This is a genomic window from Hymenobacter sp. CRA2, from assembly GCF_002007105.1.
Classification (GTDB): domain Bacteria; phylum Bacteroidota; class Bacteroidia; order Cytophagales; family Hymenobacteraceae; genus Solirubrum.
The window spans coordinates 55,348-168,425 of record NZ_MVBC01000004.1; the positions used below are offsets into that span (position 1 = coordinate 55,348).

Consider the following 113,078-nt stretch of genomic DNA (forward strand, 5'->3'; position numbering starts at 1 on the left):
AGCTGCTTTACTTGCAGCGGCGTCAGTTCGGCCTTGTGCTCCAGCAGCTCGCGCAGACGCTTGATGTTCTCGGCACTGCCGTTGAAAGCCGCGAAGGCTTCATTGGCGCGGGCCGTAGCGGCCGAATTGGTGGTGTCGCCGGCCACGATGTGGGTATTGGAACGCCACTCCGCCTCCGACGACTGGGTGTAGAGGCGCTGGTACTGCTGGGAGTAGGCGGTGAGAAACTGCTCGGCGTCGCGTTGCCAGTTGATGGGCACGGCGGGTTGCGTAGCCGGTTCGGCCGAGGCCGGTGGGGGAGTGGTGGAGGCCGCCGGAGCGGAGGCTTTCTGCGCGCAGCCGGCCAGCAGGGCGGCGGTGAGCAAGGGGAGAAGGTGCTTGTGCATGGGATGAGACGCCGCACAGGGGAAGGGCGTAGCCAAATGTAGCAAAGCCGTGCGCTCTTATCTTGCGTTGGGCCGACTTCGGCCCCGCAACTAATAAGCCCGTGACCTACGACTTGGACCTCAGCACCTTCTGGGAAGACAGCGACTACGCTCGCAAAGCATACGTGGAAGCGCCGCCGACTCCGGAGCTGATTCGCTCCGTCGAGGCCGAGCTGGGCTACAAACTGCCCGCGTTCTACCTCTGGCTGATGCAGAGCCAGAACGGCGGCATTCCACGCAACACCTGTTTTCCCACCGCCCAGCCCACGTCCTGGGCCGACGACCACGTAGCCATTACTGGCATTGCGGGCATCGGGCGCAGCAAAAGCTACTCGCTCTGCGGCGAGCTGGGCAGCCAGTTCATGCTCGACGAGTGGGGCTACCCGCCCATCGGCGTGTGCGTGTGCGACTGTCCTTCGGCTGGCCACGACATGATCATGCTCGACTACTCCGCCTGTGGCCCCGAAGGGGAGCCTACCGTGGTGCACGTGGATCAGGAAAGCGACTACAAAATTACCTTCCTGGCGCCTGATTTCGAGACGTTCGTGCGGGGCTTAGTCAACGAGGAAGCGTACGACTAGCTCGGCTCCAGGAGCTGGCTCTTAGACACCAAGCGTCCGCGCTGTGAGGATCGGGTTGCGTAGGCTGCCGGGCAAGCCTTCCAAAGAAAACCTAAGGCCTAAGCTCGGCGCTGAACCGGCTTAGTAGATTGGGGCGAAGCGCGGCGCCAAGCCCGCAGCGCATGCGCCGTGGGAGCCAGAAAAAGCAGCATCAGCCCAGCGCCTAGTAAGTAGAGCAGTACTGGAGTGCCCGTCTGCGCCCGGCCGCCGCTGGGGTAGGCAAACGAGTGCACGCCGCGCCAGTCCAGCAGCAGCCCTAGCCCAATAAAGCTCAGCCCAACCAGCTGCCCCGTGAAAATACCCAGCAGCTGCCGCCACCGTGGTGCCCCGGCGCGGCCGCTGCCCTGCTCGCGGATTGCGGCCATCAGTCCCATGGAGCCAAAGGTACGCGCGGAGTTTCTGCGCGGCGCAGTTTCGGTAAGCTGGCCCGGCTGATATACTTGCATTTGCTTTGACCCCGAGCTTGCTATGGGTACCAGAACCAAAGTCGGCTGCTCGGTGCGCTAGCCATTGGCTATGGCTCCGTGCATATGTGCCTGCAGCACCGCTATTCCGACGCGGTGCCGGACCGGATTCGCGCGCTGGCGCCGCAGTCGGCAGCGGCGGTGCGGGCTCTGCCGGCCGGGGCGTCCGTGCTGGTCGAAGGCACCGTTGCCGAAACCAATGCCAAGCACAACTACTCACTGGTGGCTTACGTGCTTAGCAGCGGGTTGAAGCTGTCGAAAAACGAGCCCGGCCATTGGATTGAGGACGATGACTGGGTAGCGCCCCGGTTGCAGCTGACCATTCCAGGAGGGAGCGTAATGCTGGAGCCTACGCCCTGCGCGAAACGCCGGTGGGCAAGCAAACCAAGCTGCACCACTACAGCGGCTTCGACCGCCAGGCCAAGGTATTTGCCGTGGGCACGTGTACAGCCCAGGGCACCATCCAGGCGCAGGGCCTGTACGGTGGCACCCGAAACCGGTTCCTGCTCAAGAGTACCGGCGAAACCTGGGCCACCTATTTCACCGATTTGTTTGCCATCGGCTTGGGTACCCTCATGATTGGCCTGACGCTCTGGGCCACCGGCGGGCGAGTGGAGCCGCGCCGCAAACCCGTGTCTGCCGGCTAATTACGCGGCCGCGTCGGCTTCCTGCGTCTGCTGGCAGCAGTTCTTGAACTTCTCGCCCGAGCCGCAGGGGCACGGGTCGTTGCGCCCCAGGCGCTTGGGTGCCTTCTTCAGCAGCCGGCGCGGGTCGAAGCGGGCGAAGCGCAGACCGGGGTCTTGCCGGAAGGTGCGCGTCAGCAGTTCGTACAGCTGCGGGTGGTGTTGCTCCAGCTGCTCGGGCTTCTCGAAGAAGTATTCAAGTACCACCGCGAAAAACTCAGCGGTGCTCGTGCCGCCGTAGTCCCCGATGGTGGACTTGCCGGCCCGAATCTGCTCGATTTCCTCGTGCATTACGCGCTGCCACTCGGGCACCAGCTCCCGCGGCAGCATCAGCAGCGGGATGCCGTCGATTTGCCCGTCGGCCTCGTCCAGCAGGTGCGCAAACTCGTGGATGCCCACGTTCTGCTTGTCCTTCGCGTCGCGGAAGCCCTGCTCCAGCGCCGCCTTCGACAGGCGCATGTAGTGGTCATGCTGAAAGTTCTGCACTGAGCCGAGCAGGGTACCTTCCAGCGGGGCCACTTCTTTGCTTTCGTCGCGGGGCAGCTGCCAGGCGTCCGGAAACACCAGCACTTCGCCCAGGTTGTTGTACTCCCAGCCGCCACGGAAACCAAAAATGGGAATCACGGCCGAGCAGGCCACCAGCAACCGCGTGGTGTCGTCGATGCCGGTTTTGATGCCGGTAATGCGCGTCTGGCCCAGAAATAACTGCACCTGCTTTTCAAAGCGCAGTTTTTCGGTATCGGTGAGGGCGCTGTAAAAGGCGACTCGCTCCGTAAGAATGGTGCGCCAGTCCTCGGGGAAGGGCTGGGCCAGCAGCCGGGCCCGGTGGCGCCGGCCGCCCGTGGCGAAGCGGTAAATCAGAAAAACGATGCCGGCCAGCACGGCCAGGCCCAGTAAGTACTCCATAGTTGCCGGAGGAACGGGGGCGGAGTGGTTTGGTTGCCGACCGGCTCAGCAAGCTTCCGGCCCTAGGTGCGCGTGCAGCCGCTCGCGCAGCAACTCGATCAGGACCGGGTCCTGAAACTGGTACTTGTCGGGAATGCGCAGGCAGATAACGGGCTTACCCTCCAAGGCATCGGCAAACTTATCGCGCAGGCGGTCGGCGTGGCGCCGCTCCATCACAAACACCACATCGGCCCAGCCCAGGTGGCCGGCCGTGACGCGCACCCGCGCACCGGGCTCGGTGCCCGCCGAGCGCGCCTCATAATCCGCGTGCTGGTCGAACAAGTGCTCGGCCGTGAGGCTGCGCCAGCGGTTCTGGCTGCAAATAAACAGCAGGTTACGCATGGGCGGCTAAGCTAATGAGGCTACTGCTGCGGCCCTTGAGAAGGGGGCGGCCAGCATACGTTACCGCACTTCCGTCACGCGAACTTTCTTGCCCTTGATGCGGGCTCCGGCCATGCTGTCCTGCACGGCGCGCCCGGCCTCGCGGGGCACGGTGATGTAGCTGTAGTGGTCGAACACCTCGATGCGGCCGATGGCTTCGCGCTCCAGGCCGGCCACGTTTACCAGCGCCCCCACCAGGTCGTGGGCGCTGACTTTCTCCTTGCGCCCCGCCGATACGTGCAGGGTAACGGTAGTGGGCTTGGGCGTTTTGGCAGCCGGCGGCAAGGCCGGGGCGTGCAGCGGCGTCCAGTTGATTTCTTTGGCTACGGCCCAGCGCTGCACCAGCGCCTGCTCGGTGGGAGTGGCCAGAATGTAGGCAGTGCCCTGGGCCCCGGCACGGGCCGTGCGGCCGGCGCGGTGCTGGAAGGTGTCGGCCTTTTCGGGCACCTCAAACTGGATAACCGTGTCGAGGTCGGTTACGTCGATGCCGCGGGCGGCCACGTCGGTAGCTACCAGGGCCAGGGCCGAACCGTTGCGCAGCTTCAGCAGGGCTTTGTCGCGCTCGGGCTGGGGCAGCTTGCCGTGCAGCGCCTCGGCAGCAATGCCACGGCTGCTCAGGAAGCGGGCCAGTTCCTCGCAACGCTGGCGGGTGTTGCAAAACACCAGGGCGCGGCCGGTTTCGGGCTTTTGCAGGATGTGAAACAGTGCGGCGGGTTTCTTTTCTGTGGTGCCGACCTGACCCAGCAGCGTCAAGGACTCGGGCAGTGCCTCGGCCTGCGCATCGGCTTGCACGTGGCGCGGGCGGGTGAGGTTCTTGCGCACCAGCTCCAGCACTTTCTCGGGCATGGTAGCCGAAAACAGCAGCGTCTGGCGGCGGCGCGGCAGGCGCTGCACGATGTTGGCCAGCGCCTCCTGGAACTTCAGGTCCAGGAGCTTATCCGTTTCGTCGATGACGAGCAGCTGCAGCTTGTTTGGAATGATGGTGCGCCGGTCGAGGTGGTCGAACAGGCGGCCGGGCGTGGCCACTACCACGTGCGGGGCCTGCTTGAGGCTCTTGGTTTCTTCCTGAAAGCTGTGCCCGCCGTAGAACGCGGCTACGCGCAGGTTCGGCAGGTACTTGCCCAGGCGCTTGAGCTCGTCGCGCACTTGTAGCGCCAACTCGCGGGCCGGCACCAGCACGATAACCTGCACCGCGTCCTGCGTCACGTCGAGCTGCTGGAGCAGGGGCAGGCCGTAGGCGGCTGTTTTGCCCGAGCCGGTGGGGGCCTGGCCCGCAATGTCCTGCCCGGCCAGTACCAGCGGCACCACCTGCGCCTGAATAGCCGTGGGCTGCTGGTAGTTTAGCTCCGCCAGGGCACGCAGCAGCGGCTCGGCAAGGCCAAGGGAAGTAAAATCGGGGGCGGCAGAAGCGGCGGTAACGGGGGCGTCAGACATCGAAGCGAAATAGCAAGCAGGGCGTAAAGGTACGAAACCCACCGCCGGCCCGCGGTAGCCCCGTCGGGATGGTAGCCAAATGTGGCCTTAGGGTGCAGTTGTCCTACCGATGCCGCAAGTCCGGGACTCGGTTTATGGGTCATTGGTAGTGGCTGATTGCGCCGGAGTGGTGGGCTTTACTGCGGGGCATCGGGCAGCTCCCGACCCTGCCGCCTGGCGCGGCGGTGCCGGGCAGGTAGCCCCGGCGCGGGCTTTTCGGCGGGCTCGGGCAGGTTCACGAGCCGGTAACGCACGCCCGAAGGCTTGGGCCGCAGCGGGTGGCCGGCGTACTGCGCATACACCTTCGTGAAGCTGGCGCCGAAGTAGAACATCATGGCCGAGTAAAACACGAACAGCAGCAGTAGTACTACCGACGAGGCCGGCCCGTAGATCGGGCCGAGGTTACGGGGCTTCAGCAGCAGGTGCAGCACCCGCTCCCCCAACTCAAACAACAGCCCGGTGAGCAGCGCCCCGCGCCACAAGGCCGTCCAGGGCACGTGCGCGTGGCTGAGGTTGCGGAAGGCCAGCCCAAACCAGGCCGTCAGAATCAGCAGCGACACGACGTTGTTCAGCCCCTGCACCAGCAGCAGCACCAGCGTCATGCCGAAGCCAGCCACCAGGTCGCTGAACACGTGCAGGGCCGAGTCGGCCACGATGGCCGCGACGGCCAGCACGGCCGTGGAGGCCAGCGCCGAGGCCGAACGCATCCGTTCGCGCAGCACGCGGCCAAAGCGGCCCTGCTGCCGGCGCGGGCGCACCTGCCACAGGTCGTTGAGCGAGTTCTGGATGACAACGAACAGGGTGGTGGCCACAAACGTCAGAAACGCAAACCCCAGAACCGTGACCCAGCGGCTGCGCTCGATGTTGGTCACGTTCGACACGATTTGCTCCAGCAAGCCGGCCCCGGTGGTGCCAATCAGGTCGGCAATTTTCTGCAGCAGCAGGCTCCGCACCTGGGAGGCGGGGTAGAGCGAACCGAGCACGCTGACAAACAAAATCAGAATCGGCGGCAGGGCAAACGTGGTGAAAAAGGCCGTAGCTGCCCCCAGCCGCAGCGGGTCGTGGGCCGACAGCTCGCGGCCGGCGCGGCGCAGCAGCGTAAAGAAATCGGGCCAGCGGTGGTGCAGCCGGCCGGTGGGGCGTACTTTTGTCATGCCAAGCCGGAGGCGCGGCAACCCCACGGCGGGGAAGCGCGAATAGTGGTTTGAAACGCGGCGGGCCCCGGGCCTGTTATCCGCAGCCAATCGTTTGGCCCCGCGCTGTTCTTGTTGATTAGATGTCGTCTGCTGCTTCTCCTGCTCCTTCCGGGTTTTTCCGCCGCCGTGTGGTCGACCCGTTGCTGAATCAATTGCGCCAAGGCTTGTCGCCGGCCAAGCTAGCCCTGACGGTAGCCCTCGGGGCTTCTTTCGGGCTGGTGCCCCTGCTGGGCGTGACCACCGTGCTCGGCACGGCCGTGGCCGTGTGGCTGCGCCTGAACGTGGGCGCGCTGCTGCTCGTCAGCCACCTGCTCAGCCCCATTCAGATCATGCTGCTGCTGCCTTTGCTGCGCTACGGCGCCAGCTTGCTGGGCGGCCCGAGCGGCAACCAGATTACGCTGGCCCGGGTGCAGTACCTGCTCAGCCACGACTGGCAGGCGGCGCTGCAGCTGTTCTGGCGCGCCGAAGTAGGGGCGCTGCTGCTGTGGCTGCTCGGCGCCATTCCCATCACGCTGGCCCTGTACGCGCTGCTGTTGCCCTTGTTCCGGCGGGTAGAGCGTCGGCAGGCCGAGAAGGCTGCCCTGGAAGCCGAATAACGAGTGGCTCCCAAAAAGAACGTCATTCCGAGCTGAGGGCCTGGAATGACGTTCTGCATTAGCGAGGCACGAAAGCCTTTAGGCCTGCACGCGGCGGTAAATGGCCTCCTGCTGGCTGAAGAACTGCGTGAGCGGCTCGTTGGGGTCGGGGCTGAGACGGGCCACGTCGATGGCGTCCTGCTGCAGGTGCGCCTGAATCACCGGGCCGAGCTCCTGCAGGAAGTCCATGTCTTCGCCATCGACGTTGAAGGCGAGTAGTAGGCGTGAAGGAGCGTCTTCGCCTTCGATGACTACCCCGGCCAAGTAAGCAGCCTCGATGTGGGCGTGCTGGGCGCAGAAATCACGCAGGGCGGTCTGCAGTTCCTCCGGCACCTCCGCGAATGGCACCAGCTGGGCCTGCGGGCCTTGCTCAGCGCCTTCGGGTACGGAGAAGATGCGGCCCGACAGCAGATCAGCAATTTCCGGGGCTACCAGCAGCTTGCCGAACGGCGAGAAGGGGTTGAGCACGCACTCCGCGTCGTTGATCATGCGGAAGAAGCCTTCGCCCGGCACGCGCAGGAACGATACTTCGCCCTGAATGGCACCGCCATCGTAGACGCGCGCTTCGGAGGAGAAAACCGGGATGCGGCCGTCGTGGAGCACGTGCAGCTGCACCTCGGTGCCCTCGGTCACGGTCACTTCGCCGGGTTCGGCACCTTCCGGGGCATTGGTCAGCACGATGAGTTCGGCGTGCAGCAGCTCGTGGTAGAAGGCGAGGCGGTACTGCGGGTCCTGCGCGGCCATCAGCAGCGCATTTTCCAGGTTGTTGCTGGGCTCGAAGGGCAACGGCATCGGCTCCGGTTCCGACATGGGCGGAATCATGGGCGCCGGCGTGTGTTCGAAGCTGGGCTGCATCTCAGCCGCGCTCTTGGCCGCGAAGGCCGGGCGCTGGTAACGCGGGCCGCCGGCCGCCGGCTTGGGCGCTTCGGGTTGGGCGCTTTCGGTAGGAGCGGCGGGCGAAGCCGGTGTAGCAGGTTGCGAATTGGCAGGCGGCGTAGCGGCGGGCTCGTCGCCGGGTTTTTTCTTTAGAAAGTCGAACAGACCCATGATGCGGTAATCGAATGAAGATGCAAACTAATCAGGATTGGGCGAACAACCAGCCGATGAGCTGGCAAACCCAGCGGCAAGCTGCTCCAGGGCGTGAAAGAGCCCGGGTTTAGCGTCCGTCGGAGCCGTTGCACGGGCCCAGCAGCTCGCTGACTTCCCGGATGGTGTGCTTGGCGCCGCGGTTGCCCCAAGCCGTGTGCAAGTAATTGAGCAGGTTGGTAATCTGCGAGTCGGTGAGGTCTTCGTGGCCGGGCATCACCTGGTTGTAGCCCACGCCATTGACCACGATGGGCCCCTGCTGCCCGCGGCGGATCAGGCAGGGCAGCTGGTTGCGGTGCTTGGCGAGGTAATCCGAGCCGGCCACCGGCGGTATCAGGCGCTTCAGCCCCTGGCCCTGCTCGCCGTGGCAGCTGGCGCAGTGCGTAGCGTACAGGCGCTGCCCCTCGTTCTGGCGGTCGGTGAAGCAGGCCGGCAAGGCCAGCGTCACGGCGGCCAGCGCGGCAACCGGGCGCAGCAATGCGGTGGTAGGGCGGAGCGAAAGGCGGAAGGGCATAGGCACGTGGGAGGTCAGCCCCCAGACGGCGGCGTTGCAGTAGCCGGCCGGGGGCGAGCCGGCGGATTACTTGGCGGCGGTGGCTTTGGCCGGGGCTACTTCCTCGAGCAGGCGCGGCAGATCCTGCAGCAGGCGGTCCACTTCCTGCGCGTTTACGCCGTCGTACATCCCCCGGATGTGGCGCTGCGGGTCCACCAGCACGAAGGCACCGCTGTGCACCGCGCCGCCGGGCGCCGAGGCATCGCGCTGGGCCGCTACCATGTACTGGCCGGCCAGGCGGAAAATGGTGTCGCGCGGGGCGGTGGCGAAGTGCCACTGCTGGGCCGTGGGCACCCCGAGGCGCTGGGCGTAGTCGCGCAGCACGGGCAGCGTGTCGTGCTCCGGGTCGATGGTGTGCGAAAGGAAGGCTACGCGCGGGTCATTCTTGTATTTCTCGTACACGCGCAGCATCTGGCTCTGCATCTTGGGGCAGATGCTGGGGCAGGTGGCGAAAAAGAAGTCGGCGATGTACACCTTGCCGGCAAACGTAGCCGGCGTAACGGTGACGCTGTCCTGATCAAGCAGGGTGAAGGCCGGCACCTTGGGGTACACCGTGTCGCCGGGAGCCAGCACTTCCGGCTCGCCCAGGATGGGCAGGCGGGCCGCCTGAGCGGGTTTGTCGGCGTTGAGCTGGCAGGCGGGCAGCAACATGGCAGCCAGGGCCACGCCCAGCAGGGGGCGTAGAAGCGAGAATCGAAGCATCATCAGTGGGTGGGGCCGGTGGCACGAAGCACCACGCGGGCCGAGTCAATACTCTGTTGCATCAGAACACCCACCGAGTCGATTCGGTGCTGCTGCGCGGCCAGATAAGCCATGGCCCGCTCGTGGCGCGTCGTGTCGGCGGGGCGGTGGTACTGGTGCATCCACTGCATCATGCCTGCGTCGGCCGCCTGCAGCGCCTGTCGCCGGCGCCCGGCCAGCACGGTATCGGGTACCTTGGTTAGTTGCTGGCGCAGCTGGTAAAGCTCGTCCATGCGGGCCATCAGCTCGTCGTGGCGGGCCATAAGTTTCTGCTCGGCAAAGGCGCGCTTTTCTTCGTCGCTTTGCAGCTGCAGGCAGCCCGCTACAAGCAGGCCCAGCAGCGGCAAGGCCTGCCGCCAGCCCAAGGTACGTTGGTGGGTATTCACGGCCGCAAAGGTAGCCCACCGCGACGGATGTTAGCCCGCCCAGTAATGATTTACCCCGTGTGCCGCGCAGGGCGCAGGTTTAGTAAGTCCAGTGCTGCTGGCCGTATTCCCACAGCCACAGCAGCACTTTCCACGAGCCCCAGGCCACGAGGGCGAACATAGCCAGCAAGCCCACTAACAGGGCCGCGATGAGCCCGGTGCCACGGCCCTGGTACTTGCCCTCGCCGTAGTGGCGGCGCAGCAGGCGCACGTTCCGCTCGTTGCTTTTGTAGGCGAAGTCGAAGAAGTTGCCGATGACGGGAATGCTGCCTACCACTGTGTCGAGCAGGATGTTGAGCACCATCAGCACCACCACCTTGCGCGAGGCCCCGTGGCGCACCATGGTCACGATGAGGGCGGCGGAAATGGCAAAGGTGCCCAGCTCGCCCACCACCGGGATGAGGCCCAGGATGGGGTCGAGGCCGAAGCGGAAGTTGGTGCCGGGCAGCCGAAACTGGCTGTCCATCAGGCGGGCAACCTGGTTCACCCACTGCAGACGCGCATCGGTATCGGCGGGGCTGGTGGCTGAACGCAGGCGGGCGTATTTATTGGGCAGGGAAGTGTCCATGAGGATGGGGGAGAGGTTGTCCGTTTCTACGCAAACCAGCCCGGCAGGTACACCTTGGCTGGTGCAGCTTTGCCAGGGCTTTGGTGGAAAGTGGGCTTGGCCGAATGGGCGGACAACGCGGAAAAATTGCCGCCGCTTACCCCGGAGCCAATCATTTTACCGGCTTCGGCGGTTATCTACTGTTATTCCATTCTTTACTTCTTCCAAACACCGCCCCACATGAGCACTCTTCCAACGCGCACCCTGGGCCAGGGCCTGCAGGTATCGGCCCTCGGCCTCGGCTGCATGGGCATGTCCGATTTCTACGCCGGCCGCGACGACGCCGAAAGCATGCGCACCATCCACCGCGCCACCGAGCTGGGCGTTACCTTCTTCGATACGGCCGACATGTACGGGCCCTTCCTCAACGAAGAGCTGGTGGGCAAGGCCCTGAAAGACCGCCGCGACCAGGTCGTCATTGCCACGAAATTCGGGATTCAGCGCGACCCGAACGACCCAACCAAGCGCGGCATCAACGGCCGGCCCGAGTACGTGCGCCAGGCCGTGGAAGGCTCGCTCCGGCGCCTGGGCGTCGACCACATCGATTTGTACTACCAACACCGCGTCGACCCCAGCACGCCCATCGAGGAAACGGTGGGGGCCATGGCCGAGCTGGTGAAGGAAGGCAAGGTGCGCTTCCTGGGCTTGTCCGAAGCCGGCGCCGATACCATTCGCCGTGCTCACGCCGTGCACCCCATCACGGCGTTGCAAACCGAGTATTCGCTCTGGAGCCGCGACCCGGAAGACGGCATCCTGCAAACGGTGCGCGAGCTGGGCATCGGGTTCGTGCCGTACTCGCCGCTGGGCCGGGGCTTCCTCACCGGCCAGATTCAGAAGTTTGAGGACCTGGCCGCCGACGACTACCGCCGCTTTACGCCCCGCTTCCAGGGCGAAAACTTCCAGAAAAACCTCGATCTGGTAGCCCGCATCAACCAACTGGCCCAGCAAAAAGGCTGCACGCCCGGCCAGTTGGCACTGGCCTGGGTATTGGCCCAAGGCAACGACATCGTGCCCATCCCCGGCACCAAGCGAGTGGCGTACCTGGAGGAAAACGTAGGGGCGCTCAACGTGCAGCTCAGCCCGGAAGATCTGCGCCAAATCGACGAAATAGCCCCCAGAGGTGTGGCCGCCGGCACGCGCTACCCCGCCGAAATGATGCAGGCCGTGGGGCGGTAGCCCCGTGCACGATCAGCCAGCAGCGACGGCACGGGCTGTCATTGCGAGCAACGCTACATCTGGTAGAATCTAGAAAACGACCCCGCCCGAAACTGGTAATGCTAGTTTCGGGCGGGGTCGTTTTTGGTCAGTAGGTATTGCGTCGGCAGTGCTGCTAGAGGAAGGATTGCTTCGCTCTGCTCGCAATGACTGCCGGTGCTGCCGCTGATTGCGGCAGCACCAGATACTCTCAACAGGCATTTACGGGTCGTTACTACTTCTTCGAGGGAAGCAGGTCAATCCAGCCGTCTTCGCTCACTACCACGGCCAGCGTGGCGTAGCGGGCCGATTCCACGTAGCGCAAGGCCGAGTTGTAGCGCGAGCCGCGCGAGGAGTCGCCCTTTTCCGTGGCCAGGCCGTCCAGAATGGCCCCAATGGCGAAGCAGGTGCCGCGCGGGTCGATGAGTACAGCCCCGTCGATGTTGGTGACGAGGCGCAGCACGGAGGGCGTCATGAAGCGCGGCGCCACCCGGAAGCTTTGGCGCGTGAGGCGCTGGGCTTCCAGGCCGGCGTTGTCGGAAACCACCAGAATGGTGCCGTGCGACTGGGTGGTGGCCTGCAACGTCAGCTCCCACAGGTTCGTGACGGCGTTGTCGTCCAGGGCGGGCCAGAGGCGGCGGATGGTGTCGGCAAAGGTCTGCTCGTTGATGCGGCTTTTCGGCAGCCGCGGCGTGCCCGATACCACGCGCATCATCACGTGGTCGGCGTAGCTCAGTTCCCAGTTGTGGTGGGTGGTAAAGCGCACCTGAAACAGCGGCTCGTACAGGGCATCGGAGGGCTCCACCAGGTAGCCGAGGCCGAATACGTGGGCCGCGTCGGACACCAGTGCCGTGCGACCTTCGCTCATCTCCAGGAGCTTGCGGATGGAACGATGGTCGCGCAGGGGCACCGGCATTTCCAGCGTCAGCACCGGCACCACGGCTGGGTGGTTGCGCCGCGCGATGAGCATGGTGCCGTGCACTTCCTGGCCTTCGTGGCGCAGGGCGGCCACGCCGTTGCAGGCGTCGTAAAGGCCGTGGTTGCCGCCCGCGGGGCCCTGCATAAAGCGCCGGCCCGCCGCGCGCAGCAGCTCGTTGTAGTCGCGGTCGAGGATGGGGCGGTCTTCCTCCTGGTCGAGGTCGGAGCCGCGCAGGGCCTTGCTGCACTCCAGCAGGAACTCGCGCACCACCGCGTGCAGCAAGGATTGCGCCCGGGACTCGTGGCTGACCTCGCCCGGCAGGCGGTAATACGTTTTGAGCGCCTCCGTAGAGAGCTGCAGCACGGACATGATGAGGTAGCCGTTGATGAGCACCGGCAGCGAGCAGAACACGCGTTTGCCGTCTTCCTCGGCCAGCGGAGCCAACTCCAGTTCGATGGCGCGGCGCAGCATGCTGTACCAGCGCAGCTTCTCGAAACGGTCCTGGTCGTCGTGCTGCAGGTGATACACCAGCTCCCGGGCACCGTCGAGCTCCAGGGCGGCGGCGCGTTCCTTCACCCGGGCGAAGTGCTCGGGCTGGTAGCGGTGGGTGGGCGGCTCCACACGCACTGCCCCGGGCACATCGGTTTCGCGCGCCGCCGCCATCCCGACGAGCAGCACTTCCGGGCGCAGGTTGCGGTCTAGCAGATTAAAAACTCCCTCGGCGAACAGTTGAGCCGAGACCCGGAACAAACTTTGGTATTCCCACATGCGGCGCAAAACAAGCCTGCCGGCCGCGGTGGACCGCCGGCAATGGCCTAGCTTACGGGAAAGGTACTTCAGAAGGTGCGTGCCCGCGCCAAGGCGCCGACTGGGCCCCAACTTTTCTCCCCGGCATGAGTTGTCAGGAAAGCGACGCAGGGCAAGTACTGGTTGCGTAGTGGGTTCGTTTCCCGTAACTTAGAAGAGCAGGTCTGCCCGTTGTTGTCACGCCGCCGAGTATGTTGGTTGATTTACTGTTTGGAGCGTTGTGTGGAATACTGTGGCTGCCGCTGGTCACGGGCTACTGCGCTTATAGCCACGAACGGTCGTTCTGGCTTTGGTTTGGGCTGGGGTTCCTGCTGCCAGGCGTATCCTTTGTGGTACTGCTGGTGCTGCTGTGGCGCGAGCAGCGCAGCCCGGGCTACCGGTTGCTACGCGAAGCCAAACGCATTCTGGCCGAGGCCGAAGCGCACGAGGTGGAGCCGTACGAGTAATAACCACTGCGGGCTAGGCTCACAAGCTGGGCGCGCCTAGCCTTGCAGCCACTGCCGAATGCCCAGCGCGGCCCAGGCCCCCGTGCTAAAGCAGCCCTGCAGCAGGTAACCACCCGTGGGGGCCTCCCAGTCCAGCATTTCGCCCGCCACGAAGGTGCCGGGGCGGCTGCGCAGCATCAGGTGGCCATCCACCGCTGCGAAGGGCACCCCCCCGGCCGTACTGATGGCCTCGTCCAAGGGGCGCAAGCCGGTTAAGAGCAGGGGCACGGCCTGCAGCAAAGCAGCGAGTTGCGCCGGCTCGGTTGGCACGGCGGGTACGGCCTCGCGCAGCAGCGTGGGCACGGGCGGGCCCAGGCGCAGCGTTTGCCGCAGCACTTCTGCCCCCGACAAGCCCCGCCGGGCCTGTTGCAGACGTTTTGCCACGGCCTCCACCGGCAGCTCGGGTTTGAGGTTGAGCAGCAGTTGGGCCGGGGCGCCAGCCGCCAGTGCCTCGCGGATGGCCGGGGTCAGCGCGTACACCGGCGTGCCTTCCAGGCCGTATTCCGTCAGCATGACTTCGCCTCGGGCGGTGGCGCTGCCGCAACTCAGGGCCACGTTCTTAAGCGGGCTGCGGCCTACTTTTGCCCGAAAAAAATCCGACCACGGCACTTCCACCCCGCAGTTGCTCGGCGCGAAAGGCGTCAGGGCCATGCCCGTGTGCGCGGCTAACGATTGGCTCCACGCACCGTCGGAACCCGTCTTGGCCCAGCTCGCGCCGCCGAGGGCCAGCAGCGTGGCCCGCGGCTCGATGGTAAACTCAGTGGACTGCTGCTCGTCGCGCAGCCGCAGACCCGTGGCGCCGTCGAAGCCCAGCCAGCGGTGCCGGGTGTGGAGGCGCACGCCGAGGTCGGCGAGGCGCTGCAGCCACGCACGGAGCAGGTGCGCGGGCTTGTGCTCGGGCGCCGGAAACACGCGGCCGCTGCTGCCCACGTAGGTGCTGATGCCCAAATCGGTGGCCCAGCGGCGCAGCTCTTCGGGACCGAAGTGGGCGAGGAATTGCTCGAAGACCGGTTGCTGCGCGCCGTAGCGGGGGCCGAAGGCGGCGGTCGGTTCGCCGTTGGTCAGGTTGAAGCCGCCGTGCCCGGCCACCAAAAACTTGCGGCCGGGCGTGGCCTGAGCCTCAAACACGGCCACCCCGGGCACGCCGGCTTCGGCCAAATGCTGGGCCGCCAGCAGGCCCGCGGGCCCCCCGCCGATGATGGCTACGGTCGGATTCTGCATGCAGGAAAGGAAAAAAGCCGGGCTTGGCCGCTCGCAAAAGTAACGCCCGCCCGGCACCGCTCGACAGCGTTTTGCCGGGAAGTTCGTAGCATCGGGGCATGGGACCCTACTCCATCCTGATTTACCTCAGCATTGCCGTCATCCTGTCGTACCTGTTCGACATTGCCGCTCGGGCCACCAAAATCCCCTCGGTGCTCATGCTGTTGCTCACCGGCATTGCCCTCAAGCAAGCCGTCGATTACACGGGTGCCCAGGTCGCCCTGCCCGCCGTCACGCTCCAGTTGCTCGGCATCGTCGGGCTGATCATGATAGTGCTCGATGAGTCCCTGAACCTGAAAATCAGCCCCGATAAGGGGCCGTTGATCCGGCGGGCATTTGTCGCGGCGGCCGTTATGTTGCTGGGGCAGGCTTTTGCCATTGGCGGGCTGTTGCAGTGGTACCTGGGGCCGAACGTGCCGTTTCAGAGCTGCCTGCTCAACGCGGTGCCGCTGGCCGTCATCAGCTCGGCCGTGGCTATTCCGAGCGTGGCTGGCCTAGGGGGCGAGAAGCAGGAGTTCATCGTGTACGAAAGCACGTTTTCGGACATTCTGGGCATCATGCTCTTCAACTTCGTGGCCCAGGACAACTTCGCGCAGGGCATTTCGGCTCTCACCTTTACCCGCGACCTGCTGGCCATCCTGGTCGTATCGGCCCTGGCCACGGCCATCCTGGCCTTTCTGCTCCACCGCATCCGGCTGCACGTGAAGTTCTTCTTAGTGCTGGCCTTTCTGGTGCTGATTTATTCGCTGGCCAAAAAGCTGCACCTGTCCTCGCTGCTGGTGGTACTGGTGTTCGGGCTGGTGCTCAAAAACGCCGACCTGTTCCTGCGCGGGCCGCTACGGCGCTGGTTTCAGCTGGAGCGTCTGCAGGACGAACTGCGGCAGCTGCAGAGCATTACCGCTGAGTCGGCCTTTCTTATCCGCACGTTCTTCTTCCTACTCTTCGGCTTTTCCATTTCCCTTAGCAGCATTCTCGATGCGCGCCTGCTGCTGCAGGGCCTGCTCATCGTGGGCGTGCTCACCTTGCTGCGCTACTTGTACCTGCGCTACGTGGCCCGCACCAGCCTCATTCCGGAGGTATTCATCGCCCCCAAAGGTTTGATTACGGTGCTGCTATTCTACAGCATTCCGCAGAAGCAGCTTATCGGTGAAGTCAGCGAAAACATCCTGTTCGTGGTCATCCTGCTCACGGGCGTGCTCATGCTTATCGGGCTGCAGCTGCCCAGCCGGGAAGCCCCGCCGGAACTTAATGAGTACTGAGGCGCAACAAGCAGGGCAAAAACACATGCCCCGCCCAGCCGCTGTAAGCGGCCGCGCGGGGCATGTGTCTTGAGGTGAGCAGAAGCCAGATAGATACCTACTGCGGCTGGTACTTGCGTTTGATAAAATCAAGCATGTCGGGCACGTGCTCGTCGGTTTTGTTGGCTTCGATCTTCCACAGCGCTTCCACCAGCAGCAGCAGCAGGCTGGCTTCTTTGTCGGGTTCGTCGTAGCCCAACGCCTGAAAGGCTTTTTCCAGCAGGGCCGGCACCGGCTGCATAAACCGCTCGTGCTGTTGCCGCGCCGATTCCACGTTGGCCAGCCGGTACTGCAGCTTCCAGAAGTGGGGCTCGGCCTGTACCAGCTTCACTGGCAGGTCGATAACGGCGTGAATGAAGGTGAGCGGGTCCTGTTCGGAAAGCCACCCGCGGTTTTCCTCGATGATGCGCTTGTAGCCACTGCGGATAACAAAGTCCAGTAGTTGGTCTTTGGAGCCGAAGTGTTTGAAAATAAGAGCTTCCGAAACGCCGGCTGCCTTCGCAATTTGCTGCGTGGAGGCGTTTTCGAAGCCTTTTTCCCCAAAGAGCTGCAAGGCTACCTGAGCGATGTGCTGTTTGCGGTTGACTGTGGACATGGAGCTGGATGTTCGGCTGAAAACCGACGCGCTAGGTTATTAGCGGCCAAAGATGGCTAAAACGCTGCAAGTTCGCCGCAATTAGGATTAGTTGCGCGATTTTTTTAGCTCGCCAGCGGCTCCAGCACTTAGCGATACTTTGTAGATGCCGCGAGCGGACCACGCGCGCCGCAACGAGTAGGCATAAAAAGCGGCCGGCCGACTCGGGGTTTCCGAATCGGCCGGCCTTGGGGTTCGATAGGTCAGCTCTGCCTAGGTTGGCGACTGATTCTCGATGGGTTCCGGATGGGGTGGGACAACATCCGGTAGAACAGAACGTGGTAGTAAGCTAACTAGCAACTAGTGGGAGTCATTGCCCGTTAGCGAGAGCAATATTACGCAAAGGTTTGCATACGATAGTAAGTGTTAGCTTACTTTTTTTTGTGAGTAGTCACTCACCTTTGGTTTGTAGGCTGTGTAATGCATTGGGAGTAAGATTTATAAGCAGCTGAAAAATTTTTCATAGTTGCGCAATAAATTCAAGGTCGAGAATACTGTATGAAGCAACTCAATAGAGCTGGCGCCAAAAAAGCCCCAACGCATTGCGCCGGGGCTTAGGAAAAGCAAGGAAGCTTCGGGGTTACTTAATTAGGCCGCTTGGTCAAGGAGCTGCGTGCGACCAGTTGGTCGCGCTTGGCACGGATTTCAGCCAGCCCCAGATTGTGGACGCTGCCCAAGTGCGTCGTCTGAAATTCGCGGTGGGGCTGGTAGCTGCCGTCCTCCACGGCGTGGCCTACCTGCTTATAAGCCTCCCGAAATGGCGTGTCGCTTTGAATCAGCTGGTTGATGTTTTCGACGGTGAAAATAGCGTCGTACTTGGCCTGCTCCACCAGGTTCGGCTTGATCTTCAGCTCGGGCAGGGCAAAGAGTACAATATCGAGGATGTCCAGAAACTGCGTGAGCGGCTCGAAGAGCAGTTCCTTCAGAATCTGGAAGTCGCGATGGTAACCGCTGGGCAGGTTGTTGGTCGCCAGAATGATGGTATTGGGTACGCCCTGCAGCGCGTTGCAGCGGGCCCGGATCAGCTCAAACACGTCCGGATTTTTCTTGTGCGGCATGATGCTGCTGCCCGTGGTAAAGGCCGCCGGCAACTCCACGAAGGCCAAGTCCTGAGAGTTGTAAAGCACCAGGTCATAGGCCATTTTCGAGAGGGTAGCTGCGGCGCCCGCCAGGGCAAAAGCCACCGTTTTCTCGGTCTTGCCGCGCAGCATCTGGGCGCCCACGCTGCTCACCGCCAGGCTGCCGAAGCCAATTTCCTGGGTGGTCTGTTGCCGGTCGATGGGAAAGGAGGAGCCGAAGCCGGCACCCGAGCCCAGCGGGTTTTGGTCGGCCACGGTGTGAGCCGCCTCGAACAGAGCTAGATCCAGCAACAGGTGCTCGGCGTAAGCCGAAAACCACAGCCCGAAGGAGCTGGGCATGGCCGCCTGAAAGTGCGTGTAGCCCGGCATCAGGTCCGTCTGGTGCTGCTCGGCTTTCTGCAGCAGCACCTCCACGAGTTGCAGCATTTTGGCCGCGGCGCGCTCGGTGTAGTCCTTCAGAAACAGCTGAATGGCCGTCAGCACCTGGTCGTTGCGCGAGCGGGCGGTATGAATCTTCTTGCCCGCGTCGCCGAACCGCTCGGTGAGGTAGTACTCGATCTTGGAGTGCACGTCCTCGAAGCTCTCGTCGATGGTGAACGTGCCCTGCTCGATGTCGACGGCCAGTTCCGCCAGACCCTGCTGCAACTGCTCGTTTTCGGCGGCCGAAATCAGGCCCACCCGCGCCAGCATGCTGGCCTGCGCCTTCGAGGCCTGCACATCGAACTGCGCCAGGTACATATCCAGCTCCCGGTCGCGGCCGACGGTGAACTGCTCAATCTTCTTATCGACGGCAATGCCTTTGTCCCAGATTTTCATGTGTCAGTGGTGGAGTTCCGGGCGTGAACCGGAGTTCGGTGCGACGTAATTAATGGCTTCGCCGCGGAAGGCCAGCACCCTGCGCTACAGCTGCAGCCCTTCCAGCAGCTCGATGTAGCCACGAATACCGCCGCGAATTTCGCTGAGCAGGATGTATTCGTCGGGGGTGTGGGAGCGAGCGGAGTCGCCAGGACCGATTTTGACCGTGTCGAACGGCATCATCGACTGATCCGACAGCGTGGCCGATCCGAATGTTTGGCGGCCTAGCGCTACGCCGCGGCGCACCAGCGGGTGCTGCGGCGAGATGCGCGAGGAGTTCAGGTGGGTCGAGCGGGGCTTTACTTCGGCTTGCACGTGCTGCTGCACCAGCTCGACGACCTGCTGATTGGAGTAGCACTCGTTGGTGCGCACGTCGACCACGAAGCTGCAGCGGTCGGGCACCACGTTGTGCTGCGTGCCGGCCTGCACCTGCGTTACGGTCAGCTTCACCGGTCCGAGCAGGGGCGATACTTCCGAAAACTGATAGCTGCGCAGCCAGTTAATATCGTCTACGGCTTTGTAAAGCGCGTTGTCGCCTTCGTTGCGGGCCGCGTGGCCGGTACGGCCGTGGGCCGTGCAGTCGAGCACTACCAAGCCTTTTTCGGCAATGGCCAGGTCCATCTGCGTCGGCTCACCCACGATGCCCAACGCCAGCGGCGGCAGCAGGGGCAGCACGCTGCGGATGCCGCCGCCGCCCGAAATTTCTTCTTCGGCCGTGATGGCGCAGATGAGGTTGTAGGCCAGGTCGGTACGCTCGTAGAAGTGTAGGAACGTGGCCAGCAGACTCACGGCCGAGGCGCCCGCGTCGTTGCTGCCCAGGCCAGTAAGCTTGTCGTCCTCCACTACGGCCCCGAACGGATCGTAGGTCCACGACGCGCCGGCTTTTACCGTGTCGTGGTGGGAGTTGAGCAGGATAGTAGGGTTGGCGGGGTCGAAATGACGGTTTTGGGCCCACACGTTGTGGCCCACCCGCTGGGGCTCCACGCCGTGCCGGCGCAGGAAAGTCACCAGCAACTCCGCCGTTTGCGCCTCTTCCCGCGACAACGACGGCGTTTGGATCAGCGCGATGAGCAGCTCGATGGCCGCGTCCTCCAGCGCCTCGGTTAGCTGCGGCATAGCACAGTTTTGACGGGCGCGTTGATTTTCAGCGCGTGCTCAATGACAACTTTTTCTACGCCGGCTTCCAGCGCCGCAAAAGCGTTGTCCAGCTTCGGAATCATGCCCGCGGCAATGACGCCTTCGGTCTTGAGCTGCTGGTACTGCTCGGGCCCAATCTGGGGAATGACCGAGCTTTCGTCGTTCAAGTCGCCCAGTACGCCGTCCTTTTCGAAGCAGAAATGCAGCTCGACCTCGTAGGCCGCGGCCAGGGCCCGGGCCACGGTGCTGGCAATGGTGTCGGCATTGGTGTTCAGCAGCTGGCCGTGGCCGTCGTGGGTGATGGCGCAGAGCACGGGCGTCAGGCCGGTTTCCAGCAGCGTGCTGAGCAGCGTCGCATTGACGCTGTTTTCGGGCAGGTCGCCCACAAAGCCGTAATCAATGTCCTTGACCGGCCGCTTCACGGCGCGGATCACGTTGCCGTCGGCCCCGCTGAGGCCCAGGGCGTTGGTGCCAGCGGCCTGCAACGCGGCCACCAGTTGCTTGTTGGTTTTGCCGGCGTAAAACATCGTCACCACGTCCAGCGTGGCCGCGTCGGTGATGCGGCGGCCCTGCACCATCTGCGGCTCAATGCCCAGATCTTTGAGCATCTGGCTGGCGCCCTTGCCGCCGCCGTGCACCAGCACTTTACGGCCCTGAACCCGGCCAAACTCCTGCACAAAACGCTGCAGCTGCGCCTCGTCGTCGAGCACGCCGCCGCCTATCTTAAATACTTTGAGTACTTCCTTCATGTGCGTGAACAGACGCCTGCTGGCGTGTGATGTCGGTGCTGATATGGTAAGGGCAGAGCCGCGGGGCAGGGTAGAGGTGCCGGGATGCTCCCGAGGCCCGCATTACTCGCAAAACGGCCGCAATACTACGGGAGTTTTGAAACGATTTTTCAGCGTTTAAACGTTATGGCGGCAGAATGAACACTTGCCTGTCGGCTTTCGCCCAGCCCCGTCGCCTCCTGCTTTCTGCGCTGCTCTCCGGCTCGAACCGGATGAGGCAGCCCCAGGCGAATTCGTCGCGGTTCTCGACCCCGATTTGATACCCCAAGCGGGCGGTTGGTTGCGTTAATTTTTCGCTCTGCCCTGCTTTTTTCGACGTAGGTTTTCAGTCGCAAAACGCCGGTCTCCGTAGAAGTTAGCCAGATTTCTGGCTCAGGTTGCCCGGCCAATGGACGTCTCGTCGCTGCGTGCGGCGCAAAAGTACGTTTGCATTGTAAAGACTGACGAGTATGTTTGCGAAAAATTTCAGGAGTGGTACTCGTTGTCGCTGTCGACAACGCCCATGAACGGAGAGGACTCTAACGACACAAACTGGCTGCACGAGTGTAGGACGCGGTACATGTACTGATGGTGGGTTGACCTGGTCCCCGCCTGAGCGACGCCCCAAGGGCGCGTTGCCCGCCCCAGCCAATCCTCCCCAACTGGCACTTTTCCCGGATACCGGCCGCTCATCGGAGCCGACTGGTCGTTGCGACAACTCCCCGGGGAGCTGCTTCGCGCCGCGTACCGCTAGCGTACATCTGCTGTTTTCCTGAACTCCCGACTTTCTTGCCGCGCCCGTTTTGCGAGTGGCCGGTACCATTGTCTCCTTCCCGATGATCCTACGAGTTGCTGATGCTGCCGACGTGCAGTATGTGGACACGCTTTGTCAATGGTACGAGGAATCGGCCAAGCAGCGGGGTGTGGGTATTGCCAAGCGCGACCCCAACTACCTGAAAAAGAAGATGGAAACCGGTAACTCCATCATCGCCTTTATCGGCGAGCAGCTGGCCGGTTTCTGCTACATCGAGACCTTCGAGGACAACAAATTTGTTGTCAACTCGGGCCTGATTGTCAACACGCAACTGCGTAAGGAGGGCCTGGGCCGCGCCATTAAGCACGAGGTGTTCAAACTCTCGCGCTCCAAGTACCCGCAGGCCAAGCTGTTCGGCATTACCACCTCGGCGGCGGTGATGAAGATGAACACCGAACTGGGCTACAAGCCGGTAACCTTCCCCGATCTGACCCACAGCGACGATTTCTGGAAGGGCTGCGCGAGCTGCAAGTACTACCCCATCCTGCAGGAAAACGAGCGCCGCATGTGCCTCTGCACGGGCATGGTGTACGACAACCTGAACGACGAGTACGGGCAGGCGGCCAAGGCGCAGGAAACCATCGACTTCCTTGACAAGCCAGCGGAAACTGGCGCTGCAACGCCCGCGCTGGCGCCCAACACTGATTTTACGATCTGAGTTAGCTGCCGGAGCGGGTGCTTCCGCTCCGCCACGGCTTGGATACTGCATACCGAAGCGGCAAGGTCAGCCGCGCCACACCTTCTTCTCTCAAGAACCCCTTCAGCGCTAATGAAAAAGGTAGTTCTCGCCTATAGCGGCGGCTTGGATACGTCCTACTGCGTCGTGTATCTGACGAAGGAACTGGGCCTGGAAGTCCACACGGTCATCGTCAACTCGGGCGGCTTCTCGGCAGAGGAGCTGGCCGGCATCGAAAAGCGCGCCTACGAAATGGGCTCCAAGCGCCATGAGGTCATCGACGTGACGGAGCGGTTCTATCAGCAGTGCCTGCGCTACCTGCTGGCGGGGAATGTTCTGAAGAACGATACGTACCCGCTGAGCGTCAGCGCGGAGCGCATGTTTCAGAGTCTGGCGCTGGCCGAGTACGCCCGCGAAAACAAGGCCGACTACATTGCCCACGGCAGCACCGGCGCCGGCAACGACCAGGTGCGCTTTGATGTGGCATTTTCGGTCATCTCGCCTAACACCGAAATCCTGACGCCCATCCGCGACCTGCGCCTTTCGCGCCAGCAGGAAATCGAATACCTGCAGGCCAACGGCGTGGAGATGAGCTGGGAAAAAGCCAAATACTCCATCAACAAGGGCATCTGGGGCACCAGCGTGGGCGGCGTCGAGACCTTGACCTCGCGGCAGGGCCTGCCCGAATCGGCCTGGCCGACCCAGCTGAGCAAGCAGGAGCCGCAGGAAATCAGCATCACCTTCGAGAAAGGCGAACCGGTGGCCCTGAACGGCGAAGCCATGAAGCCGGTGGACCTGATTGTGGCCCTTAACGAGCTGGCCGGGCAGTACGCTATCGGCCGCGACACCCATGTGGGCGACACCATCCTGGGCATCAAGGGCCGCGTGGGCTTCGAGGCGCCGGCGCCGCTCATCCTCATCAAGGGACACCACCTGCTGGAAAAGCACGTGTCGTCGCGCTGGCAGCTGCTGCACAAGGACTACATCGCCAACTGGTACGGCACGCTGCTGCACGAGGCGCAGTATCTCGACCCGGTGATGCGCGACATGGAAGCCTTCCTGGAGTCGTCGCAGGAGCGGGTGTCGGGTACGGTGTACGTGTCGTTGAAGCCCTATCAGTTTGAGCTGCTGGGTATCGAGTCGAAGTTCGACATGATGCAGTCGAAGGTAGCGACCTACGGTGAAGAGAACAACGCCTGGGATTCGCGCGACGCAAAGGGCTTCATCAAGATTTTCAGCAACCAGCTGCGCATTCACGCTTCCTTCAATGAGCAAGATTAAGGTTGGCATCGTCGGCGGGGCCGGCTACACGGCGGGCGAGTTGATTCGCATCCTGCTGCACCACGAGTTCGTGGAGTTGGGCGCCATCGTTTCGTCGTCGAGCGCAGGCAGCCCGGTGTACCAGGTGCACGACGATTTGGTGGGCGAAACGGAGCTGCGGTTTACTGCCGAACTCGCCGGTGATGAGGACGTGGTGTTCCTTTGCCTGGGCCACGGCAACTCACGGGCGTTTCTGGAGAAGCACCCGCTGCCGGAAACCACCCACGTCATCGACCTCAGCAACGACTTCCGCCTGAGCGCCGACCGGGAGTTTCAGGACCGGGAGTTCGTGTACGGGCTGCCGGAGCTGAACCGGACGCGCATTGAGCAGGCGCAGAGCATTGCCAACCCCGGCTGCTTTGCCACGGCCATTCAGTTGGCTTTGCTGCCGCTGGCCCAGGCCGGCAAGCTGACCGACGACGTGCACGTATCGGCTATTACCGGCTCGACGGGCGCGGGGCAGAGTTTGTCGGAGACGGTGCATTTCTCGTGGCGCGCCAACAACGTGTCCATCTACAAGCCCTTCACGCACCAGCATTTGGGCGAGATAGGGGAGAGCCTGACGCAGCTGCAGCCGGAGCTGGCAAACGAGGTGCACTTCATCCCGTACCGCGGCAACTTCACCCGCGGCATCTTCGCCACGGTCTACACGCCGTCGGATTTGACGCAGGACGAGGCGCGGGCTCTTTATAAGGAGTTCTACGCCGACGCGGCGTTTACCACGGTGTCGGACGCGGAAGTGCATCTGAAGCAGGTAGTCAACACCAACAAGTGCTTGCTGCACGTGCAGAAATTCGGCAAGCAGTTGCTTATCACCTCGGTAATCGACAACCTGGTGAAGGGCGCTTCGGGTCAGGCCATCCAAAACATGAACCTGCTCTTCGGCCTGCCGGAGACGACGGGGCTTCACCTCAAATCGGTGCTTTTCTAATGAATTGGTAATGTCATGTCGAGCTTGTCGAGACATCTCGCTCGGGTAGTAATTCCCTCGTTGATCGGCGATTTTAATACCTGACATCAGCACGCGAGATTCCTCGACTTCGCTCGGAATGACGTTCTACTAGCTGCCGGCGCAGCGTCTCAGTTCTAACTTCTCAGCTCTCAGTTCTAACTTAAATGGAGCTTTTCAACGTCTATCCGCTCAACGACATCACGCCGGTGCGCGCCCTCGGGGCGCAGCTCTGGGACGACAAGGGCGAGCAGTACCTTGACTTCTACGGCGGCCACGCGGTCATCAGCATCGGCCACTCGCACCCGCACTACGTGCAGCGCATCACCGAGCAGGTGCAGCAGATCGGCTTCTACTCGAACTCGGTGCACATCCCGATTCAGCGCGAGCTGGCCCGGAAGCTGGGTGAGGTGTCGGGCTACGCAGATTACACGCTGTTCCTGTGCAACTCGGGTGCCGAGGCTAACGAGAATGCGCTGAAGCTGGCGTCGTTTCACACCGGCAAAAGCCACGTCATTGCATTTAAAGGGGCTTTCCACGGCCGCACCTCGGGCGCGGTAGCCGCCACCGACAACCAGAAAATCGTGGCGCCCTTTAACGCCGGGCACCAGATCAGCTTCCTGCCTTACGAGCTGGCGGACGTGGAGCGGGTGTTGCAGGCAGGCCAGACCTGCGCCATCATCATTGAGCCGATTCAGGGCGTGGGCGGCATAATTATGCCTTCGGATGAGTTTCTGCAGGGGCTGGAGCAGCTGTGCCGGCAGTACGGCGCCGTGCTCATTGCCGACGAGGTGCAGAGCGGCTACGGGCGTAGCGGTAAGTTCTTCGCGCACCAGCACGCCGGCGTGCGGCCGGGCATCATCTCGGTGGCCAAGGGCATGGGCAACGGCTTCCCCATCGGCGGCATCCTGATTGCGCCGGAGTTCAAGGCCTCGTACGGGCTGCTGGGTACTACTTTCGGCGGCAACCACCTGGCCTGCGCCGCCGCGCTGGCCGTGCTGGAAGTCATCGAGCAGGAAAACCTGCTGGCCCACGCCACGGAAATGGGCGAGTACCTGCGTACTGAATTGCTAGCCAACGCCGGCGCCCAGGAAGTGCGCGGCCGCGGCCTGATGGTGGGCATTAAGTACGATTTCCCCATCAAGGACCTGCGCGACAAGCTGCTGACGGAATACCACATCTTCGTGGGCAACGCCTCCGACCCCGGGGTGCTGCGCCTGCTGCCGCCCTTGAACATCAAACGCGAGGAGGTAGACCTGTTTTTGCAGGCGCTGTACGCAATTATTCCGGCTCAGGTAAGGAGTTAAGCAACTCGTGGCCTAACTTGCGGCCTTAATGAGTGGCACGACGAGGTTCCCGAGCAAAGCTCACCTTCTGATCAGCTGCACGCTGCCGTTTCCTACAATTGCGCAGCCCTTGGCCGGTTCTTTCCCTGAAAGTGCGGCCACCCAATCTTCTTTCCAGCAGTCGTGCCCACCCGATTTTCCGATGCCTGACATCTGGGAGCGGCAGGGCGCGGGACCGATTGATTTACCTTCTTTCGCTCCCGTTTGGCTTAAGTCCTCATTCGGCTGGAATAGACCTCTACTGTTTGGTTCTGTTCCAGCCGAAATTGTATCCGGCCGGTTCCAACAGTGGGCCGAAGCCACGCCGCACCTCCGCCTAGTTACTGTTCAGCCAATAGAAATGGCTGATACGATTTCCCGCCAGGCTCTCCCTCTCTTTTGGAGAGGGGGCCGGGGGTGAGGCGCACCGCAGAAAATCAACAGAGTAAACCCTTTTTTCGCACAACAGAGTGGAAAACGCTAAATCGGTGAAGCTGGTGCTCGAAGACGGCACCGAAATTCAGGGCCAATCTTTCGGCGCATTCACCTCGGCCGCGGGCGAAGTGGTGTTCAGCACGGCCATGACCGGCTACCCCGAAAACCTCACCGATCCGTCCTTCGCCGGGCAGATTCTGGTGCTGACTTACCCCATCGTGGGCAACTACGGCGTGCCGGGCGAGGAGCTGTACGAGTCGATTTCCAAGATTTTCGAGTCGGACAAGATTCACGTGGCGGGCCTGGTGGTCAACTACTACTCCGAGGAGCACAGCCACTGGCACGCCGCCAAGAGCCTGGGCGAGTGGCTGGCCGAGTACAACATCCCCGGCATCTTCGGCGTGGACACCCGTATGCTCACCAAGAAGCTGCGCGAGAAGGGCGCCATGCTCGGCAAAATCGTGGCCGAAGAGGACGTGCCCCTGCACGACCCCAACCAGGACAACCTGGTGGCCCAGGTGAGCCCCGACGGCGTGCAGCACTACGGCACCGGCAAAAACAAGATCGTGCTGGTGGACTGCGGTACCAAGACCAACATCATCCGCTGCTTCCTGGAGCGCGACGTGGAGCTGATCCGCGTGCCCTGGGACTACGACTTCACCCAGCTCGACTACGACGGCCTATTCCTGAGCAACGGCCCCGGTGACCCGAAAATGTGCACGCCCACCATCGAGCACCTGCAAAAGGCGCTGCAGCAGGACAAGCCCATCTTCGGCATCTGCCTGGGCTCCCAGCTCATGGGCCTCGCGGCCGGCGGCGACACGTTCAAGCTCAAGTACGGCCACCGCAGCCACAACCAGCCGGTGAAGCTCACCGGCACCCAGCGCAGCTACATCACCAGCCAGAACCACGGCTTCGCGGTGGACACCGCCACGCTGCCCGCCGAGTGGGACATGCTCTTCGAGAACCTGAACGACGGCACCTGCGAAGGCATCAAGCACAAGACCAAGCCCTTCTTCTCCACCCAGTTTCACCCCGAAGCCGCCGGCGGCCCCCAGGACACGGAGTTTCTGTTCGACCAGTTCCTGGACGAGGTAGAGAAGTACAAGGCTGGTAAGTAGCCGAACGGCAAGCTCCGCACGGCAGCACCCCAGCACGTCATGCTGAGCTTGTCGAAGCATCTCTACCGCTTCGTCTAAGTTTTAAAAAGCCCATTTGCAATATGGCCGAGATAGAGGACCAAGACTCTGTAATTGGACGAATAGTCAATTCTGAACTTGTTCTTCAGCATTTCGGCTATTGGCCGAGTTTTCACGACGCCGGTATTGGCAAAGTGACCTTTGAAGTTCATCCTTCATTTGGGGCGGCAGTGACGCTTGTAATAGAAGCTTGTGAAACGACCGATGAAGTCACAGAACAAGGCTACTATAAACAGGTAAAGCACTGCGACATCGAGCTTCAATTTCTTGGTATCCAAGAAATGGTTTTGGGCTTCGACCATAAACCGACCATTTTCGGCCTTGACTTCGAAGAGCGCGGCAAACTCATAGAATGTGGACTGGCTTCCTCTGCCGATACCCGGTTAATAGTAGCAGAGAACGTGTCGGTCTTGCGCTTGACGCCGACCGTTCCTCCTGTGGATGAGCCAAAGAAAATTGAGCAGGTAAACCCGGACGAGCCAATGGATTCAAGAAACATATTCATTTCTAGCCAGCATCGACTAAATGATGTCAAGTGGTCAGACCTGATTTATGTTGGCTTAGACCATGCTCAGGCCAATGAATACAAGGCAGAGAAAGTCGCCGAATATGCTCATGCACTCTTCGATGAAGAAGATGTGTATGTCGTCATCGGACGCCACGACTCTTACTTGTCGGCATTAGACGAAGCCTTAGAAAGAATAAGCACACTGCTGAAAACAACGGACGTTCTGCTCTGCAACACTGCTTTTACAAAGGCCATGAAGTTCAACCAAATCGGGGTCATGTGCTACGGGCAGAAGCCTAAACAATCTTCTGCAACGGATCAGTAAGACGCTTCCACTTCGCTTCACCTCACTCGATAAATTCGCTCCCTCAAACGCACTGTCCATATGCCAGAAAAACGTAGAGGTCTGCCGAATTGGGTGTTTATCGTGGCCGGCGCACTGGTGCTTGCCGTGTACTTGTTCAGCAAATTCCTGGGCCAGAAGACCATTTTGAAAGCGGTGCTCGGGGAGCCGGGCGACTTGGTGGCTCGGGCCATGAAGTCGGCCAAATACTCCCCGCGCATCACCAGCCGCATCGGCGAAATAAGCGGCACCAACTTCAAGGTAAAGCAGCTCGGGGCCAGGAAAGATACCTCCGTCTTTCAGTTTCTGCTGCAAGGCGAGCGGGGCAATGCGTCCATCAAGCTCTGGATGGTCAAGCGGCCGTCCGGGCAATGGGACCTGATCAAAACCGACACGCTCTTCAGCACGGAGCGGACCGTTCCGCTCACGCAACTCGATAAGCTGTAGTCAGCTTCACAAGACTTTTAATCCGACTCCCGCGCGGGTCTGGTACTCTAACTCCTAGAATGGAAAAACCCAACAAAGTTCTCATCCTCGGTTCCGGCGCCCTCAAAATCGGGGAGGCCGGTGAGTTCGATTACTCCGGTTCGCAGGCCCTCAAGGCGCTGAAAGAGGAAGGCATCCGCACCATCCTCATCAACCCCAACATTGCCACCGTGCAGACGTCGGACGACATTGCCGACGACGTGTACTTCCTGCCCGTGACGCCCTACTTCGTGGAGGAAGTCATCAAGAAGGAGCAGCCCGACGGCATTCTGGTGGCTTTCGGCGGCCAAACGGCCCTGAACTGCGCCGTGGCCCTGTACCGCGCCGGCGTGTTCGAGAAGTACAACGTGCGCGTGCTCGGCACGCCCGTGCAGAGCATCATCGACACCGAGGACCGCGACATCTTCAAGGAAAAGCTCGACCAGATCGGCGTGCTCACGGCCCGCAGCGAAGCCGTGACCACGATGGAAGACGCCTTAGCCGCGGCTGAGCGGATTGGCTTCCCCATCATCGTGCGCGCCGCCTTTGCCCTGGGCGGCCTGGGCAGCGGCTTCGCCAACAACATGGAGGAGCTGCGCACCCTGGCCCAGAAATCCTTTTCGACCTCGGACCAGATTCTGGTGGAAGAGTCCTTGAAAGGCTGGAAAGAGGTGGAGTACGAGGTGGTGCGCGACCAGTTCGACAACTGCATCACCGTCTGCAACATGGAGAACTTCGACCCCATCGGTATCCACACCGGGGAGAGCATCGTGGTGGCCCCGTCGCAGACCCTGAGCAACCGCGAGTACCACAAGCTGCGCAGCATCGGCATCAAGACCATCCGCCACCTGGGCATCGTGGGCGAGTGCAACATTCAGTACGCTCTCGACCCGTTCTCGGAGGAATACCGCGTGATTGAGGTGAATGCCCGTTTGTCGCGCTCCTCGGCCCTGGCTTCCAAGGCTACCGGCTACCCGCTGGCTTTCGTGGCCGCCAAGCTCAGCCTGGGCTACTCGCTGGCCGAGCTGAAAAACAGCGTGACGCAGACCACTTCGGCCTTCTTCGAGCCTTCCCTCGACTACCTGGTGGTGAAGCTGCCGCGCTGGGACTTGAGCAAGTTTGCGGGCGTGCAGCGGCAGATTGGCTCGGCCATGAAGAGCGTGGGCGAGGTTATGGCCATCGGCAAAACCTTCGAGGAAGCCGTGCAGAAGGGCCTGCGCATGCTCGACACCGGCCGGCGCGGCTTCGTGGCCAACAAGCCCGAGCCCATTGACCTCGCGGACCTCGACCGGCTGCTGAGCGAGCCGAACGAGGAGCGCATCTTCGCCATCAACGAGGCCTTCCAGGCCGGCTACGACGTGGAGCGCGTGTACGAGCTGACGCGCATCGACCGGTGGTTTTTGCAGCGCCTCTACGGCATCTACCAGCTGGGCCTGCAGCTCGGCGAAAAGCGCCAGCAGGGCGGCCTCGATGCCCTCGACACCGACCTGCTGCGCCAAGCCAAAAAGCAGGGCTTCTCGGACCAGCAGCTGGCCGTGCAGCTGCTCGGTCCGGCCGAGGTGAAGGCCAACGAAATGCTGGTACGCGCCCGCCGCAAGGCCCTGGGCGTGGTGCCCGTGGTCAAGCAAATCGACACGCTGGCGGCCGAATTTCCGGCCCAGACCAACTACCTCTACCTCACCTACCACGGCACCGAAAACGACCTGGAGCCGGAAACCGACAAGTCGGTGGTGGTGCTGGGCTCGGGCGTGTACCGCATCGGCTCGTCGGTGGAGTTTGACTGGTGCGGCGTAAACGCGGCCCAGACGGTGAACGAGGAGGGCTACAAGTCCATCATCATCAACTACAACCCCGAAACCGTCTCGACCGACTACGACGTGTCGGACCGCCTGTACTTCGAGGAATTGAGCTACGAGCGGGTGATGGACATTCTGGACTTCGAAGCGCCGCAGGGCGTGATTCTGAGCACCGGCGGGCAGATTCCGAACAACATTGCCACCCGCCTCGAAGCCGCCGGCGCGCCCATCCTGGGCACCGGTGCCGCGCGCATCGACGAGGCCGAAAACCGCCACAAGTTCAGCAGCATCATGGACGAGCTGGGCATTGCCCAGCCGCGCTGGAGCGAGCTGACCACCATGGAGGCCATCTACGACTTCGTGAAGCAGGTGGGCTTCCCGGTGCTGATCCGCCCGAGCTACGTGCTGTCGGGCGCGGCCATGAACGTGGTGTCGAACCCGCGGGAGCTGGAGGAGTACCTGAAGCTGGCCGCCGAGGTCAGCGCCGAGTACCCGGTGGTGGTGTCGCAGTTTATCCAGGATGCCAAGGAAATCGAGCTGGACGCGGTGGCCGATAAAGGGGAAATTGTTTCCTATGCTATATCGGAACACGTCGAGTTTGCCGGCGTACACTCGGGCGACGCCACCATGTATTACCCGCCGCAGCGCGTGTACGTGGGCACGGTGCGCAAGCTCAAGGTCATTGCCGAGAAGATTGCCAAGCGTTTCCAGATCAGCGGGCCGTTCAACATCCAGTTCCTGGAGAAAAACCGCGAAATCCGCGTCATCGAGTGCAACCTGCGCGCCTCGCGCAGCTTCCCGTTCGTGAGCAAGGTATCGGGCAACAACCTGATCAAGAAGGCCACGAAAGTGCTGCTCGGGCAGTCGGTGGAGCGCGACGCGAGCGAGCTGGTGTACGACCTGCCCTTCGTGGGCGTGAAAGCCTCGCAGTTCTCCTTCACCCGCCTGCAGGGCGCCGACCCGGTGCTGCGCGTGGACATGACCAGCACCGGCGAAGTGGGCTGCCTGGGCGACACGGCCGAGGAAGCGCTGCTGAAGTCGCTGCTGTCGGTGGGCTACCGCATCCCGGAGAAGACGGTGCTGATGTCCAGCGGCCCGCTGACGTCCAAAGTGGCCCTGCTGGAATCGGCCCAGGTGCTGGTGCAACGCGGGTACACCATCTACGCCACGCACGGCACGCACAGCTTCTTCGCCGAAAACGGCGTGCCCAGCTCCCTGGTCTACTGGCCCGACGAGCTGCAGGAGCCCAACGCCCTGACCTACCTGCGCGAGCGGAAAATCGACCTGGTCATCAACATTCCCAAGAACACGACCAAGGGCGAGCTGGACAACGACTACAAAATCCGCCGCACGGCCGTCGACTTCAACATCCCGCTCATCACCAACGCCCGCCTGGCCAAAGCCTTCATCCACGCCTTCACCACGCTGAAGCTGCAGGATCTGAGCATCAAGAGCTGGAAGGAGTTCAAGGCGCAGACCGAGCCGGTGCTGTAAGCCGGTGCCAACTGGCTAAAACGCATGGTTTCCGGACACCTTACCCGTGTGAGGTGTTCGGAAACCATTGTTTTTGCCCTACTTCCACTAAGAAGGAGCCCGGAAACCATTCGTTTCGGCCTCCTTCTTAGTGGAAGCGGCTCAGAAACCATTGTTTATGTGCTCATGCCACTGGGAAGTTGCTCGGGAACGATGGTTTTCGAGCACTTTGCATGTGTACTGAGTTCTGGCTATTTGGCTATTGGCAACCAAGCTTGCAGCAAAAGTCCGCCGTTATTCGGGAGCATAAACTGCTGTTCACCCAGCTGGACAGATTTGCCGCCGTACCCTGAAAAAACGCCCCGAATGTAGAGCTGCGAGCCGGCCAGCGAGAAGTCCAGTAGCTCATCCTTATGGGTGCCGCCCAGGCGTTGGGCCCAGTCGAAGCGGCTGGCCGGTCCGGTATCGGTGAGTTGCGCCACAAACAGGTCGGACCCGTAAACGTTCAGGCGACCGGGTGGTTTGGGCGGAAGCACCGTGGCGCCGATGGTCAAGCTCGGCGTGCCGAAGGTGCCCGCTACAAATACGTGGCGGCCGTTTACAACTACACGGGATACTCCGGCATCTTCATCGTGGCCGGTGCCGCGCAGACGCTGTACCCAGACCGGACGCACCTTGGTACCAGCCACGACCAGCTTGGCCACGAACAGGTCGCCCGGAACGTCCTGCGCGTTTGGTGGTTGGCTGGCCCGCCCGAACGCCTGGTCGGCATCCTCACGGCCCACGACGTAGAGGGAATTGCCACTGACGGCTACGCTGGTAACCAAGCCAGCTTCCGTGTGGGTCCAGTCGGGACGGTAGCTGTTTCCCTGGTCGCTGAGTTGGGTAAGGTGCAGGCGGTAGTTGGCGTGCCTGGGTAGGGCGCCCAGTTCCAGGGTGCTCGTTGGTTCTTCCCGGAGCGGCGTGTACTGCCAGGCGTTGGCAGCCAAGTACAGCTTGCCTTGCTGGCTAGCCAAGGTCACGACTCTGTAGTTGTCGGCGTTGACTAGCCAGGTGTGCTGCCAACTCGGAGTAGCCCGGGTTCCCGCATCGGTCAGCTTGGCGACGAAAGCCAGCGTGACGTTCGGGGCTTTATTGCCGGTGGCTGGGTCCCAGGTGCGGGATTCCGTTTCAATGGCTCCAGTCACGTAGAGGGCGGCCCCGTCGCAGACCAAATGCTGGGCTCGTGGGGTAACGCCTTCAATTTCATTACTGACAGCATAGCCCAGGGCCTGCGTCCACTCGGCGCTGGCGCGGTTGCCATGGTCGGTGAGCTTGGCCACAAACAGGTCGCCAAACCCCGGGGTCTTTATCGGATGGCCGAAGCCTTCCGACTCCTTCTCAAAGCGCCCCAGCACGTACACGCTGCTGTCTTGGATAACTAGAGCAGATGCGTAATCCTTGCTGTTGTAGCGTTGACTCATTTTCACCAGCCAGACAAGCCGGCGCGTGGCGGGGTCCCATTTGGCCACAAAGGCGTTGTGGCCAGTGGAAGCTGGGCCGCTTTCCGGGTCAACATGACCTTCTTCCCAGTGGGTCTGACTGCCAGCTACATACACGTACCCATTGGTCGTTACCGTAGCAAAAACATTCCCGGGAACTTCCAGCGGATGGATGTTCTGAAAGGACGGGGCCTGCGCCCAGGCGTCCGTGCCAGCAAGTACGCCGAACAAGGACAGTAAATAATATAAGCAGAAACCTAGGAGGCGCATGATAGTCAGTATTCAAAGTGCCATTGCTCACTGCGGTGAGTTTACCGATTTATTTTACCCTACTGCACCGTTGTTCTAACTCCTAACGGAATAAACGTGCCTAGACGGGGCGCTTCTGTTTCCTTTGTACCCCAAACCGCGAAGTAAGCTTCGCGCTACACCCCCCATGAAAAAATTCACCTCGTTCGCCGACGTACCGGATTACAAAGCCCTGCTGCAGCAGGCGCTGGAGATTAAGCAGAACCCCTTCGGCTACCAGCACCTGGGTAAGAACAAGACTGTCGGACTGATTTTCTTCAATCCCAGCCTGCGCACCCGCCTGAGCTCCATCAAGGCGGCCTACAACCTCGGCGCGCAAGCCTGGGTGCTCAACGCCGGCGCCGACTCCTGGACCCTGGAAATGGCCGACGGCGCGGTGATGAACGGCTCCACCCAGGAGCACATCAAGGAAGCCATTGCCGTGATGAGCCAGTACTGCGACGTGCTGGGCGTGCGCACCTTCCCCGGGCTCAAAGACCGCGACGAAGACTACAACGAGGTAGTCTTCAACAAGATTCTGCAGTACGCCACCGTGCCCGTCATTAGCCTGGAAAGCGCCACCCTACACCCGCTGCAAAGCTTCGCCGACCTCATCACCGTGGCCGAAACCAAGCAAACCGAACGCGTGAAAGTGGTGCTGACCTGGGCTCCGCACGTGCGCGCCCTGCCCCAGTGCGTGCCCAACTCCTTTGCCGACTGGTTTTCGGAAGTCGACTGGGTGGACTTCGTCATCACTCACCCCGAGGGCTACGAGTTGGCCGAGCAGTTCACCAAGGGCGCCCGCATCGAGTACGACCAGGCCAAAGCCCTGGAAGGCGCCGATTACGTGTACGCCAAGAACTGGAGCTCCTACCGCAACTACGGGCAGGTCATCACCCAGGACCCGAGCTGGATGGTGGACGCCCGCCACATGGCCCTGACCAACAACGGCAAGTTCATCCACTGCCTGCCGGTGCGCCGCAACGTGGAAGTCGGCGACGCGGTGCTGGACTCGTCCAACTCCCTGGTCATTCAGGAAGCCGGCAACCGCGTGTTTTCCATGCAGACGGTGCTGCACGAGATGCTCAAGTAGCGTCATAAGGCGCTAAAGCAGAGCGGCGTCCTGAGGCGCTACCACACCTCAGGACCCTTCGCGTTCTGTACCGGCTGAAAAGCGCAGCCCCCAACTCCTCGTGCAGGAGTTGGGGGCTGCGCTTGTTTTTGTTAGCAGCAGCGTATCGTGCCTGGATTCCGTCGGCGGTGCACAGGGTTTGGGCAATGGCTTTCCATGAACTCAAACGCGGCCCTGAGGGCCCAGCGGTGCTCCAGAGAGTGAAAGCCGGCGGGCGTCATGTGCTTGCCGTCCATGGAGTAGGGCCGCTCGTCTTCCGCGATGATGACGTCCAGGCCTCGGTGTAGCTGAGAATGATGGGCATGCAGTGCGGGCTGGACACGCCGCTTTAGAGGTTGCTTACTTGGGTTTATTATAGTTGAGCTTGAATAATACCGTGAAAATTAGCTTGACTTTGCCCGGATTTGTAGATAACGTTACGCTATACTCTGCCTGCTGCTGCAGACGGTCCGCGGCCCTTTCTCAGTCCCCGCCGCCCACCTCCGCCAGTTTTTCGCTCCCGGATGCCAATGCACCGCGGCCCTTTTATAGGCCAGGATGGTCGTTTGGCGCAAGTAGTAATGCAAACGTTTCCATCGCGCCGGCGTGCCAGCGCCGATGACTGCAATGCAAACGTTTCCACTGCCTCGCTTCCCGCAACCAATTCATACGCATTCCTATGAAAGACTCCTTACTCAGAATACGGAGGCTCGCTGTGCCTTCGTCGCTCTGTGGCCTGTTGCTGCTGCCAGTCGCAACTACCCTGGGGGCTAGCCACGTGCTGCCGACGGAGCCGGCCTGGCGCGGTGCCGTGCCGGTGGCCACACCCGTAACCGGGCGGGTGCTCGACGAAAAAGGCCAGCCCATGCCCGGCGTGACGGTGCTGGAAAAAGGCACCAACAACGGCGCCAGCACCGATGCGGACGGGCGCTACTCGCTCACCGTGGCCGATAATGCTACGCTCACATTCTCCTTCGTGGGCTACGTGACGCAGGAGGTGGCCGTGGGCGGCCGCAGCACGGTGGACGTGTCGCTGGTGGTAGACGCCAAGGCCCTGCAGGAAGTAGTGGTGGTGGGCTACCTCACCCAGGAGCGGCAGAACGTGACCGGTTCGGTGGCCAGCATAGATGCGCAGGAGGTGCGCCGGGCGCCGGTGGCCTCGGTGGGAGAGGCCATTCAGGGCCGGCTCACGGGCGTGCAGGTGACCAACTCCGGCCAGCCCGGGCAGGCGCCCAACATCAACATCCGCGGGCTGGGCACCATTGCCAGCGGCAGCGGTCCGCTCTACGTCATCGACGGCCTGTGGGTGCAGAACCAAAGCGGACAGCGTGACTTCAACCCCGCCGACGTGGAATCGGTGCAGGTGCTGAAGGACGCGGCCGCGCTGGCTCCTTACGGCGCCTCGGGCGCCAACGGCGTTATCATCATCACGACCAAAAAAGGCAAATCGGGCACTACGGCCGTGAACTTCAACGCCCTGGCCGGCGTGCAAAACCTCGTGCGGCGCCTCGATCTGATGAACGCCGCGGAGTGGGCCGTCATCAACAACCAGGCGTACACCAACGCCGGCCTGACGCCGCAGCCCTACGCGGCCAACCTGCCCGGCATCGATACCGACTGGCAGGAGGAGTTTTTCAAGCAGGGCCGGGTGCAGGATTACAACCTGGGCTTCTCGGGCGGCGGGCCCAACTCCACGTTCAACGTATCGGGCGGCTACTTCAACCAGACGGGCACGGTGCGCGGGCCGGAGTTTGAGCGCTACAGCTTCCGGGTGAATACCAGCTTCAACCTCGGCCGCTTCCGCTTCGGCGAAAATGCCCTGCTCACGCGCGCCAACCAGACGCGCCTGAACGTGATTCCCTTCTACGGTTCGCCGTTTTACAACGTGGTGCAGATGCTGCCCGTCAACCCGGTGTACGACCCGACGGTGCCCGGCGGCTTCGGTATCGGCAACGGCAACGCCAGCACCTTCGGCCTGAACCCCGTTGCCTCGCAGGATTTGCTCAACGATACGGGTACTTCCAACCGCCTGCAGGGCAATGTGTACGGCGAGGTGTCGATTTTCGACTTTTTGCGCTACCGGCTGAACCTGGCCACCGAGTTTCACGCCTTCCACGACCAGCAGAAGCGGAAGTACGGCGTCTGGCGCCAAAACGACATCACGCAGCTCTCCAACTTCGGCGAAAACCAGGGCAACGAGCTCTTCGGCATGGCCGAAAACACGCTGACCTTTGACAAAAGCTTCGGGGACCATAACCTGACGGTAGTGGGCGGCTACAGCCAGCAGCGCTTCCGCCAAGAGTTTACCCGGGGCGTGAACTTCGGCTACGGCACCGGGCCCACGTACTTCTGGCAGCTGAGCGCGGGCACCACCACGCCGCAGGCCATCGGCTCGGCTTACGAGTGGGCCAAGCAGTCGTTTTTTGCGCAAGCCACCTACGATTACAACCAGCGGTACCTGCTGACGGCCGCCTTCCGCCGCGACGGTTCCTCGCGCGTGGAGCGGGCCAACCGCTGGGGCAATTTCGGCGCTGCCTCCATCGGCTGGCGGGTATCGAAGGAAGCCTTCTTTGATGGCGTCACCAGCATTTCGGACCTGAAGCTGCGCGCTTCCTACGGCCGCCTGGGCAATGATCTGCTGGGCGGGGCCTATGGCGGCTCTTACAACTCGCAAGGCTTCCTGAACACCAACGCCAACTATGTGCTGGGCGGCGCCATTCAGAACGGGGCCATTCAGACCAACTACGCCAGCACCGGCATTCGGTGGGAGGACCGGCGCACCACCAACGTGGGCTTCGACCTGGGCGTGCTGGACAACCGCCTGACCTTGTCGGCCGACTACTACGTGTCGCAGACCTACAACGCGCTGATCAACCCGCCGCTGCCCCTGACGCTGGGCAACGCCGCCGACAACCCCTACCGCAACCTGGGCAAGCTGGAAAACAAGGGCTTGGAGCTGGTGCTGGGCTACAACGACGACCGGCACCCCTTCCGCTACGGAGCCACGGCCAACCTGACCACGCTCAAAAACGAGGTGCTGGACCTGGGCACCACCGGCGCCGAGGGCACCGGCGCGCCGAACTTCTTCAACGGCGGACCGCGCGACATTACCCGCACCGAGGTGGGCTACGAAGTGGGCTCGTTTTACCTCTACCAGTTCGACGGCATCTACCAGACCGGCGACAGCAACATCCCGGCGGGGCTGAGCGCGGGCGACGTGCGCTACAAGGACCTCAACGGCGACGGCAGCATCAGCGACCTGGACCGGGCGCACGTGGGGCGGGTGTTTCCCAAGCTGCAGTACGGCCTGAACCTGAACTTTGGCTTCGGCCCGGTGGATCTGACGGCCTTCTTCCAGGGCGTGCAGGGCAACGACGTGATGAACCTCGGGCGCTTCCTGACCGACAACACCGCCGACAACAGCAACTACCGCGCGGACTTCAGCCCCTGGACGTCCACCAACCCCTCGACCACCACGCCGCGCGCCATCAAGTCGGGCGGACCGCAAAACGGCGACGCAGCCGGCAACAATGCCCGCTTCAACAGCACGCGCTGGCTGGAAAACGGCTCCTATCTGCGCCTGAAAAACCTGCAGTTGGGCTTCACGGTGCCCAAAGCCGCCCTGCTGCGCACCAAGTACGTGGCCTCATTGCGCATCGTGGCCACGGCCCAGAACCTGTTCACGATAACCGACTACACCGGCTACGACCCCGAAACGGTGGGCAGCGGCGTGTTCAACACCATCGGCAACAACCTGGCCCGCGGCGTCGACGAGGGCTCGTACCCGAACCTGCGCACCTTCTCGCTGGGCGTACAAGCCGGCTTCTAGGCCCGCTCCACCTTTAAATCAGCTTCTGATATGAAAACGTTTCTGACGCGGGTGGGCCTGGCGGGTGCTTTGCTGCTGAGCGCCACTGCCTGCGAAAAAAACCTGCTCGACCAAACCAACCCCAACCTGCCCCTCACGGAGCTGTCGTGGACCACCAGCGACGACGCCGTGCGCGGCTCGGTGGCCTGCTACGCCGGCCTGCAGGGCCTGGGCATGTACCGCCGCTGGCTCAATTTTGCCTTCGATCTGCGCGACGACACCGGCTTCAGCCAAAGCCCCTGGGGCGAGCTGGCCGACTTCACGCACTTCATCCAGGTGAACTACAACTTCGAGGTGTCGAACAACATCTGGCGCGACCATTACCGCACCATTTTCCGCTGCAACCAGGTCATCGACCGCGTGCCCACCATTCAGGGCATGGACGCCACGCTGCAGCGGCGCATTGTGGCCGAGGCGCGCTTCCTGCGGGCCCTGAGCTACTTCAACCTGGTGTCGCTCTACGGCAACGTGCCGCTGATGCTGCAGTACTCCACCGACCTGAACCAGGCCGCGCCGCAGGGCACCGAGGCCCAGGTCTGGACCCAGGTCATCACGGATTTGCAGGCCGCGCAGGCCGATTTGCCGGTGAGCTACCCGAGCGCCGACGTGGGCCGGGCCACCAAAGGCGCCGCCATTGCGCTGCTGGGCAAGGCCTACATGCAGAACCGCCGCTGGGCCGACGCGCAGGCGCAGTTTGCGCAGCTGATCAACTCCTCGACCTACAACTACCGTCTCACGGCCAACTACACCGACAACTTCCGCCACACCACCGAAAACAACTCGGAGTCCATCTTCGAGGTGCAGTTTTCGGACGAGAAGAAGGGCGGCAACGACGCAGGCAACGGCCCAGATGCCACCTCCTCGCAGGGCGGGCAACGCTCGCAGTTCTGGGGCGTGCCGGGCTTCGGCTTCAACGATGGCGAGGTGCGGCCCTGGGTGGTGCGCGAGTTTCTGCAGGAAGGCACCGCCACCGGGCAGCGCGACCCGCGCCTGGCCGCCACCGTGTTCTACAACCGCCGCGACCTGACCCAATTCCCCACGCCCCTGGCCTCCGATGCCGACACGCTGGTTTATGGCACCGGCTTTCTCACCCGCTACGGCCGCAACGCCCGCGACCGTTCCCGCGTGTACTGGCGCAAGTACCAGACCGACTACTACCGCACCTTCGAGGATTTCGACTCGCCCATCAACCAGCGCGTAATCCGCTACGCCGACATCCTGCTGCTCCAGGCCGAAGCCCTGAACGAGCAGAACCAGCCGGCCACCGCCATTCCGCTCATCAACCAGGTGCGGCAGCGCGCCGGGCTGGCCCCGCTGCCCACGACCCTGGGCCAGACCGCCCTGCGCACCCAGATTATGCACGAGCGCGTGACCGAGCTGACTGGCGAAGGCGTGCGCTGGTTTGACCTGCAGCGCTGGGGCCTGCTCGACAACCCGGCCACGGTGGACCAGCTCAAGCAGCGCGACCCGGACTTCAACAACTTCGTGGTGGGCAAGTCGCGCCTGCTGCCGCTGGTGCAGAGCGACGTGGACCTGAACCGCCTGCAGCAGAACCCGGGCTACTAGCGTGGCGGCCCCGGTTTCGCTCGCGGAGCCGGGGCCGCCGTTTCCGGCCGACCAACCTCGGCTGCTTCTCCACCCGTTTTTGCCTCTACCCATGTTCGTCTCCCGCAGGTTCCTTCTGGCCGCGTGGCTGCTGCTAAGCCTGCCTGGCTGCTCCAACGGCCCCGGTTCAGGCGGCAGCCCCGTCACGCCCCAACCCACCGGCACCACCTACACCAACCCGCTGCTCAGCTCGGGCGCCGACCCCTGGGTGACGCAGAAAGACGGCTTCTACTACTACATGCACACCACCGGCAACAACCTCACGCTGTGGAAAACGGCGAAGATGTCGGAGCTGGGCTCGGCGGTGAGCCGCGTGGTGTGGACGCCGCCGGCCACCGGCGCGGCCTCGCACGACATCTGGGCGCCGGAGCTGCATTTTCTCGACGGCAAGTGGTACGTGTACTTCACCGCCGGCCCCGGCAACTGCTGCGGCGGACAACGGCTGTGGGTGATGGAAAACGCGGCCGCCGACCCTACCACCGGCACCTGGAGTACGCCCTCGGCGCTGGCCGTGCCGGGGCAGGACGTGTGGGCCATCGACGGGACGGTGCTGGAGCAGAACGGCAACCGCTACTTCATCTGGTCGGGGCAGGAGCTGGGCTCCGAGCAGCAGAACCTCTACATCTGCCGCATGGCCAGCCCGACTTCGCTCATGGGCCAGTGGGTGCAGCTGAGTCAGCCGCAGTACGCCTGGGAACTGTACGGCACGCCCAAAGTGAACGAGGGACCGGAAATCCTGCGCCACGGCGGCAAAACCTTCCTGGTGTACTCGGCCAGCCACTGCAGCACCGACGACTACGCTCTGGGCCTGCTGACTACCAGCAATACCGCCGACCCGATGGACCCGGCCGCCTGGAGCAAGTCGCCGAACCCGGTGCTGACCAAGGACCCCGCCGACCGCGCCTACGGCCCCGGCCACTGCTCGTTTTTTACCTCCCGCGACGGGCAGGAAACCTGGATACTCTACCACGCCAACCTCGCCGCCGGCCAGGGCTGCGGCAACGCCCGCAACCCGCGCATGCAGAAGCTGGAGTGGAACGCCGACGGCTCGCCCAACTTCGGCACGCCCGCGCCCACCGGCACGCCCTTGCCTCGTCCGGCCGGGGAGTAGAACGCCGGAACCCGCTTTCTTAGCCCGCACAAGCTGTTGTTATCCGCCGGCCAACGCCTGCTTTGACCTACACCGCCCCGTCGAATGACACTTCCCACCAAGTATTCGTTGCTGACCTGGGGGCTGGCCCTGAGCCTGCTCGGCGCCTGCCAGCAGGCCAAAAAGACCACCGCCGTCAGCACGCCCACGGCCAACACCGCCGAAACCAAGGCCGAGGCCGATGCGCCGCCCATCAACATCGTTAACCCCGTCCTGCCCGGTGACTTTCCCGACCCGTCGATTACCAAAGTGGGCGACACGTACTGGGCCACGGCCACATCCTCGAACTGGGGTCCGGCATTTCCGCTGCTCAAATCGACCAACCTGACCGACTGGGAGCTGGTGGGGCACGTGTTTCCCGGCAAGCTGCCCGACTGGGCCGACTACTACTTCTGGGCGCCCGAAATCAGCGAGGAAAACGGCAAAATCTACGTCTACTACACGGCCCACAAGAAAAGCGGCAACCTGTGCGTGGCCGTAGCCAGCGCCGACCGCCCCGAAGGCCCCTACACCGACCACGGCCCGCTGGTGGGCCAGCCCGACGGCTCCATCGACGGCTTTCCGATGCGCGACGAAAACGGGCAGCTCTACCTGGTGTGGAAGGAAGACGGCAACAGCGTGCAGCAGCCCACGCCCATCTGGGCGCAGCGCCTGAACGAGCAGCGCACGGCCCTGGTAGGGGAGAAGAAGGAGCTGTTTCGCAACACCGCGCCCTGGGAGGGCAACCTCGTGGAAGGCGTGTGCATGATCCGGCGCAACGAGTACTTCTATGCTTTTTACGCCGGCAATGGCTGCTGCGGGCACACCTGTACCTACGGCATGGGGGTGGCGCGGGCCAAGAGCCTGCTGGGCCCCTGGGAGAAGTACGAGAAGAACCCGGTGCTCACCAAAAACGAGAAGTGGGCCTGCCCCGGCCACGGCACGGTGTTCAACCGCGGCAAGCGCTGGTACATGCTGCACCACGCCTACGACACGCGCAGCTTCGAGTTTGTGGGCCGGCAGGGCGTGATGAGCGAGTTTGACTGGACCGCCGACGGCTGGCCTGACTTCCGCAGCGGCGGTACCATTCCGGCTAAGGGCAACCCACCCGCCGCCGCCCGCAACTTCGACGACAACTTCGACGGTAAGGCCCTCGCGCTGAGCTGGCAGTGGCCCGTGCAGGAGCCGCCCACCCTGGCGGTGCGCGGCGGCCAGCTGCTGCTCACGGCCCGGCCCCAGCACAGCGGCGCCGTGCTCGGCCAGCACACCTACACCGCCGATTACATAGCCAGCGTCACCCTGCTCAACCCCGCCAAACTGCCCGCCGGCACGCAAGCCGGCCTGGCCGCCCACGGCGACCCGGAAAATACCCTGGCTCTGACGGCGGGCGGCGGCAAGCTGCAGCTTTGGCAATTGGAAAAGGGCAAGCAGAAAACCCTGAGCGAAACCAAGCTGCCGGCTACCGACGCGCTAGCCCTGCGCCTGCAAGCGCAGAATGGCAGCCAATTTCGCTTCGAGTGGAGCGCCGACGGGGGCAAAACCTGGCAGGCCATGCCCGGCGTGAACGGGCCCATCAACGCCGCCTACCTGCCGCCCTGGGACCGGGGCGTGCGCGCCGGCGTGCTGGCCAAGGGCCCCGCCACGGCTACCGTCGCCTTCGACAACTTCAGCCTGCGCAGCCAGCTGGTGACGGCCCAGGCCGAGGACCGCAAATCCGACGCGAAATAGCGCCGCTCTCCATAGATTGCCCTTCGTCTCCATCTTCCGCTCCGCCTCTATGACCCCTTATTCCCGCTACGGCGCCGTGGCCGCGCTGCTGGCCCTGGCCGCCTGCAACCAAACCAAAACCACCGACCAGGCCGCTGGTACCGCCCCGCCCGCCGACTCTACGGCGGCTTCCCAGGCCGCGCCAGCTGATGCAGCGCCTACCTCGGCCTCCTTCGGCAAAACCGCCGACGGCACCGAAGCCCAGCTCTACACGCTCACCAACGCCCACGGCCTGCAAGCCACCATCTCCAACTACGGCGGCACACTTACCAGCCTGCTCGTGCCCGACAAGAATGGCAAGCTCGGTGACGTAGTGCTCGGCTTCGATGACCTGGCGGGCTACACCAGCGCACAGTACCTGCAGGAAGGCCCGTATTTCGGCGCACTGATTGGGCGCTACGGCAACCGCATCAAGCAGGGCAAGTTCACCCTCGACGGCAAGCAGTACACCTTGGCTACCAACAACGCCCCCAACCACCTGCACGGCGGCAAGCGCGGCTTCGACAAGGTGCTGTGGCAGGCCCAACCCGGCACCTCCGCCGATGGACAGACGCTCACGCTCAGCTACCTAAGCAAGGACGGCGAGGAAGGCTACCCCGGCAACCTGCAGGTGAAAGTGGTGTACACCCTCACCAACAACGACGCGCTGCGTCTGGAATACACCGCCACCACCGACAAGCCAACGGTGCTGAACCTGACCAACCACAGCTACTTCAACCTCAACCACGGCCAGGCCAAAAACGCCCTCGACCACCAGCTGACGCTGAACGCCGACCGCTACACCGTGGTGGACAACACCGCTATTCCGACCGGCGAGCTGCGCGCGGTGCAGGGCACCCCGTTTGACTTCCGCCAGCCCCATGTCATCGGGGAGCGGATCAAGCAGGTGGGCGGCGGCGGGCCCGGGGGCTACGACCACAACTGGGTGCTGGCCGACCAGATGCGCGCCGAGCCCGTGGCCACTGCTGCCGTGTTCGAGCCCGTCACCGGCCGCACCATGGACGTGTACACCGATCAGCCCGGCGTGCAGTTCTATTCCGGCAACTTCCTCAAGGGCAGCCTGAAAGGCAAAGGCGGCACTGCCTACGTGCAGAATTACGGCTTCTGCCTGGAAACCCAGCACTTCCCTGATTCGCCCAACCAGCCCAAGTTTCCCAGCACCACGCTGCGCCCCGGCGAGACCTACCACACCGTGACGGAATACCGTTTCGGCGTGCGCAAATAATGAATGAGGCCCGCCGAGACGCGGCGGGTTCTGGAAATGCTCCGGCGGCCCACAGAACTGTCATCTGAGCCGCAGGCGAAGGACCTTACCGCGCAGGAACGAGTCTTGTCAATGATTATCGTTCTGCGGTGAGAAGGTCCTTCGCCTGCGGCTCAGGATGACAGACGGGCGGCGAGAAAAGCTTTCCAAACCGCTTCATTTCTTGCCGTTCAGCTTCCGAACCAGGTCTACTTCGTCTTGCCGGTAGGGCGTGCCGTCGCGGCGGAATACCTCGTGAAACCACTCGGCCGGCTCGCTGCCGTCGGGCAGGGGCGTTTCCCATTGGTACTTGGTGTTGGTTTTGCCCTCCACCAGGCCCCAGTTGATGGCACCCACGTTCATCTTGCGCAGCATGGGCATCACGGTGGCAAAGCGCGAGTTGCGCGGCCGGGCCATGTACTCAGTGCAGATGAGCGGCCGGCCGTGGGTTACCAGCATATCCACCAGCCGCTGGTGCACCACCACGTCGTCGTAGCTGTGGTAGGTGATGACGTCGGAGTGCAGGGCCTGGTAGGTGTTCAGCGCCTGGAAGTCGTAGGACCACAGGCCCACGCTCAGCGGCTGGCTGGGATTCACCTCGCGGGCCCAGGCAAAGACGTTGCGCAGCAGGGGCAGCGAGGCGGTGAGCTTGCCCGAGTTGCCAGGCTCGTTGTACAGGTCCCAAAGCAGTACGCGCGGGTCGTTCTTGAATGTGTTCAGCACGTCCTGCACGTAGGGCTTGAGCTTGACGAAGGTAGCCGAGTCGCGCGAGGCCGGGTCGCCGGGGTCCTGCAGCCAGCCGGAGTTGTGAATGCCCACCTTGGGCGCCGGTTGCGGGCCGGTTTGGGCGGTTTTGTTCCAGCAGTCATCAAAGAACACGAACATCGTCTGGATGTGGTGCTTATCGGCAATGGCCAGGTAGCGCCCGACGCGTTCCTTGAAGCCCTTGGGGTCCTGCTGCCAGGCCAGGCTATGCAAGAACACCCGCATCGTGTTGAAGCCGATGCCCGCGGCGTAGCCCAGCTCCCGGTCGATGGTGGCCGGGTCGAAGGTGTCGGCCTGCCACATTTCCAGCTGGTTGATGGCCGTGCTGGGAATGAAGTTGGTGCCGCTCAGCCACGGATGGGCGCGGTACCAGGTCCGGGCCTTTTCGATGGGCCAGCGCTGGTCTGCTACGCTCGTCGCCGCCGCTCGTTTGGTTTTGACCTTGACTTTTTGCGCGAACATCGGCTGCTGGGCCAGCAGCAAAACCAGTAGCAGCAGGATGCATTTCTTCATGACGCAGGGTGGGAGTAAGGTCGGGCAAAGCCGCCGGGCGAAGGAAAACTGCCCACGGCGCAGTTGGGACTGTCCAGGCCGGGATACGGGCCGAAAAATGCGCGCTGACGTTGCTGCTGCGGCGTGTTGGTGGCTCGGCTAGTCGGCCGGAAACGTGGCCGTCGGGAGCAGCAATTATTTGCGGCGCCTGGCTATTGCAAACTAAGCGTAGGAGTGAGCCAATGCAAACGCTTCCATCTTTTGTGCATATAAATTACCGGTAGGTTTTCTCCCATTCGCGCCTGATAATCAGCTCTGCCATGCCTTCTCGTCGTGATTTTCTGCAGCAGGCCGCCGCTGGTCTGGCCACCCTCGCCATCCAGCACCAGGCCCTGGCTGCCGCGCGCACCTACACCAACCCCGTGTACGCCGGGCAGTTCCCCGACCCCTTCGTGCTGCGCCACCAGGGCCGCTACTACGCCTTCGGCACCACCGGCAGCGGCCGCACCACCGACGGGCGCATCTTCACCCTGCTCACCTCCACCAACCTCGTCGACTGGAAAAGCGCCGGCGGCGCCCTCACGCCGCCGGTCGGGGCCGAGGGAGCCGAGTTCTGGGCCCCTGAAGTGGTGTACCACAAGGGTACGTTCTACATGTACTACTCCATGGGCGGCGGGGCCATCGGGGCGGCCGTGGGGCACCGCCTGCACGTGGCCACCAGCACCAAGCCCGAGGGCCCGTACCAGCAAGTGGCCCTACTCGACGTGCCCGACAGCAAGTTTACCATCGACGCGCACCCGTACCAAGATACTGACGGCACGTGGTACCTGTTCTACGCCCGCGACTTCATCGATTCCGACCACGGTTACCGCCCCGGCACCGGCCTGGCCGTGGACCGGCTGCTGGACATGACCCGCCTGGCCGGCGAAAGCCGCACCGTGATGCGCGCCCGCCACGATTGGACGGTATTCGAGAAAAACCGCACCATGCCGCTCTATGACAACCGCACCTTTCCCGAGTGGCACACCCTGGAAGGACCTTTCGTGCGCAAGCACGCCGGCAAGTACTACTGCTTCTACAGCGGGGCCAACTTCCTGACCACCCGCTACGGCGTCGATTTCTGCGTGGCCGATTCCATCCTGGGCCCTTACTCCGATGCCGGGGCCGGCAAGGGCGCCCGCGTGCTCCACGCCGTGCCCGGCCACGTGCGCGGCCCCGGCCACCACTCGCACGTGCTCAGCCCCGATGGCAAGACCGAATATCTCATCTACCACGCCTGGAACGAAGCCATGACCGAGCGGCAGCTCTGCATCGACCGGCTGACGTGGACGGCGCAGGGGCCGCGCTGCCTCGGGCCCACCTATACCCCGCAGCCGCTGCCGACGTAGGCCGCCCGACCGTAAGGCCAGCGCAGCCGTAGTATCCGTTTTTCCACTCATCATCGCATCACCGTGGCCCGGGCAAAAGCTTCCATCACTGATCTGGCCAGGCAGCTCGGCGTGTCGGTGTCGACGATTTCGCGGGCGCTGAACGACCACCCCAAGACCAGCGACGCTACCAAGCAGCGGGTGTGGCAGCTGGCCCGGGAGCTGCAGTACCAGCCCAATCACCTGGCCGCCGGCCTGCGCAAGGGCCGTAGCAACCTGCTCGGCGTGATGGTGCCGCACATCGACGGGCATTTCTTTACCATGGTCGTGAAGGGCATCGAAACGGTGGCCAGCAAGGCCGGCTTCAACGTGATGATCTGCCAGTCGAACGAAGACGTGCGCCACGAAAAGAAGAACATCGAATCCTTGCTCAGCGCGCAGGTAGAGGGCATTCTGGTGTCCCTGGCCCGCACCACCCGCGACTTCCGCCACTTCGAGAAGGTGCACAAGCAGGAAATTCCGCTGGTGTTTTTCGACCGCGTGCTCGACGGGCTCGACGTCTCGGCCGTGGTGCTCGACGATAGGGAAGGGGGCTATCGGGCTACCCGCCACCTCATCGAGCAGGGCTGCCGCCGCATTGCCCACTTCGGCGGTCCGCAGCACCTGAATATCTACAAGAACCGCCGCCTGGGTTACGAGGACGCCCTGCGCGAAGCCGGCTTGCCCCTCGACGACGCACTGATTTACTACTGCGATATGACCTTGGAAGACGGCGTGGCCGGCATGCAGTACCTGCTGCAACTGCCCTGGCCTCCCGACGCCGTGTTTTCGGCCAGCGACTTTTCGGTGGTGGGCGCCCTGCAGGAGCTGAAAGTCCACGGCCTGCGCGTGCCGCAGGACCTGGCCCTGAGCGGCTTCAGCAACGAAACCTTCACTTCCTTCACCGAGCCCATGCTCACCACCGTGGACCAGCACTGCGAGCAGATGGGGCAGGACGCGGTGCGCCTGTTTCTGGAAATGCGGCACGCGCGCAGCCCCGGCGCGTCGCCGCGTCGCATCGTGCTGCAGCCCGAGCTGCTGGTTCGGGGCTCTTCCCGCCGCACCGACCCCAACTAAGCCCGGCCGCATTCCGTTTGTGGATGGTTGAGCTTCGATTCACGGGCTTGTTTCGCGTATGAATTCACGTTGCTGTCTGATCAGTGCCGAAGGGCTGTCGGTGCACTACGACGCCGTGCAGCAGTGCCTCTTCAGCGAATGGACAGGCCGCCACGACCAAGCCTCGGTGCGCAAGTACTGCGAGCAGATTCTCAGCTGCCTGTACGCGCATCCTGTAGGCAAAATTCTCAGCGACCATAGCCAGCTGCAGGGCGAGTGGCATGAAGCAGCCTCGTGGGTGGGCACGCGCATGTTCAGCCGTTTTGCCGCGCTGGGCGTGGGCCATGTTGCCTGGGTGGCGGCGCAGCAAAACCAAGCTGACCGCTCCGCCATGGAAGCAGCCCTGCGCGCGGCTGATTACCCCGTGGTATCCATCTTCGACGACGTAGATTCGGCTTATTCCTGGCTCTTGCAGGCCCCGCAGCAGCTCACCCGGCCCTTTTTGGCTTGAACGTCGCCCCCAGAACCTTAGCTGAGCAAGCCACAGCAGACGGCTAGCTGGCGGCGGCTGAACCGTAGCCGCGGTTATTGGTTGATGTTGGGCTTTGCCCGTTGTCTTCCTGCCCGATTCACCGTAGGTTGCTGCTCCCGTGCTTTTATCGCCCATGCTCTCTGAACCAACCTACCTCGCTGCCCGCATGGCAGCGCCCACCATCGAAGCCCACTTTGCCGAGCACCGCCTCCTGGCTACTCCCCAACAGCGGCCCCGGCTGGCCCCGGCGCCACTGGCAGCCGTAATAGAGGCCATTATCGACGTGGCATTCTGGGCCAGCCTGCGGCGTGAGGAAGGCCACCCGCCCAAAATCACGCTGGCCCTGCTGCCGCCTGCCGAAGCGCTGCAGCCCCTGGTGTTTGGGCAGCGCAAGCGCCTGACGCCCCACAACCTCATCAAGCTGGCCCCGGCCGTGGAGCAGCCCGGCATTCACCTGGGCGTGTGGCACGACGCGGATGGCCTGCATGTGTGGGGCACCGTCACGGAGCTACCGCCGCTGTGCTTCGTGCTCGAAGTCACCGAGCCCGGTCTGCTGGTGGTGAAGCACCCGCGCGCCGACGGCTTCGGCAAATTCGTGAACGTGGCCATCATGCGCGGCGACCAGCTGCAGGTGGTCGACGCCGACAACTCGGCCATTGCCGATTGCCGGGCGCTGCGCCGTTTTCTGCCGGGCGGCGCGCTGCCCGGCACCCCCGAAGAAACCGATGACGTGCTGGTGGAGCTGGCCGCCGTGATGCGGGCCCACGGCCGCGGCGGCTTGGTGCTGGTGGTGCCCGAAAACTCGGACCTCTGGCAGGCGTCCATTGTGCAGCCTATGTCTTACCCGGTGGCCCCGGCCTATACCGGCATTACGGACGTAATGAATCAGCGGCACAGCGCGCCGGACTGGCAGAAAAACCTGCGGCGGGCCATCAATATCGTGGGCGGGTTTACCTCCGTCGACGGCGCCACTGTGATTACGCAGGATTATCGGTTGCTGGCTTTCGGGGCCAAAGTTGCCCGGGCCAAGGGCAGCGTAGCGGTGGAAGAAATGCTGATAACCGAACCCGTGGTGGGCAGCACGGCTCGGCCCGCGCACCCCGCCCAGAACGGCGGCACACGGCACCTGGCCGCTGCGCAGTTCGTGCACGACCAGCGCGACGCCTTGGCGCTGGTAGCCTCGCAGGACGGTTTTTTTACCGTCTTTGCCTGGTCCTCCGAATGGAACAAGGTGCACGCCCACCGCATCGACGTGCTGCTGCTCTGAGGCCGCGGCACCGGTCACAATGCAACAGCCGGAGTACCCCGTGGGCGCTCCGGCTGTTGCGTTTCAATCAATACCTGGTCCGGCTCAGCGCATCAGCTCCAACCAGCCTTTGTAAGTCTGGCGGGTGTGGTTCGGGTCGGCAAATTCCACTTCGATCAGGTAGAAGTAAGTGCCGGCCGAGGCCTTAGCGCCGGCGTCGCGGCCGCCGCTTTCGGGGCTGCGGGCCCCGCCGCCGTCCCAGAGCGTGAGGTCGTTGCCGGCGTGGCCGCTGTACACCTGCGCGCCCCAGCGGTTAAAGATCTTGACCTGCGCCCCCACGATGGGACTGGCAAAAATGGGCCGGAACGTTTCATTCCGCTGGTCGCCGTCGGGCGAGAAAATGTTGGGCAGCACGAAGATGCGGCAGTCCTCCCCGCGCACGATGTTGCTGGCGGCCGTAGCCCCGGCCGAATCCACGGCCAGCACCCGGTAGCACCCGGCGGCCGAGGTCAGGTTGGGGTGCGCGAAGCTGTTGCCGCGGGTGCGGCCGACCTCCAGGAAGGCGCTGCTGTCGCACTGGGCACTGTAGAGCACACGGTATTCCACGATGCGGGCGTTGCAGCCTTCGGGGCGGCGGCTGAGCGCCCAGCTCAGGTTATTGGTGTAGGTCAGCGGCTTGGGCAGGGGCGAGGGGTACTGCTTGGCCTGCGCGTTCAGCGCTTCGCAGTCGGGGCCCTGCAGCGTGAGCACCGGGCGGCAGGGCGCCTGCGTCAGCGCCACGCATAGTTCCTGGCTGCGGTTGATGAGGTCCTGCGGTTGCTGCGGGGCGTCGTAGCCACCCACCGTTTCCACGTAGTAGCAGTAGGTCTCGTTCATGCGTAGCACCGGGTCGTTGTCGAGGTACACGCCGCCCGTGCTGGTGCTGGTGGCGCTGCTGCTGATCAGTAGGTACGTGGTGCTGCGCGGGTCTTTGCGGTAAATGCGCGTACGGCTGCCGCTGTTGTTCCACGGCACGCTGTAAGTCCAGCGCACCACTATGCTCGGCCGCAAGCCCGGGTTGGGTGTCGCCTCTACCCGCACGCTGCTCGCGGGCCCGGCCGTTTCGATCAGCACCGCCGAGTTGGGCTGGGTTGATACGTTGCTGAAGAATTCCAGGCGGTAGCCATACGTCAGGTCGCGCGTGTTCAGGTTGGGGTCTACGTGCACGATATCAGCCAGCGAGTTGAACGTGCGCACGAGCGTAAACGGCGCCCCGGCGGCGCTGCGGAAAAGGCGGTAGCCCACGGGCGGATTGAAGCCGGAGGAGCTGGCGGGGCTGGTCCACTTCACCGTGATTTGGCCGGTGGTGGCGTCGGTGCGGTCGACGGTGACGTTGGTGAAGAGGGCGGCGCGGCCCTGCAGGGTGACGCAGGCTTCGCGCGAGGCCAGGCTGGCCCCGCCGGCCGGGCGGGGAAACTCGGCGTAGATGCGGTAGCAGTAGGTCTTGCCCCGGTCCAGCCCGCGCCCGGCGTTGTCGTCGAGGAAGGTCTGCAGGTTGGCCGCCACCGTGCCCACCTGCACGTAGCCCGCGCTGGCCGGGATGCCCACGTCGCAGGCCCCCGACGGGTTCCAGGTGGACGGGTTCTCCTTGCGGTAGATCAGCAGCCGCGAAGCGTTCTGGCACACGTACCGGTCCCACGTCAGCTGCACCGTGCTGCCCTGCGCCGCGGCCCGCAGGTTCGTCGGCGCAGGGCCGACCACCGTGATGCGCCACGGTCGCTCGTCAATCAGCACCGGCCCGCTCGTGGGCTGGTCTTCGGCCTTGAACACAACCAGCTTGGGGTCTGAAGCAACATCGGAGCAGTTCGTGGACCACGTAAACACGCCCTCGGCGCGCCCGGCTTGGTTGACCGTTTGGCGGAAAGTAGCCGGCGGGAAAATACCGCCGTACGCCGTCAGCCGAATAGCATTGTTGTCCGGGTCGGTGGCCTCAATGGTGCGCGTGATAGTGGTACCTGCTACCACGCACGTATCACGCGGCACTACTATCAGGGGGCGGTTATTGGCCGTAGCCAGCACCGTAATCTGCATGTCGCGCAGCACTTCCCCGATTTTGAGGCGGCTCCCGTTGGGCATGCGGCGCCACTCTTCCACTTTAAAGGCCACGTTGTAGCTGCCCACCGTGTTGGGCGCGTTCCACACGAGCTGCCCGGTGCGCGCGTCAATTTCCAGGATAGCCAAAGCGCCTACCTGCGGTACCGGTGGGCCGGCGTAAGCTACCTGAACGCTGCCGGGTGAAACGCTCTGCTCATTGGGGTATACATAGCCGGGCAGAACCACCGGTTGGGGACGGTTCCGGTTGGTGCTGGCACACAAAATGGCTTCTATGCCGCGCGGTTCGTACAGGCAAACCACTTTCTGGTAGGCCAGCGAATCCCCGTCGGCATCTGATGCAGCAGGATTGTGCAAAAACACCTTGCCGACGGCGGCCCGGTCAACGGCCGGCGCGTTGAGCACCGGCGAATGATTTACCCCAACGGTGGGGTCGATGGTAATTAGCGTATAAATGAGGAAGCTACGCTGGTCGGACGACGGCACATTGCTGATGTTCTCGTCGCGGAATTCGCCGATAAAGGATACCGTGTAGCGCCCCGGCGCATTGTAGGTATGCTCGAAGTAATAGACGTTGCGGTTGGTTCCGTTACCGATGTTGACCCGACTGGCGCGGGTAATTCCCCCACGGTTACAGCCGGTGGCGCTGCTGGTCCCGTCGCCGAAAAAAATCGTTTCGTCGTTGGCGTTATCCGCCGGTGAGCCAGCATCGGTATAAGTTACCATCTTGAAAAAGATGCGTAACGGGTTGCGGGCCGAGGTCGTGTCGCTTTTCGCCTGAATGTCGCCCGCCCGAATATGGGAAGCCCGCGCCGGGGTGGCCAGTAACCCCAAAAGCGACAGGGCTAAGCCTGCCAGAAACCTTGCCCAAACCAATCGATAGGGTAATGGAAATGCCATACGCAAAGGAGGTTAGCGCCGCTGAAAGAGAATGGTAAGCCGGATGATGAACGGGCAACGGACGGCCTTACAAAAATCGTACATGTTCATCCCGGATTTTTTAAATTCCTGTCAGCGCCCTCCGATTGGCGGCGTACCGGAGGGCCGCTAGTGCACGGTACTAACCGCTAGATGCACCGGCGCCGAAAAATTCACATCCAAGGCCGCAATCTGGGCCCGGTAGGCGGCCGGCAGCAGGCTCACCCGCGCCCATTGGCTGAGGGCGAAGTCCCCAACGCGCCGGTACACGAAGATAATGGGGCGTAACGCGGCGCCCGACCCCAGGGTGAGCATCTGGCGCACCGGCTCAGGCGTCACCAGGCCTTGGGCATGCCGCAACAGGTGGTAGCGCACCGGCCCGAGGTGCCGGCGGTACTGGTGGTAGAGGTCGGCGGTGTAGCGGCTCGGGGCCATGTCGTCGGCCAGGTGCTGGGCCCGCACGGGCAGCCACGTGGCGTAGGAAGTGGGCAAATCGGGAATGCCCATACGCTGCCCCACGCGCGTGAATACCTCAAATACTTCCTCTTTTTCCGGCAGCGTCAGGGGGCGCTCCAAGGCTTCAAAGGCGCGGATGGAGTAATCAATCAGCATGAAAAGCACGTCGCGGTAAGCCCAGGCTGGAATGCTCATGCCGCGCTTGGCCTCCACTGCGGCGTGAATGGCGGCAATGGTATCGATGGCGCGCTCGGCGGCCACTTGCTCGGCAAAGACGATCTGCCGGGCATAGGTGACGGTGGAAAACAGCCGGCCCAGCGGGTCGGCGGGTAGGCGGCCGGTGAAGTACAGCCAGTCCACGGCCTTGTTCAAGGCAAACTCGGCCGCGGCCCCGGCAAAGATGAAGAGGATGGTGTCGGCCTTGCCCCAGATGCGGCGGACGACGGAATCGGGCGAAACGAAATAATGCGGGCTGGCAACAGAAACCATAAGGCAGGAAGAAGAAGCAACGCTTGCTTAACCCCAGGCAAGCAGGGCAGGTGCCGGTATGCGGTGCGAAGAATTTGTAAAAGTACTTTGTTATTCAAAGTTAATAATTGATTTGATTTGCCAACGCTTACCCGCCCAACCATTCGTGGAGCAACGTTGCTTCCGTTAGTTCTACTTCGCTTATGCTTCCCGCACGTTTGCGCACCCAGCCGCTTGCCGCCCAACGCCGTGGCGCTTTCCTCGGGCTGGCAGTGGTTACGGCCCTATTAGGCTGGTCGTCAAGGCGCTTCCGGGCCTATCTGCCCGCGTGGGTGGGGGCCTACGCCGGCGACGCTTTATGGGCCCTGATGGTGTTTTGGCTGCTTAGTAGCGCCTTGCCGCAGGCAAAACGGGGACGGCGGGCCAGCGCGGCGTGGCTCTTCGCCGTGGCCATCGAAGTCAGCCAGCTATACCATGCGTCGTTGCTCGACGCGCTACGCCGCACCACCGTGGGCGCTTTGGTATTGGGCCGCGGCTTCCTGTGGTCCGACATCGTCTGCTACACCATAGGCATAGCGGCCGGCTGCGGACTGGAATGGTGGGTGGAGCGGAAGGGAGCTGTTAAGGCGACGAGGTCGTTGCCAAAACGGTCAGCTACTGAGTAGAACCGGGCTTACTCGCTTTCCTTGATGAGCTGCTTGCGGTAGCCCGCCAGAATGGACGATTTGAGCAGGAAGCCCACGTAGCGGCCGTTTTTGAGCACTGGCAGGGCCCATACGTTCAGCTGCTCCATGCAGCGCAGCGTGTCGAGCAGGGTGTCGTCCACGTTCACGGTGGCGGGCGGCTCGCTCATCAGGTCGCTCACGCGGGTGGTGGTGTAGTGGGCCTCGTCGAAGAGGGCGTCGCGCACCTGGTCCAGCGAAATGATGCCCACCAGGGCGCCGTCCTCGTCTACCACGGGGAAAAGGTTGCGGGTAGCGTGGCGGAAGATGTCGACCAGCTCGCCCAGCGTAGCCTCAGGCTGCACCGGCTCAAAGTCCGTCTCGACGAGGCGCGAGAGGTCCAGCTGCGCCAGCAGGCCCCGGTCGCGGTCTTGGTGCACGTACACGCCGCGCTGCACCAGTTTGCGCGTGTACACCGAGTAGGGCTCGAAGTAGCGGGTGATGAGGTAGGAGCAGCTGGTCACGAACATCAGCGGCACAAACAGAGCGTAGCCGCCGGTGATTTCGGCGATGAGGAAGATGGCCGTCAGCGGGGCGTGCACCACGCCGGCCAGCACCCCGGCCATGCCCAGCACTACGAAATGCACTTCCGGCACCACAAACAGGCCGCTCACGTTGATCAGCCGCCCGATGATGAACCCGAGCAGCGCCCCCGAAAACAGCGAGGAGCCGAACATGCCCCCGTTGCCTCCCGCGCCAATGGTAATGCAGGTAGCAAACACCTTCAGCAGCATGGAGCACAGGGCCACGGTGAGCAGGATCCACACGTTTTCGTCGCGGTACACCGAGAAAATACTCGCGTCGAGCAGGTGCTGCGGCTCGCCACTGAGCAGGTTTTGCACCACGTTGTAGCCCTCGCCATAAAGCGTGGGAAAAAGAAATACCAGCACGCCCAGCCCCACGCCGCCCAACACCACCTTGCGGAAGGTGCCGCGCCAGCGTTCAAATATCTTGTCGGCCGCGAAGTACATGCGGATCATGTACACCGAGAGCAAGGCCGCGCCCAGGCCCAGCACCAGATAAAACGGGATGGTGTCGATGGACCAGCTGGTGGTGATGAGCACGAAGGGCTGGCCCGAAAACAGCAGCTTGGACACCACCGTGGCCGTGGCCGAGGAGATGAGCAGCGGAATGAAAAACGGCGCCGACAGCTCGCTCAGCACCACTTCCACCGCAAACAGCACCCCGGCAATAGGCGAGTTAAAGATGGCCGCCACGCCCGCCGCCGCCCCGCAGCCCACCAGCAGGCGCCGTTCGCGCCGGCTCACACGCAGGATGCGGGCCGTGTTGGAACCGATGGCCGAGCCGGTCACGGAAATCGGGGCTTCCAGACCGGCCGAGCCGCCGAACGTGACCGTGAGCAAGGAGCTGACCCACTGCGAGTACAGCTTGGAGCGCGGTACGATGCTACCCTGCCGGGCCACCGAGTAGATGATGGGCCCGATGCCGCGGCCCAGGTTGCCGTGCAGCCCGTAGCGCGTAAACAGCACCGTCAGGCCGATGCCGATGATGGGGTAGAGGAAGAGTGCGAAGACGCGGTTCTGCTCCGGAATCCAGCCGTAGAGCAGCTGCTGGCCCCAATGCACGCTGTTTTTGAGCAGCACGGCCGCCAGCCCCGCCAGCATCCCGACGATGATGCTCACCAGAATCAGGTATACCCGGTCGCTGACGTGGCGCAGGCGCCAGAGCAGCAGTGGGCTCAGGATTCGGTGGATTACGCTTTTGGCCATGCGGGGACACTCAGGTCTAGGACGGGCGGGGCCGCAAACATCCGGCCACTCTGGTCACTCGCATGATACGCAGAAAGGGTTGTTCGCAGGCTTATCGGGGCGAAAAAATGCTTCCCGAAGCACTAAAGCCCCTTAACTAAGTAGCCGGCCGGCAGAATAAAATTCTGAGTAACAGCACTTGCCCTAGCGGTTAACCCAATCGGAGCGTTCTGCGGCCAGGCGCAGCAAGCGCTACTGCACTGCGGCCGGGTGCGGGTAGCCCTGCTGGAGCAGCAACTCGCGGATGCCCTGCATCAGCTCGCTTTTCAGCTCCTGGGTGCCGCGGCGGTAGTCCTCCGAAAACGTCCAGAAGTACACGTGCAGGGTGGCCACGGTGCCGTCGGTTTTCTCCAGGATGATGTAGGGCCGGTGGCCTTCTTCGTCTTTGACATCCTTGAAGCGGCGCACGAAGTCGAGGATCAGGTCGCGCAGCTGCTCGGGGCCGCCCTTGCCTTCCATGTCCACGGCCACCAGAAAATCCTGGCGGATGTGGCCGTCGCGGGTGAAGTTGATTAGCGGCTCGCGCAGCACCAGAGCGTTGGGCAGGTAAATGTCCTTGCCGTCAAAGGTCTTGATAAGAGTGGTGCGCAGGTTCAGGGCCTCCACCCGGCCCATCAAGGTCTGGTTGTCCTTGATCTGAATGGTGTCGTGGATGCGGAAGGGGCGGTTGAAGGCCAGCACCACGCCGGCCAGGAAATTTTCGGCAATGTCCTTCAGAGCAAAACCGACCACGAAGGCCGTCAGGCCCGCGCCGGCCACCATGCCGCTCACGATGCCCGTGAGGCCGATAACCTGGAGCACAAGCGTGAGGCCGAGCAGGATGAAAGCCCACTTGGTGAGGCGAGTCAGGAACTCGGCCAGCAGCGGGTCGTGGGAGCGGGCGTGCAGCCGCCCGCCGATGAGGGAGCTGAGGCGGTTGGCGAGAAAAACGGCAATGACCAGCAGGATCAGGGCTACTGCGAGCTTGGGCAGCAGGTACAGAAACTGTGTCCAGTAAGTGGAAAGGACCCGGTGGAGGTCGTTGAGCAGCATAGGCGGAGAATTTCGGGAATGGAAAAGCCCGCCGTGCACAGGGCGCGGCGGGCAGCATTGGGTTCTACGCGAAAGGTCGGGGTTAGGGTTAGCGGCGGCCGGTCGGGCCCGGGCCGTTCAGCCAACGCCGAAAAGCCCAGGTGCCCGCGGCATAGGCCAGCACGTCGAGCCCGTCGGCGGCGTAGCGGGCGGGCAGCAGCCACGGCGCCAGCAGCTCAAACCACAGGCTGACGTACAGCCAGCTGGCCACCAGCCACGCATCGGGTAACACAAACCGGGGCTGGCGGCGCAGTACGCGCTGCGCCACCAAAGCCAGCGTAAGCACCACGGGCACGCACAGCGCATCGGCCAGCCAGCTGGAAACCCAGGTGGGAAAGCGGTAGCCAAAGCCGCGCGTGAGCAGCTGAAAAGCGCTGTACGCGACGCACGCCGCCGCGAACAACGGCTGCCGCAGCGGCGCCAGGGCTAGCCGGCAATGGCCGTGATGAGCCACAGGATAAATGATACGGTGGCCGCAAACAGCAGCTGCCCGCCGCGCACTAGGTACTTTAAGCCGCGCAGCCAAGCCGGGTCGGTCGGCGGGATGGGAATGAGCATCGCGGGGGGCATTTCCCATTTCCAGGCCTGCTGCAGCTTCGCCTCGCGCTCGGGCCCCAGCGGGTCGAGCAGTTCGTGGCAATGCTCGCACCGGTCGTCGGGGCGGTGCTGATGGTCCGACCAGAGCCCGCAGTGCGGGCAGCGTTTGGAGGCGAAAAGCCGGGGCGGTTCCATGCCCAAACATACGCCCCGGCGCCCGAAAGCCCACTCACACAAACATGTGAAGGGGCCCGCCGGACGCCGGGGCGCAGTAGTAAAGTAGCAGGCTGATTTACAGCTCCATGATGTCCTCGTTCCAGAGCGTGGGCTCGGCTTCGATGAACTCCTGCATCATGTCCACGCACTCCTGCAGGTCGAGGATTTCTACCTCCACGCCGTGGCTCTCCAGGAACGCCTTCGACTCGCCGAAGGTGCGGGCTTCGCCCACCACCACTTTGGGAATCTTGAACTGCACGATGGTGCCGGCGCACATGTAGCAGGGCATCAGGGTGGTGTAGAGCACCGTGTCGCGGTAGGTGCGCTGGCGGCCGGCGTTGTTGAGGCAGTCCATTTCGCCGTGCAAAATGGGGTTGAGCTCCTGCACGCGCTTGTTGTGGCCGCGGGCTACGATTTCGTCATTGCGCATGAGCACCGAGCCGATAGGAATGCCACCTTGCGAGCGGCCCAGGCGGGCTTCGTCGATGGCGGCTTGCATGAATTCGTCCATGGGAGGAAGAGAGGGAATGAGAAAATGGGAGGCAAAGCTACGGCGTAAATGACCGTTGCGCGGCTGCTCGGGCCGTGGTCAGGCCAAGATAGCAGCACGCCCGACAACTTCCCTGCGACCCCGGCGAGCCAGCGCATACGGGCTCAGCTCGGTACGTTGGCCGCTGCGGACTCTTCGCCGCGGGCCCAGGCTTCGGCCACGGCCAGCTGTTCCAGCGGAAAATGGCGGAAGGTGGCCGGCACGAGGCCCCCGGCAAAGCCCACGGCCGACTTGATGAGGGCGTTGTCGGCGCTGAGCACGGCCACGCGGTGGAAGTGGGTGTAGTGCTTCACGTCCTGCTTGATGTCCTCCCAGAGCGCCCGCAGCGAAATCCCGTCGAAGCCACGTACCTCCACGCAGACGTTAGCCTTGCCGTAGCGGGCAATTTTTTGCTCCAGCAGGGGTACTACCTGGTCGTAGTCGGCTTTCGAGACGGCGCCGTCGAGGGTGAGCGTCAGCAGGTTTTGGTCGGGGTGGTCGAGGGCGCGCAGCATGGCAGGGAGTCGAGGATGGATGATGCGTTTACTACGCGCCTTGGGGTTGGGGGTTAGTCCAGTGACGGCAACACTCTGCTGTCATTGCGAGGAGGCACGATACTCCGCGCATCAAGCGGCGTCAATCCTTAGTAGCACCGTTGAGACAATGCTTACCAACCGAAAACAGCACCGCCCGAAGCCGGCAGACATCGGGTTCGGGCGGTGCTTATATGACGGTCAGCACACTGTACAGGCCCGATTGCTTCGCGTTGCTCGCAATGACAGCCGGTTTTGCCGCTGTCGTGCTGGCCAGTGCTAGCGCGCGCAGATGCCCTTGTAGGGGCAGTACTGGCACACATTCAGGTCGTCGGTTTTGCGGATGGGCTCCTCCGGGTCCAGCATGCGGTCCACCAGGCGCGTCATAGCCTGCAGGCTGGTCTCCTCGAATAGCAGGCCCTCGGCAGTCATAAACGAGAGGTCGGCTTCAAGGGGCTTCGGGTCGGGGCTGCGCAGGGGGATGATGGCGGCTTCGGCGGCCGCGTAGCCGCGCTGAGCCAGCATGAGGCGGTAGAGCCAGAGCTGGCGGACCTTATCAGTGCCGCCGCCGGCCTCGGAGACGAGGCGCTCCAGGGCTTCGGTAGGGCTGTATTTCTTGCGGGCGCTGCCCAGCAGGTTCAGCCCGCCACCGTGCACCGCGCCGGTTTTGTAGTCGATGATGCGGCGGCGGCCGTCGGGCAGCTCGTCCACGCGGTCGGCGTAGCCCACCAGGCGCACGGCCACCCGCTCGCCGTCCTTGGTATCCACGAACACCGTGCCGTGCAGCTCCTCTTCCAGGCCCACCACCTTCAGCGGGCCGGTTTCTGTGATTTGCTGCGTGAGCGTGTCGAGGTAGCGCTCCACCAGGCGCACGCCCACGCCGCGCAGCACGTGATTGAGGCCTTCGTCGGGCAGCTGCTGGCGCGGGTTTTCGGTTTCGGCCCCGTCGTCGAGGGCAAGGCCGCGCTCCAGCAGGGTCGGAATCTGTGGCAGCCAGCTGGCTACGTCCTCGGCCGTAATGGGGTGGCCGGCCGCCACGAAGGGCGTCATCAGCTGCTCCAATACGTAGTGCACGGCCGTGCCAAACACGTCGGCCCCCAACTCCTCCCGCACGCCTTCGGTTTCCTGAAACTTGGCAATGCGCGAGAAGTAGAACTGCAGCGAGCAGGTCAGGTATTGATTCAGCCCCGAAGCCGATAGGCCGCGCTCCAGCAGGCCGCGGATAGCGCCGCGCATTTCGTAGTCCTTTTCCAGCACCAGGTCGCCCTCGTATTTCTGCGCGGTAGTGGGCTTCGGGGAGCTTACATCGGGTTGGGGGCTGAACAGGCTTTGCTGCGCGGGTGCCGTGGCCGAGCCGCGGGCTATTTCGCCGCCTACCAGCTGCCCGTTGGGCAATACCGTGGCCGAAGCCGTCAGGTCGAGCAGCTCCAGCCCGGGGTTCTGGTCGCGCAAGTCATTCTCGATCTGCAGCAGAAAGCGACTCCGCTCACCGGCCTGCACGCCTTCGGAGCCGGGCAGGATGTGCACCAGATCCACGCGCCGGGCGCGCTGCAACAGGCGCCAGAACTGGTGCGAGGTGGCGGCTTCGTGCTCGGCGTAGGTGGGCATGCCGTACTTGGTGAGCACGTCGTAGGGGAAGAGCGAGTTGTTGCGCTTGGGGGCGGGCAGAATCTGCTCGTTGCAGCTCAGGATGATGATGTGGTCGAAGTCCAGGGCGCGGGTTTCCAGCAGGCCCATCACCTGCACCTGCGCAATCGGCTCACCGGAAAAGGGCAGGCGCGTGCGCGTCATCTGCTCGTACAGAAAACGGCGGAAGGAGCGCACCGAGGGGCGCTGGGCGCGGCAGTCGAAGGCCGAATCGAGCTGGCGCACCAGGGTGTAAAACAGGTACAGGTACTCGGCTTCGATGGCCGTGTGCTCCTGCCGGTACACGTCGCGCAACAGCTCGATGACCTCGTAGCAGGCGCGCACCACGTCGTCGCAGTTGCGCCAGGGGCGAAACAGGGCCTCCACCAGCGGGTGGTGCCGGCCCAGCTCGCGCAGCTCGTCCTCGGTAAGGAGCACGGCGTTGCGCTGGATGATCTGGCGGCAGAGCTGGTCGAGCACGCCGTGAAACTGCTCTTGCTCGGGCTGCTGGTCAATCCAGTGCTCGTAGCGGCGCAGGAAGGGGTGGGCCAGCAGCTTGGTCACGGTGAGGTGGTGGTAGCGCCGCACGCCGTAGTCGGAGGCGGTTTCGCCCTCCCGAATGCCCGTCAGGTGCACCTCAAACAGCAGGTCGATGAGGTTGAACAACGGGGTGCTGCGGAAGCTCAAGCCCATGGTCACGTTGAACTGCGGCACCTGCTCGGGTGGCAGGCCGTGGAGCACGGGCAGCAGCAGCGTCTCGTCGGGCAGCACCACGGCCACGGAGCCGCGCGGGTTCAGTTGCAGGCCTTCCACCACCAGCTGCCCGGCCACCTTGCCCTGCATGGAGTTGTTGGCCACCCCGATCATGCGAATCTGCCGCGGCAGGGTGCGCAGCAGGTCCACGGCGCCGGTTTCGGCAAAGCCAAAGGCCTCGACGCCCAAATCCAGGTACTCGCGGATGCGGCTGAAGGGCAGGCCGGCGCGGTTGGGCGAGCCTTGCAGGTAGAACTGGTCGGTGTCGAAGCGCACCTCGGCCTTGCCCGCCTTCAGCAGCTGGCGCAGCAGGTATTGCTCGGCGCGCGAGAGGATGCCCAGGCCCAGACACACGTGCTGCGGCACCTTGCTTTCGTCGTCCTTCAGGCGCTTCTGCATGGCATCCACGGCGAGGCGGTAGGCCAGGCCGGGGTAGGCGAGGTTGTCCTGCTTAAGGCGACGGCGCAGGCGGCGGTACACCTTTTCCAAGTCGTCCCAGAAGCGGAACCACGCCGCCGTGGCTGAGGCCGGCGCGGGCGAGTCCGATAAGTCCCAGCGCTCCAGGGCCTTGGCTTCGGAAAGGTACTCGAAGAGGTTGGCCGGATCGGCCAGGTTCTGGTCGAGGTTGGAGAAGTCGTCGAGCAGCAGGCGCGACCAGCCCGTGAACAGGTCGAAGTCCAGGTTGGGGTCCAGCTCGCGCAGGATGTCGTAGAGCAGCAACTGCAGGGCAATGGGCTCCTCCACCTGCACGCCGGCCAGGTCCACCATGTAGTCCTCCATCGACGTCACGCGCGGGCTCCAGAGGGCCTCGCCCACGGGCGCCGCCAGGGCCAGCTCGTTTTTGAGGTACACCACGGCCCGGCGCGTGGGCACCACCACCACCAGGTCCGACAGCTCGGTGCCCGAGTAGCGGCTCAGCAGGTTTTGGGCCGCTTGGCGCAGAAAGGGTTGCAGGGCCGCCGGGTCGAGGGCAGGAGCGGAGGCGGGCGGGGCGGCGGGGGAAACGTGGGGCGTCATGTAGGGTAAAGATACGGCGGGGACGGCCAGTTTCGCCGCTCTCCCGCCGTGCCCGTAAGCAGGAGCAGACCGGCGGGCCAATAGGAACTTAACCTCGACCGCTCTAGTTTTGCCACCTGGTTGCCGCGCCGATTCTTCCTACTTGCCTTGTTTGCATGCTAATTCTTTCGGGCCTGCCGCTATATTTTGAAAATCCTATCGGGCGCCTCTACGAGCACCCCGACGGCTACGTCATCGTGGACTACAACGCCGGTCCGCGCCTGCTCAGCAACTACCAGGCATTCCTGAACCACCTGGAGATGCTGCTGAAGCGCCGCGGCTGGAACAAGATGCTGGCCAACCAGCGCCTGCTCGACCCGTTTACCGACGAAGAGCGCACCTGGATCAAGGAGCAGTGGCTGCAGGTAAGCCACGCCCTGCAGCGCGAAATGATTGCGGCCGTGCTCCTGCCCAACGACGTGTTTGCCCGCCTCGCCATGAGCACGCTGATGCAGGGGGCCCGCGAAGGCGCCCTGCACTACCGCGTGTTCAACAACGCTCAGGAAGCGGCCGCCTGGCTGCGGGAGCTGGCGTAGCCTCCGGTGGCATGGCCTCGGCTGCCCGGGGCCGCAGCCGGCCGGCTGAAAAGGCATAGGCCGGAACCCGGGTTGTCTACCTTGGCGGCGCTTAGATCTTGCCCCGCTATGTCTCAAAACGCGCTGGTTTCGCTTCTCTGATTTCCCCTGTGCTGCTCACGGCTTGTGGTTCGCCTGCGGGCGAGGACGCCGCCCGGTCAACGGCCGCCCCAGCCGTGGTGCCCGTCGCTGCTGCCAGTGAAACCGACGCGGCCGACCTGGCCGCAGCGGATACCGCCGACCAGTACGCCACCATGTACGTGGTGGTAGCCGATACCAACCTGCACTACCGCCCGCTACACCGGCAGATGCTGCGCCTGCATGCCGCCACTGGCCAGCGACACACTGGGCCGCTTCTTTGACGAGCAGAAAAACCTGATCCGGCTGCCCGATGACGACGAAGACGAGCTGTACGCCGGCGACTATTTTCCGCGGCGCTGCCCGATGCCACGCTGAGCCTGGAATACACCGACCTCTACACCCGCAGCCGACCCCAAAGCATGGCCCTGGTAGCCGGCATCTACCAGGAGCCCGCCCGCGCCGATAGTGCGCTGGCCATGGTGCGGCAAGCCGTGTCCACGGCTTTTCGGGTGAAGACGCGCCTGTACATGGGCTGCATGCACTAGCGGCGAGCTATTACACAAATTCTTTCAGGCAGCGAGGTGATTGACTATGCGGACCGGAGGAATAATAACGTTGCTGCTGCATCCGATTCCTCATCTGCGTAAATGAGCAAACTCCTTCTGTATCTGGTTCTTTTTGCCTGGCCAGGTGGCTTGTTTCAGACCGGTATGCCGCGCAAGGCCGAGCCGACACAGCCGTCGGCGGCGCGGCAGCTGCAGGTCTACACCGACGTGCTCAATCAGCTGGTGGAGCAGCGCTGGAATGACCGCTACCTGGGGCCCGACGAGCGGCGCATTTCCCAGGTCCGCACCGACGCCTACCTGCACCATGCCGATACCACCGGGCTGCAGCGCGAAGTCAACCGCTTGCGCCAGAATCTGATGCAACAACCGGAGCGGCAAAGTGCCGTTTGTCTACAAGCTGAGTTTCGCCCTTTTCTGCCACCATGGTCTTACTTCCAGGGCGAAGGTGTGCTGACGCCAATCGGCGGTAGATTGATGGGCATGCTTCAATCCGTGGCTGGCGCGGCAGTTCGCACCGCGCTGGACAGCCTGCGCACCGGCCAGAGGCAGCTACGCGCCGCGAACCTACGGCTGCGCACAGCCCGCGTGCAGTCCGCGCCGACCCCGGCGCCCGGTTCCTCTGCCAACAAGGAGTGGTACCTGAAGCCCTGTTCCATCGGCATGGTCAGCCTGTCGCGGCTGGTGTTCAACACCTCCAAAACCAAGTGCCTGCTGGCCTATAACTTCTACTGCGGCGGCAAGTGTGGGCAAGGCGAGCTACTGGTGGCCGAAAAGCGCGGCGGCCGCTGGGTAATCGTAGCGGCCGAGGAGTGCTGGGTGTCCTGAAGCCCGACCACGTGAGCCGCCCCAGCCAGGATTGTGGCTAATAGCTGCTGCTGGCCGCGCATATCGCGCCAGCGAGGAATACCGGCTGCGGCGGGAAAAGCTGGGCTAAACCGGCCTCCGAAGCAGCTCTAGCTCAGGTTATAAATATCGGCCCATTCGGCCGGTAGCCAGATTTCCGTGCCCACGGGCAGCTCGCCCACGGCGTCGGAGTCGAGTAGCAGGACGTAATCGGCCGGGGCATCGGCATCGGGAGTGTCGGCGGGGCGCTGCAGCTCCTCCACGGTGGCGGGCACTTTCAGTGGGCCATGGGGCAGGCGCAGCTCTACTTCCAGGTTGGCATGCAGCGGAAAGCGGCGCAGCGCGGCGTCGTGGCGGCCAGCGCCAGCCAGCGTGCCCAGCCCGGGCAGGCGCAGGCTGGTCTCGACGGTTATCAGTAGCTGGTCGGGCATCAGGACTGCGGGGCCGCGGCGGCAGCCTGCGGGTTGTCGATGGTATAGAAGCGTTGCTCGGCGCCGTAGTAGTGCGCCATGTGCTGGTAGCGCAGCCCGCACTTCTCCAGCACGTGCTGCGAGGCCACGTTGGTGGGGGAGGTGATGCCCACGATCTGCCGCAGGCCGAGCTGCTGAAAGCCGTACTGCACCAGGGCGCGGCCCATTTCGGTGGCGTAGCCGTGGCCCCAGTACTCGGGCAGCAGGCGGTAGCCCAGCTCGATGTGCGCGGAGGTATCCAGCGGCTTGAGCAGGTGAATGCCGACCACGGCGCCCGTGGCCTTGTCCACCGTAAACCAGCGGCCCATGCCCGGCCACCGCTCGTAGTCGTGCGGCATGTTGTCGAGGTACTGCTGCACCACGGCGGCGCTGCGCGGCGGCCCGATGTGCTGCAGCACCTGCGGGTCGGTCTGGAAACGGAAGTACAGCTCGAAGTCGGCGGCGGTGATGGGGCGCAGGGCCAGGCGGGCAGTTTCGGGCAAGGCGAAGGGCATGGGCCAAAGCTACGGCCAAACCCGGCAGGCAGCGCCCCGTCGGGGCAAAAACCTGCGCCGGTAGCCTGCGTACCTGAAAGCTACCCGTTTCACGAGTCCTTATCAGCCCGACGCCTATGAACCCTACCCAACTCAGCCGCGAGCTGCGTACTGCCCAAACGCCCGACCTCAAGCGCCGCCGCTGGATCATTGGCCTTTCCCTGGTTGGGGCGGCACTGGGGCAGATTGTCACGCTCTACCAAACCGGCATCATCAAGCACCTGCCCGATCCGCCCGTGGGCCCCTTCGACTCGGACAAGGTAGACGCCTCCGACTATGGCTACAAGCGCCTCGACACGCCCGACGCGGCCGGCATGCTCATCACCTACGGCCTGACCACGGCCCTGGCCTCGGCCGGCGGCAAGGACCGGTCCCTGATGAAGCCCTGGCTGCCGCTGGCCATGGGCGCCAAAATCCTCAGCGACGTGGTGACGAACATGACCCTGGCCCGCGAGGAATGGAAGGAAAACAAGGCACTGTGCTTCTACTGCCAGATGGCCAACGTGGTGTCGGTGGCCTCGCTGGCGCTGGCCGTGCCGGAAGTGGTGCGCACCGTCAAAAACCTGCAGCAGGGTACTGGCCCCAACAGCGTGGCGCAAGTGTAGCGCCGGATTGCCGGAAACTCCGCAATATTGAAGCCCCGCGTGCCGGTCCGACCTACGGACCGCGGCGGGGCTTTCGTTATGTCGATAAAATATTTCGGGCCTTTGATCTGCGTGGCGCTGCTGGCCTGCGAATCGCGTCAGCCGAATGCTGCCAATACTGAAGCGCCGACCAGCAAACCTGCCCCGGCCGCCGTGCCAGCGCCGATACTGCCGGTGATGGCGGATACGACCAGCGAGTTTGTGCGCCTCGGCGAGCGGATTGATTCCGTGGGCGGGCTGCCGGCCGTGCACATCGGCGGACAGACGTACCGCATCCAAACCAGCGCCCGGCCCGACCGCACCCGCCGCCTGATCAAGCCCGAGCCCATCCACATGCGGCCCCTCGACTCGGCCGACTACGACCCCAAGTACGACCTGCAGCGCGACTCGATTTACGAGGCCAACGGTTACGGCTACGACGCCATTTACACCGTGCAGCTGCTGGCCCCCAACGGCCGGCCGAAGTTTACCACCACCCTGCGCAAGCCGGATTTTGCCGGGCCCATGGGCGGGCTGGAGCACGTAGCGCAGTCCATGGTGCTGGCGCCCGACTTTCTGGGCTACTTGCCCCAGTTCAACGCCCTGGCCTTCGACGTGACCATGATGCTCGACGAGACTGACGACGGCGGCGCGGCGATGCTGCTGCTCGACGCCGGTACCGGCAAGGTGCGCTACCTCACCGAGCATAACTACTACGGCGACGCCCTCAGCCCCGACGTGCTGACGCCAGACGGCCGCACCCTGCTGTTGGGGCAGGAAATCCTGCACGCCGACGGCCGCCACGTGCCGTTGGTGCGCAAAAACCTGGCGGTGGCGGGCACCGTGCTGCTGAACGACCGCACCGCCCTGGTAGTGTATGAGGGCGCTTACGACCCCGTGAAGGAGACGGAAATACCCGTGCGCGGCGCCAACGCCCACATTATCGACCTGCGCGGCCGGGAGCTGGGGAGCTTCCGCTTCCACGGCACTGCGGGCGCCATTGGCTACATGATCAACCACAGGTACCTGGCCCCGACGCGCACCCACTACCTCTACGACAACACCAACCAAACCCTGCACCTCATCCCGCGCAACGCCCCCTTGCAGCACCGCGAGTTGCCATTGCGGAAGCTGCCCAGGTTCCGGCCGCCACAGCGCCCCGGTGAAGTACGCTGCCACATCAGCCCCGAAGCAGGCGGCGAGCTGACGCTGTACGTCGACCGGACCACCGGCGCCGTACGCTACCGCTTGCAGCAGTACGGCGGGGATGAATAGGTGCCCGGCTGCCCCGTGGGGCTGATTCGTGACGAAACCTGCCGGGCGCAGGAGGCCGGGGCTGCGGCACTGCTACGCAGCGGCTTCAATAGAGCCCCTGAGCGAGCTGCCAGCTGATTCGTTACAGGACTTTCCGCGCCATCATTGCATCTTTGCGGCCCGAATTCGGCCTGGGGCGGGCCGGTGTGTTATGACGAAGCTGCATATCTGTGCCATTGGGTTGCTGTGGGCGCTGGTGCTGGCTGGCTGTGAGCCCAGCCGGCAGCGCCATGCCACCCCAGCCGATGACTCCCAGCGCCTGGCCGCTGCCAGTCCCGGCGCCGCGGCCGATACCGTAGCGCCCTTCGCGCAAGTGCCGCCACTGGCCGCCGTGCCCCGAGCCGTGCAGATTGATGGGCAGCTGTACCGCGCCGAAGCCACAGCCCGCGCCGATGCGCACCGCCAGCTGATTATGCGCGACTCGCTGGCTGGCCACCTCGCCAACGAAGCCGCGCTCAACACCCTGCGCACCGTCGGTGCCGGCTACGATGCCGTGTACACGCTGCGCCTGCGCCGCGCCGACGGCCGCGAGCAATTCCGGACGGTGCTGCGCAAACCCGACTTCTTTGCTGCGCTTGGTCAGGAGCTGGTGACCGAGAGCGTACCCGCCACGCCGGTGTTTTGTGGCTACCTGCCCCGTTTGCACGTGCTGGCCTACACCGTGTGGTTTCAGGCCTACGACACCGACTGGGCGGCCTCCGCGCTGCTGCTGCTCGACGCCGGCACCGGCCAGGTACGCTACCTCGGCCTGAACCAGCGCGCCGAAGACCAGCCGGCCGAAAACCGCCTGACGCCCGACGGCCGCACCTTGCTCACCCGCTACGCCGTGGTGGCGGCCGGGCGCAAGCCCGTGGCGCTGGCCTTGCCCGACCTACTGGTGGCCGGCACGCGCCTGATCAGCGCCCGCACCGCCCTCGTCGTCTACGACCATAGCGTGGACGAGCAGGGCCTGCCGCGGCCCATGCCCCGCGCCAATGCCCTGCTGCTCGACCTCGTCGACGGCCGCCTGCTCACGCGCTTTCACCTCGGTGCCAGCCGCACCGGCTACCAGGATGGCCGGGCCGTCAATTACCAGTACCTGGCCCCGACGCGCACGCATTACTTCTTCAGCCCCGACGACGAAACACTGGTGCTCATTCCGCGCGAGAAGCCCACCGCCCTGCGCCGCCTGCGGCTGGGTGCGCTGCCGAAGTTTCGCCTGCCCCAGCGCCCCGCCGAAGTCCGTTTTCGCTTGCCGGCGGGTGTGGGCCAGCATCTGGCCCTGTTTGCTGATACCGTGACCGGTACCCTGCGCTATCAGCTGCTCAAGCCGGTACAGTAAGCCAGGCAGGCGCCGGAAAATCAACGCTGACAAGCGACGCCGCCGCATTACGCAATTGGTATGCTATCCTACCGGTAGCAGTGCTGGTGCTCAGTGAAAACGTGATAAAAATCGGACGCGGAAACTTGTATGCTGGAACCGTGGGCCACAGCGCCGAAACGCTGACGAAAACCATGCAGGCCGTGGTCGTCATGCAGATTTTAGGACTGCCCTTACCTCCGTTGGCTCCTTTCGAGAAATCATTATTTGCTGAATGCTACGGCTGGGGCAATCGGGTAGACCGTGCCTTTTTTGTCCAAGTATAAAGCCAAGACTCAGCACCCAAACTCCACCACTTCCTCCTTCTCGAAGTAGTACACCAGCCCGCGCACATCGGTGTAGCCCAGGCGCTTGAACAGCTGTCCGTACTGGCGTAGCATCCCCTGGTGCCGGTCCTCGGGCGGGGGCACGCGGAAGTCGATGAGCGTCACGCGGCCCGGGCCCAGGCCCGCGGTGGGTTCGAACACCACCCGGTCGGGCTTGTAGTCCTCGCGGGGGGCCCCGCCGACGAGGATTTCCCGCTCGGTTTCGGCAATGACGTCGGGTCGGAAGTAAGGGGCCAGCTGCGCATTGGTCACCACCTGTCGCAGCCGCTGCAGCAGCTCGGGCTGCTCGCGGCGGCTCACCAGGCCCTCGGCCGTGAGCTGGCCAGCCACGCGGTCTACATCGGCGGCCGTGATGACGCGGCGCAGGGCGAAGTGCAGCTTGCGGTTCCAGTCGCGCTGCTGCTGCTGCTCCGAGAAGTCGAACACCGTGCTGGCGTGCCGCCGCAGCCGCAGGCGCTGCTCCCAGTCGGCGGTGGCCAAGTTGCGCAGGGGCAGCAGCCGGTCTGTCACCTCCTCATTCTGCCTTCTTGCTTCCTCGTTTTCAATTGGGGCCGGGGCACCTTCGCTGAGCACGTAAGTCAGTTGCTCCTCGTTCCACTGACCCAGATCCACGAGGTAGCGGTGCAGCAGCTGGGCCACGTTGCTGGCCGGGGCGGAGGTATCTTCCTTGGCGGCGCGGGCCGCGTCGGGGCGGCGGGTGAGGATGTAGAGGCGGTGGCGCGGGCGGGTGAAGGCCACGTAAAGCAGGTTCAGCGCCTCCACGAAGGTTTTTTCGCGCTCCTCGGCGTACTGCTCGGCCAGCACCGTCTGCTGCAGCTCCTTGCGCTGCTTCACCACGGCCACCGGCGGCATGTCGGCTACGGGCTTGTCCTCTTCGCCGAGGCGGCCCCAGAGGTAGGAGCCCCCGAAAGCCGAGGTCGGCTCCAGGCTCCAGTCAGCCCAGGGCACGATGACCACGCCGTAGGCCAACCCCTTGGCTTTGTGAACGGTAGTAATGGTCACGGCCCCGCCGCGGCCCGCCGGCGCGTTGATGCTCAGGTTGCTCTTGCGCTGGTCCCAGTAGGCGAGGAAGTTGCCGAGGTTGTTGCCGAAGCGCAGGGAGTATTCCAGCGTCAGGTCGAGGAAGCGGAAGAGGTACTCGCTTTCCTCGCGGCGGTGCAGCAGCCCAAACAGGCCCATGAGCTTCTCGCTCAGCTCGTACAAGTCGAGGTTGCCGGTTTGTCGTTCCTGCACGTCGTAGCCCAAGCGGCGCAGCTCGTCGAAGAAGGGCAGGCTGCGTCCTTCCTTGGCAATTTCGCTGATGCGCCGGGCCCGCGTGGGCGTGGGCGGTACGCCGCGCACCACCTTGTCCACCAGCAGCAGGGCTTCCACCCGGGCCAGCATATCGGCGGGTTGGTGCAGCACCCGCAGAATGGCTACCAGCAGGTTCACCACCTCCGCGAATTCCAACGACAGCGAATCGGCCGAAATAATGTCGTAGCCGCGCTCCTTCAGAAACTTAGCCACCCGCCGCGACTGGTCGCGGCGACGGCAGAGCACGGCAATGTCTTCCAGATGGAAGCCGTCGGAAAGGGCCTGCTCCACCAGCGCCAGCGTGAGGTAGAGGGTGCTTTCGTCGTAGTCGAGCACTTCCGCGCCGGTATGGCCGGGCAGGGGCTCCTCCGAGTAGCGTCCCTCGGCCGGGCGGTACAGCCGGGCCGGCGCGTCACTTTGCGTCAGCAGGATTTCGACGTGGCTGGGCGGGCCGCCCAGCGCCGCCGTGGGCGCTTCCTGCCCGAAGTGCGCGTCGTAGATGCTGCGCACCAGCTCCATCTGCGGGTGGCCGAGGCTGACGTGGGCGAAGAAGTCGTTGTTGAACTGGATGATCTGCGGGCCGGAGCGGTAGTTGGTCTGCAGCGAAGCCGGCTCCAGGGCGCCTTCCAGACCGATGTAGCGGGCTTCCAGAATGTCGCGCGTTTCCTCGTCCTGGGCGCGGTTGACCAGCGGGGCGGTGTAGCCCTGGTATAGGCGCAGAATCTGCTCCATCTCGCCCCCGCGCCAGCGGTAAATGGCCTGCTTGGCGTCGCCCACGGCCAGCGAGAGGTTGCCGTTGGCCACGGCGTTTTCCACCAGCGGCAGCAGGTTGTTCCACTGCAGCTCCGAGGTGTCCTGAAACTCGTCGATGAGCAGATGCTGGTACCGCTCGCCTAGCCGCTCGTAGAGGAAAGGCACCGGCTCGCGCAGCACGATGCCCGCGAGGCGACGGTTGAACTCGCCGATAAGCACCACGTTGCGCTCCTGGCTGACTTGCTGCACCGCCTTGCTCAGCTCGCTCAGCAAGGACACGTGAAACAGCTGCGGCAGCAGCCCCTCGATGAGCAAATACTGGCTCAGGTACCGGTCGCGCAGCAGCTCCAGCTCGTTGAAGGCCTCTGTAAGCGCCGAAGCTACAGCTTCCAGCGCCGGCTTCAGCGAACCTTTCATGGCGTCGCCGCTGCCCCACTTGCCCGATTCGGCCGCCTTGCGCGCCGTGCTCGTGGGCGTGCCGGTGGGGTCATCCAGCCAGCGCAGGGGCTTGGTGAAGTGCGAGTGCACGCCCCGGCTGCCGCCCGCCAGCTGGTCGGGCGCGAGGCCGTGCTGGGCCAGCGCGGCCACCGCCCGGTCGCCCATGGCCTGGATTTCGGCCTGAATCTGCTCGCGCCGCTGCTTGAGCGTCTTGTGTAGCGTACGAAACTCCTTCAGCTCCATCTGCTGCAGCTGCGCCACCGCCTCGTGCACCGATTCGTTCAGCAGAAACTTGCCGAAGCGCATGATTTCGTCGGGCAGCTGGTTCCAGCTGCGGCCCTCTTCGGCCTTGCTCAGGGCATAGTCCTGCAGGGTGCGCGTGAGCAGCTCGTGCTCCTGCCCGCGGTTCACCTTGTCCAGCAGCAGGGCCACCGCCGCGTGCAGCACCGATTCGTCGTCCAGCTCCACCTCGAAGGCCGCAGGCAGGCCCAGCTCCCGCGTAAAGGCCTGCACCACCCGCTGCACGAAGGAATCAATGGTGCTGACGGCGAAATCGGCGTAGTGGTAGAGCACCATCTTAAACGTCTGCTGGGCGCGGCGGCGCAGCAGACCTTCCCGCTCCTCAGGCGTTTCCAGCACCCGCGGCAGCATGCCGTCCGCGGCCATTTCGGAGGCCAGTTCGCGCAGCAGCGCGTCAGCCTTCGGGTCGGTGCCGGGGTGGGCAAAGCCGCGCAAGGCCCCGATGATGCGCTCCTTCATTTCGGCCGCGGCGGCGTTGGTGAAGGTAATGGCCAGGATGCTCTTGTAATAATCGGCCTGCTCGGCGCCCAGGGCCAGGCGCAGGTATTCCTTGGTCAGCTGGTAGGTTTTGCCGGAGCCGGCGGAAGCGGAATAGATGCGGAAGGTGGAGGGCATGCGGGGAAGCTAAGCGGGAAATAAAGGTAGGCAGCAGGCGTTGCACTGGGGTACTACAAACCTGATTAGTTTGCCTGCTCTATGCTTAACTCACCTCGTATCCGCGGCTTGTTGATTGCAGGCTGTACCTGCTGGCTATTACTGGCCTGCGAACGGGCCGAACCGGTTGCCGGGCCTTTCGTCAAGACTACTTATAGCGAGCCGACTACGGAAATCGTCGACCACATTCTGCTCGACATGGTTGGGACCGATGTTTTCTACGAAGATTTCCAGGAATACCAGCAGCGAACGGGCAATAAAATGCCCTACGGTACTGATACCACCACTCAACAGCAATTTCTGTGGCGGTACCAGCGCGAGCGAAAGCTGCGGGCCGCTATTGATGTTACGTTGGTCGTTTGGCCGCGCCTCAGTGCCTCAAGCATCGCACCGGAGCGACGCAAGTGGGGACGGTACAACATTGCTGGCTGGCTGTCTGACGGCAGCAACAGATTCCGGATCAATGCGCCTCGGCCGCGGTTTGACTCCATTGACAACCAACTCTACCACGTTCTGCTGGACAGTATGCGAAATGTCCGGCTGCAGGTGACTGAAATGAAAAACACGGGACGCTATACATTAATAGCGCCCAAGGCTGGACCGTCGGGCAAAATATACCGGCCACCGTACGGATGGGTAAGTAGCGAAGGCGACTCAATGATTATCGGCCAATTTACCGTGTCCGAAGCCGTTTTCAATAGCAGCCACACCCGTGCCTGTTTTGTTCTGGAGCGTTTCTACGACTACGGTGGTGACGCTTCGTTCATTTTCGTGGAGCGCAAGAGGGGACGATGGACGATGACCAAAATATTGCCCTCTTGGATAAATTAACCCACCGGTCCCTGCATCCGCTCCACCACGCTTTGCTCGATGCGCTTCGGCCGCTGCGTCTGCGGGTCCAGCATTACCCACTTGGTTTCGGCCTCGCACAGCAGCGCCCCGTCGGCTACCCGTTCGATGCGGGTGAAGCGCTGGGAAGTAGCGCCTTTCATTTCGCCTACCCACGTCGTGAGCCGCAGCTCGTCGCCGAGCAGGGCCGACTTCAGGTAGCGGATGTGGTGCTCCAGCACCACCCACACGTACTGCTCCCGCTCGCCCACGGGGTAGGCCGTGAGCCAGTGCGCGCCGGCAATGTCCTGAATCCACTGCACGTACTGCACGTTGTTGACGTGGTGCAGCTCGTCGATGTGGCTTTCGACCACGGTGACGGGGCGCGAAAAGCGGAAGGCAGCAGAGGAGTCGGCGGTGCTCATAAAGGGAAGGGGTAAAGGAAGCTGATGCTACGCAAAAACCTTCGCGGCGGCCCAACAGTACACATTACCTCCAACCACTGCATCCACACAACCATGCCCTACGAACAGAACTTCGATTACCGCCCCCGTAATGACCGCCGCCCCGAAGACGAGCCCCGCAACCAGCGCGGCCACGGCCGGCAGCCGCAGAACGACCCCCACGACGACTACGACCAGCGCCGCCAACGCGACGACCGGCACGGCAGCCGCTACGACCACAACTACCAGGAGCGCGGCGACCGGCACAACGACTATGACCGCTCGCAGCCCCGCGGCGACTATGGCCGCGACCAGGGCTCCTTCAGCTACGGCCGCCACTCCGAGTACAACGAGCGGCCTCTGAACGATACCTCCTTCAGCACCTCGCGCGAGCGGCAAAACCCCAGCGCCTTCCAGGGCGGCCTCGGCCCGGGCAATGAGCGCTACGAAGGCGACTACCGCGGCGGCCGCGGCCACTACTCCGACGAAGACAACCGCTGGCGCCGCGGCCACGACGTGGACCGCCCCCAAAACCGCGGCCGGCAGCACGACCCATACGATGAACGCGGCCGCGGCTACGACCGGCCCTCCGGTTACGGGCAGCCCGGTGAGCAAGTCCGTCAGATCGACGACCAGTACGGCCACGACAGCTACGACGGCAGCAGCCAGAGCGGCCGCTACCGCGAAGACAACCGGCACCGCCAGGATAACTACCCCGGTCGCGACCGGGCCCGCGACGACCGCGACGGCCGCTACCACCACGGCGACGATGACCGCCGGGACAACCGCCGGCGCTAGGCCAGCGCATTAATCAGCGACCGGTGAAAAGGGCGCGGAGCATTGCTCTGCGCCCTTTTCCTACTTACAGAGAGCATTCTGCTGGACGGAGCTTCACCAGATGCACTTGGTTTGTCTTTGGGACGACTCACGGTGCTGGCTGAAGTGGCCTCGTGTGAATGCGGCTCTCCGCGGAGTCTTTAAGCCAAAGCCGTGATGCGGGTACCCGTAGCGGGTTCAGGAGTCAGCAAAGACACGGCACCAGCCGAAAATTTCGTTGGGCGTCGTGGGTAGGGGAGGCCGGCGCTAAGCAATTGGCATTTCGGGCGTAAACGGCCGCTACAGCGCCCAGAGCTGCATTCGGGCAATTTACTTTGCTCGCACTTTTTCTTTTACGGCAAAGAATAAAACCTATATTTACCAGCGTTTAAGATAAAAAGCTTCTGTTCCACTGTGGTGCATTCAGGTGTTTACCCAGGGTTCTGGTGCGGTTTGGCTTAAATATTTTTCTTCATCACCTCCTTACCATGCAGACAGGAACGGTAAAATTCTTCAATGAGACCAAGGGCTTTGGTTTCATCAAAAACGACGCGACTGGCCAGGACATCTTCGTCCACGTAACCGGTCTGATCGACGAAATCCGCGAAAATGACAAAGTGCAGTTCGAAGTGGCCGAAGGCCGCAAAGGACTGAATGCCGTACAAGTGCGCCGCGCCTAAGCGTCTGCTCTTACCACGGAATATCGTGAACAAGCCGCACGCTCCTTTGGGGCGTGCGGCTTTGTTTTGGGCTATTGGCAGGCCCGGCCGTAGGGCGCTATCGTGGGCTGTATATCGGCGTCGAGGCGCAGGACGGAACTTAATTCAGGTCAATTCCGTCCAGGGTAAGCAATGAACGGAAAAGCATAGCAGCGCTCCTGTCGGAGCATTGAAAGCGCGCGTTGGGCAATCGGCAAATTGCCGCGCATCTGGCTTTTCTGCTATATTTTCCGTATCTTTGCACCCGCAATTGCAAATCGGTCCGCGTCCCGGCCGTGGCGGCTACTGTTGTTTTGCCGCTTGCCTCAAGTAAAAAAGAGTTCGTCTGCTGTCGTCGTCCGTTGTCCTGTCGTGTTGCGTAGGGAAAGGAACGCGCTGGTTTCCGATTGCTGTTCCAATCACTCCCTACAAGACACATGGAGAAAGTAAAATTTGAAGAGCTGAACCTCTCGCAAGAGGTGCAGCGTGCCATCACGGATATGGGCTACGAGGAAGCCTCGCCCATCCAGACGGCCGCCATTCCCGTACTGCTCGAAGGCAAAGACGTTATCGGTCAGGCCCAGACGGGCACCGGCAAAACGGCTGCCTTCAGCATTCCCGCCATTGAGAAAGTCGACGCCGACTCCCGCGAGGTGCAGGTGCTCGTACTCTGCCCGACCCGCGAACTAGCGGTGCAGGTATCCGGCGAAATCCAAAAGCTCGGTAAGTACAAGCGCGGTCTGGCCACGGTGCCGATTTACGGCGGCTCGTCGTACGACCGGCAGTTTAAGGCCCTGGAGCGCGGCGTGCAGGTGGTCATCGGTACCCCCGGCCGCGTGATGGACCACCTGGAGCGCGGTACGCTCAAGCTGGACAACTGCAAGATGATCATCCTCGACGAGGCGGATGAGATGCTGGACATGGGCTTCCGCGACGACATCGAAACGGTGCTGTCGCAGATGCCGGAGGAACGCCAGACGGTGTTCTTCTCGGCCACGATGAGCAAGCCCATCATGGAGCTGACCAAGAAGTATCAGCGCGAGCCGCAGATCGTGAAGGTCAACCACCAGGAGATGACCGTCTCGAACATCGAGCAGATGTACTACGAGGTGCGTGGCCCGCAGAAGAAGGATGTGCTGTCGCGCGTAATCGACATGTACAGCCTGAAGTCGGTTATCGTGTTTGCCAACACCAAACGCATGGTCGACGACATCGTGGCCGACCTGCAAGCCAAGGGCTACTTCGCCGACGGCCTGCACGGCGACATGAGCCAACAGGCGCGTCAGAACACGCTCGATAAATTCCGCAAAGGCACGCTGGAAATCCTCGTTGCCACCGACGTAGCCGCCCGCGGCATCGACGTGGACAACGTGGAAGCCGTAGTCAACTACGACCTGCCCGCCGACGAGGAATACTATGTGCACCGCATCGGCCGCACGGGCCGCGCTGGTAAGTCGGGCAAGGCCTTCACCTTCGTGTCGGGCCGCGATATCTACAAGCTGCGTGACATCATGCGCTTCACCAAAGCGCAGATCAAGCAGGAGCGCATCCCGTCCTTCGAGGACGTATCGGAGGTGAAAACCACCGTGCTGCTCAGTCAGATCAAGGAAATCATCGAGAAGGGTAACCTGGACAAGTACATCGGCCGCGTGCAGCGCCTGATCGACCAGGAAGAGGAGGTAACGTCGCTGGACATTGCCGCTGCCCTGCTCAAGATGGTGATGAAGGAAACCAAGCAGGCCGAAAAGGCGCTGGAATCGGACCGCCAGAAGGGCACGCCGCGCGAGGGTTACACCCGCCTGTTCGTGACCATGGGCAAGAAGGACCGCCTGCACCCGCGCGACCTGGTCGACCTGATCGTGTCGTCCTCGAGCATCGCTCCGGGCCGCGTCGGCGACATCGAGCTGTACGACAAGTTTAGCTTCGTGGAAGTACCCACCGAGAACGTGGAGGAAGTGGTAGAGCAGTTGGGGCGCACCTCGCTGTACGGCCGTCCGGTATCGTTCAGCCTGGCTACGCAGCGCGAAGCCGGCCAAGCAGCTGCCGAAGGCGGCGACGAGCGTCGTCCGCGCCGCACCGGCGGCTTTGGCGGCCCGCGTGAAGGCGGCTACGGCCAGCGCCGCGAAGGCGGCTACGGCGGTGGCAACCGTGAGGGTGGTTACCAGCGCCGCGAAGGCGGTTTCGGTGGCGGTCAGCGCTCGGGCGGCTACGGCGGCGGCAACCGCGAAGGCGGCTACCGTGGTGGCAACAGCTACGGCGGTGGACAGCGTTCGGGTGGCTACGGCGGCCGTCGCGACAGCGAAGGTGGCTACAAGCCCCGCCGCGACCGGAACGAAGGTTTCGAAGACTAAAATCAGCAACTAGCTGACATGCAAAAGGCCCGCCTCAACTGAGGCGGGCCTTTTGGTTTAGCGGCGGTTTGTAACTGCTGACGGATTCGAATCGTCGGGGCCGCCGCTATAGACGTGTGGCTTATTTGGCCGAGTCGCGCAGGCCGCGGATGGTGTCGTGGGCTTCTTTGATGCCCTGGGCCTGCTTGTCGATGATGGCTTTGATTTCGTTCGGCAGACCCTGGGCCTGTGAAGCTTTTTCGTAAGCCTTCTTGGCGTAGTCTTCGCCCCGCTCGCACTCGTCGAGGATGGCTTTACGGTCGTTGCCGGTCACCAGGCCCTTCAGGTTGATCCAGGTGCGGTGGGCGCTGCCAATGATGGAATCCGTTTTGTCTTCGTTGGTGTCGGCCGGGTGCAAATTCAGGTTGTGCATGGCGTTTTCCAGCTCCGTGAGGTAGCCGTCGCGCTGCACCGCGTATTTCTTGAAGATATCTTTCAGGTCCTGGTCTTTGACGTCCGTCAGGGCTTCGGAATAGCCACGCTCGCCGTCTTTGAGGGTTTCTACGAGTTCGTTCAGGACCGTCTTAAGGGCAGTGTTTTCGCTGGCCATGGTGTTTGGAAGGTTGTGTGGAAAGAATCAGGATGGAATAGCATACTTTACTGTGGAGGCCACTAGAAGGTTGCGGCCGCAACGGTATGGTAACCGCGTATGTGGACGGATATTCGACAGGAAATCGAACGGGTACGGCGAGAGTTAGGGCTGACCGTGGAACAGTTTCGGCCGCTGGCACTGACGGAGTGGGCGGCCGTAGAACGACGAGCAACAGAAGCATTCTGCCAGCTGACACCTGAAAATCGGCAGCCTACTTGGCTCTGGAACCAGCTAAAGCCAGAGATGACCAGTGCTTTTTTTACTCTAGAAGGTTTGAGCTGGGCTTCAATAGCCAACCTATTCGTACCTATCGATGCCGTTTTTTTCTTCGCCTCCGATGGCGACAAATGGTGGTGGTACCGCGGTTCAGGATTGGCTACTTGTGCATTAGCTGCTAAACTCAGTCAGAACAGTGCACACCTAGACGAATGGGGAATAATCGACCAGCACTACCGGTGGCTACTGTGTTTGACTCACCATGACGACTTGGTTGCCGCTGGGCAACCTATGGTCCAACGACTAGAGCAACTAGCCGCTGGATTGCTAAAGCCTCTGCGGCTTTACCCCGCCATGGCCCGTCCGGCCAGGTAACCCGTCGTCCAGGCGGCCTGGAAGTTGAAGCCGCCGGTGATGCCGTCGATGTCGAGCACTTCGCCGGCGAAGTGCAGGCCGGGCACGCGGCGGCTCTCCATGGTCTTCATATCGACCTCGCCGAGCGGGATGCCGCCGCAGGTTACGAACTCCTCCTTGAAGGTGGTCTTGCCGCGCACGCCCAGCGGGGTGCGTAGCAGCAGCTCGATGAGGCGGTTTTGCAGCTTGCCGGCCAGTTCACTCCAGCGCGTTTCGGCGCCGATGCTGGCCTGCTCCACTAGGGTGCGCCACAGGCGCTGCGGCAGACCGAAGAGCGGATTCGACAGCACCGTTTTCTTACCGTTGGCGGCGCGGTACTCGTGCAGCCACTGCCGCAAGGACTCTTCCTTGTGTGTGGGTACCCAGCTCACCAGCGCCGTGCCGGTGTACTGTAGCTCGCTCAGGCGGCGGGCACCCCAGGCCGAAAGCTTAAGCACGGCCGGGCCGCTTACGCCCCAGTGCGTGACCAGCAGCGGGCCCTCGTACTCCAGCTTTTCGCCGGCCAGCACCACGCGGGCGTGCGGCACACTCACGCCCATCAGCTCTTTTAGGGGCGAGTTGGGCACGTTGAAGGTAAACAGCGAAGGCACCGGCTCGCACACCGAGTGGCCTAGCTGCCGCAACCAGTCGTAGCCGCTGGGCTTGGGGTTGCCGCCGGTGGCTACCAGCAGCTTGCGCACCTGCAGGGCCTTGGCCGGGGCCTGCGTGCCGCTCAGCGCCAGGCGGAAACCACCCTCAGCCAGCGGCTCGATGTGTTCGGCTGCCACGCTGGTGAGCACGCGCACGCCGGCGCGGCGGGCGGCCTCTTCCAGGGCCTGGGCAATGGTTTCGCTGGAATCGGTGACGGGAAACATGCGGCCGTCGGGCTCGGTCTTGAGCTTGACGCCGCGGCGCTCGAACCAGTGCACCGTGTCCTGGGCGCCGAACTGCCGGAAGGGCTCCTTCAGCTGCTTGCCGCCGCGCGGGTAGTACTGGGTTAGCTCAGCGGGGGAGAAGCAGTGGTGCGTCACGTTGCAGCGGCCGCCGCCCGAGATGCGCACCTTGCTTAGCAGCTTGGTGGTTTTTTCGAGCAGCACAACGGTCAGGGCCGGGTTAGCTTCGGCGCAGGCAATGGCTCCAAAAAAGCCAGCGGCCCCGCCGCCCAGCACGGCCACGTCGGCAGAGAGCAGGTCTTTCACGCAGGCAAAGGTACGGCGCCCCGCCCAGGTTTAGCAGTAGGGTAGAGCCGCCAATGGGTCGGCGTAGCGGAAGGAGTAGCGCAACTGAGCGTGCAACATCTCCGTGGTGATGAGCTTGCCGCCCCGGTCATCGGGGAGAAACTGTGGGGCGGGCAGGCCGAGCTGGGCCGTGGCGGCGCGGTAAAACTCCTGCCGGGAAGGGTGCCCGGCGGCGCACACATTGAGGGTACGGCCCCACAGGTCTTGCTCGATAACGGCCCGGATGACACCCACGGCGTCATCGAGGTGCAGCATGTTGACCGGCGCCGCGGGCTGGGGCACTTCGCTGCGGCCGGCCAGGAAGCACCCGGGCGCCCGGCCGGGGCCCATCAGGCCGCCCAGGCGCAACACCGTGGTCTGCCAGGGCTGGCCAGGTTGCTGAAACAGCCATTCGGCGCGCAGCAAGTGGTTGTCGGCCTCGGCTGCGGCCCGGGCGTCGGCTTCCCGCATGGAGCGGGGAGCATCGGGGTACACGCCGGTAGAGCTGACGAATACGACGTGGCGCACGGACGAAGCCCCCAACGCGTCGATAACGGGCTGCAAGGCGGCGGCGTAGGCTGCGCGGTCGGTGGCGGTGCGCGAAGGCGGCACGCTCACGACGAGCACCTGGGCTCCGGCCAACAGCGGCGCTACGTGTGAGGCGGAAGCGTCGGGGGCCAGGCGCAGCAGGTGCGGGCGGAGGCCGGCGGCCTCGAGTATGGTGGCTTTAGCGGGCGTGGTGGTGCTGCCGGCTACCGGGTGACCGGCCGCCACCAGGATGCGAGCCAGCGGCAGCCCCAGCCAGCCGCAACCGAGCACGGCCACGGCCACGGGCGAAGAGAAAGATGTCATAAGTAGAAGGACTACGCGGCCACGGCCGGGCCAGACACGTCGCGGCCCCGGCGCGCGTGGCTGCACCGGGGCCGCGAAGGTCGGGAAAAAGCCGGGTTAGTAGGTGCTGCGCCGGAAGCCCCAGCGCTGCAACTCGGCCACGTAGGTATCGGGGAAGTTGGCTTCGAGCAGGGCCACCAGGGCTTTCAGCCCCTTGCGCACCAGCTTACGCGCCTGGTCCTTGCCCGCCTTGGCCGAGGCGGCTTGCCCCACCAGCCCGGCCGAGCTGCTCAGCAGCTGGCGGTACTCCTGCACCCGCGGTTGCCAGAAAGCGGTGCCGTACTTGCGTTCGGCGAAGGGCGCCGAGGCCAGCCGGGTCACCAGCACATCGAGACCGAGCAGCCGCTCGCCCCGGTCGCGGGCCAGGCTGCCGCCGCGCTTGGGCACCAGGCCGAAGGCGGCGTACTGGGCCTGCGCGGCGGCCTTGCTGCCGGCGTCTTCGCGCAGGTAGTCCTTGAGAAAGCGCACCGCCTCGTTCATCTCCTCGTCCAGGTCGTGCAGGCGGGCGCTCTGGGGCGAGTGGTCGGCGGCCGCTTGCCGACGGGCAGCGGTGCTGGTTTGCAGCTGAGCCACGGCCGCCGCAAAGGCCGGCTGCGGCAGCCAGCGCAAGGTGAGCGTGGGCTCGGTGGCCCACACGGCGGCGCAGCTGGCGGCTACTTCGGCCAGGGCCGCGTCGCCGGTGGGGATGAGTTTTTTGGGGTTGGCAGGCGGCGCAGCCGCCAGCGCCGGGGTAAGGGCGTCAGCCATAAAAGGAATGCAGAGAAGATGATGAGTCACTAAGCACACACCACGCGTATTCGTGTGCACCGGCCAAGCTACGCATTCACGTGGCCCGGCACAAGCCCCCAAGTCCCGGGCAAGTCGCCGGAGGGCAGTGGCGGCTCGGCGGAGAGGCGGGACAAGTTGCCCCGTCGCCGAGGGCGTGCCCCCAGGGCCCGGGCAAAACTTCCCCGAGGCCGGGGGCTGGCCCTCAAGCCCCGGGCAATTTGCCCGGGCCCTGAGGGCTCGGGCCAGGGGCTGGGGCAAGTTGCCCCAGCCCCCTGGCCGGCGGGCAGTGGCGCGGGGCCGAATTTTTGGGCAACTTGCACGTTCAATCATGGAGAACGTGGACCAGAGCGCAGTAAAAGAACAGCTTGCCTTGTATGGCTTAGCAAGTGATGCAGCTGTTATTCAACCTTTTTTAAAATGGGCGGGTGGCAAACGTCAGCTGCTGCCGGAAATCAAAGCTAGATTACCTAAAAACATATATGATGTTACATATCACGAGCCCTTTGTAGGAGCAGGAGCTGTTTTATTAGATATTTTGCCTAAAAATGCGTGTATAAATGATGTTAACAAGGAATTAGTTAATTGCTATAATGTAATTAAGAATCAAAGTGAAGCTTTGATACATGATTTGAAGAAACATGAAAATACAGAAGAATATTTTTATTATATAAGAGAGCTTGATAGGAGTGAGGCATTTAGTTCGATGAGTGATGTGGAAAAAGCTTCTAGAATGATTTATTTGAACAAGACTTGTTTTAATGGCTTATATCGAGTGAATAGCAAAGGTCATTTTAACGTGCCATTTGGTAACTATAAGAATCCAAAATATGCAGATTCTGCGTTGATCAAGGCTTTGAGTTTATATCTTAGGAATGCTAACGTGAATATCATGAACCATGATTTTGAGTATGCTTTATCTCTTGCTAAAGAAGGGGATTTTGTATACCTTGATCCTCCGTATGATCCGCTAAATGCTACATCTTCTTTCGTTAGTTATACAGCTGGGCAGTTTGGGCGAGACGCTCAAGAACGCTTGAAAATGTGTATTGATAACTTAGTTAACAAGGGTTGTAATATTTTAATGAGTAATGCGGATACTACATATATTGATAGTATGTATGCTGGCACTTATATAGTTGAAAGAGTTTCTGCAAATAGGAACATAAACGCAAACGGTGCAGGGCGTGGAAAAATCAATGAAGTGCTCATACGCAACAAGTACGAGGCGTATAAAGCAAAGCCTTGAGTATAATATACCATGCCAAGTGCATTGGTTTATGTGGCTCCAGCACGAAGGACTCAAGCCTTATTATAAAGCTGTTCTACGTTATCCTATTGCTGATATTTGCCTCGGTATTGGTCCATTGCAAATTTGTAATGACTTAATTGTGTCGCAGGTTGAAGAAATCTTGTTTAATTTTACCACGAAGGATGGGCGTCAGTGTTTATTAGTTCAGAATCGGGTTGCCTAATAGATGGGCAACACCGGTTGACTGCTGCTAAGCGAGCTGGCTTAAAGTACATTGATGTAATAATTGAAAACGTTGATAATTCCAATAAATCGGCTGAACAATGTCTAAACAGAACAACAAGGACTTCGCGAAAACAGAAAAGGCTTGGCGGGCTATTGTAGAAGAAAGAGATATTGCTGCTATTATTTCTAGTAAAGGGCACTATGAGATATCTGCTGCTGATATAAAGACTGTCGGGAAGCGTGAGCCGCGCCTCATGGCGAAATTTGATACAGTTGAAGGTTTGCCCCCTGTATTCAAAGAGCTTTCAATGTGTATAACAACGATAAGTAATGGGATGTATTTGTTGTATAAAGATAAAGGATACAGAAGTTACCTTGATATTGGAAAGCAATATAAGGAAACTGAAGAACGGTTATTTGTTCCCAAGGAGGCGTTTGAATTAGAAACCCTGAAATTCGCTCCAAATTTATCTGAATCAAAAGCAATAGATTATGCTCACCATTCTGGGCTGCTTGGGCATGTGATTGGTGATGATAATCTAAGACTTACCTCGCGAGGTCGATTCTTTTCTTCTGATTTTGAATTAAAGCTCTCTGCTTCGGGTAAGCCTTTTATAATAAACAAAGCACAGATAGAGGTTGATAGTGGTTATGAGGGTATCGACACCTTTACTTTATTTGAAGCAAAATCTGGTAAGCGCAAATCATTTAATATTAGACAACTGTATTATCCGTATTCCCACTACGTTAAATTTGTAAAAAAACCAATAAAAAACTTTTTGGTAGAATTTTCTAATGGTATTTACTATTTTACAGAAGTATGCTTTGATAGTAGTGGTATATATTATGATTACGTTCCTTTGAGGACAGTGGCCTATAAAATACATCAACCCGGGGATGTATTTTTTGACGTCGATAAGGCTTTGGGTTCACCTGTTATATCATCTGGGAGTATTCCTTTGCCTCAAGCGGATGATGTAAATAAAGTTCTGGACTTAGGTTCGTTGTTGTTGAATAAATCTATGTCAGGGCTTGATGTTGCTCTCAAGTTTGGCTTAGTATCTCGGCAGGGGGACTATTATCCAAACGCTTTAGCATACATTGGGCTTGCGGAAAGAGTAGATGGGAAGTTTGTGTTAACGCCAGTAGGAAGAAAGGTTTTTTCTATTGAGAATAGAAGGCTTAGGAATGCAATGTTCGCTAATGCGATATTAAGTACTAGGTTATTCAAGGATCTGATGAGCGTATATTTAAGATCGGGTTATGTCTTTGTGAAGCAGGAAATGTTGGATAGGCTTAGTAAAGAAAATATAAATGGTTCAACAATAGAACGCCGTTACACTACCGCGAAAAGATGGTTGGAATGGATTAGGATATATGCAATAGAGGGTAATTAATTTAGTTAGTCATATTTTTTGTGGCGAAGTGTTCGGCACGCCGACTATTTTCCGCCGGAATTATCGTTCTTGCTATCCAAACCCGAAACCCAACACTTTCTGCCTATGGCCTCTGCTCCCTACGCCCAACCCATGCTGCGCGACGGCGCCCTCGACGGCAAAACCATCATCGTGACCGGCGGCGGCACCGGCCTGGGCCGCGCCATGACCACGTACTTCCTGCAGCTCGGGGCCAACGTGGTCATCAGCTCGCGCAAGCTGGATGTGCTGGAAACCACCGCCAACGAGCTGCGCGAAAAGACCCACGGCAAGGTGCTGGCCGTGCAGTGCGACGTACGCAAGTACGACGAGGTAGAGCGCCTGGTGCAGCGTACCGTGGAGGAGTTCGGCCGCATCGATGTGCTGGTGAACAACGCCGCCGGCAACTTCATCAGCCCCACCGAACGCCTGTCCAACAAGGCCTTTGACGTCATCGTGGACATCGTGCTCAAGGGCAGCTACAACTGCACCCTGGCCGTGGGCAAGCACTGGATAGCCCAGCAGCAGCCCGGCACCATCCTCAACATCGTGACCACCTACGCCTCCGTGGGCTCGGCCTTCGTGGTGCCTTCGGCCACGGCCAAAGCCGGCGTGCTGGCCCTCACGCGCTCCTTGGCCGTGGAGTGGGCCAAGTACGGCATCCGCTCAGTAGCCATTGCGCCCGGCCCGTTCCCCACGGAAGGCGCCTGGAGCCGCCTGTTCCCCGAGCCGCTGGCCTCTAAGCTGGACCCGGCCGCCTCGGTGCCCCTCAAGCGCGTGGGCGACCATCAGGAACTGGCCAACCTGGCCGCTTTCCTCGTCTCCGACTTCGCCAGCTACATCAACGGCGAGGTTATCACCATCGACGGTGGCGAGTGGCTGAACGGCGCCGGTGAGTTCAACAAGCTGGAACTGCTGACCAGCGACATGTGGGACATGATTGAAAAGACCATGCGCCGCTAAATCACGGATTTAGACGGATTCATCGGATTGCACGAATTTTGTAGACGATTGTCGGTCAGGCCAGTAGCTTTTGCTGCTGGCTTTTTTCTTATCGGGTATGCTATTTTCAGAAAAGCTATTTATCCCTTTCCGATGCTGGTTGATATTAGACATAATGAGTTAACCCGCGCTATTATCGGCTGTGCCATGCGCGTGCATAATACACTGGGCAATGGGTTCCCGGAAATTGTCTATCAGCGCAGCCTAGCAGTCGAACTGAGCGAGTCCGCCCTGGAGTACCAGCAGGAAATTCACTTGCCCGTATACTACAAGTCTACTGAGGTAGGTAGCCGCCGGGTTGATTTCCTAGTAGCCAATAAAGTCCTGGTTGAGTTAAAAGCCACCCACGAGCTGACACCTGTTCACCACGCCCAAATTATTAATTACTTGACGGCTTATCAACTGGAGGTAGGGTTGCTCATCAACTTTGGCCAAGCAAGCCTGGTCTTCAAACGCTTCCTCAAGAACCACTCAGTACAGTAGATAAAAAGCAGCGGAGAGGTAAATCTACCTCCCCGCTGCTGGGTTTGGTGAACGACAATCAATCGTCCACGAAATCCGTGCAATCCGATGAATCCGTCTAAATCCGTGATTAGAATTTGTACTCTTTGTAATCCTTGGTAAACTCTGCCGCCGGAATGGGCTGGTTGGCTACCACCTGCGAGAATTCGAACGATTCGAACAGGCCTTTGTCATCCCACACGGCCACGGCCAGGGGCAGCATCATTTTCTGATCGACGCACAGAATGGTGCGGCTGCCGTAGGCGTTGGGCACTTGCAGCGTTTTGCCGGCGGGCAGCACGTCCTCGTAGCCCAGGTCGTTGCGCTGGGCAATGCGGAACTCGCCGCAGCCGAAGCGTTCCGCAATCTTGGCCGCGGTTTCGCCGCCCGTGGTTTTGTAGCTTACGTACCGAAACTGCGGAAAATCGGAGCGAAGCAGGTAGCACAGGCGGCCCTGAATGGTGGTGTCGCCGGTGTAGCGGAAGGAGCGGCGGTAGGCCTCGGAGCGCTGCGGCGGAATGCGAATCAGGTCGGCAATGACGCCGTAGCCTGCGTCAAGCACCGCGTGGTGCTGGTTGCGGCGCATGATGGCCCCGTTCGGGTCGAGGCTCACCGTCACGTAGGGGAACTTGCCGGGGTACACCCAGGCGTCGCCGCCGTTCTGGCCCTGCACCCACAGCACCTCGATGCCCTTCTGGTTGCGCAGGTAAATGCGCAGGGGCGAGGCGCCGATTTTCATGAGCGTGCGGGCCTGCTGGTAGCCGTCGGCGTGCCGTTCGTTGGCCTTCACGTTGCAACGCAGGGTTTGCAGCTTGTTGATGGAGGCCGACAAGCGCGCCAGCAACGATTCGGTAGTAGGCGCGTCGGTGGGACGAGCCGGCGTGGGGGCCGCGGCGGGCGGTGCGGTGGTCGGTCCCAGCAAGCTCAGCAGGGACAGCGGCCAGAGCAACGGAGAAATCATGCGGTGAAAATCGTGTAGGGGTGGAGCGGGCAGGAATTGTGGGGCAAACGGCCCGGCGCGGCCCTGAGTTCAGGCCGGTTAGTTCAGACTGATTTTGGGCAGGCGCGAGGCCACGCTGTCGAAGACAAAGAGCTCATCGATTTCGATCTGGCGCAGAAACTTATACAGCGGAAACTGCTCGACCACCACGCGCACGGCCTCGGCGGAGGCCCCGTGCATGGTTACCCAACCGCGGGAGCGGTCGGCGCTGATGGCGTACGACACGATGATGTTTTCCTCGATGAGGTTGTTGATGAACGTGCGGTGGCGGGGAATCAGCGCGACGAATTCCTCGTCGAAATAGTCGGGTAAGCGGAGCGTCACTACGTACAAGCCCATAAGAAAACTGCGGCAGGAAGGTTGCCCGGTAAACGCCTGGGGCTTCGGGAAGGTTGACGCCCGGCCTCTGGAAGGTAACTTTTTTTGCCCAGCGCCCGAACAAGGCCCCGTATGCAATTCGCCGTAATCACTCCCACGCACAACCGCGCGGCCTTTCTGCCCGAAGCGGTCCGAAGCGTGCGCGCCAGCGTGCTGGCCCCGCTGCCCGATGTCAGCTACCAGCACCTCATCCTTGACAACGCCTGTACCGACAACACGGCCAGCTTCCTGCAAGAAGCCACCGGCTGGGAAGGGCCCGCCATCCGCAGTTGGCAGCACGCCGGTGCGGAGCGCCTGCTGCCCGGCCCGGCCCGCAACCAGCTCATCCGCGAAACGGCGCCCGAAGCCTGGCTGGTGCCCCTCGACGACGACGACATCCTGCTGCAGCGCTGCCTGTACCACTACGGCGCCCAGATCGAAGCCAACCCCGACAAGCAGTGGTTTGTGGCCGATTTTCTGCGCGTAGACGAGGAGCGGCGCTACCTGCCCGGCGAGGATTACTACGCCTGGCGCTTCGAGACGCCGGCTAAGATGCTGGAAGCCATTTTCAAGGCCGAGCACTTCATCCAAGGCAACGTGTGCTACAGCCGCCGCCTGTTCGATGAGGTGGGCGGCTACGACGAAGAGTTGCGCATGGCCGAAGACCTGGACCTGTACGTGCGCTTCCTACTGGCCGGGCACCTGCCCGTTATTTGCCCGCATCTGAGCCATTTGCACCGCTTCCACCGCGCCAACGTGAGCATCGGCGTGGATGCGGCCAAACACGGGGCTGACCTGCAGGTGATTTACGACAAGTACGCTGCGCAGCTGCAGGAGCTGGGCGTGGAGCGGCCGGGCGAGTAAGTTACCAGGACTTCCACCAAGAATTGGTGGCCGGCGCAGTGCTGCCAGGTGTTGCGCCGGTCCATTCCTGGAACATTATTGGCGGGCTAATCAGGTTGATTAACGCTTGCTCTTGCATGTGGATAGACTAACTATAGTTGGCGTACGATCTGGCCGCCCTTCATCACCCAGCGCACCTGCCGCAGGGCTTCTACTTGCTGCGTCGGGTCGCCCGGCACGGCTACTAGGTCGGCGAGCAGGCCGGGCTTTACCTGGCCGCGGTCGGCGAGGTGAAACAGTTGGGCGTTGCCGCTCGTGGCGCCGCGCAGCACGTCCAGCGGCGTGAGGCCGTACTCGCGCACCAGCAATTCCAGCTCGCGCACGTTGTCGCCGTGGGTGAATACGCCCACGTCGCCGCCAAAGGCCAGCGTGACACCGGCCTTCCGCGCGGCCTGCACGCAGGCTTTCTTCTGTCGGATGCGTTCGGGCTCGGGGTCCTGGCCCTTGCGCCAGCCGCGGTACTGCGTGATGGCGTCGCCGGCAGCCACCGTGGGGCAGAGGGCCACGCCGCGCTGGCGCATGAGCTTGAATACTTCCGGCGTGCCGTTGTCGCCGTGCTCGATGGTTTCGACGCCGGCCAAGGTGGCGCGGCGCATGCCCTCGGGCGTGGAGGCGTGCGCTACCACCGGCCGGCCCAGGGAGCGGGCCGTGGCCACGATGAGGTTCAGCTCGTCCTGCGAAAACGTGGGCACCGAAGCCCCGCCCGCCGTCAGGCGGTAATCGGCGTACACCTTCACCACGTCGGCCCCGCGGCTGACCTGCTCGCGCACGGCGCGCACCACCTCATCGGCCCCACTGACTTCCTGCGCGCCCTGGGGCACCGATATTTCAGCCGTGAGCTTGGGGCCGTAGCAGCCGGTGGCCACCAGTGCGCGGGTAGCAACCAGCAGGCGCGGGCCGGGAATAATACCCTGGTCGATAGCTTTTTTCAGCCCGACGTCGGCGTAGTCGGCGCCTTCGGAGCCCAGGTCGCGGGCGGTGGTGAAGCCGGCCTGCAGGGTACGCTGGGCGTGCACGGTGGCGCGGGCTACGCGCTCGGCCTGGGACTCGCGCAGCACCTGGTCGTCCCAGCTGGTTTCGTTGTAGGGGTGCAGCAGCAGGTGCGAATGGCCCTCGATCAGGCCCGGCAGCAGCGTCAGGCCGGGCAAGGCCACCGTTTGAGCCCCGGCCGGCGCGCTTAGCTCACTTGCCGGACCTACAGCTTTGATTCGGTCGCCCTCCACCAGCACGGCCCAGCCGGGGTGCAGGGTTTGGCCGTCGAACACGGCGGTGGGCTGCAGCAATTGGGTTCTGACGGGGGCAGATTGGCCGTGGACGGAAGCAAGCGCCTGACCCCAACAGGCGGTCAGCAAAATGCCGAAGCGGAAAAAGGAGCGAAGCATAGCGCAAGCTAGGCAGCCGTTGGCACATAGCCCAAGCGACCAAAGGCAGCACCGCCTAGGTAAATAACTAAGAGACGGTCCACGTTCAGCCGGGCCAAAAGAAAACCCGAACCGCGTTAACGGTCCGGGTTTCGGGGGTGGTTGAGTGAGGGCAATTAGTTGGCTGCTGCCGTCTTTTCGCGCTTCACTTTTACCTTTTGCTTCTTTGGTTGCTGCTCCAGCGAGCCATTGGCTCTTCCGCTCAGGGGGCCGCCGACCAGGTTCATTTCCTTCACCAAGTGCGAAGCACCGGCGTATTTATCAACCACAAAGAGCATGTAGCGCACGTCCAAGGTGATGTTGCGCACGCGGTCCGGGTCGTACATGATGTCGGACATGGTGCCTTCCCAGTTGCGGTCGAAGTTGGTGCCGATCAGCTCACCGCGGCCGTTAATCACGGGCGAGCCGCTGTTGCCGCCGGTGGTGTGGTTGGTGGCCGTGAAAGCCACCGGCACCGTACCGTCGACAGCGTAGGGCCCGTAGTCCTTCTTCTGGTACAGCTCCACCAGGCGGGCTGGCACCTCAAAGTCGGGGTTCGTGGGGTCCGCTTTTTCCATGATGCCGTCGAGGGTGGTGTAGTACTCGTACGCCACGCCGTCGGCGGGCTGGTAGCCAGCTACCTGGCCGTAGGCCACGCGCAGGGTGGAGTTGGCATCGGGGTAGAACTTGCGCTGCGGCTGCCACTGGCGCAGCCCGGCAATGTAGGTGCGTTGCAGCAGCGTAATCTGGTCCTGCGCTTGGGTGTAAGTCGGCAGCACCTTCTGGCGGTAGGTAGCCACGATGGGCGCAATCAGCTGGTAGGCCGGGTCGGCGGTCAGGGCTGTGGCGTTACCCTTGGCCAGCTCGTCGAGCACCTGCAGGGCACTGGCCTCGGAGGTGAGGCGGCTGCGGCGGTACACGTCGGCTACGTAGCGCTGCCAGGCTTCGGGCGTGGTGTTCTGCTTCCGCAAGGCCTTGATGTTGTCGGGCAGCAACTGCTCGGGCGTGCCCTCGGCGTAGAGCGGGAGCAGGGCGGCGGCTACTTTCTGGTCGGTGGCCACGTTGACGTTGCGGAAAGAGCCGGGCGTGCCCTTGCGGGCCTTGTCGATGGCAGCCAGCAGCTCGGCCTGCGGGGCCTTGGCCTGAATCAGGTCTACCAGCTGCTGCAGGGCGTTGGCGTAGGCCAGCACCTCGATGCCCATGGCCGCTTCGGTGGTGTAGTCGCGGGCCACCACGTAGGGGCGCACCAGCTTATACTGCTGCTCCAACTGGTCCAGAATCTGGCCGTAGGCGGCTTTGCGGTTGGCGTCGCCCTGCTGCACCCACTGGCGGAACTGCTGCTCCTGCTGCTGCTTGCGCGTGACGGCGTCGAGGCGCTTGAGCCCGCGCATTTCGCCGATCCACTTCTTCCAGTAGTTGGCCAGCGAGGCGTACTTGGCCGCGTACTGAATGCGCACTTTGTCCGAGGCCTTCATGTCGGCGTCGAGGATGCGCAGCTTGGTGTCGCGGACTTTCACCCGGGCCGGGTCCGAGACGTTGAACGTCTCGTCGACGCCCCAGGAGGTGAGGTACTCGGTGGTGCGGCCGGGGAAGCCGAATACCAGCGTGAAGTCGCCGGGCTTGACGCCGCTCAGCGAGATGGGCAGCGAGTGGCGCGGACGGAAGGGCTTGTTGTCCTTGGAGTAGGGGGCCGGCTTGTTGTCGGGGCCGGCGTAGATGCGGAACATGGAGAAGTCGCCGGTGTGGCGGGGCCACATCCAGTTGTCCGTGTCGCCGCCGAATTTGCCGATGCTGCTCGGCGGAGCGCCCACGAGGCGGATGTCCTCAAATACTTCGGTCACGAACAGGTAGTACTCGCCGCCGCCGAACATGGGCCGCACGAAGGCTTTGTAGTGGGTGCCCTGCACCGCTTTCTGCGCCAGCTCGGCCGAGCGCTGCTGCACGATCCGCTCCCGGTCGGCCTCGGCAATGCCCGGCTGAATGCCCTGCAGCACCGGGGCTGTCACGTCCTCCATGCGCACGATGAAGGTGGCCGTGAGGCCCGGGTTGGGCAGCTCCTGCTCGCGCGTCATGGCCCAGTAGCCCTTGGTGAGGTAGTCATGCTCTACCGAGGAGTGCTGCTGAATCTGACCGTAGCCGCAGTGGTGGTTGGTGAGCAGCAGGCCTTCGTTGGAGATAATCTCGCCGGTGCACCCGCCGCCAAACTGCACGATGGCATCCTTGAGCGAGCCGCGGTTGACGGAGTAAATATCTTCGGCCGTGAGCTTGAGGCCTTTTTGCTGCATGTCGGCCTCGTTGAGCTGCTTGAGGAGCAGCGGCAGCCACATGCCTTCGTCGGCGCGGGCGGCGGCCGGCAAGAGCAGCGTCAGCAGCACGGCGCACAGGCGCAGGCTGCGGGGCAGGGAAAATGACGTCACAATGGGGATGGTTGGTGAATGTACCACGAAATTACACCAGCCCGGCCACTCAGGCTGCGCCAGCGGGCGACTACCTTTAGGCGCCGGGCCCCGCACGCCCCGCGGTTCCGGACTTTTTGCCCCGCTTTTTCGCATGCCGTTTACGTTCAGCCACCCGGCCGCCGCGCTGCCCCTGGCCCGCTGGCTGCGCTTGTCGCCGTCGGCCCTGTTCGTGGGCAGCCTCAGCCCCGATTTTATTTATTTCCTGCAGCTGCGGGCCTCCGGCGAATTTGGCCACACCCTGCCGGGGCTCTTCCTGTTCTGCCTGCCCCTGAGCCTGCTAGTGCTCTGGCTCTGGCACCGTGTGGTAAAAGGCCCGGCCGTGGCGCTGTTGCCGGCCTGGGCCGCGCGCCGGGCTGCCCAGGCCGCGGCTGAGCCATACCCGTTCGGACCCGGTCGCCGCATGCTGGCTGTGTGCACCGCCGTGCTCGTCGGGGCCGTGACGCACGACGTGTGGGACGCTTTCACCCACCAGGATGGCTGGGTGGCCCTGCACTGGCCCGTGCTGCTGCGCGAGTTGCCCTTCCCAGGATTCGGCACCATGCCCGTGTACAAGCTGGGCCAGCTGGGAAGCACGGCCGTAGGCGGCCTGCTGCTGGCGTGGTGGAGCTGGCGGTGGCTGCGGCGCCAGCCGCCAGCACCCACGGCCCCGGCGCTGGCTGGCCGGATAGGGTGGCTGGCGACTTTGCTCATCGGGGCGGCGGTGCTGGCAGTAAGCTATGCGCGTTGGGTAGCTCCGCCGCTGGAATCGTACCTGGCACTGCGGCTGTTTGTGCTCAGCATTATCGTTGCGTTTTGCTCGGCGCTATGGGTGGGGCTGCTGTTGTTTGGCTGGTGGTACCAACAAAAAGCCGGCCCCACGGGGCCGGCTCTGGTACGCAATTCAGCGGCGGAACAAGCTTAGGAATGGCCCATTTCGGCCACGGCCACGGCGTTCTGCGCCGAAGAAGCCGAAGTTTCTGGAGCCAGGGCCATATCCGGTGAATCGGCCGCGGCACTGGTGGCTTCCCATTCGCGGAAGCGCTTGATTTCGCCCTGGAACTTGCCAATAAACCAGCTTACTAAGCTCAGATCATCCAGGAAGCCCAGCACCGGAATGAAATCGGGCACCAAGTCGATGGGGGACAGCACGTAGAGCAGCACGGCCAGCCCGGAAACGACGGTGCCGGTTTCAATCTGCCGGTACGAGCCGTTGATGTAAGCGCGCAAGAGCCGCACCAGCGTCAGGGCCGCGTCGAAGAGCTGCTTGAACTTGTTATCCTTGCTCTCCTCGCTGGCCAGCTTGTCGGCTACTTCGTTGAGCACCAGCACGACCTTAAAAGGCTTACCCAGCAGCTTGCCGGCGCGGGTGGCGAAGAGGTTAAACAGGACGTTTTTGGAAATCTGAAGGCCGCGTTCGGCGAGAGAAGCCATAGTAAAAGGAGTCGGAAATGAGAGGTTGGAATGCCCCCGTGTACGCGGCTGGTAGCGGGGCGTTGTGCCGTGGCTTATTTGCCCAAAACCAGCTACGTTGCGCGGCCTCCTTTCCCTAACCGCTATGCGCATCACCGCCCTGCACCTGTTTACTGCTGATTTGGCTGCGCTGCACCAATTCTACGGACATGTCTTGGGCCTGCCCGTGCGCGTCGGGCCGCAGCAAATTCTGGAAGTCACCGTGGGCTACTCTCGTTTGCGCTTTCACCCAGCGCTGCCGGGCACGGCACCGTTCTACCACTTCGCCTTTCACATTCCGCACAATCAGCTCGACGAGGCCTACGCCTGGTGCCGGGTCCGCATCCCCTTGCTGCCTTTCACGCATGGGCAGCCCATAGCGGACTTTCCCAACTGGCAGGCCCGCGCTTTTTACTTTCACGACCCTGCCGGCAACATCCTCGAATGCATTGCCCGCACGCCGCTGCCCAACGCCTCGGCCGTGCCGTTTGCCGCCACCAGCCTGCTCGGCCTGAGCGAAGCCGGAATCGTGACATCCGATGTGCCGGCCCTGACTGAGTACCTGGCGGCAACTCACGGAATTCCCGCGTTTCACCGCGGCCCGCGCCTGCCTCATTTTGCGGCCCTCGGCGACGATGACGGGCTACTGATTCTGACCGCAGAGCAGCGCGGGTGGTTGCCGACCGGGCGCCCGGCCGCTCAGCACTGGCTCCGCGTGGAAGGCAAGCAGGCCGGCCACGAGTTCAGCTGGGAGCACCCGGCTTGGCATCGTAATCGGTAGCCACAAAGAAAAAGGCCCCATCCGCGTGCGGATGGGGCCTTTTTTAGAAGCCGGGAGGTTAACCGAAGCTTACTGCTTCACAAAGCGCTCCACGTAGGTGTTCTGCTGACCCACGATGCGTACCACGTACATACCGGCGTGCAGGGCACCCACTTTCTGGTTCAGCTGCTGGTTCAGTTGCTCCAGCGAGCCGGTGGTGCTAACCACGAGGCGGCCGTCGGTGGTGAGTACCTGCAGCTGCAGCGACTGGCTGCGCTCGGGCACCTCCACGCGGATGGACTTGCTCACCGGGTTCGGGTACAGGCCCAGCTTGGCGGTGGCGGGCAGTTTGGTGCCCGTTACGCTGGTCGACAGGTCGTAGCGCGTCTGCACCGGGTAGTGGTCGGTGGTGGTGGAAGCGTAGTTGCTCACCAGGCTCGTAACGTCGGTGCGGATAGCGGCCGACGACGGGATGAAGTACGGCGACAACTCGTTGGACACGATAACGTTGTCGATAACCGTGTTGTAGCTTACCGTCGATTGCTGGCCGGCCTGGGCCAGGGGCAGCGTCAGGGCGGTGTAGTTGGCCTGGTCGAGCATGAACGAGTTGTACGACGACACGGGCGGGGTAACGCCCGTGGCGATGGTGCCGTTCAGCACGTCGTTGTAGTCGCCCAGGATGATGATGTTGCTCGTGGCGTAGTTGGCGTCGAGTTCGGCTTTCAGTGCGTCGGCACCGGCTTTGCGGCGGGCATAGTCATCGGCCGAAGTCGCGGTCGAGTTAGCCTTGGCGTGGATCAGCACGAAGTTGATGCGCTTGGTCACGCCGTTCAGCGTCACGTCGGCCGTCATCATGTACGGGAAGCGGCCCGAAGCCCAGGCAGTGTAGGCAGCGCAGCCCTGCGTCTGGGTGCAGCGCAGCAGGCCCACCACCGATACGTTGCTCACCACGCTGGTACGGTACACGAAGGCCAGTTTCTGGGCGCTCGGGTAATCCGTATCGGTGCGGCTGTCGGCGTAAGAACCGAAGTCCGATACGCGGTAGGCGTAGCCGGGCATCTGGCTCACGAGCGTGTTCAGGCGCGTGGTGTCCACTACTTCAGCCAGGGCAAACACGTCTGCGTTCAGGTTCGTCAGGATGGTCTTGACGTTGGCCTGCTGCTGGTTGTCGTCCGTCGGGCCCTGGGCCGTCGAGCCAAACCACTCGATGTTCCAGTTCACCACTTCCAGCGTGTTGGCCACGTCGTAGGTGTCGCCGGTCACGGCAATGCTGCTGGCCGTAGCACCCGGCGAAGTCACCGCAATGCTGGCGTTGTAGGTCGTGGAGGCGGCAGTGGGGCGGAAGCGAACCGTCACGGTCTTGGCCGCGCCGTTGGCTTCGGCTTGCGTCAGCGTCAGGGTGCTGGCGAAGGTCGTGCCGTCTTTCGAGAGGGTGAAGGCCGGGTTCGACGAGGTCAGCGTCACGCCACCCGTCAGGTCGTTCGACGTGATGAGGAGCTGCTTGTCGCCGTTGGTGTTAACGACTTGGTAGCCAAACGCCAGGCGGTTCTGGTCGGTGTATACCGTCGGCGCCGGAGCCGTGGCCGAGTTGGTCAGCTGGATGTCATCCAGCGTCCAGCGGGCGGCACCCTGCGTGGTCGAGGTGTAAACGAAGGCCACGTACACGCGGGCAGCCTTGAAGGCCGACAGGTTCACGTTGGGCGTCTGCGTCCAGATATCGGAGCCAGCCTGCGGGAAGCGCACGGCCAGATCGGTCCAGGTAGCCGAGCTCGGGTTACCCGTGCCGGTGTAGTTCGTCGATACGCGCAGCTTCAGGCCCGGGCCGGCAAAGGCGGTGCGGCTCCAGAAGGAGAACAGCGGGAAGTTGTAGGTGCTCAGATCGAAGGCCGGCGAAATCAGCCAGTCTTCGTTGGGCTGGTTGCCGCTGGCGAAGCCGTTGATCTGTACGCCGCTGGCGGCGCTGGCGGTCGGGTCGTTGGCGTTGCGACCAAAGTTGGTGCAGGCCCAGGTCTGCGCGCCCGTCACGCTAACCTGCGTCCAGCCGTCGGAAATGGCCGTGGTGCCGGTGCAGGTCTGAAAGTTGAATACCGTCTGGTTCGGATCGGCACCCGTACCCGTCAGGGCCAGCGTCTTGGTGGCGGCACCGGCGCTGGTGTGGGTGATGCTGCCCGTGGCGCCGCCGGTGGCGGTGGGGGCAAACTTCACGTACAGCGTCTTGGCCGCGCCCAGCTCGGCCGTGGTCAGCGTCAGGCTGCTGGTGAAGGTAGTGTTGTCCTTCGAAATGGTGAAGGGGCCGCTGGCCGTTACCGTCACGTCGCCGGTCAGGTTAGCACCCGATACGGTGTAGCTCAGCGGGGCCGAGGTCGTGTTGATGTTCTGGCTCGGGAAGGCCAGCGTGGCGGCCGACAGCGTCACGGTCGGCGCGTTCGGGTTGGCCGTGCCCCAGCTCAGCTGGAAATCATCCACCGCCATGCCGTCGTCGGAGCTGGTGGCGTTGAAGTCGTTCCAGCGAATCCAGAAGGTAGCGCCAGCGGGGATGTTCAGGCCGGTGATGGTGCTGGTAATCGTGGCCGTGTGGGCCGGCGTGCTGATGCCGTTGGTGGTTGCCCCGCCCGGGTTGGCGTAGTCCAGCGCCGTTACGTCGGTCCAGGTGCCGCTGCTCGTGCTCAGCGAGGTAGCGTCGGTGCTGTACTGAAAGGTAAGCTTGTCGGAGCGGTTGGCGGCCCCTACGCGCCAGGTTTCGCCCACGTACGAAATGGTCAGGCTGGTCAGGGGCGCACCCGTGTTGTTGATAAAGGACCCGCCCAGGATGCTCGACTGCGCGCCGCTAAGCAGGGCGCCGAAAGCCCGGTCGGTACCGTTGGTGGCACCGTAGCTGTAGGTGTTGCCGCCGTTGGCCGCGCCGTTATCCGCCGCGTACTGATCATTGGCACTGGTGCCAGTGCCGTTGACTTCCAGAAAGTCCCAGCCGGTCGGCAGGGTTGCTTTGGTATTAGTGGTGCCGCTAGTTGCCAGCCCGTCGAAGTTCTGGGTGTAAGGGCTGGTCACCAGCGGAGCCGGCGTGGCTTGAGCCCAGCTTTGCTGAGCGCTAACGCTGAGCAGGCCGGCGCCAAACAAGCCAAGAAGTAAAGGTGATTTCATCGACATGAAGGTCGTGTTGGTGATGGGAATGCAAAACTACTGGTAGGCAGGGGTTACAATGTTACCCAAATGTTACGAATCCATCACCAAGTCAGCCACTAAGCTTCACAGACTGATACTCAGGGCGTGCCTGTAACTTGCGTTTTCACCTGCTGACTGCTTATGTCGCTCATCGAACGGCCCGCGCCCGGTTCCTACCCCGCTTACTTCGATAACTACTTGGGTCGCGTTGCCGATCCGTGGCCTATGCTAGGCGTGCAGCCCACGGCCGTGCACCAGCTGCTGGCCGGGCTGACGGACGCACAAGCCGCATTGCGCTACGCCCCGGGCAAGTGGAGCATCAAGCAAGTAGTGCTGCACCTAGCCGACGCCGAACGGATTTTCGCCTACCGCGCCCTGTGCATTGCCCGCGGCGAAGTGCAGAGCCTGCCCGGCTTCGATGAAAATACCTACGCCGACGTATCCAGCGCCGATGAACGGACGCTGGCGAGCCTGCTGACCGAGTACGCCGCCGTGCGCCAGGCTACGCTGGCGCTGTACCAAAGCTTCACCGCCGAGCAACTCAACCGCCACGGCCAGGCTAACGCCAACCCCGTAACGGTGCGCGCCCTGCTGTTTGTCACGGCCGGGCACGAGGCACACCACCTGCACATCCTGGCCGAGCGCTACCTACCTCTGCTTACGACCGGGGCGTAGCGCCGCAGCCACTCCTTAATAGTAAAAACAGGCAAGGAGCCGCGCTACGCTTTGGTGTAGTACGGCTCTTTTTCCTTGTCGTGAAAGCGCAGGTAGCCGTGCAGCACCAGCTTGATGAGCATGCGGTGCGCCCGACGCTTCGACACGTTGATGAGCTTCACGTACTGCGGCAGGGTCAGGCGCGGGTGCTGGCGCACGTAGTCGAGGGCCGCCTGCTCGTGCCGGCTTAGCGGCAGCCATTCCAGGGTGCTGCCGGGGGGCGGCTCGTTACGTAGCGTCCGCTCGGTGAGCTGACTGGTTTGCACGCTTTCGGCTCCTACGCGCACGTAACTGCGCCAGTCGTCGGGCCCAACCAGGGCCCGGTGAGGCTTACGCGTGCTTTCCGCCACGCTCACCACCAGCACGGCGCGGGCATCGTGTTCCACCTCGTCGATGCGCAGCGTCAGGGGCGGATCGACGTAGTGCTGCGCCGCCTGCAGCAGCAGGTAGCGTTCCTCTTCCGCGTCGAGCACGCCCACGAGGCGGCCATTGTCTTCGACGCCCACCAGAATTTGTCCACCATGCGCATTGGCCAGCGAAGCCAGCGTCCGCGAAATCCGCGTGGGGTGGGTCGTACGCTTTTTAAATTCCAGCGTGCCGCTTTCGCCCTGGGCAATCAATTCGCGTACTTGGGAGAGCGTAAATGCCATAATCAGCGCATCTGGAAAGGAGGGCGGGAAAAAATCCCCAAGCCCAAAAGCAAGAGTATTTTACAACTAGGAATCAGAGAAACGAGTTTCCGGCTGCGGTGCGGCACAACGTTGGCCCGGATAATTGGGTTACGCCAAATCCCCGGCAGCCTAATTGTCAGGCATGTTCCCCGATGCTTCTCACGGCATAATCAGCACAAGAGTCTGCGGTTGGTAATGAGGTGCGGCTGAAATATGTATACACAGGTTTTTAACCTCAAAAAATAAGCCCGGCACCGCACTGGTACCGGGCTTTGCAGGCAGTAGCTATCAGGCGCTTAGCCGTTGTTAGCAGCGTTCTTGGGCGGGCGGCCCGGGCCCCGACGACGGCCACCTTCGCCGCTTTCGGCTGTAGCAGCCGTCTTGCGGCCGGGTTTCTTGCGCTCCGTGGGCTCGTATTCGGGGTCCAGCAGTTCAGCCAACTCGTTCAGTGCCGTCTGCACCTTGCCGTGCGCACGACGGATTTCACGAACCAGGTTTTCATTACGCGTGGCATCCGTGAGGACTTTTTGCAGATGCTGGAGGTTGAGTTCGGCCATTGCTATGAATTCATTAAGTGAGTGCAAATTCTGAACAAAGGAACGATAAATGGAAAATAAAGTAGCGCTAAAAGATGACTTTTTTTTCTATTATACACTACTAATCCGCTTGGCAGGGCCGGTAGAGCCGTTTTGTTTCTGGAATTACCCCTTAATGCACTCAGGCCTAAGGATTAAATAGGGGCATTAATCGCCTTAATAAATGTGTTTTTAAGTCGAACGATCTACCCGATTTTTTAAGTGCAACCTGCCCTTTGGATTACTGTCCGATACCTGTTTCTTCCGCTGAAATTCGCCACAGCCGGTGCATTTCGGCGCGGTTATCGGCGCGCCCCGAAGTGCGGGCCCGGCGGCAATTCTTGAAATAGTGGCCGTCGGCGGCGGCGGCGTCCGTAGTGGTTGCTAGGTGTACGATGGTGGCCGCAGCTTGCTCAGGTAGCTTAGCGAAAGGCGCAGCTAGCCGCATCAGTGCCCGCACCAGCAGCGGGCTGTGCGACCAAAGGTTGGAGCTGACAACGCCGGGGTGCAGGCAATGAGCAGTAATGCCCGTGAGTTCCAGGCGTTCAGATAACGCTTTGGTAAACAAAATGTTGGCTAGTTTAGAGTCGCAATACGCCGTCAGGGCGCTGCTGCGGTTGGAATCGATGCGGGCGGCAGCGGTGCTTTCGATTTCGCCCAGCCAGTGTGCGTCCGAGGCCACGGTGATGACGCGCGCGCCCGGGCCTGCAGCCTCCAGTTGGGGCAGCAAGTGGTTGGTGAGGATAAACGGGGCCAGATGATTGGTGGCCCAGCACAGCTCGTGGCCCTCGGGCGTGGTCGTGAGACGGTTGGGCAATACCCCGGCGTTGTTAATGAGCACGTCGACGCGCGGGTAATGCTGGCCTAGCTCCGCGCCCAGCCGGTGCACGTCGGCCAGGTTGGCCAAGTCGCAGAGGTGCAGATCCGCCTCGGGCGCGGCGGGGGCTGCCAGACGCAGGGCTGCGCGGGCTTGCTCGCCGCGCATTCGGTCGCGGCCGATGAGCACCAGCCGGGCGCCCAACTGGGCCAGCTGCCGGGCGGCAGCCAATCCGATGCCAGCTGTGGCGCCGGTAAGCACAACCGTGCGTCCCTGCAACGACCAGGAAGCAGATGCTAATTTCATGCAGTGGAGGGTGGACCGACGACTGAGCGCCGGCGCCCGGTATACGCAAAAATGCCACCCCCGGCAGAAAGGGGTGGCATTTTTATTTCAAGCTCAACGGCGTTGCTTAGAAGGGCAGGTCGTTGTCGTCGTCGGAGGCAATGGGAGCCGGGCGCTGCGGCTGGGCGTCGCGGCGCAGGCCGGGGTTCTGGTTGGCAGCCGGAGCGGCGTAGCCACCGCCTTGGTTACCACCGCTAGCGGCACCGCCGCTGGCCGGCTCGATGCGCCAGGCTTCCAGGTTGGTGAAGTACAGCATCTGGCCGTTCTTGTTGAAGCCGCGGCCGCGCAGGTTGAACTGCACGCGCACTTCATCACCAATTTTGTATTGATCGATCAGCGCGGTCTTGTCCTGCACCAGCTGAAACTTGATATGCTCGGGATACTGGCCGTCGACGACTTCCAGCACGAACTCGCGCTTGCGGAATTTCTCGCTCACCTGTTGCTCGTCCATGATGTCGTGCAGGCGGCCGGTAGCTTCGTAAGCCATAGTCAAAAAAAAGAGGGGTCTGTTGAAAATTAGTAAGCCAAATCTACGAAAAATAATTCCCCGGCCTAGGCAGAAAAGGCGCCTTTCAGCGAGCTGCAGGAGCCGACGCGGCGCTACTCAAACCGGCTCAGCAAGATAGGGGCCACCGACCGTTTTCGACTTCTATATATAATAAGGAGTAGCACCGGCTGCGCGATGGGCCCGAACCGCACGGCGTCCCAGCCGTAATGCGGCTTGCACGTCTGATCTTTGCGCATGTCTCACATTGCCCTTGCCCTGCACGGCGGCGCCGGCACCATTGCCCGCCACCTGCTCACCCCCGAAGCCGAACAAAATTACCGCCAGGCTCTGCACGATGCGTTGCTCACCGGCTACGAGCTGCTGCGCCAAGGCGCCTCGGCGCTCGACGCGGTGGAGCAAACCGTGGTACAGCTCGAAGACTGCCCGTTGTTCAACGCCGGTCGCGGTGCGGTGTTCACCCACGAAGGCCACCACGAAATGGATGCCTCCATCATGGCCGGCCACACCCGGCAGGCCGGCGCCGTAACCGGGGTGCGGGCCATTCAAAACCCCATTCAGGCCGCGCGTCTGGTGATGGAGAAGTCGGAGCACGTGCTGCTGGCCTGGCCCGGTGCCGAGGAGTTTGCCCGGCAGCAAGGTTTGGCCATGCAGCCCCCGGCTTATTTCTTCACCGAACATCGGTACGAGCAGTTGCAGGACGCGCTGGCCAGCGGCCGCGTGCAGCTCGACCACAGCGAAAAGCACCCGCTGCAGGAACCGCTGCCCTTCACCGAAGACCCCAAGAAGAAAATGGGCACGGTGGGCGCCGTAGCGCTGGATCAGCACGGGCACCTGGCGGCGGCCACCAGCACCGGCGGCATGACCAACAAGCGCTTCTCCCGCGTCGGCGACTCGCCCATCATCGGGGCCGGTACCTGGGCCGACGACCGGACCTGCGCCATCAGCTGCACCGGTCACGGCGAGTATTTTATTCGCGCGGTGGTGGCCCACGATGTGGCCTGCCTCATGGAGTACCGCGGCCTGAGCCTAGCCGAGGCCTGCCGCGTGGTGGTACACGACAAGTTGGCGCCCATCGGGGGAGAGGGCGGCTTGGTGGCTGTGGATGCCGCCGGCAATATTGCCCTGCCCTTCAACTCCGAAGGCATGTACCGCGCCAGCATCAGCAGCGCTTCGCCGCTGTTCGTTGGCATCTACAAGGAAGAGCAATGAGCCGGCGTTCCGACAGCCTTGCACGAAATGGCCGGTAAGTAAAACACACGGGCCGGGCCGACTCTGCAGTCGGCCCGGCCCGTGTGCTATATATAATAAGGAGTAGCCGCGCTTAAGGAGCCGGCGTTTCTACCGAATCGGGGTGGGGCGCCAGGGCCTCGTCGTGGGTGCGCTTATCGACGAAGAATTTCCGCTCGCCGATGTCGTACACGTTGCCCTTGGCCAGTACGTGCATGGTCATGTTCTCGATGGAGAGGGCCGTGCCCTTGGTGGCGGCCGCCGCGTTGTTGTGGCGGATGTTGTGCCCATCGACGATAATGACCAGGTTCGAGCCGATGGTTTCGATGAGGTTGCCCTCGCGGATGAGCACGCCGGTGTCTTCGCCCAACCCGATGCCGATGAGCTTGGGGTGCAGGGCTACCGCTTCGATGAGGCGCCCGAAGCGCCCGCGCTTCACGAAGTGCGAGTCGATGACCACGTTTTCAATCAGCGCCAAGCCGGTGCCCATCTTCACGGCGCCTTTCATCAGCGCATCCGGCACCGAGCCGCCGCGGATCATAATCTGCGACATGGCCATGGCCCCGGCCGAGGTGCCGGCAATGACGAAGTGCGCTTCCTGAAAGTAGCGCTCGGTGAGCAAATCCAAAAACCGGGTGCTACCGAACATTTCCTTCAGCCGCGACTGGTCGCCGCCGGAAAACATGACGATATCAGCCTGGGCCAACCGCTCCAGGTATTCGGGCTGGTCCGTGTCCTGCGGCACGCGAATGTCGAGCACACCCACGTTCAGGCAGTTGAGCATGCCAAAGGAAGAAACGTAGATGCGGCCCACTTCCTCCGGTATCATCGAGGCTGTGGTCACCACTTCGATGCGCGGATCGGATTTGCCGCTTTCCAGGACCACGCGCTTCAGAATGCCCAACTCGAAGAAGTTGAGGTAGTATTTCTTCTGCTTGCGCGGGTTGGGATGGGTGCCTTTGTCTTCGTTGCCGCCGACGGCAATCAGCTTACCTTGAGGTTTGAGTGCGTTCAACTAGTTGGGACGGGGATACTTGAGGGTGAAAAACAACCGGAAAAGGCGTGCAATACTGGGGCCAAACTGCGCTTAGGTTGCGTAATTTTTTGATGTTCGAAGCCAGCCGAGCATAAAACCGGATTACGCGGCGGAGGGTTTCCCCACTAACGTATCCAAGGTGCTGGTGGATACGGAATGGTAGTTCGAGCGGGCCCGCTGATAAATCTGCCGGGCTTGCTCCTGGCCGGTTGGCGTGGTCAGCAGCGCTTTGTATAGCGGTACCAAAAACTTGCGCCGCCCCACGCGCGTCAGGAAATCCTGCAAGGCTTCTGTTGCCGCGCCGTAGCCGGCGCGGATGGTCAGCGGGAACCAAGCCGACAAAATCTCGGCGTTGCCGGATTGGGTAAAACCAAACACCGCGTCCATGGTCTGCAGCTGTTCGGCGCTGATGTGCTCCGGCAGGCCGTGCAGAAAGTGTACCCACTCGTGGCTGCTCCACTCAGTCGTTTCGAGCGACTCGGGGACCGCGCCGTGGCGCCAGCTCTGCAGCGCTGCCTCCACGCTGGCGAAGCGCTCCGATTGCACGGGAGGGGCTACCTCCGGAATGCCCGGGGCGTTTATCCATTTGTCGAGCTGCACTTGCTCCTCGGCGCCGGATACCTGGTCTAGCAGCTCCCGGTGCAGGTAGGCTACGAAGTGAGCCGTATCCATGGACTGAAATGCGTGCTCGGCAAAATACTTCGTGATGAAAGCATCCAGCTTGTCGCGGCCGACCACGTGCTCCAGCGTCAGTAGGAGATAGTTGCCCTTCTCGTAAGCAATTTCATTCAGGCCCTCGTCGGGGTCCCGGCCAGCGAGGTCAAGGTGCAGGTGGGTGTCGATACTTTCCTTGCCTAATTCGTCCAGGGTGTGGTGCAGGCCCGTCTGGCCGAGCACCTGCAGCATATCGGCGTAGGGACGGCCGTAGAGGCGCTCCATGATGCGCCGCTCGAAGTACACTGTGAAGCCTTCGTTCAGCCAGAAGTCGTTCCAGGTGGCGTTGGTCACTAAGTTGCCCGACCACGAATGCGCTAGCTCGTGGGCCACTAGGCTGGTCAGGCTACGGTCGCCGGCTAGGATAGTCGGCGTCACAAAGGTGAGGCGCGGATTTTCCATGCCACCGAAGGGGAAGGAGGGCGGCAGTACCAGCAAGTCGTACCGCTCCCAGCGGTAGGGACCGTACAATTCCTCGGCGGCGGCCACCATGTTTTCCAGGTCCGCAAACTCGTGCGTAGCCACGGGCAGCGTGGCCGGTTCGGCGTATACGCCGGTGCGTCCGCTGAGCGGCTCGAACTGCAGGTCGCCCACGGCCAGGGCCATGAGGTAGGCCGGAATGGGCTGCGGCATGCGGAACGTATACTCGCCGCTGGCCGAGCGCGCCTGCGGGTTCTCGGCGCTCATCAGCGCCAGCAGCTCCTGCGGTCCGCGTACGGTGGCGTCGTAAGTGAAGCGCACCCCGGGCGAATCCTGGCACGGAATCCAGGTACGAGCCAAAATAGCCTGCGACTGGGTAAACAGGAAAGGGTGGATTTTACCGGCGGTCTGCTCCGGTGTCAGCCACTGCAGGGCCGCGGCCGCAGGGGTAGTACGGTAAACAATAGTCACGGCGCGCGTCTGCGAGGGCACCTGAATGCGTAGCGCCTGGCCGAGCACGGGGTCGGCATCACCCAGCTCAAAAATAGTGGAGGTTGTGCCGTCTTCCAGCGTTACCGCATCGATGACCAGGTCGCGCGTATCAAGCCACAGATCCGTTGCGCCGGGCTGCAGCTCCAGCTGCCAGGTAGCCCGGCCGCGCAGCTCGCGGGCGGTAAAGTCGACGGTCAGATCCAGCGAGAGGTGCCGAACCACTGCCTCGGCAGGGCGGGCGCAGCTATGCGGGTCGGTGGCGAGCAAGGAAGCGGCCATATATACTAAGGAGTAGGAGGATGAACGGGCAGCAAAGATAACTGCCCAAGGAGGGGCTGAGTTTGCCGCTGACCAGAGAATCACGGTAGGGCAGCAGGGGCTAATAACCGGATTGGGGCGTGCCCGCAGTAGCCAAAAAGCTCTTTCGCTTATGGCAATATGTGCTACGTAAGCAGCAGTAAAACCACCGGGTAAGCCCATGTGCCAGACCCACGCCTTGTACGGTTGAGGCTACATAATTGGGTATGAGGACGGTGATTTATCACCTAAACAGTGGCTATATATCTGTTTAGAAATGTTTTGGCTGCCGTCCTTTTCGGTTATCTTGCGACCTGGAAAACGCAGGCGCGTGGCAACCTGCCGCGGGCCGTCGGAGTACAACGGGACAACCGCGCCCGCAGCCCGCCATGCCAAGGGATGCCACTGCGGATGCGCGCATGTGCCGCGTTGTTTTTCCACCTTCCCTCAATGAAATCCTCGGTTCAGTCCGTTTTTCTTTCAACCCTCATGCTGTGGCTGGCCGCCTGCCTGCTGCTGGTTACCAGTGCGTGTAGCCAGGAGCAGAAGGAAAAGGTCCAGGACGCAGCCGCCGGCCTGCTGCCTTCGGGCAAGCTGGGTGGGCCGCAGCCGCACATCGATACCGTGTACGTAGAGAAGTACATGGCCTCGAAGCCGGCATTCAAAGACGAAATCGAATGGGGTAAAAAGTTCTATAAGGAGCGGGACGGCCGGTTGGGCTGGTTCCGCAACCACGAACTCGTGCCCCAGACCGAGCGCATGCTCTCCGAGCTGAACAAGGCCGGCGAGAACGGCCTCGACCCCAAGAAGTACAAGGTCGTCGACTTCGATAAGCTGTTTGCGCAAATCAAAAAAGCGCCTGATACCACCGCGCGCAACGCGTTGGAAAAGGAAATAGATGTGGCCCTGTCGGCTACCTACTTCAATTGGGCCGACGACTTCTACCGCGGTATCGTGGATCCGCGCGAAGTGAAAAACATCGATTGGAAGGTCAAACGCAACAAAATCAAGTTGCACAAGGCCCTCATGACCATACTCAAGGAGCGCGAAAGTACCTATCCGTACTACGAATTCGCTCCTTTGCACCCCGAGTACGAGCGTCTGCGCAAGGCCCTGGCCAGCTACCGGGCCATGCAACGCAACGGCGGCTGGGCTCTCGTGCCCGCCGTGAAGCGTCCGCTACGCCCCGGCGATTCGTCTGCCGTGGTGCCCGCGCTGCGCCACCGCCTGCTCGGCTTCGGCCCCGACGGTACACCTAATCCGCAGCAGAGCGCGCCGCAGGTGCAAGCTGTTCCGGTGGGCAACAAGCCCGGTCAGGCGGCGCCTGTCGCCCCGCGCGAATCGCATAAATACGACCCGGAACTGGTGGCGGCCGTGAAGGACTTTCAGCAACAGACCGGGCTGCGGGCCGATGGGGTGTTGACCGCCGAAACAGTCAACATGCTCAATGTGCCGTTGCAGAAACGCATCGACCAGATCATCGTGAACATGGAGCGGTGGCGCTGGATACCCAAGCGGTTTGAGCCGAACTACCTGCTCGTAAATATCCCCGACTACCACATGTGGGTGTACGAGAATGGCAAGCCGGCTCTGGACATGCGCGTCATCGTGGGCAAGACGCTGAACGCAACGCCGGTCTTCAGCGACAAGATGGAGTACGTGGTGCTGGCCCCGTACTGGAATGTACCCTTCAGCATCATCGACAAAGAGCTGCGCAATAAGCTGGCCGCCGACCCCAACGGTACGCTCGACCGGTTGGATATGGAAGTGGTAAAGGGCTACGGCGCTAAGGCCACTCCGGTCGACCCGACGAGCATCGACTGGGCTAACCTCACCCAGGCTACCTGGAAGTACACCCTGCGCCGTCGCCCCGGGCCGAAGAACGATCTGGGCGACGTAAAATTCCTTTTCCCCAATTCGCAGGATATCTACTTGCACGATACGCCGCACGACGAGCTGTTCAGTCAAGCCAAGCGCGGCTTTAGCCACGGCTGCGTGCGCGTGGAGAAGCCGGTGGAACTGGCCGAGTACCTACTGCGCAACAAGCCCGGTTGGGACATGACCAAAATTCAGGAGACTATTGCGGGAGGGAAGGAGCAATACGTGTCCCTGCCGGAGAAGCTGCCGGTGTACCTGGTATACTTCACGGCCTGGGTTGATGACGCCGGCAACCTCCATTTCCGCGACGATATTTACGGGCACGACAAGACCCTCGCGCAGGAGTACTTTAGCATCTAGTCCCGCCTAAGGCAAGTACCTTGTTGACTTCGGTTTGATAAACACGTAGCGGCAACTCCACTTAACACCTGGCCATGCCACGGCCGCCCTCTTCTTACAAGAGGGCGGCCGTGGCATTTATGCCTATGCCAAGACCGTAACCAAAGTATAGCAGATAAAGCTGGTCGCAGAACCAGGAACTCGCTGGGCATTGTACTCTATTTCGCGGAAGGAGTCATAAGAATACATTTGTAAAAAATATGTAAACTGACTGTTTGTCTTTTTACTTATGTAATTCAAGTTTGCAAGCTCCATTGCATAAGTAACAAATGTATGTTTGTGCCTATTTCGGTGTGTTTTCTTTGTCTGGACAAGGAATTATAGTTTTGTAAACTCTTTCTGAAAGCCATGCTAGACCGTATTCGCCAATTAATACAGACCCGACAGCTCAGCCCAACGCAGTTTGCTGACGCCATCGGCGTGGCACGTCCTATTATTAGCCACATCCTCAGTGGGCGAAATAAGCCCAGCTTGGAGGTTGTGCAGAGGATCATTGCTGCCTTTCCCGATGTGGCTATGCCCTGGCTGTTGACGGGGCAGGGGCCAATGCTGGCCTCTGACGCCAATAAACTAGCCTCAGAGCCTCTGGCAGCGCACCCTCCAGCGGCTGGACCTGCAGGAGGGGCTACACGTGCTCCCAGGCCTGCTAAAAGCGTCCAGGCAAATACAGCCGAGGTAGCGCCAGCTTCTGCCAGTGCGCCTGGTGTTGAGGCACCCAGCAAGGCAGTTGATTCAGATGCCCCAATGACGTCGGTAACATCCAGCGTTGCGATGCCACCTGCAGCGTCGGCCGTGGTCGAGCCAGTAGCATCTCCTACGGGCTTCCCTGAGTTGCCTACCAGCCTTACGCTACAGCCCAAGACTATTCGCCGCGTATTGGTCTTTTATAGCGACGGCACTTTTACTGACTTCACACCAGCACCCGGAGGGTTTTAGCTAAAGCCTTTCTCAATGGCTTAGCATAGGCTTCAGGGCGCTGTTGGTGGTAAAATTCAAATTTATGAGTCTGTCCGGGGTAGAAAAAATCTTGACTTCTTATCAACTACTTACTTAGATCAGCGGTTCGGGCCTCCTTCTTCTAAATATTCGTTTAGGCCAACATGTCATGTTGGCGTTATTATCAGCATAATGAAAGATATGTTGTATGTATAAACAACTATAAACCAAATAATTAACTCTTATAGATTTGATTTAAAGTTGAAGTATATCGCTTCAATCATTTGATATGTTTATGTAGGTATATTTATAATTCATAAACACGAATGCTTTAGCTCTGGTTGGTGCTTTAGTCTTTGTGTGTAATGCTAAAAATAGTATCTGGGTCAAAAAAAGGCAAAGTGATAATATGCTACTTGGGTGTTTGTGGTAATCAGGTTAGCCAGCCAGTGTTTGTATAGTTGCTGTATTCAATTGTAATCTGTTAACTGAAGGCGTGCAAGACGATTGTCAGCTCAACAAAAAACGGTCTCACTTGGCCAGGGTCAGGGCCCTGTGTTGTATACGAGCATATTTCTGTTTGTAAACAGGCATAGTGGAAGAGAGAACAGGCTTGCTGCTCTTTACTTTACTGTCCCTTGCTTTTCTGTCGCATAGTTCCTGCCAACTCACTTGCCGGAATCCGCGGGCGCTGCTTACCTTTGGGGCATGAAGAAGACCTGCCTGCTCGCTTTATTTGCCTGGGTGGCCGTGCTGGCCACGTCGTGCACGCCGCCGCCCAATGCCGAACAAGACCCCAACGCTGATGCTGCTTACAAGCGCAGCCACCGGCCCGAGGGCTACCGCGAGGCGCAGAGCAGCAACCCGAACGCCATCAAGTAAGCGTACGGGCTGCTGCCCGCGCCGCCAAAGCAAAGCGCCCCTGCCAATTGTTGGCAGGGGCGCTTTGCTTTGGTAGGGAAAACGGCGGGCTACAAAACAGCTGCCAGCGCCGCAGAGTGAAGCTCTGGCAGCCGAATGCCGGCCACTAAGTGCTGCTCCAGCAGCTGCGCCCAAGTGCGCAGATACAGCACCACGTCGTCGCGGTGGTTGTGGCGCAGGGCTTCACGCCGTTCGAAGGGAATGGCGGACCGGATAGCCGGGTCGGAGAGACGCTCCAGGTGCGCTAGGTCGGTGCGCGAGAAGCCGGCCGCCAGCATTTCGTCGATGGTCTCATCGATGGGCAGGCCGCTGGTCGGACAGTAGTCGCGCAACTGCTGGTCCCAGTCGCCGTAGCGCTGCAGGGCACGGGCGTGGATTTCGCCCTTGCTCAGGCGCGTGATGGTTTGGGCGAGGTGGCCGCAGTTGCAGCTGCCCATGTGGCCCCATTGGTAGGGAGCCTGCGTGCTCAGGCGCTGAGCCGTGGTGCGCAGCGCCTCAATAACCGAAAGCGAACAGCTAGCCATAGAGTTGGAAGTGGATGGCAGATGAGCCCGGCTAACCCGCTGGGCCTGTCTGTATAAGCCTGATCCATCAAATTTTGTTCGCTTGGCAGGCATGTGGAAAGACAAAACGCCACCCGTTGAGCAACAGGCGGCGTTTTGCGCAAATGGAGCGAAGTCCAGGTTTACCGGTTCGGGCGCGAGTCGCGGCGCCGGCGCCGGCCCGAGCGGCCGTTGGCGCCTGCTTTGCCGGCTGCGGCCGGAGCTGCTGAGCCGGAACGCTGCGGCTGGCCTTGGCGCTCGGCTTTGGGGCGCGAGGCCGCGGTGGCCGGACGGCTCTGCTCGGCACGCGGGGCCTTGGCGGCTTTGGGCGCCGCGGCGGGGCCTCGGCCCGAGCGCGGCGGGCGGCCCGCCGAGCCCTTGGGCTTGGTGATGTTCGGTCCTTTCAGCGGCACCGGCGCTACCTCGTTCCGGGCGTAGGAGTGGGTGTCGACGACGGGAATCTGCTGGTTGATCAGGCGCTGAATGTCCTGCAGGTAGGCGCGCTCTTCCTCGTCGCAGAACGAGAGGGCGCGGCCCTCCGCGCCGGCCCGACCCGTGCGGCCGATGCGGTGCACATAGGTTTCGGGCTCGTTGGGCAGCTCGTAGTTCACCACGTGACTCAGCTCGTCCACGTCGATGCCCCGGGCGGCCAGGTCGGTAGCTACCAACACCCGCGTTTCGCCAGACTTGAAGTTCTGCAGGGCCCGCTGCCGGGCGTTCTGCGACTTGTTGCCGTGAATGGCTTCGGCCCCGATGCCTTTGGCGTTAAGCCCCTTGGCCACGCGGTCGGCGCCGTGCTTGGTGCGCGTAAACACCAGTACGCGGCGCAGCTCCGGGTCTTCCAGCACTTCCAGCAGCAGGTAGGGCTTGTCCGTCTTCTCCACCAGGTACACTACCTGCTCCACCGTTTCGGCGGTGCTCGATACGGGCGTGACGGCTACCGGCACCGGGTTGCGCAGGATGGTATCGGCCAGTTCGCGGATGGTGGGCGGCATGGTGGCCGAGAAGAACAGGCTCTGCCGCTGCTTGGGCAACAGGGGCAGGATGCGCCGGATGTCGTTGATGAAGCCCATGTCGAGCATGCGGTCGGCTTCGTCCAGCACGAAAATTTCCAGGCGCTTCAGGTCGATGAAGCCTTGGCCGATAAGGTCGAGCAGACGGCCGGGCGTGGCCACCAGCACGTCGACGCCGCGCTTGAGGGCCTGCACCTGCGGGTGCTGGCTAACGCCGCCGAAGATGACCGCGTGGCGCAGCGGCAGGTGGCTGCCGTAGCTCTCGAAGCTCTCCCCGATCTGGATGGCCAGCTCGCGGGTGGGCGTGAGGATGAGGGCGCGCACGGCGCGGGCACCGGTGGGCTGGTTGCCGGGCTTGGAAAGGTGCAGGCGCTGGAGTAGCGGCAGGGTAAAGGCGGCCGTTTTGCCGGTGCCGGTCTGAGCCACGCCCAGCAGGTCCTTGGCATCGAGCACGTGCGGAATGGCCTGCTGTTGGATGGGGGTAGGGCGCTCATAGCCCGCGGCATGCAGGGATTTCAGAATCTCCGGCAGCAGGTGAAGGTCGTCAAATGTCAAAATCGCAGAAAAAAAGAATGCGGCGGGCGCGGGTGCAAGCCAAACATTGGCCCGCATATTTGGCGTAAGGAACCGGGTCTGGTCCTTATCCAAAACACCCCATGAAGATTACAAAGGTAGAAACGGTTTACGACGGCTTCTATAAGCTGCGCAAACTCACCGTGCAGGACGGCGACGAGCAACTGACGCGGGAGCGGTTTGAGCCCGGCCGCGCCGTCGCCGCGCTGGTATACGACACCAACAAACAGCAATATGTTTTCGTGCGCCAGTTTCGCGTCGGGGCCGAGGGCGAGGTGGACGAAATCCCGGCCGGCATGCTCGACAAGAAAGGCGAGGCGCCGGAAGACGCCCTACGCCGCGAAATAGAAGAGGAGCTGGGCTACGCCGATGTGCACCATTTGGAGCACATCGTGGATTTGTTTCCCTCGCCGGGCGGCAGCGCCGAGCAGATCGGGGTATACTACGCCGAGGTAAGTCAGCAAACCAGCGCCGGCGGCGGCGTCGAGGACGAAAACGAAAACATCAGCTTGGTGCGCATGAGCTGGGAAGAAATGGCAGCCCATCCGTGGCGCGATGCCAAGACGCTGGTAGCGGTGCAGTGGAAGATTCTGCAGGGACGCTAATCGTATCCAATTGAATAAACAGGCTGCCAAGCGCAATAACGCCTTGGCAGCCTGTTTATTCAATTGGATACGATGTTATTGCGTATTCACTACGTAGTCAAAGTGTTGTTTGAACCGCTCATCAGTGATGACGACTTGAACCGGGCCGGGTTGATCTATTTTAACAAATGGTATGGTGCGGGTGCTCAAGTACAGGTCGCGGTTCCAGAAGCGGCCGGTGCCGGGCGTGAGTTGCTGGCTCATCAGCTGCTTGCCATCCTTGGTGGAGGCCGTTACGGTGAGCAGGCTGGGGTCGGCATTTTTGGCGCCTTTGCGGTGCATGGTCACCACCAGCACGCCGCCGGCCGGCAGGGCATTGAACTTGCGCTGGTAGGTCGAGTCGGCCCAGTTGTTCATTTTGCGCAGCTCGTTGATTTCCACGAGCAGTTCGGCGTAGGGACGGTAGGC

Annotated in this window: 104 protein-coding genes (2 of these 104 only partly in view); 53 read left to right on the plus strand and 51 right to left on the minus strand. The window is 62.4% G+C overall.

The features are described from left to right. A protein-coding gene (locus tag B0919_RS08160) for a M2 family metallopeptidase (protein ID WP_078011748.1) crosses the window boundary here: on the minus strand, positions 1–386 show its 5' portion. It extends 1,474 nt beyond the left edge of the window; the window shows 386 of its 1,860 coding nt (coding positions 1–386); its start codon is at positions 384–386; its stop codon lies beyond the left edge, outside the window. A 101-nt stretch (positions 387–487) separates the two neighbouring features. Here B0919_RS08160 and B0919_RS08165 point away from each other — a divergent pair, with 101 nt between their 5' ends. Continuing rightward, a complete protein-coding gene (locus tag B0919_RS08165; protein ID WP_217701015.1) occupies positions 488–1,006 on the plus strand; it encodes an SMI1/KNR4 family protein in 519 nt (172 codons plus the stop codon). A gap of 98 nt (positions 1,007–1,104) precedes the next feature. On the opposite strand, the gene B0919_RS08170 is transcribed toward B0919_RS08165, so the two are convergent. Then, complete coding sequence (locus B0919_RS08170; protein WP_139361991.1) at positions 1,105–1,410, minus strand: hypothetical protein; 306 nt, start codon at positions 1,408–1,410, stop codon at positions 1,105–1,107. Positions 1,411–1,880: 470 nt separating this feature from the next. Here B0919_RS08170 and B0919_RS08175 point away from each other — a divergent pair, with 470 nt between their 5' ends. Next, positions 1,881–2,156: a hypothetical protein gene (locus B0919_RS08175; protein ID WP_078011751.1), complete on the plus strand. Its 276-nt coding sequence runs from the start codon at positions 1,881–1,883 to the stop codon at positions 2,154–2,156. Here the strand turns inward: B0919_RS08175 and B0919_RS08180 are convergent, their stop codons facing one another. The 4 genes from B0919_RS08180 to B0919_RS08195 form a co-directional block, all read right to left on the minus strand. Then, entirely contained in the window at positions 2,157–3,098 is a 942-nt protein-coding gene (locus B0919_RS08180; protein ID WP_078011752.1) for a M90 family metallopeptidase, read from the minus strand. 45 nt (positions 3,099–3,143) lie between these two features. Further along, positions 3,144–3,479, minus strand: a complete 336-nt coding sequence (locus tag B0919_RS08185) for a low molecular weight protein tyrosine phosphatase family protein (RefSeq protein ID WP_078011753.1) — start codon at positions 3,477–3,479, stop codon at positions 3,144–3,146. 60 nt (positions 3,480–3,539) lie between these two features. Further along, positions 3,540–4,952 (minus strand): DEAD/DEAH box helicase, encoded by a 1,413-nt coding sequence (locus B0919_RS08190; RefSeq protein WP_078011754.1) that lies wholly within the window; start codon positions 4,950–4,952, stop codon positions 3,540–3,542. 176 nt (positions 4,953–5,128) lie between these two features. Next, entirely contained in the window at positions 5,129–6,145 is a 1,017-nt protein-coding gene (locus B0919_RS08195; protein WP_078011755.1) for a YihY/virulence factor BrkB family protein, read from the minus strand. Between the two features lie 122 nt (positions 6,146–6,267). On the opposite strand from B0919_RS08195, the gene B0919_RS08200 reads away from it, so the two are divergent. After that, positions 6,268–6,783 carry a DUF2062 domain-containing protein gene (locus tag B0919_RS08200; RefSeq protein ID WP_078011756.1) on the plus strand — a complete coding sequence of 172 codons (516 nt, stop codon included), beginning with the start codon at positions 6,268–6,270 and terminating at the stop codon, positions 6,781–6,783. Positions 6,784–6,861: 78 nt separating this feature from the next. On the opposite strand, the gene B0919_RS08205 is transcribed toward B0919_RS08200, so the two are convergent. The 5 genes from B0919_RS08205 to B0919_RS08225 all read right to left on the minus strand — a co-directional run bounded on the left by B0919_RS08205 (position 6,862) and on the right by B0919_RS08225 (position 10,195). Continuing rightward, on the minus strand, positions 6,862–7,869 hold the full coding sequence (locus B0919_RS08205; protein ID WP_078011757.1) for an enhanced serine sensitivity protein SseB C-terminal domain-containing protein: 1,008 nt from the start codon (positions 7,867–7,869) through the stop codon (positions 6,862–6,864). A 109-nt stretch (positions 7,870–7,978) separates the two neighbouring features. Further along, a complete protein-coding gene (locus B0919_RS08210) occupies positions 7,979–8,422 on the minus strand; it encodes a c-type cytochrome (protein ID WP_078011758.1) in 444 nt (147 codons plus the stop codon). A 66-nt stretch (positions 8,423–8,488) separates the two neighbouring features. After that, positions 8,489–9,166 carry an SCO family protein gene (locus tag B0919_RS08215; protein WP_254846516.1) on the minus strand — a complete coding sequence of 226 codons (678 nt, stop codon included), beginning with the start codon at positions 9,164–9,166 and terminating at the stop codon, positions 8,489–8,491. Then, positions 9,166–9,588, minus strand: coding sequence for a hypothetical protein (locus B0919_RS08220; protein ID WP_139361992.1), 423 nt, complete (start codon positions 9,586–9,588; stop codon positions 9,166–9,168). The genes B0919_RS08215 and B0919_RS08220 overlap by 1 nt, the downstream gene beginning before the upstream one ends. Before the next feature lie 79 nt (positions 9,589–9,667). Continuing rightward, positions 9,668–10,195: a DUF4112 domain-containing protein gene (locus B0919_RS08225; RefSeq protein ID WP_078011760.1), complete on the minus strand. Its 528-nt coding sequence runs from the start codon at positions 10,193–10,195 to the stop codon at positions 9,668–9,670. A 219-nt stretch (positions 10,196–10,414) separates the two neighbouring features. Here B0919_RS08225 and B0919_RS08230 point away from each other — a divergent pair, with 219 nt between their 5' ends. Further along, entirely contained in the window at positions 10,415–11,410 is a 996-nt protein-coding gene (locus B0919_RS08230) for an aldo/keto reductase (protein WP_078011761.1), read from the plus strand. 253 nt (positions 11,411–11,663) lie between these two features. Here B0919_RS08230 and B0919_RS08235 read toward each other — a convergent pair whose 3' ends face one another. Then, positions 11,664–13,115 carry a diadenylate cyclase gene (locus tag B0919_RS08235; protein WP_078011762.1) on the minus strand — a complete coding sequence of 484 codons (1,452 nt, stop codon included), beginning with the start codon at positions 13,113–13,115 and terminating at the stop codon, positions 11,664–11,666. A gap of 230 nt (positions 13,116–13,345) precedes the next feature. On the opposite strand from B0919_RS08235, the gene B0919_RS08240 reads away from it, so the two are divergent. Beyond that, positions 13,346–13,600: a hypothetical protein gene (locus tag B0919_RS08240; RefSeq protein ID WP_139361993.1), complete on the plus strand. Its 255-nt coding sequence runs from the start codon at positions 13,346–13,348 to the stop codon at positions 13,598–13,600. A 36-nt stretch (positions 13,601–13,636) separates the two neighbouring features. Here B0919_RS08240 and B0919_RS08245 read toward each other — a convergent pair whose 3' ends face one another. Beyond that, positions 13,637–14,860 (minus strand): TIGR03862 family flavoprotein, encoded by a 1,224-nt coding sequence (locus B0919_RS08245; RefSeq protein ID WP_078011764.1) that lies wholly within the window; start codon positions 14,858–14,860, stop codon positions 13,637–13,639. 98 nt (positions 14,861–14,958) lie between these two features. On the opposite strand from B0919_RS08245, the gene B0919_RS08250 reads away from it, so the two are divergent. Continuing rightward, positions 14,959–16,158: a cation:proton antiporter gene (locus B0919_RS08250; RefSeq protein WP_078011765.1), complete on the plus strand. Its 1,200-nt coding sequence runs from the start codon at positions 14,959–14,961 to the stop codon at positions 16,156–16,158. 97 nt (positions 16,159–16,255) lie between these two features. Here B0919_RS08250 and B0919_RS08255 read toward each other — a convergent pair whose 3' ends face one another. The 4 genes from B0919_RS08255 to argB form a co-directional block, all read right to left on the minus strand. After that, complete coding sequence (locus B0919_RS08255; protein ID WP_078011766.1) at positions 16,256–16,792, minus strand: TetR/AcrR family transcriptional regulator; 537 nt, start codon at positions 16,790–16,792, stop codon at positions 16,256–16,258. Positions 16,793–17,415: 623 nt separating this feature from the next. Continuing rightward, a complete protein-coding gene (argH, locus tag B0919_RS08260; RefSeq protein WP_078011767.1) occupies positions 17,416–18,726 on the minus strand; it encodes an argininosuccinate lyase in 1,311 nt (436 codons plus the stop codon). An 84-nt stretch (positions 18,727–18,810) separates the two neighbouring features. Beyond that, positions 18,811–19,881 carry a M20 family metallo-hydrolase gene (locus B0919_RS08265; protein WP_078011768.1) on the minus strand — a complete coding sequence of 357 codons (1,071 nt, stop codon included), beginning with the start codon at positions 19,879–19,881 and terminating at the stop codon, positions 18,811–18,813. Then, complete coding sequence (gene argB / locus B0919_RS08270; RefSeq protein ID WP_078011769.1) at positions 19,869–20,651, minus strand: acetylglutamate kinase; 783 nt, start codon at positions 20,649–20,651, stop codon at positions 19,869–19,871. Before argB ends, B0919_RS08265 begins: the two co-directional genes overlap by 13 nt. Before the next feature lie 854 nt (positions 20,652–21,505). On the opposite strand from argB, the gene B0919_RS08280 reads away from it, so the two are divergent. The 8 genes from B0919_RS08280 (at position 21,506) to carB (ending at position 31,993) form a co-directional block, all read left to right on the plus strand. After that, positions 21,506–22,141, plus strand: coding sequence for a GNAT family N-acetyltransferase (locus B0919_RS08280; protein ID WP_217701016.1), 636 nt, complete (start codon positions 21,506–21,508; stop codon positions 22,139–22,141). A 111-nt stretch (positions 22,142–22,252) separates the two neighbouring features. Beyond that, the gene (gene argG, locus B0919_RS08285; protein WP_078011771.1) at positions 22,253–23,440 is read left to right on the plus strand and encodes an argininosuccinate synthase; all 1,188 of its coding nucleotides are present in this window, start codon (positions 22,253–22,255) and stop codon (positions 23,438–23,440) included. Further along, positions 23,427–24,410, plus strand: a complete 984-nt coding sequence (argC, locus tag B0919_RS08290) for an N-acetyl-gamma-glutamyl-phosphate reductase (protein WP_078011772.1) — start codon at positions 23,427–23,429, stop codon at positions 24,408–24,410. Before argG ends, argC begins: the two co-directional genes overlap by 14 nt. Before the next feature lie 185 nt (positions 24,411–24,595). Then, entirely contained in the window at positions 24,596–25,735 is a 1,140-nt protein-coding gene (locus tag B0919_RS08295) for an aspartate aminotransferase family protein (RefSeq protein ID WP_078011773.1), read from the plus strand. Between the two features lie 488 nt (positions 25,736–26,223). Next, positions 26,224–27,309 (plus strand): glutamine-hydrolyzing carbamoyl-phosphate synthase small subunit, encoded by a 1,086-nt coding sequence (gene carA, locus B0919_RS08300; protein ID WP_078011774.1) that lies wholly within the window; start codon positions 26,224–26,226, stop codon positions 27,307–27,309. 101 nt (positions 27,310–27,410) lie between these two features. Further along, positions 27,411–28,220 carry an Imm50 family immunity protein gene (locus B0919_RS08305; protein WP_078011775.1) on the plus strand — a complete coding sequence of 270 codons (810 nt, stop codon included), beginning with the start codon at positions 27,411–27,413 and terminating at the stop codon, positions 28,218–28,220. A gap of 60 nt (positions 28,221–28,280) precedes the next feature. Continuing rightward, positions 28,281–28,685, plus strand: a complete 405-nt coding sequence (locus B0919_RS08310; RefSeq protein WP_139361994.1) for a hypothetical protein — start codon at positions 28,281–28,283, stop codon at positions 28,683–28,685. Between the two features lie 59 nt (positions 28,686–28,744). Continuing rightward, positions 28,745–31,993, plus strand: a complete 3,249-nt coding sequence (gene carB / locus B0919_RS08315) for a carbamoyl-phosphate synthase (glutamine-hydrolyzing) large subunit (protein ID WP_078011777.1) — start codon at positions 28,745–28,747, stop codon at positions 31,991–31,993. Between the two features lie 230 nt (positions 31,994–32,223). Here carB and B0919_RS08320 read toward each other — a convergent pair whose 3' ends face one another. Continuing rightward, positions 32,224–33,723 carry a hypothetical protein gene (locus tag B0919_RS08320; protein ID WP_139361995.1) on the minus strand — a complete coding sequence of 500 codons (1,500 nt, stop codon included), beginning with the start codon at positions 33,721–33,723 and terminating at the stop codon, positions 32,224–32,226. A gap of 166 nt (positions 33,724–33,889) precedes the next feature. On the opposite strand from B0919_RS08320, the gene B0919_RS08325 reads away from it, so the two are divergent. The 6 genes from B0919_RS08325 to B0919_RS08350 all read left to right on the plus strand — a co-directional run bounded on the left by B0919_RS08325 (position 33,890) and on the right by B0919_RS08350 (position 44,446). Continuing rightward, the gene (locus tag B0919_RS08325; protein WP_078011779.1) at positions 33,890–34,834 is read left to right on the plus strand and encodes an N-acetylornithine carbamoyltransferase; all 945 of its coding nucleotides are present in this window, start codon (positions 33,890–33,892) and stop codon (positions 34,832–34,834) included. Between the two features lie 733 nt (positions 34,835–35,567). Beyond that, complete coding sequence (locus B0919_RS08330) at positions 35,568–38,681, plus strand: SusC/RagA family TonB-linked outer membrane protein (RefSeq protein WP_176132927.1); 3,114 nt, start codon at positions 35,568–35,570, stop codon at positions 38,679–38,681. Between the two features lie 30 nt (positions 38,682–38,711). Next, positions 38,712–40,286 carry a RagB/SusD family nutrient uptake outer membrane protein gene (locus B0919_RS08335; protein ID WP_078011781.1) on the plus strand — a complete coding sequence of 525 codons (1,575 nt, stop codon included), beginning with the start codon at positions 38,712–38,714 and terminating at the stop codon, positions 40,284–40,286. A gap of 91 nt (positions 40,287–40,377) precedes the next feature. Further along, complete coding sequence (locus B0919_RS08340) at positions 40,378–41,436, plus strand: family 43 glycosylhydrolase (RefSeq protein WP_078011782.1); 1,059 nt, start codon at positions 40,378–40,380, stop codon at positions 41,434–41,436. A gap of 84 nt (positions 41,437–41,520) precedes the next feature. After that, positions 41,521–43,182 carry a family 43 glycosylhydrolase gene (locus B0919_RS08345; RefSeq protein ID WP_254846517.1) on the plus strand — a complete coding sequence of 554 codons (1,662 nt, stop codon included), beginning with the start codon at positions 41,521–41,523 and terminating at the stop codon, positions 43,180–43,182. A 49-nt stretch (positions 43,183–43,231) separates the two neighbouring features. After that, complete coding sequence (locus B0919_RS08350) at positions 43,232–44,446, plus strand: aldose epimerase family protein (RefSeq protein WP_078011783.1); 1,215 nt, start codon at positions 43,232–43,234, stop codon at positions 44,444–44,446. Between the two features lie 195 nt (positions 44,447–44,641). Here B0919_RS08350 and B0919_RS08355 read toward each other — a convergent pair whose 3' ends face one another. Next, entirely contained in the window at positions 44,642–45,742 is a 1,101-nt protein-coding gene (locus B0919_RS08355; protein ID WP_078011784.1) for a cellulase family glycosylhydrolase, read from the minus strand. A 299-nt stretch (positions 45,743–46,041) separates the two neighbouring features. On the opposite strand from B0919_RS08355, the gene B0919_RS08360 reads away from it, so the two are divergent. The 4 genes from B0919_RS08360 to B0919_RS08375 all read left to right on the plus strand — a co-directional run bounded on the left by B0919_RS08360 (position 46,042) and on the right by B0919_RS08375 (position 49,982). Next, a complete protein-coding gene (locus tag B0919_RS08360; protein WP_078011785.1) occupies positions 46,042–47,109 on the plus strand; it encodes a glycoside hydrolase family 43 protein in 1,068 nt (355 codons plus the stop codon). A 63-nt stretch (positions 47,110–47,172) separates the two neighbouring features. After that, positions 47,173–48,204, plus strand: coding sequence for a LacI family DNA-binding transcriptional regulator (locus tag B0919_RS08365; RefSeq protein WP_078011786.1), 1,032 nt, complete (start codon positions 47,173–47,175; stop codon positions 48,202–48,204). A 58-nt stretch (positions 48,205–48,262) separates the two neighbouring features. Beyond that, the gene (locus tag B0919_RS08370; protein ID WP_139361996.1) at positions 48,263–48,694 is read left to right on the plus strand and encodes an STAS/SEC14 domain-containing protein; all 432 of its coding nucleotides are present in this window, start codon (positions 48,263–48,265) and stop codon (positions 48,692–48,694) included. A 154-nt stretch (positions 48,695–48,848) separates the two neighbouring features. Continuing rightward, a complete protein-coding gene (locus B0919_RS08375) occupies positions 48,849–49,982 on the plus strand; it encodes a putative sensor domain DACNV-containing protein (protein ID WP_078011788.1) in 1,134 nt (377 codons plus the stop codon). Between the two features lie 84 nt (positions 49,983–50,066). On the opposite strand, the gene B0919_RS08380 is transcribed toward B0919_RS08375, so the two are convergent. Together B0919_RS08380 and B0919_RS08385 are read right to left on the minus strand one after the other, a co-directional pair. Continuing rightward, positions 50,067–52,778 (minus strand): gliding motility-associated C-terminal domain-containing protein, encoded by a 2,712-nt coding sequence (locus B0919_RS08380; protein ID WP_139361997.1) that lies wholly within the window; start codon positions 52,776–52,778, stop codon positions 50,067–50,069. A 321-nt stretch (positions 52,779–53,099) separates the two neighbouring features. Continuing rightward, on the minus strand, positions 53,100–53,915 hold the full coding sequence (locus tag B0919_RS08385) for an oxygenase MpaB family protein (protein ID WP_078011790.1): 816 nt from the start codon (positions 53,913–53,915) through the stop codon (positions 53,100–53,102). A 182-nt stretch (positions 53,916–54,097) separates the two neighbouring features. Here B0919_RS08385 and B0919_RS08390 point away from each other — a divergent pair, with 182 nt between their 5' ends. Continuing rightward, positions 54,098–54,559, plus strand: a complete 462-nt coding sequence (locus B0919_RS08390) for a DUF2809 domain-containing protein (RefSeq protein ID WP_078011791.1) — start codon at positions 54,098–54,100, stop codon at positions 54,557–54,559. A gap of 8 nt (positions 54,560–54,567) precedes the next feature. Here the strand turns inward: B0919_RS08390 and B0919_RS08395 are convergent, their stop codons facing one another. The 7 genes from B0919_RS08395 to B0919_RS08425 all read right to left on the minus strand — a co-directional run bounded on the left by B0919_RS08395 (position 54,568) and on the right by B0919_RS08425 (position 62,667). Further along, positions 54,568–56,346, minus strand: coding sequence for a chloride channel protein (locus tag B0919_RS08395; RefSeq protein ID WP_078011792.1), 1,779 nt, complete (start codon positions 56,344–56,346; stop codon positions 54,568–54,570). 231 nt (positions 56,347–56,577) lie between these two features. Next, complete coding sequence (locus B0919_RS08400; protein WP_078011793.1) at positions 56,578–57,417, minus strand: mechanosensitive ion channel family protein; 840 nt, start codon at positions 57,415–57,417, stop codon at positions 56,578–56,580. Between the two features lie 88 nt (positions 57,418–57,505). Next, entirely contained in the window at positions 57,506–57,910 is a 405-nt protein-coding gene (locus tag B0919_RS08405) for a hypothetical protein (RefSeq protein WP_139361998.1), read from the minus strand. Further along, the gene (locus tag B0919_RS08410; protein WP_078011795.1) at positions 57,883–58,188 is read right to left on the minus strand and encodes a hypothetical protein; all 306 of its coding nucleotides are present in this window, start codon (positions 58,186–58,188) and stop codon (positions 57,883–57,885) included. Before B0919_RS08410 ends, B0919_RS08405 begins: the two co-directional genes overlap by 28 nt. A gap of 97 nt (positions 58,189–58,285) precedes the next feature. Beyond that, positions 58,286–58,720: a nucleoside deaminase gene (locus tag B0919_RS08415; protein ID WP_078011796.1), complete on the minus strand. Its 435-nt coding sequence runs from the start codon at positions 58,718–58,720 to the stop codon at positions 58,286–58,288. Between the two features lie 143 nt (positions 58,721–58,863). Next, complete coding sequence (locus tag B0919_RS08420; RefSeq protein WP_078011797.1) at positions 58,864–59,253, minus strand: STAS/SEC14 domain-containing protein; 390 nt, start codon at positions 59,251–59,253, stop codon at positions 58,864–58,866. Between the two features lie 297 nt (positions 59,254–59,550). Beyond that, positions 59,551–62,667: a PD-(D/E)XK nuclease family protein gene (locus tag B0919_RS08425; RefSeq protein WP_078011798.1), complete on the minus strand. Its 3,117-nt coding sequence runs from the start codon at positions 62,665–62,667 to the stop codon at positions 59,551–59,553. A 155-nt stretch (positions 62,668–62,822) separates the two neighbouring features. Here B0919_RS08425 and B0919_RS08430 point away from each other — a divergent pair, with 155 nt between their 5' ends. The 5 genes from B0919_RS08430 to B0919_RS08440 all read left to right on the plus strand — a co-directional run bounded on the left by B0919_RS08430 (position 62,823) and on the right by B0919_RS08440 (position 64,753). After that, positions 62,823–63,242 (plus strand): hypothetical protein, encoded by a 420-nt coding sequence (locus B0919_RS08430; protein ID WP_078011799.1) that lies wholly within the window; start codon positions 62,823–62,825, stop codon positions 63,240–63,242. Positions 63,243–63,391: 149 nt separating this feature from the next. Continuing rightward, positions 63,392–63,643 (plus strand): hypothetical protein, encoded by a 252-nt coding sequence (locus B0919_RS08435; protein ID WP_078011800.1) that lies wholly within the window; start codon positions 63,392–63,394, stop codon positions 63,641–63,643. Then, complete coding sequence (locus B0919_RS25850) at positions 63,603–63,737, plus strand: hypothetical protein (RefSeq protein WP_262490545.1); 135 nt, start codon at positions 63,603–63,605, stop codon at positions 63,735–63,737. Before B0919_RS08435 ends, B0919_RS25850 begins: the two co-directional genes overlap by 41 nt. Positions 63,738–63,781: 44 nt before the next feature. After that, complete coding sequence (locus B0919_RS25855; protein WP_262490546.1) at positions 63,782–63,907, plus strand: hypothetical protein; 126 nt, start codon at positions 63,782–63,784, stop codon at positions 63,905–63,907. Between the two features lie 102 nt (positions 63,908–64,009). Beyond that, positions 64,010–64,753: a hypothetical protein gene (locus tag B0919_RS08440; RefSeq protein ID WP_139361999.1), complete on the plus strand. Its 744-nt coding sequence runs from the start codon at positions 64,010–64,012 to the stop codon at positions 64,751–64,753. Positions 64,754–64,881: 128 nt separating this feature from the next. Here B0919_RS08440 and B0919_RS08445 read toward each other — a convergent pair whose 3' ends face one another. Both B0919_RS08445 and B0919_RS08450 read right to left on the minus strand, forming a co-directional pair. Further along, the gene (locus B0919_RS08445) at positions 64,882–65,202 is read right to left on the minus strand and encodes a hypothetical protein (protein WP_078011802.1); all 321 of its coding nucleotides are present in this window, start codon (positions 65,200–65,202) and stop codon (positions 64,882–64,884) included. Continuing rightward, the gene (locus B0919_RS08450) at positions 65,202–65,735 is read right to left on the minus strand and encodes a GNAT family N-acetyltransferase (protein ID WP_078011803.1); all 534 of its coding nucleotides are present in this window, start codon (positions 65,733–65,735) and stop codon (positions 65,202–65,204) included. The genes B0919_RS08445 and B0919_RS08450 overlap by 1 nt, the downstream gene beginning before the upstream one ends. 116 nt (positions 65,736–65,851) lie before the next feature. Here B0919_RS08450 and B0919_RS08455 point away from each other — a divergent pair, with 116 nt between their 5' ends. The 4 genes from B0919_RS08455 (at position 65,852) to B0919_RS25500 (ending at position 69,337) form a co-directional block, all read left to right on the plus strand. Next, positions 65,852–66,379 (plus strand): vitamin K epoxide reductase family protein, encoded by a 528-nt coding sequence (locus B0919_RS08455; RefSeq protein WP_078011804.1) that lies wholly within the window; start codon positions 65,852–65,854, stop codon positions 66,377–66,379. 78 nt (positions 66,380–66,457) lie between these two features. Beyond that, the gene (locus tag B0919_RS08460) at positions 66,458–67,672 is read left to right on the plus strand and encodes a hypothetical protein (protein WP_139362000.1); all 1,215 of its coding nucleotides are present in this window, start codon (positions 66,458–66,460) and stop codon (positions 67,670–67,672) included. Between the two features lie 190 nt (positions 67,673–67,862). Next, a complete protein-coding gene (locus B0919_RS08465) occupies positions 67,863–69,032 on the plus strand; it encodes a hypothetical protein (protein WP_078011806.1) in 1,170 nt (389 codons plus the stop codon). Between the two features lie 80 nt (positions 69,033–69,112). Then, positions 69,113–69,337, plus strand: a complete 225-nt coding sequence (locus B0919_RS25500) for a hypothetical protein (protein ID WP_139362001.1) — start codon at positions 69,113–69,115, stop codon at positions 69,335–69,337. A gap of 9 nt (positions 69,338–69,346) precedes the next feature. On the opposite strand, the gene B0919_RS08470 is transcribed toward B0919_RS25500, so the two are convergent. Beyond that, entirely contained in the window at positions 69,347–72,796 is a 3,450-nt protein-coding gene (locus B0919_RS08470; protein ID WP_078011807.1) for a UvrD-helicase domain-containing protein, read from the minus strand. A gap of 81 nt (positions 72,797–72,877) precedes the next feature. Here B0919_RS08470 and B0919_RS08475 point away from each other — a divergent pair, with 81 nt between their 5' ends. After that, entirely contained in the window at positions 72,878–73,666 is a 789-nt protein-coding gene (locus tag B0919_RS08475) for a hypothetical protein (RefSeq protein ID WP_139362002.1), read from the plus strand. On the opposite strand, the gene B0919_RS08480 is transcribed toward B0919_RS08475, so the two are convergent. Further along, on the minus strand, positions 73,663–74,088 hold the full coding sequence (locus B0919_RS08480; protein ID WP_078011809.1) for an acyl-CoA thioesterase: 426 nt from the start codon (positions 74,086–74,088) through the stop codon (positions 73,663–73,665). The two genes, B0919_RS08475 and B0919_RS08480, sit on opposite strands and share 4 nt — an antisense overlap. A gap of 93 nt (positions 74,089–74,181) precedes the next feature. On the opposite strand from B0919_RS08480, the gene B0919_RS08485 reads away from it, so the two are divergent. The 3 genes from B0919_RS08485 (at position 74,182) to B0919_RS08495 (ending at position 77,971) form a co-directional block, all read left to right on the plus strand. Further along, positions 74,182–74,904: a hypothetical protein gene (locus B0919_RS08485; protein WP_078011810.1), complete on the plus strand. Its 723-nt coding sequence runs from the start codon at positions 74,182–74,184 to the stop codon at positions 74,902–74,904. 506 nt (positions 74,905–75,410) lie between these two features. After that, complete coding sequence (locus B0919_RS08490) at positions 75,411–75,602, plus strand: cold-shock protein (RefSeq protein ID WP_059070568.1); 192 nt, start codon at positions 75,411–75,413, stop codon at positions 75,600–75,602. A gap of 455 nt (positions 75,603–76,057) precedes the next feature. Beyond that, complete coding sequence (locus tag B0919_RS08495; protein ID WP_078011811.1) at positions 76,058–77,971, plus strand: DEAD/DEAH box helicase; 1,914 nt, start codon at positions 76,058–76,060, stop codon at positions 77,969–77,971. A gap of 121 nt (positions 77,972–78,092) precedes the next feature. Here the strand turns inward: B0919_RS08495 and B0919_RS08500 are convergent, their stop codons facing one another. Next, on the minus strand, positions 78,093–78,560 hold the full coding sequence (locus B0919_RS08500; protein WP_078011812.1) for a PA2169 family four-helix-bundle protein: 468 nt from the start codon (positions 78,558–78,560) through the stop codon (positions 78,093–78,095). 99 nt (positions 78,561–78,659) lie between these two features. On the opposite strand from B0919_RS08500, the gene B0919_RS26025 reads away from it, so the two are divergent. Then, on the plus strand, positions 78,660–79,193 hold the full coding sequence (locus B0919_RS26025; protein WP_410503617.1) for a DUF6756 family protein: 534 nt from the start codon (positions 78,660–78,662) through the stop codon (positions 79,191–79,193). On the opposite strand, the gene B0919_RS08505 is transcribed toward B0919_RS26025, so the two are convergent. The 3 genes from B0919_RS08505 to B0919_RS08515 all read right to left on the minus strand — a co-directional run bounded on the left by B0919_RS08505 (position 79,163) and on the right by B0919_RS08515 (position 82,066). Continuing rightward, on the minus strand, positions 79,163–80,410 hold the full coding sequence (locus B0919_RS08505; protein WP_317043888.1) for an NAD(P)/FAD-dependent oxidoreductase: 1,248 nt from the start codon (positions 80,408–80,410) through the stop codon (positions 79,163–79,165). The genes B0919_RS26025 and B0919_RS08505 overlap by 31 nt on opposite strands. A gap of 30 nt (positions 80,411–80,440) precedes the next feature. Then, positions 80,441–81,280, minus strand: a complete 840-nt coding sequence (locus B0919_RS08510) for an NAD(P)H-binding protein (protein WP_078011813.1) — start codon at positions 81,278–81,280, stop codon at positions 80,441–80,443. Between the two features lie 96 nt (positions 81,281–81,376). Then, on the minus strand, positions 81,377–82,066 hold the full coding sequence (locus tag B0919_RS08515) for a hypothetical protein (RefSeq protein ID WP_078011814.1): 690 nt from the start codon (positions 82,064–82,066) through the stop codon (positions 81,377–81,379). A 349-nt stretch (positions 82,067–82,415) separates the two neighbouring features. Between B0919_RS08515 and B0919_RS08520 the strand changes: the two genes are divergently transcribed. The 5 genes from B0919_RS08520 (at position 82,416) to B0919_RS08535 (ending at position 86,461) form a co-directional block, all read left to right on the plus strand. Further along, positions 82,416–83,333 carry a DNA adenine methylase gene (locus tag B0919_RS08520; RefSeq protein ID WP_078011815.1) on the plus strand — a complete coding sequence of 306 codons (918 nt, stop codon included), beginning with the start codon at positions 82,416–82,418 and terminating at the stop codon, positions 83,331–83,333. A gap of 195 nt (positions 83,334–83,528) precedes the next feature. Further along, complete coding sequence (locus tag B0919_RS26030; protein WP_078011816.1) at positions 83,529–83,720, plus strand: ParB N-terminal domain-containing protein; 192 nt, start codon at positions 83,529–83,531, stop codon at positions 83,718–83,720. Then, complete coding sequence (locus B0919_RS24665; RefSeq protein WP_139362003.1) at positions 83,660–84,958, plus strand: type II restriction enzyme; 1,299 nt, start codon at positions 83,660–83,662, stop codon at positions 84,956–84,958. The genes B0919_RS26030 and B0919_RS24665 overlap by 61 nt, the downstream gene beginning before the upstream one ends. A 105-nt stretch (positions 84,959–85,063) precedes the next feature. Next, a complete protein-coding gene (locus tag B0919_RS08530; RefSeq protein ID WP_078011817.1) occupies positions 85,064–85,939 on the plus strand; it encodes an SDR family oxidoreductase in 876 nt (291 codons plus the stop codon). Positions 85,940–86,071: 132 nt separating this feature from the next. Continuing rightward, positions 86,072–86,461, plus strand: a complete 390-nt coding sequence (locus tag B0919_RS08535; protein ID WP_078011818.1) for a GxxExxY protein — start codon at positions 86,072–86,074, stop codon at positions 86,459–86,461. Between the two features lie 109 nt (positions 86,462–86,570). On the opposite strand, the gene B0919_RS08540 is transcribed toward B0919_RS08535, so the two are convergent. Together B0919_RS08540 and B0919_RS08545 are read right to left on the minus strand one after the other, a co-directional pair. Further along, positions 86,571–87,440, minus strand: coding sequence for a DUF1571 domain-containing protein (locus B0919_RS08540; RefSeq protein ID WP_078011819.1), 870 nt, complete (start codon positions 87,438–87,440; stop codon positions 86,571–86,573). A 78-nt stretch (positions 87,441–87,518) separates the two neighbouring features. Then, positions 87,519–87,818 carry a hypothetical protein gene (locus B0919_RS08545; RefSeq protein ID WP_078011820.1) on the minus strand — a complete coding sequence of 100 codons (300 nt, stop codon included), beginning with the start codon at positions 87,816–87,818 and terminating at the stop codon, positions 87,519–87,521. A 111-nt stretch (positions 87,819–87,929) separates the two neighbouring features. Here B0919_RS08545 and B0919_RS08550 point away from each other — a divergent pair, with 111 nt between their 5' ends. Further along, on the plus strand, positions 87,930–88,700 hold the full coding sequence (locus tag B0919_RS08550) for a glycosyltransferase family 2 protein (RefSeq protein ID WP_078011821.1): 771 nt from the start codon (positions 87,930–87,932) through the stop codon (positions 88,698–88,700). A 131-nt stretch (positions 88,701–88,831) separates the two neighbouring features. On the opposite strand, the gene B0919_RS08555 is transcribed toward B0919_RS08550, so the two are convergent. Continuing rightward, positions 88,832–90,121, minus strand: coding sequence for a metal-dependent hydrolase family protein (locus B0919_RS08555; protein ID WP_078011822.1), 1,290 nt, complete (start codon positions 90,119–90,121; stop codon positions 88,832–88,834). A gap of 155 nt (positions 90,122–90,276) precedes the next feature. Beyond that, complete coding sequence (locus B0919_RS08560; RefSeq protein ID WP_254846518.1) at positions 90,277–92,556, minus strand: S46 family peptidase; 2,280 nt, start codon at positions 92,554–92,556, stop codon at positions 90,277–90,279. 133 nt (positions 92,557–92,689) lie between these two features. Between B0919_RS08560 and B0919_RS08565 the strand changes: the two genes are divergently transcribed. Next, positions 92,690–93,499, plus strand: a complete 810-nt coding sequence (locus tag B0919_RS08565; RefSeq protein ID WP_176132929.1) for a DUF4184 family protein — start codon at positions 92,690–92,692, stop codon at positions 93,497–93,499. Here the strand turns inward: B0919_RS08565 and B0919_RS26035 are convergent. Further along, positions 93,496–94,008 (minus strand): YkvA family protein, encoded by a 513-nt coding sequence (locus tag B0919_RS26035; RefSeq protein ID WP_410503618.1) that lies wholly within the window; start codon positions 94,006–94,008, stop codon positions 93,496–93,498. The genes B0919_RS08565 and B0919_RS26035 overlap by 4 nt on opposite strands. 124 nt (positions 94,009–94,132) lie before the next feature. Between B0919_RS26035 and B0919_RS08575 the strand changes: the two genes are divergently transcribed. Then, positions 94,133–94,807 carry a VOC family protein gene (locus B0919_RS08575; RefSeq protein ID WP_139362004.1) on the plus strand — a complete coding sequence of 225 codons (675 nt, stop codon included), beginning with the start codon at positions 94,133–94,135 and terminating at the stop codon, positions 94,805–94,807. A 69-nt stretch (positions 94,808–94,876) separates the two neighbouring features. On the opposite strand, the gene B0919_RS08580 is transcribed toward B0919_RS08575, so the two are convergent. Further along, the gene (locus B0919_RS08580; RefSeq protein ID WP_139362005.1) at positions 94,877–97,927 is read right to left on the minus strand and encodes a T9SS-dependent choice-of-anchor J family protein; all 3,051 of its coding nucleotides are present in this window, start codon (positions 97,925–97,927) and stop codon (positions 94,877–94,879) included. Between the two features lie 162 nt (positions 97,928–98,089). Here B0919_RS08580 and B0919_RS08585 point away from each other — a divergent pair, with 162 nt between their 5' ends. After that, positions 98,090–98,623: a DinB family protein gene (locus B0919_RS08585; protein ID WP_254846519.1), complete on the plus strand. Its 534-nt coding sequence runs from the start codon at positions 98,090–98,092 to the stop codon at positions 98,621–98,623. Between the two features lie 44 nt (positions 98,624–98,667). Here the strand turns inward: B0919_RS08585 and B0919_RS08590 are convergent, their stop codons facing one another. The 4 genes from B0919_RS08590 to B0919_RS08605 form a co-directional block, all read right to left on the minus strand. Further along, positions 98,668–99,312: a helix-turn-helix domain-containing protein gene (locus tag B0919_RS08590; protein WP_078011826.1), complete on the minus strand. Its 645-nt coding sequence runs from the start codon at positions 99,310–99,312 to the stop codon at positions 98,668–98,670. Between the two features lie 317 nt (positions 99,313–99,629). Further along, a complete protein-coding gene (locus tag B0919_RS08595; protein WP_078011827.1) occupies positions 99,630–99,890 on the minus strand; it encodes a hypothetical protein in 261 nt (86 codons plus the stop codon). Positions 99,891–100,149: 259 nt separating this feature from the next. Next, positions 100,150–101,031: an SDR family NAD(P)-dependent oxidoreductase gene (locus B0919_RS08600; RefSeq protein WP_078011828.1), complete on the minus strand. Its 882-nt coding sequence runs from the start codon at positions 101,029–101,031 to the stop codon at positions 100,150–100,152. A 106-nt stretch (positions 101,032–101,137) separates the two neighbouring features. After that, a complete protein-coding gene (locus B0919_RS08605) occupies positions 101,138–101,557 on the minus strand; it encodes a DUF3127 domain-containing protein (RefSeq protein WP_078011829.1) in 420 nt (139 codons plus the stop codon). A gap of 255 nt (positions 101,558–101,812) precedes the next feature. On the opposite strand from B0919_RS08605, the gene B0919_RS08610 reads away from it, so the two are divergent. Continuing rightward, positions 101,813–102,787, plus strand: coding sequence for an isoaspartyl peptidase/L-asparaginase family protein (locus tag B0919_RS08610; protein ID WP_078011830.1), 975 nt, complete (start codon positions 101,813–101,815; stop codon positions 102,785–102,787). Between the two features lie 112 nt (positions 102,788–102,899). Here B0919_RS08610 and B0919_RS08615 read toward each other — a convergent pair whose 3' ends face one another. Together B0919_RS08615 and B0919_RS08620 are read right to left on the minus strand one after the other, a co-directional pair. Beyond that, complete coding sequence (locus B0919_RS08615; RefSeq protein WP_078011831.1) at positions 102,900–103,820, minus strand: cyanophycinase; 921 nt, start codon at positions 103,818–103,820, stop codon at positions 102,900–102,902. 123 nt (positions 103,821–103,943) lie between these two features. After that, positions 103,944–105,746 carry a M1 family metallopeptidase gene (locus B0919_RS08620; RefSeq protein WP_078011832.1) on the minus strand — a complete coding sequence of 601 codons (1,803 nt, stop codon included), beginning with the start codon at positions 105,744–105,746 and terminating at the stop codon, positions 103,944–103,946. Between the two features lie 468 nt (positions 105,747–106,214). Here B0919_RS08620 and B0919_RS08625 point away from each other — a divergent pair, with 468 nt between their 5' ends. From B0919_RS08625 to B0919_RS25190, 3 genes are all read left to right on the plus strand, one after another. Further along, positions 106,215–108,002: a murein L,D-transpeptidase gene (locus tag B0919_RS08625; protein ID WP_078011833.1), complete on the plus strand. Its 1,788-nt coding sequence runs from the start codon at positions 106,215–106,217 to the stop codon at positions 108,000–108,002. 387 nt (positions 108,003–108,389) lie between these two features. Then, a complete protein-coding gene (locus tag B0919_RS26040; protein ID WP_078011834.1) occupies positions 108,390–108,977 on the plus strand; it encodes a helix-turn-helix domain-containing protein in 588 nt (195 codons plus the stop codon). A gap of 708 nt (positions 108,978–109,685) precedes the next feature. Beyond that, on the plus strand, positions 109,686–109,859 hold the full coding sequence (locus B0919_RS25190; RefSeq protein WP_176132931.1) for a hypothetical protein: 174 nt from the start codon (positions 109,686–109,688) through the stop codon (positions 109,857–109,859). Between the two features lie 89 nt (positions 109,860–109,948). Here the strand turns inward: B0919_RS25190 and B0919_RS08640 are convergent, their stop codons facing one another. Both B0919_RS08640 and B0919_RS08645 read right to left on the minus strand, forming a co-directional pair. Beyond that, entirely contained in the window at positions 109,949–110,422 is a 474-nt protein-coding gene (locus B0919_RS08640) for a hypothetical protein (RefSeq protein ID WP_078011836.1), read from the minus strand. A gap of 161 nt (positions 110,423–110,583) precedes the next feature. After that, positions 110,584–112,008: a DEAD/DEAH box helicase gene (locus B0919_RS08645; RefSeq protein ID WP_078011837.1), complete on the minus strand. Its 1,425-nt coding sequence runs from the start codon at positions 112,006–112,008 to the stop codon at positions 110,584–110,586. Between the two features lie 101 nt (positions 112,009–112,109). On the opposite strand from B0919_RS08645, the gene B0919_RS08650 reads away from it, so the two are divergent. Then, on the plus strand, positions 112,110–112,631 hold the full coding sequence (locus B0919_RS08650) for an NUDIX domain-containing protein (protein WP_078011838.1): 522 nt from the start codon (positions 112,110–112,112) through the stop codon (positions 112,629–112,631). A gap of 75 nt (positions 112,632–112,706) precedes the next feature. On the opposite strand, the gene B0919_RS08655 is transcribed toward B0919_RS08650, so the two are convergent. Then, positions 112,707–113,078, minus strand: partial view of a hypothetical protein gene (locus B0919_RS08655; RefSeq protein WP_078011839.1) — the 3' portion only. 189 nt of this gene lie beyond the right edge of the window; 372 of the gene's 561 nt are visible here — the last part of the coding sequence; the start codon falls outside the window, past its right edge; the stop codon is at positions 112,707–112,709.

Excerpts from the sequence above, each read along its gene's own strand:
- B0919_RS08345 (WP_254846517.1), top strand. The coding sequence starts at position 41,521 with ATGACACTTCCCACCAAGTATTCGTTGCTGACCTGGGGGCTGGCCCTG.
- B0919_RS08455 (WP_078011804.1), top strand. The coding sequence starts at position 65,852 with ATGAACCCTACCCAACTCAGCCGCGAGCTGCGTACTGCCCAAACGCCC.
- B0919_RS08170 (WP_139361991.1), bottom strand. The coding sequence starts at position 1,410 with ATGGCCGCAATCCGCGAGCAGGGCAGCGGCCGCGCCGGGGCACCACGG.
- B0919_RS08580 (WP_139362005.1), bottom strand. The coding sequence starts at position 97,927 with ATGAAATCACCTTTACTTCTTGGCTTGTTTGGCGCCGGCCTGCTCAGC.
- B0919_RS08255 (WP_078011766.1), bottom strand. The coding sequence starts at position 16,792 with ATGTCCACAGTCAACCGCAAACAGCACATCGCTCAGGTAGCCTTGCAG.
- B0919_RS08600 (WP_078011828.1), bottom strand. The coding sequence starts at position 101,031 with ATGAAATTAGCATCTGCTTCCTGGTCGTTGCAGGGACGCACGGTTGTG.
- B0919_RS08305 (WP_078011775.1), top strand. The coding sequence starts at position 27,411 with ATGGCCGAGATAGAGGACCAAGACTCTGTAATTGGACGAATAGTCAAT.
- B0919_RS24665 (WP_139362003.1), top strand. The coding sequence starts at position 83,660 with ATGTCTAAACAGAACAACAAGGACTTCGCGAAAACAGAAAAGGCTTGG.
- B0919_RS08585 (WP_254846519.1), top strand. The coding sequence starts at position 98,090 with ATGTCGCTCATCGAACGGCCCGCGCCCGGTTCCTACCCCGCTTACTTC.
- B0919_RS08310 (WP_139361994.1), top strand. The coding sequence starts at position 28,281 with ATGCCAGAAAAACGTAGAGGTCTGCCGAATTGGGTGTTTATCGTGGCC.
- carB (WP_078011777.1), top strand. The coding sequence starts at position 28,745 with ATGGAAAAACCCAACAAAGTTCTCATCCTCGGTTCCGGCGCCCTCAAA.
- B0919_RS08535 (WP_078011818.1), top strand. The coding sequence starts at position 86,072 with ATGCTGGTTGATATTAGACATAATGAGTTAACCCGCGCTATTATCGGC.
- B0919_RS08420 (WP_078011797.1), bottom strand. The coding sequence starts at position 59,253 with ATGCTGCGCGCCCTCGACCACCCCGACCAAAACCTGCTGACGCTCACC.
- B0919_RS08440 (WP_139361999.1), top strand. The coding sequence starts at position 64,010 with ATGAGCAAACTCCTTCTGTATCTGGTTCTTTTTGCCTGGCCAGGTGGC.
- B0919_RS08390 (WP_078011791.1), top strand. The coding sequence starts at position 54,098 with ATGCTTCCCGCACGTTTGCGCACCCAGCCGCTTGCCGCCCAACGCCGT.
- B0919_RS08295 (WP_078011773.1), top strand. The coding sequence starts at position 24,596 with ATGGAGCTTTTCAACGTCTATCCGCTCAACGACATCACGCCGGTGCGC.
- B0919_RS08335 (WP_078011781.1), top strand. The coding sequence starts at position 38,712 with ATGAAAACGTTTCTGACGCGGGTGGGCCTGGCGGGTGCTTTGCTGCTG.
- B0919_RS08640 (WP_078011836.1), bottom strand. The coding sequence starts at position 110,422 with ATGGCTAGCTGTTCGCTTTCGGTTATTGAGGCGCTGCGCACCACGGCT.
- B0919_RS08280 (WP_217701016.1), top strand. The coding sequence starts at position 21,506 with ATGATCCTACGAGTTGCTGATGCTGCCGACGTGCAGTATGTGGACACG.
- B0919_RS08355 (WP_078011784.1), bottom strand. The coding sequence starts at position 45,742 with ATGAAGAAATGCATCCTGCTGCTACTGGTTTTGCTGCTGGCCCAGCAG.
- B0919_RS08350 (WP_078011783.1), top strand. The coding sequence starts at position 43,232 with ATGACCCCTTATTCCCGCTACGGCGCCGTGGCCGCGCTGCTGGCCCTG.
- B0919_RS08250 (WP_078011765.1), top strand. The coding sequence starts at position 14,959 with ATGGGACCCTACTCCATCCTGATTTACCTCAGCATTGCCGTCATCCTG.
- B0919_RS08575 (WP_139362004.1), top strand. The coding sequence starts at position 94,133 with ATGCGCATCACCGCCCTGCACCTGTTTACTGCTGATTTGGCTGCGCTG.
- B0919_RS08495 (WP_078011811.1), top strand. The coding sequence starts at position 76,058 with ATGGAGAAAGTAAAATTTGAAGAGCTGAACCTCTCGCAAGAGGTGCAG.
- B0919_RS08225 (WP_078011760.1), bottom strand. The coding sequence starts at position 10,195 with ATGGACACTTCCCTGCCCAATAAATACGCCCGCCTGCGTTCAGCCACC.
- B0919_RS25850 (WP_262490545.1), top strand. The coding sequence starts at position 63,603 with ATGCCGCCACTGGCCAGCGACACACTGGGCCGCTTCTTTGACGAGCAG.
- B0919_RS08180 (WP_078011752.1), bottom strand. The coding sequence starts at position 3,098 with ATGGAGTACTTACTGGGCCTGGCCGTGCTGGCCGGCATCGTTTTTCTG.
- B0919_RS08590 (WP_078011826.1), bottom strand. The coding sequence starts at position 99,312 with ATGGCATTTACGCTCTCCCAAGTACGCGAATTGATTGCCCAGGGCGAA.
- B0919_RS08565 (WP_176132929.1), top strand. The coding sequence starts at position 92,690 with ATGCCGTTTACGTTCAGCCACCCGGCCGCCGCGCTGCCCCTGGCCCGC.
- B0919_RS08540 (WP_078011819.1), bottom strand. The coding sequence starts at position 87,440 with ATGATTTCTCCGTTGCTCTGGCCGCTGTCCCTGCTGAGCTTGCTGGGA.
- B0919_RS08325 (WP_078011779.1), top strand. The coding sequence starts at position 33,890 with ATGAAAAAATTCACCTCGTTCGCCGACGTACCGGATTACAAAGCCCTG.
- B0919_RS08610 (WP_078011830.1), top strand. The coding sequence starts at position 101,813 with ATGTCTCACATTGCCCTTGCCCTGCACGGCGGCGCCGGCACCATTGCC.
- B0919_RS08425 (WP_078011798.1), bottom strand. The coding sequence starts at position 62,667 with ATGACGCCCCACGTTTCCCCCGCCGCCCCGCCCGCCTCCGCTCCTGCC.
- B0919_RS08360 (WP_078011785.1), top strand. The coding sequence starts at position 46,042 with ATGCCTTCTCGTCGTGATTTTCTGCAGCAGGCCGCCGCTGGTCTGGCC.
- B0919_RS08595 (WP_078011827.1), bottom strand. The coding sequence starts at position 99,890 with ATGGCCGAACTCAACCTCCAGCATCTGCAAAAAGTCCTCACGGATGCC.
- B0919_RS08210 (WP_078011758.1), bottom strand. The coding sequence starts at position 8,422 with ATGCCCTTCCGCCTTTCGCTCCGCCCTACCACCGCATTGCTGCGCCCG.
- B0919_RS25855 (WP_262490546.1), top strand. The coding sequence starts at position 63,782 with ATGGCCCTGGTAGCCGGCATCTACCAGGAGCCCGCCCGCGCCGATAGT.
- B0919_RS08530 (WP_078011817.1), top strand. The coding sequence starts at position 85,064 with ATGGCCTCTGCTCCCTACGCCCAACCCATGCTGCGCGACGGCGCCCTC.
- B0919_RS26035 (WP_410503618.1), bottom strand. The coding sequence starts at position 94,008 with ATGGCTTCTCTCGCCGAACGCGGCCTTCAGATTTCCAAAAACGTCCTG.
- B0919_RS08340 (WP_078011782.1), top strand. The coding sequence starts at position 40,378 with ATGTTCGTCTCCCGCAGGTTCCTTCTGGCCGCGTGGCTGCTGCTAAGC.
- B0919_RS08620 (WP_078011832.1), bottom strand. The coding sequence starts at position 105,746 with ATGGCCGCTTCCTTGCTCGCCACCGACCCGCATAGCTGCGCCCGCCCT.
- B0919_RS08465 (WP_078011806.1), top strand. The coding sequence starts at position 67,863 with ATGACGAAGCTGCATATCTGTGCCATTGGGTTGCTGTGGGCGCTGGTG.
- B0919_RS08410 (WP_078011795.1), bottom strand. The coding sequence starts at position 58,188 with ATGGAACCGCCCCGGCTTTTCGCCTCCAAACGCTGCCCGCACTGCGGG.
- B0919_RS08215 (WP_254846516.1), bottom strand. The coding sequence starts at position 9,166 with ATGATGCTTCGATTCTCGCTTCTACGCCCCCTGCTGGGCGTGGCCCTG.
- B0919_RS08400 (WP_078011793.1), bottom strand. The coding sequence starts at position 57,417 with ATGCTGCTCAACGACCTCCACCGGGTCCTTTCCACTTACTGGACACAG.
- B0919_RS08500 (WP_078011812.1), bottom strand. The coding sequence starts at position 78,560 with ATGGCCAGCGAAAACACTGCCCTTAAGACGGTCCTGAACGAACTCGTA.
- B0919_RS08480 (WP_078011809.1), bottom strand. The coding sequence starts at position 74,088 with ATGAGCACCGCCGACTCCTCTGCTGCCTTCCGCTTTTCGCGCCCCGTC.
- B0919_RS08450 (WP_078011803.1), bottom strand. The coding sequence starts at position 65,735 with ATGCCCTTCGCCTTGCCCGAAACTGCCCGCCTGGCCCTGCGCCCCATC.
- argB (WP_078011769.1), bottom strand. The coding sequence starts at position 20,651 with ATGAAGGAAGTACTCAAAGTATTTAAGATAGGCGGCGGCGTGCTCGAC.
- B0919_RS08190 (WP_078011754.1), bottom strand. The coding sequence starts at position 4,952 with ATGTCTGACGCCCCCGTTACCGCCGCTTCTGCCGCCCCCGATTTTACT.
- B0919_RS08490 (WP_059070568.1), top strand. The coding sequence starts at position 75,411 with ATGCAGACAGGAACGGTAAAATTCTTCAATGAGACCAAGGGCTTTGGT.
- B0919_RS26025 (WP_410503617.1), top strand. The coding sequence starts at position 78,660 with ATGTGGACGGATATTCGACAGGAAATCGAACGGGTACGGCGAGAGTTA.
- B0919_RS08475 (WP_139362002.1), top strand. The coding sequence starts at position 72,878 with ATGCTTAACTCACCTCGTATCCGCGGCTTGTTGATTGCAGGCTGTACC.
- B0919_RS08375 (WP_078011788.1), top strand. The coding sequence starts at position 48,849 with ATGCTCTCTGAACCAACCTACCTCGCTGCCCGCATGGCAGCGCCCACC.
- argG (WP_078011771.1), top strand. The coding sequence starts at position 22,253 with ATGAAAAAGGTAGTTCTCGCCTATAGCGGCGGCTTGGATACGTCCTAC.
- B0919_RS08245 (WP_078011764.1), bottom strand. The coding sequence starts at position 14,860 with ATGCAGAATCCGACCGTAGCCATCATCGGCGGGGGGCCCGCGGGCCTG.
- B0919_RS08195 (WP_078011755.1), bottom strand. The coding sequence starts at position 6,145 with ATGACAAAAGTACGCCCCACCGGCCGGCTGCACCACCGCTGGCCCGAT.
- B0919_RS25190 (WP_176132931.1), top strand. The coding sequence starts at position 109,686 with ATGAAGAAGACCTGCCTGCTCGCTTTATTTGCCTGGGTGGCCGTGCTG.
- B0919_RS08625 (WP_078011833.1), top strand. The coding sequence starts at position 106,215 with ATGAAATCCTCGGTTCAGTCCGTTTTTCTTTCAACCCTCATGCTGTGG.
- B0919_RS08235 (WP_078011762.1), bottom strand. The coding sequence starts at position 13,115 with ATGTGGGAATACCAAAGTTTGTTCCGGGTCTCGGCTCAACTGTTCGCC.
- B0919_RS08265 (WP_078011768.1), bottom strand. The coding sequence starts at position 19,881 with ATGCCGCAGCTAACCGAGGCGCTGGAGGACGCGGCCATCGAGCTGCTC.
- B0919_RS08240 (WP_139361993.1), top strand. The coding sequence starts at position 13,346 with ATGTTGGTTGATTTACTGTTTGGAGCGTTGTGTGGAATACTGTGGCTG.
- B0919_RS08555 (WP_078011822.1), bottom strand. The coding sequence starts at position 90,121 with ATGCTTCGCTCCTTTTTCCGCTTCGGCATTTTGCTGACCGCCTGTTGG.
- B0919_RS08650 (WP_078011838.1), top strand. The coding sequence starts at position 112,110 with ATGAAGATTACAAAGGTAGAAACGGTTTACGACGGCTTCTATAAGCTG.
- B0919_RS08395 (WP_078011792.1), bottom strand. The coding sequence starts at position 56,346 with ATGGCCAAAAGCGTAATCCACCGAATCCTGAGCCCACTGCTGCTCTGG.
- B0919_RS08185 (WP_078011753.1), bottom strand. The coding sequence starts at position 3,479 with ATGCGTAACCTGCTGTTTATTTGCAGCCAGAACCGCTGGCGCAGCCTC.
- B0919_RS08470 (WP_078011807.1), bottom strand. The coding sequence starts at position 72,796 with ATGCCCTCCACCTTCCGCATCTATTCCGCTTCCGCCGGCTCCGGCAAA.
- B0919_RS08510 (WP_078011813.1), bottom strand. The coding sequence starts at position 81,280 with ATGACATCTTTCTCTTCGCCCGTGGCCGTGGCCGTGCTCGGTTGCGGC.
- B0919_RS08515 (WP_078011814.1), bottom strand. The coding sequence starts at position 82,066 with ATGGCTGACGCCCTTACCCCGGCGCTGGCGGCTGCGCCGCCTGCCAAC.
- B0919_RS08460 (WP_139362000.1), top strand. The coding sequence starts at position 66,458 with ATGTCGATAAAATATTTCGGGCCTTTGATCTGCGTGGCGCTGCTGGCC.
- B0919_RS08205 (WP_078011757.1), bottom strand. The coding sequence starts at position 7,869 with ATGGGTCTGTTCGACTTTCTAAAGAAAAAACCCGGCGACGAGCCCGCC.
- B0919_RS08415 (WP_078011796.1), bottom strand. The coding sequence starts at position 58,720 with ATGGACGAATTCATGCAAGCCGCCATCGACGAAGCCCGCCTGGGCCGC.
- B0919_RS08385 (WP_078011790.1), bottom strand. The coding sequence starts at position 53,915 with ATGGTTTCTGTTGCCAGCCCGCATTATTTCGTTTCGCCCGATTCCGTC.
- B0919_RS08200 (WP_078011756.1), top strand. The coding sequence starts at position 6,268 with ATGTCGTCTGCTGCTTCTCCTGCTCCTTCCGGGTTTTTCCGCCGCCGT.
- B0919_RS08445 (WP_078011802.1), bottom strand. The coding sequence starts at position 65,202 with ATGCCCGACCAGCTACTGATAACCGTCGAGACCAGCCTGCGCCTGCCC.
- B0919_RS08430 (WP_078011799.1), top strand. The coding sequence starts at position 62,823 with ATGCTAATTCTTTCGGGCCTGCCGCTATATTTTGAAAATCCTATCGGG.
- B0919_RS08230 (WP_078011761.1), top strand. The coding sequence starts at position 10,415 with ATGAGCACTCTTCCAACGCGCACCCTGGGCCAGGGCCTGCAGGTATCG.
- B0919_RS08605 (WP_078011829.1), bottom strand. The coding sequence starts at position 101,557 with ATGGCTTACGAAGCTACCGGCCGCCTGCACGACATCATGGACGAGCAA.
- B0919_RS08380 (WP_139361997.1), bottom strand. The coding sequence starts at position 52,778 with ATGGTAACTTATACCGATGCTGGCTCACCGGCGGATAACGCCAACGAC.
- B0919_RS08545 (WP_078011820.1), bottom strand. The coding sequence starts at position 87,818 with ATGGGCTTGTACGTAGTGACGCTCCGCTTACCCGACTATTTCGACGAG.
- B0919_RS08550 (WP_078011821.1), top strand. The coding sequence starts at position 87,930 with ATGCAATTCGCCGTAATCACTCCCACGCACAACCGCGCGGCCTTTCTG.
- argC (WP_078011772.1), top strand. The coding sequence starts at position 23,427 with ATGAGCAAGATTAAGGTTGGCATCGTCGGCGGGGCCGGCTACACGGCG.
- B0919_RS08370 (WP_139361996.1), top strand. The coding sequence starts at position 48,263 with ATGAATTCACGTTGCTGTCTGATCAGTGCCGAAGGGCTGTCGGTGCAC.
- argH (WP_078011767.1), bottom strand. The coding sequence starts at position 18,726 with ATGAAAATCTGGGACAAAGGCATTGCCGTCGATAAGAAGATTGAGCAG.
- B0919_RS08320 (WP_139361995.1), bottom strand. The coding sequence starts at position 33,723 with ATGCGCCTCCTAGGTTTCTGCTTATATTATTTACTGTCCTTGTTCGGC.
- B0919_RS08520 (WP_078011815.1), top strand. The coding sequence starts at position 82,416 with ATGGAGAACGTGGACCAGAGCGCAGTAAAAGAACAGCTTGCCTTGTAT.
- B0919_RS26040 (WP_078011834.1), top strand. The coding sequence starts at position 108,390 with ATGCTAGACCGTATTCGCCAATTAATACAGACCCGACAGCTCAGCCCA.
- B0919_RS08485 (WP_078011810.1), top strand. The coding sequence starts at position 74,182 with ATGCCCTACGAACAGAACTTCGATTACCGCCCCCGTAATGACCGCCGC.